Source organism: Burkholderia pyrrocinia, from assembly GCF_022809715.1.
In the GTDB taxonomy this organism is placed as follows: domain Bacteria; phylum Pseudomonadota; class Gammaproteobacteria; order Burkholderiales; family Burkholderiaceae; genus Burkholderia; species Burkholderia pyrrocinia_C.
In genome coordinates, this window is sequence record NZ_CP094459.1 from 3,311,223 (window position 1) to 3,424,544 (window position 113,322).

The following is a 113,322-nucleotide window of genomic DNA, read 5'->3' on the forward strand; positions in this document are numbered from 1 at the left end:
CGACATGTAGTCGCCCGCGATCGCGAGGCCGTTCTGCAGCCCGGTGATGCCGCCGCCGGCCGTGTAGAAGTCGCGTGTCGATCGCGTGCGGCGCGCGGCCCAGCGCGTGAGCGCGAGCGTCGCGAACACGAACGCGAAGAACATCCCGATCGCGACCGGGTTCAGCTCGACCTTGTCGGGCATCGGGCCCGCGACCGATACCGCATGGGCGGCGGAGGAAACGAGAATGGCAAGCGCGCCGAGCGCGATCGATGTGCGTCGCATGTCGGCCTCCGTCAGGAACGCTGCAGGATCGCGTCGACCCGGCGGTCGAACGCACGATTCGCGCGCAGCACGTAGCACGCGGTCAGGCCGATCGCGACCAGGATGATCGCGACGCCCGCGGCGATCCCGACCGTCGTCGTCGCGCCGCGATACAGCGGCGCCGCGAGCACGTGCGGCGCGAGCGCGACGAGCAGGATGAAGCCGTAGTAGGTCGCGATCATCAGCGCCGTCAGCGTGAAGCTGAAGCGGCGCCGCGCACGCACGAGTTGCTGGTAGTCGCGGCGCGCCGTGACCGATTCGATGACGGAAAGCTCCATGGTGTCTCCTGTGTCGACCGGAGTTGGCGCTTTGGCGCTTGTTCCGGTCCCATGCTTCGCGGTCGACCGGAATCGGCGCTTCAGCGCCGACTCCAGTCCCCGCAGGGCACCTCGTCGTTTCGCGAGGCTTGTCTTGTAGATGGCCGGCGCGTCAACCGCTCCGCCCGCGCCGCGGCGGAAAAATCGCGTTACACGATGCGATCCGCGCGCAGCCGCGCGACCTCGTCGGTCGACATCCCTAGCCAGCCGCCGAGCACCGCGTCCGTATCCGCACCGAGCACCGGCGGCGCGCCGCGCACCGGCAGCCGCGCGCCGTCGAAGCGGTACGGCGGCGCGAGCACGTCGACACCGCCCGCGACCGGATGCGGCTGCCGCGTGACGAGCCCCGCGCTGGTCGCGCGCTCGGACCTCAGCGCTTCGTGCAACCCAAGCACTTCACCGCACGGAATGCCCGCGTCGGCGAGCGCCGCAAGCAGCGTCGCGCGCGACCGGCGCGCGAGTTCGCGGCGAAGCTCGGGCAGCAGGTCCGCGCGGTTTTCCGAGCGGCCGAGATTGGTCTTGTAGCGCGCGTCAGCCGCGAGGTCGGGCCGCTCGATCACCTCGCAAAAGCGCGCGAACTGCGTGTTGTTGCCGACGGTGATCACGAGCGGGCCGTCGGCCGCGTCGAACACGCCGTACGGCACGATCGACGGATGCGCGTTGCCGTAGCGCGGCGGGTCCTCGCCCATCAGCAGCGCGTCGAGCCCGTAGTACGCGGTGATCATCAGCCCGCAGTCGAACAGCGCCATCTCGATGCGCCGCCCGCGCCCGGTTGCATGACGCTCGTACAGCGCGGCGAGGATCGCCTGCGCCGAATACATGCCGGTGAACAGGTCGACCGCCGCGACGCCGAACTTCAGCGGCGGCTGGCCGGCCTCGCCGTTCAGCGCCATCAGCCCGGCCTCCCCCTGCACGACGAGGTCGTAACCGGGCCGCGCGGCCTCGGCGCCCGAACGGTCGTAGCCGGAAATCGCGCAGTGCACGAGGCGCGGGTTCAGTTCGGCCAGCGCGTCATAGCCGAGGCCGAGCTTTTCCGCGCCGCCGAACTTGAAGTTGTGGACCAGCACGTCGGCCTGCGCGGCCAGCTCGCGCGCGACGCGCTGCCCTTCTTCGGTCTGCAGGTCCACGCAGATCGAACGCTTGCTGCGATTCACGCTGTTGAAATACGTAGTCTCGGTATCGCCGATCCGCAGCCCCCAGTCGCGCGTGTCGTCGCCGCGCGCCGGATGCTCGACCTTGATCACTTCCGCGCCGAAATCGGCGAGCACCATCGCGCACCACGGGCCCGCGAGCACGCGCGAGAAATCGAGCACCTTCACGCCGGCCAGCGGCAATGCGCGCGGTTCGTTCGTCATCCTTGTCTCCTCCATTCGCGCTGCGCGCTTTTACTGTTTGGACAACGCGATGTAGCGCGCGAGATGGTGATCCTCGTCGCCGAGCTGGTGATCGATCATCACGAGGCGCTTCGCGTAATGCGACAGCGGCAGCTCCCACGTCATCCCGATCCCGCCGTGCAACTGGATGCTCTCCTCGGCGACGAGCGTGCCGATCCGGCCGATGCTGTATTTCGCTGCCGCAAGCGCGCGTTCGCGCACCGCGCGCGGCGCATCGAGCTGCGCGGCCGCGTTGATCACGGCCGAGCGCGCCTGCTCGACTTCGAGCAGCAGGTCGGCCATCCGGTGCTGCAGCGCCTGGAAGCTGCCGATCGGCAATCCGAACTGCTTGCGCGTGCGCAGGTAGTCGAGCGTGTGTTCCTTCGCGACGTCCATCGCGCCGAGCGCTTCCGCCGACAGCGCGAGCAGCCCGTAGCCGAGCACGCGTTCGAGCAGCGCCGCGCCCGCTTCGCCGTCGCGCTCGACGTCCGGATCGCCGAGCGCGGCATCGACCGGCAGTGCAACGCGATCGAAGCGCACCTCGGCCGCGCGGCCGCCGTCGATCTTCCGGTAATCGCGCAGCGATACGCCCGGCGCATCGGCCGGCACGACGAACAGGCCGATGCCGGCCGCATCGTCGTCGTGGCCGGACACGCGCGCGCTGACGACGAAGAACGCCGCCTGCGCGGCCTGGTCGACGACGCCCTTCGCGCCCGTCAGCACCCAGCCGTCGCCCGAGCGTTCGGCGCGCGTGCGCACGGTCGTCAGTTCGTAGTGCGAGCCCGGCTCGTCGTGCGCGAACGCGGCGCTCGCGCTGCCGTCGATCAGCGCCGCGAGCTTGTCGCGATGCGCATCGCCGCCGGCGAGCGACAGCGCGCGGCCAGCCAGCAGCGCACCGAGGAACGGCTCGACGACGAGCCCGCGCCCGAGGCATTCGAACACCACCGCGATATCGAAGCCCGCGCCGCCGAAGCCGCCGTCGGCTTCGGGAAACAGCGCGCCGATCGTGCCAAGCTCGGCAAAGCGCTGCCACATCGCGCGATCGAAGCCTTCGGCCGACTGCGCGATGCGATCGCGCACCGGGAACGCGTACTGTTCGGCGATGAAGCGGTTCAACGTGTCCGCCAGCATCCGGCGGTCTTCTGTGTGCTGGAAATCCATCGTCGCGCTCCTCGTTACAGCCCGAGCATCATCTTCGCGATGATGTTCTTCTGGATCTCGTTCGAGCCGCCGAAGATCGACAGCTTCCGGTTGTTGAAGTACTGCTGCGCGGCGCTCGCGGCTTCGTCCGGGCCGACCGGTTCGCCGTCGTAGTCCGCATCGAGCGCTTCGTCGACGAACGGCTGCGCGTACGGCCCCATCGCGCGTCGCATCAGCGACGCGATCTCCTGGCGGATCTGCGTGCCGCGGATCTTCAGCATCGAGCTTTCCGCGCCCGGCGCGCCGCCGCCCGCGACCGCGGCCAGCACGCGCAGGTTGGTCGTGCGCATGTTCTCGAGCTCGATCTCGACGCGCGCGACACGCGCCGCGAAGAACGGATCGTCCGCGAGCGGCTTGCCGTTCTTCGTCACCTTCGCGGCGACCGCGCGCAACCGGTCGAGCGCGGCCGTCGAGAAGCCGATCCCGGCGATGTTGGTGCGCTCGTACGTGAGCAGGAATTTCGCGTAGGTCCAGCCGCGGTTCTCTTCGCCGACGAGGTTTTCCGCCGGCACGCGCACGTCGGTGAAGAACACCTCGTTCACCTCGTGCTCGCCGTCGAGCGTGATGATCGGACGCACGTCGACGCCCGGCGTGTTCATGTCGATCAGCAGGAAGCTGATGCCCTCCTGCTTGCGCACGTCGGTCGCGGTGCGCACGAGGCAGAAGATCATGTTCGCGTAGTGGCCGAGCGTGGTCCACGTCTTCTGCCCGTTCACGATGTAGTGCTCGCCCTGCGCGTCGATTCCGCGCACCGCGCTCGTCTTCACCGCCGCGAGATCGGAACCGGCGCCCGGCTCCGAGTAACCCTGGCACCACCAGTCGGTGCCGTCGAGGATGCGCGGCAGCCAGTGGCGCTTTTGCGCCTCGCTGCCGTACTTGATCAACACCGGGCCGAGCATGTTCACGCCGAACGGCACGATGCGCGGCGCACCGGCGAGCGCGCATTCGTTGTCGAACAGGAACTTCTGCGCGACGCTCCAGCCGGGGCCGCCGTATTCGCGCGGCCAGTGGCTCGCGAGCCAGCCGCGCGCGTTGAGTGTCGCGTGCCATTCGCGCATGTCGTCGCGCGTGAGGTGCAGGCCGCCCTTCACCTTGCGCGCGATGCGCTCGGGCAGTTCCGCTTGCAGGAAGCGCTGCACTTCCGTGCGGAAGGCTTCCTCTTCGGGAGTGAAATTGAGGTCCATCTTCGGTCCGTTGCGAATGCGGTTGGCGTTCAGTCGATGCGGTTCAGGCTCGCGAAATCCGCGCCACGCGCGACGAGTTCGACGATCAGCGGCGACGGCTTCCAGAACAGCGGATCCTCCTTCGCGAACGCGCGGATATCGGCGAGCACGTTCGCGAGGCCGAGCGTGTCCGCGTAGTGCATCGGTCCGCCGCGATAACGCGGGAAGCCGTAGCCGTACAGGAACACCGCGTCGACATCGAGCGGGCGCAGCGCGATCTTTTCGTGCACGACGTTCGCGCCTTCGTTGATCATCGCGGCGAGGTAGCGGCGCAGGATTTCGTCGTCGGTGAACGTGCGCGGCGTGACGCCCTTCTTCGCGCGTTCTGCCGCGACGATCGCTTCGACTTCCGGGTCCGGCGTGCCGACGCGCGCGCCGTCCGGATACAGGTAGTAGCCGCGCGACGTCTTCTGCCCGAACCAGCCGCGCTCGCACAGCCGGTCGGAAATCTCCACGTAGCGCGCGCGCGGATCGCGCGTCGCCGCGCGGCGCTTGCGGGTCGCCCAGCCGATGTCGCCGCCCGCGAGATCGACCACCTGGAACGGCCCCATCGGGAAGCCGAATTCGCGCACCGCGCGATCGATCTGGTACGGCGACGCGCCGTCCTCCATCAGATAGTCGGCCGCCGTGCGATAGACGGCGAGGATCCGGTTGCCGATGAAGCCGTCGCATACGCCCGCGCGCACCGGCGTCTTCTTCAACTGCTTGGCGAGCGCGAACGCGGTCGCGACGACGTCCGCGCTGACGCGCGCCGGCACGACGATCTCGAGCAGCTTCATCACGTTGGCCGGCGAGAAGAAATGCAGGCCGATCACGTCGGCCGGGCGGTCGATGCTCGCGGCCAGTTCGTCGATGTCGAGATACGACGTGTTGGTCGCGAGCACCGCACCCGGCTTGCAGACGCGCGCGAGTTCGGCGAACACGGCCTTCTTCACTGCCATGTCCTCGAACACGGCCTCGATCACGACATCGGCCTGCGCGAGCGCGTCGTACGACGTGCTGCCCTTGAAGCGCGCGAGCCGTGCCGCGTGCGCGGCCGGCGTCATCCGCCCTTTCGCGACGAGGCCGTCGTACACCTTCTCGACGTGCGCGCGGCCGCGCGCGAGCGACGCTTCGTCGCGTTCGATCATCGTCACCGGCAGCCCGGCGTCGAGCGCCGCGACCGCGATGCCCGCGCCCATCGTGCCGCCGCCGACCACGCCGATCCGCTCGACCGGCCGCGCGCTCGCACGCCGCGCCTCGGGCGCCTTCGCGGCTTCGCGCTCCGCGAAGAACGCATGCACGAGGCCCGCGCGCTGCGGGCTGTCGATGCACTGCAGGAACAGGCTGCGTTCGAACTTCATCCCCGCGTCGAACGACTGCGTGAGCGCGGCCTCGACCGCTTCGACGATCTTCGCCGGCGAGAACAGACCGCGCGACTTCTTCGGCAGTTCCGCGCGCGCTGCGTCGATCGCGGCCTGCGCGGCCGCGCGATCGGCGAGCCCCTGCGCATCGCGCGTGCGGCGCACCGGCGCGCCGAGCGACACGAGTTCCTGCGCATAGGCAAGGCCTTCGGCGAGCGTGTCGTCGCTGTGCGCGACGCGATCGACGAGGCCGAGCGCGAGCGCTTCGTCCGCGCTCGCGTGGCGGCCCGTCAGCATCAGGTCGAGCGCGGCCTTTGCGCCGATCAGGCGCGGCGTACGCTGCGTGCCGCCCGCGCCGGGCAGCAGGCCGAGCGTGACTTCGGGCAGCCCGAGCTTCGCGCCGGGCACCGCGAGCCGGTAATGCGCGGCCAGCGCGACTTCGAGGCCGCCGCCGAGCGTCGCGCCGTGCAGCGCGACCACGACCGGCTTCGCGCTGGACTCGATCCGCTCGCACACATCCGGCAGCGACGGCGGCACCGGCGGCTTGCCGAATTCGCGAATGTCGGCGCCCGCGATGAAGTTGCGGCCGGCGCCGACGATCAGCACCGCGCGGATCGCGTCGTCGGCCTGCGCGGCGTCGAGCGCGTCGGCGAGGCCGCGCCGCACGTCGGCCGACAGCGCGTTGACGGGCGGGTGGTCGATCGTGACGACGAGCACCTTGTCGCGCCGCTCGCGCGTGACCGTGCCGGCTTGGGGTGTTGCAGATGAATTCATGGTGTCTCCTGTCCTGTCATATGCACCAGACATGCACCGATTCTCGATTGATCGAGATTCATTGACAATTCCCTCTCGCCTTTACAAGCTGTCAAGTCTGACTTGACACTGAATGCTTTCCGACCGTTAAACGGGACGGATCAGGAGCGAACGCATGGACCTGAACGCGCTGACGCTGCTCGTCGAGATCCTCGACGCCGGCAATCTCAGCAAGGCCGCGCAGCGGCTCAAGATGAGCCGCGCGAACGTCAGCTACCGGCTGAACCAGCTCGAGCGCTCGATCGGCCAGCAGCTCGTGCGGCGCACGACGCGGCGCATCGAGCCGACCGAGATCGGGCTGAAGCTGTACGAGCACGGCCGGCGCATCCGCAACGAGCTGCTCGCCGCGGAGGAATCGGTGACGACGCTCGGCCAGGACCTGCAGGGGCGCGTGCGGCTGTCGGTGCCGAGCGGCTACGGGCAGATGGTGATGTCCGAATGGCTGCTCGCGTTCAAGCGGCTGCATCCGGGCATCGTGCTCGACGTCGTATTCGAGAACCGCGTGGAAGACCTGATGCGCGACGAGATCGACATCGCGGTGCGCGTGATGCCCGAGCCGCCGCAGAACCTCGTCGCGCGCGACATGGGCGCGGTGCGCTACGTCGCGTGCGCGTCGGCTGCGTTCGCGGCCGCGCACGGGATGCCAGCGAGCCTCGGCGCGCTGGCCGCCGCGCCGGTCGTCACCGCGACGGTGATGGGCCGCCAGCTCAGGATCGCCGCGTATCTCGGCGACGAGCGGCACGAGGTGCTGCTCGAGCCCACGCTGATTTCGGAGAACTTCCTGTTCCTGCGCCAGGCGATCCTCGCGGGGATCGGCGTCGGCATCGTGCCCGACTACGTGATGCAGGACGACATGCGGCGCGGCGCCGTCGTCACGTCGCTCGACGCATACCGGCTCAGCATCTTCGGCACGCACATGTACATGCTCTACATGCCGAACCGGCACCACACGCGCGCGACGTCGACGTTCATAGAGTTCATCCTCGAACAGGCCGGAAAGGCCGGCCGGGGCGGGCCCGGCGCGATGCGTCAGGGTTTCCTGTCGGATGACAATCCGCCGGCCTCGCGGCGACAATAGCGCGCCGGGGTGCGCAGCCCCGTTGCGCCCGCACCATCGCTTCATTCGAATTCACTGCTGCCGAGGGTTCAATGTTCGACCGGATTCGTCCGCATTCGCGTCCCTGGACGCTGCTCGCCGCCGTCGCGCTCGTCGCTCTCAACGCCGGCTGCACGTCCCCGTCAACGCCGTCGGGCGCCGTCGTCCCGGTGGCCGCCGCGTCGGGCGCAGCCGTGCCGCTGCCCGGCTTCCATGCGCCCGAGCGGTCGTCCGGCTGGGTCGACAAGCCGGGCTGGACTTCGCAGCACAGCATGATCGCGGCCGCGAACCCGCTCGCGACGCAGGCCGGCTACGAGATGCTGAAGGCCGGCGGCACCGCGATCGACGCCGCGATCGCGACGCAGATGGTGCTCGCGCTCGTCGAGCCGCAATCGTCGGGGATCGGCGGCGGCGCGTTCATGCTGTACTTCGACGGCAAGGCGACGCAGGCGTACGACGGCCGCGAAACCGCGCCGGCCGCCGCGACCGACCGCCTGTTCTACGGGCCGACCGGCCAGCCGATGGGCTTCTACGAAGGCGTCGTCGGCGGGCGCTCGGTCGGCACGCCGGGCGTGCTGCGCATGCTCGACGCCGCGCACCGCGCGCACGGCAAGCTGCCGTGGCGCCGGCTGTTCCAGCCCGCGATCCGGCTCGCCGAGCACGGCTTCACGATCAGCCCGCGGCTCGCGACACTGATCGCGAACGACAAGTACCTGAAGAACGACCCGGCCGCGCGTGCGTACTTCTACAACCCGGACGGCACGCCGAAGGCGGCCGGCACGGTGCTGAAGAACCCCGCGCTCGCGACCGTGCTGCGCCAGGTCGCCGACCGCGGCGCGAACGCGTTCTACACCGGCGCGATCGCGCGCGACATCGTCACCAAGGTCCGCAAGCACCCGACCAATCCGGGCCTGCTGTCGCTCCAGGATCTCGCACGCTACAAGGCGAAGGTGCGCACGCCGCTGTGCGCCGACTACCGGCGCTCGGTCGTCTGCGGGATGCCGCCGCCGTCGTCGGGCGGCCTCGCGATCGCGCAGATGCTCGGCATCCTCGAAGCGATGCCCGACTGGCAGCAGATCGGCGCGCAGAAGCCGGTGCGCAACGACGTCGGCTACGAGCCGACGCCGTTCGCCGCGCACCTGTTCAGCGAAGCCGGGCGCCTCGCGTATGCGGACCGTGCGCGCTATGTCGCCGATCCCGATTTCGTGCCGCTGCCGGGCGGCAACTGGACAAGCCTCACCGACAGGACCTACCTCGCACAGCGCGCGCGGCTGATCAGCGACAGCAGCATGGGCGTCGTGCAGGCCGGCGCGCCGCAGGGCGCGACGCTCGCGATGGCCGACGATCGCAGCCCCGAATTGCCGTCGACGTCCGACATCGCGATCGTCGACCGCTACGGGCAGGCGCTGTCGATGACGACGAGCATCGAGGATGCGTTCGGTTCGCGGCTGATGGTGCGCGGCTTCATGCTGAACAACCAGCTCACCGATTTCTCGTTCGTGTCGAACGACAACGGCCGGCCGGTCGCGAACCGCGTGCAGCCCGGCAAGCGGCCGCGTTCGGCGATGTCGCCGGAGCTCGTGTTCGACAAGAAGACGAAGCAGGTGACGATGGTCGTCGGCTCGGCCGGCGGCCCCGCGATCATCAATCACGTCGCGAAGACGCTGGTCGGCGTGCTCGACTGGGGCATGACGATGCAGCAGGCGATCGCGCTGCCGAACTTCGGGTCGATGAACGGGCCGACCCAGCTCGAGCGCGGCCGCGTGTCGGACGCGCTCGCCGACGGGCTGAAGGGCCGCGGGCACGACGTGCAGGTCGTCGAGATGAACTCGGGGCTGCAGGGAATCCAGCGGCTGAACGTGCAGGGGCAGACGGTGTGGTTCGGCGGTGCGGATCCGCGGCGTGAAGGGGTTGCGATGGGGGATTGACGGACGCCCCCCGTCCGCGGCAGCGCGCGTGAGCCGTCACGCGCCGCTCCTTGCATCACACATACCGACGACCGATTATCCGTGGCCGCCCATCGAATCGCGGCCACGGCCCCGCCAGCCCCATACGATTTGTCCCATTAGCAACGTCATCATTTTCGTAACTGTCTGATCGACGGCGCATTCGACGAACCGTATATTGCCCCGGTTCAAGGCCATCCGATACGGACATGCCTTCACCGACGGCGGTACATCGTACCTGCTCCGTTCGGTGAGTCGCACGTGCATCGTCCGGCCGTCTGACATACGACATCAATCAATCAGGACTACGATTCATATGACAAGCGTCATCGCCATTCGCTCCGGTATTCCGTGCGCACGCTCGCGCGCTTCGATCAAGCCGAAGCGCACACCTGCCGCCAGACTCACGGCATTCGCTCTCGCGCTCGCCGCGCTCGCACCGTGCTACGGCCATGCCGGCGACGACTTGATCCAGACCAACCTGGTCATTCTCGGCGGTAACGGCGGCGATCCGATCGCGTCCGGCGCCAGCGCGATCGCGATAGGACCGGGCGCGCAAGCGCTTGGCGAAACCGGCAGCGACTACTCGGCGATCGCGATCGGCGCGAAAGCCGTTGCCGACGGGCAAGCTACCGTCGCCGTCGGCGAAAACGCGAACGTCCACGGCGACCGCTCGAACGCGTTCGGCGTATCGTCGAACGTCAATGCGAACCGCAGCCTCGCGCTCGGCGCCGACACGAAGGTCAGCGCGCACGGCGCGGTCGCACTCGGCCAGGGCAGCGTCGCCGACCGCACGAACACCGTGTCGATCGGCAACACCGGCAACGAGCGCCAGCTCGTCAACCTGCGGGCCGGCACGCGCGACACCGACGCAACCAACCTGTCGCAGCTCAAGCCCGTCGTCGACGCGCTCGGCGGCGATGCCGCCGTCAACGCGGACGGCACCGTGCGCGGCCCGAGCTACGAGATCGACGGCAAATCCTTCAGCAATGTCGGCGGCGCACTGACGAATCTCGACGGGCGCGTCAACTCGCTCCGCGTCGACGTCGACGATCTCGGCACGCGGCTCGACAACGGCACGACCGGCCTGGTCCGGCAGGACCCGGCGAGCCTCGCGATCTCGATCGGCGCCGACAAGGGCGGCACGTCGGTCAGCGTCGCCGGCGCGAACGGCACGCGCGCACTGACCGGGCTGTCGAACGGCACCGGCGATACCGACGCCGTGACGGTCGCGCAGCTCAAGGCCACCGGCCTGATCGACCCGAATGGCAAGCCGCTCGGCGCGATCGTGTACGACGACCTGACGCTCGGCAGCGCGACGCTCGGCGGCGTCGGCGGCACCTTGCTCGACAACGTCAAGGGCGGCGCAATTGCAGTGGGCAGCATGCAGGCCGTCAACGGCGGGCAACTCTTTGCGATGGAGCAGAAATTCCAGAGCAGCGTCGATTCACTGAATTCTCGCGTGACGAATGTCGAGCAGAACGGCACCGGCGCCAAACCGTGGACGGGCGAGCATGGCAACCAGCTGGCCCAGCTCGGCGACGGCTCCGGAGCGACCGGATCGGATTCGATGGCGCTCGGCCAGAACTCGAACGCATCCGGCAATGGCGGCGTCGCGCTCGGGAACAATGCGACGGCATCGGGCAATAATTCGGTCGCGCTCGGCGCGAACTCCGTCGCCGATCGCGACGACTCGGTCTCCGTCGGCTCGCCCGGCCACGAACGGCAGATCACCAACGTCAAGGCCGGCACCGCGCCGACCGATGCCGTGAACGTGCAGCAGTTGAACGACCAGATCGGCAGCGTTCGATCCGACATCGATCACTACCGGCGCGACGCAAGCGGCGGCATCGCGTCCGCCGTCGCGATCGCGAACCTGCCGCAGGCATCGCTGGCGGGCGAAAGCATGGTATCGATTGCCGGCGGCACGTACAGCGGTCAGTCGGCCGTCGCGTTCGGCCTGTCGACCGCGACCCGCAACGGTCGCTGGGTCGTCAAGGCGTCCGGGTCGACCAATACACGAGGCACCGTGGCAGTCGGCGCCGGCGCAGGCTATCGCTGGTAAGCCGTCGCGGCATTGCCGACAGCATCATCCGGAACGGGCCGGGTTTCGATCGACACGAAACCCGGCCCGTTCCATTCGCGACCCTGTACGCTCATCACCGTCACGCGCCGCGCCATACACCACCCGCGAGCCGTACCGCCCCCTTACCCTCTCCCGTTCCACGGCACGATCCGCCGCTCGACCCACCGCATCGACCCTCAGCCGCGACGAACGTCGTCCAGCCGAAACCGATCGCGATCCGCAGCCTGGTGAGGATCTCCGGCGGCACGGCCGGCAGCCCGCCGTGGCGCACGGCTCAGCATCCTCGAGGCGATGCCCGACTGGCAGCAGATCGGCGCGCAGAAACCGAACGCCTCACTTCAGTGCAACGGACCGCGTCGCGGATCGATCGGCGTCGTCACACCGCAACGCGCCTCGATCACCTCGCCCGCCGCAAGGCAACGGCCTTCCTGAAAGCGCCCGGCCACAAGTTGCACGCCGACCGGCAGCCCATCCACCGCGCCGACCGGCACGGACAGGCCCGGAAGGCCGAGAATCGCGGTGGCGAGCATCGGGCTTTGCGCATCCAGAATGCGCCGCATCGCGTCGTCTCCGCGGCGGTCCGCATCGATCGGGAACGGGCGTTGCCAGGACACCGGCATCAGCAGCAATGGATGACGGGCGAAAAAAACCTGCCAATGGCGCAGCACCGACGACCGCCGCGACAGCGCGTTCATGTAGCCGACCGTGTCGAGCGGCTTCGCGAGATGCATCATGCTCGCGTAAGCGGCCCGGACCGCGTCGTCGCCGTAGGCGTCGATCGCACCGCCCATGCCGGCCTCCATTTCGGCCGTCGTCAACGCGAGCCACAGATCGGCCGCTTCCCGCAGCGCCGGCGGCGTCGCGTGCACGACCGAATAGCCTGCCGCATCGAGGCAGCCGGCGGCGAAATCGAGCGCATCGAGCACCGCAGGATCGGCCTCGATGCCGTCCATCTGCCGGCACAACGCAACGCGCGTCGGCCCCGCGTCGGCACTCAACGGTACCGGCACCCACCACGGATCGTTGAGATCCGGCGCAGCAAGCGCCCGCAGCGCGAGACGCAGATCGGCCACCGTGCGTGCAAGCGGCCCCTGCACCGACGCAAGCTGAACGGCCGGAGTCCGCTCGTGCGCCTGACTCGGATTGAACGCGGGCACGCGCCCCTGGCTCGGGCGCAATCCCGCAACGCCGCACGCATACGCCGGATATCGAATCGAGCCGCCCAGATCATTGCCGTGCGCGATCGCGCCCACGCCGGTCGCCACCGCGACAGCCGCGCCGCCGCTCGATCCGCCGGATGTCAGGCCGGGCACCCACGGATTCAGCGTCCGGCCGTACAGCTCGTTGTCGGTAAACCAGCGCAGCGAAAACGCGGGCGTATTGGTACGGCCGATGATGATCGCGCCTGCCTTGCGCAGATTCGCGACGACCGGGCTGTCGGCAACCGCCACGACGTCGCGATAGGCGGCGACGCCATTGCTCGTCGCACGCCCGGTCATGTCGACATTGACCTTCACCGTCACCGGCACGCCGTGCAGCGGGCCGACCCGCGCCCCTCGGGCGATCCGCGCGTCCGCGTCGGCCGCGGCGCGCATCGCGTCGTCGGCAAGCACGTCGACGACCGCGTTGGTCTGCGGATTGACGGCATCGAGCCGCGCGAGACAGCTCGCGACGACCTCCTGGGCCAGGCATTCGCATTGCGTCAGGTTTGCCACGACCTCCGTTGCGCTCAGGCGCCACAGTTCCTTGTTCATCCGTATCGTCTCCTCGATGCGCTGCACTGCGCCTTCTTTGCTTAAGATAGAAATATCTTATGAAGAATTGGCGCGCACCGACAGACAATTTGTTTTTGGGCGTGACAGCCAGCAGTTGCCGCCCACGAGTTCGTTTTATACGGAGGAGTGGCGGACCAGCCACCGAAGGCACGGCTGCGGCTGGTCGGGGCGGGCAGCATTCGGGCTGGCCGCCGCGCGCAACCTGCGCCGAGCCAGGCTGCAGTCGGCAACGCGATCGGATCGACGAACGCGAGGACGATCTCGGCGCCCGCTCAGCCTCTGCCCTTCCACGGCACGATCCGCCGCTCGACCCACCGCATCGCGAGATCGAACAGCCACGCGATCGCACCGATGATCAGGATGCCCATCACGACGATGTCGGTGCGCAGGAAGCTCGATGCGTTGAGCACCATCTGCCCGAGCCCGGCCGTCGCGGCGACCATCTCGGCCGCGACGAGCGTCGTCCAGCCGAAACCGATCGCGATCCGCAGCCCGGTGAGAATTTCCGGCAGCGCGGCCGGCAGCACCACGTGGCGCACGATCTGCGCGAAGCTGCCGCCGAGCGAATACGCGGCGTTGATCTGCTCGACCGTCGCCGCGCGCACGCCGGCGCGCGCGGCCATCGCGACCGGTGCGAAGCATGCGAGGAAGATCACGACGAGCTTCGCCGTCTCGTCGATGCCGAACCAGATCACGACGAGCGGCAGGTACGCGAGCGGCGGCAGCGGCCGGTAGAACTCCAGCAGCGGATCGAGCACGCCGCGCGCGACGCGGCTCACGCCCATCAGGATGCCGGCCGGCACGCCGATCGCGGTCGCGAGCAGGAATGCGCCGAACACGCGCGCGGCACTCCACAGCAGATGCTCGGACAGCGGCAGGCCGCCCTGGATGCGGCCGTGCCACGCATCGACGAAGGCCGTCCACACGGCTTCCGGCGCGGGCAGGAACAACGGCGGCAGCCACTGCCGATGCGTCGCGACCCACCACAGCACGGCGAGCGCCGCGACCGTCGCCACGCTCAGCCCTGCGGTCTTTCCCTGCCCCGGCAAGCGGTAACGGTGCGACGCGCGCGCCGGGCGCGCCGCCGCGGGACGCCGCGTCGTGTGTTCGTCCTGCTCGAAACCCGCGGCCGTGCGATCGGCCGCCCACGAATCCTGCGTGCTCATGCTGTCCTGCCTGTGCAAAATACTGTTCCGGCCGCGCCCGACGGCCACGCCCTGCCGCGTGAGCTCGCGCGTCACGCGGCTTCCCCGACGGCTTCGTCGCGATGCAGATACGCGATCAGCCGCTCGCGCCATCCGATGAAATCGGGCGACGACTTCACCTCGCGCGCATCGCGCGATTCGACGTAGCGTCGCGCAAACGGCAACTCGAAGGTTTCGGCGATCCGGCCGGGGCCCGGCGTCATCACGACAAGACGCGTCGCGAGGAACAGCGCCTCCTCGACGTCGTGCGTGATGAAGAACACCGTCTTGCCGGTGCGTGCCCACACGTCGAGCACGAGCGCCTGCATCGTACCGCGCGTCATCGCGTCGAGCGCGCCCATCGGCTCGTCCATCAGCAGCACGCGTGGGTCACTCGCGAGCGCACGCGCAATGCCGACACGCTGCTGCATGCCGCCCGACAGTTCGTACACGCGCGCATGCGCATGCTTGTCGAGCCCGACCAGCGCGAGCATCTCCCGCGCGCGCGCTTCGCGTTCGGCCTTCGACACACGCGCGAAGCGCAGCCCGAGCGCGACGTTGTCGAGCACGTCGAGCCACGGCAACAGCGCGTACTTCTGGAACACGACGCCGCGATCGGCGCCGGGGCCCGTGACCGGCACGCCGTCGACGCGCACGTCGCCGGTGGTCGGCGCGACGAAACCGGCCATGCAGTTCAGCAGCGTCGTCTTTCCGCACCCGGACGCACCGAGCGCGACGACGAACTCACCGGCATCGATGCGCAGGTCGACGCGCGCGAGCGCCTGCGTGGTCGGCCGTCCGCGCTCGCCCGGATAGGCAACCGATACCTGACGAACTTCCAGCGTGCTCATGAGCGATGCTCCGCGATGCGTTGCGTGGGCGCGCTCAGCGCGCGGCCTTCTGCACGAACTGCGGATCGACGCCGGCCGAATAGTCGGACAGCACCGTCTGGATCGTGCCCTGCGATTTGAGGAACGTGGCGGTGGCCGCGAGCGACTTCGCGGCGCCCGATTGCGCACCGCCGCCGAGCCACGTCGGCGACGCCTGCTCGGCCGCCGTCGGGAATGCGTAGAGCGCGAGGCTGGCCGGCACGTCCTGCACGTTCGCGCCCGATACCTTCGCGACCGCCGCGACCTGCGGCGAGCCGGCCTTCCACGCGGCCGCATGCGCACGGTAATCGGCATCGGCGGCGGCGAGCACCTTCACGAAGCGCGTGACGAACTCGGGGTTCTCGCGCGCGAACTTGCGGCTCACGACGAAGCCGTCGAAGGTGGCCTTGCCGCTTTCTTTCGCAACCCGGCCCGACGTCGTCAGCACGGTGCCCGACTGCTTGACCTTCGCCAGCACGGGATCCCAGATATAGGTCGCGTCGATGTCGCCGCGCGCCCACGCGGCCGCGACTTCGGGCGGACGCAGGTTGACGATCTTCACGTCGTTCGGGTTGACGCCCGCGGCCTGCAGCGCGACGAGCGTATGGAAATGCGACGTCGACACGAACGGCACGCCGATCTTCCTGCCCTTCAGCGCCGCGACGCTCGTGACGCCCGAGCCGTTGCGCGCGACGAGCGCCTCGGCGTCGTTGATGTTGTCGAGTACCCAGAACAGCGAGATGTCGAGCCCCTGCGACAGCCCGGCCGCGATCGGGCTCGACCCGGCTTCGCCGAGCTGCACGGAGCCCGACGCGAGCGCGCGGATCACGTCGGCGCCGCTGTCGAGCTTGCGGAACCTGACCTTGTAGCCGGTCGCCTTTTCGACTTCACCGCTCGCCTGCGCGTAGCGCCACGGCACGACCATGTCCTGGTACGCGATCACGACTTCGCGCGATTCGGCGTGCGCCGCGCCGAGCGCGGCAAAGGCGGTCAGCGCGACGACGGCGCGGCGGACGAAGCTGAAACGGGACATGCGGCTCTCCTTCGGAATGCGGGCATTGCTGCGGGAGAGCCGACTATAGGAGCTTTGCACGCGGCGGGAGCGAACTTATCCTGCGAAGCTATCGATGCCGTTTCAGCTTTGCTTTCCACGCTCGACCGGATCGTACGTCCGGTCGGGTGGCGATTGTCGTGCGAATGCGGGGATCGCAGCCGCACCAGCAAAAAAGCCCGCATCGCTGCGGGCTTTTTCGACTGCGTGAAGGCTGCGGTAACGCCAACGCGGCGCTCAGACCACCCCGGCGCCATGCGCCTGCAGATCGGCGTGATAGCTCGAACGCACCATCGCGCCGACGGCCGCGTGCGTGAAGCCCATCTTGTACGCCTCTTCCTCGTACATCTTGAACGTATCCGGATGCACGTACGCCCGCACCGGCAGGTGGTGCTCGGACGGCTGCAGGTACTGGCCGATCGTCAGCATGTCGACGTCGTGCGCGCGCAGGTCTCGCATCACCTGCAGGATTTCCTCTTCGGTCTCACCGAGGCCGACCATCAGGCCCGACTTCGTCGCGACGTCCGGATGCAGCGCCTTGAAGTCCTTCAAGAGCTTCAGCGAGTGCGCGTAGTCCGAACCCGGGCGCGCTTCCTTGTACAGGCGCGGCACCGTTTCGAGGTTGTGGTTCATCACGTCGGGCGGCGCGGCGTTCAGGATCGAGATCGCGCGGTCGAGACGGCCGCGAAAATCCGGCGTCAGGATCTCGATGCGCGTGTCCGGCGACTGCGCGCGCGTTTCGCGGATGCATTCGACGAAGTGGGCGGCGCCGCCGTCGCGCAGGTCGTCGCGATCGACGCTCGTGATCACCACGTACTTGAGCTTCAGTGCGGCGATCGTGCGCGCGAGGTTCTTCGGCTCATCGGTGTCGAGCGGATCGGGACGGCCGTGGCCGACATCGCAGAACGGGCAGCGGCGCGTGCACTTGTCGCCCATGATCATGAACGTCGCGGTGCCCTTGCCGAAGCATTCGCCGATGTTCGGGCAGCTCGCTTCCTCGCACACGGTGTGCAGGTTGTGCTCGCGCAGGATCGTCTTGATCTCGTTGAAGCGCGAACTGCCGGTGGCCGCCTTCACGCGGATCCACTCGGGCTTCTTCAGCTTCTCGATCGGAATGACCTTGATCGGGATGCGCGCCGTCTTCGCCTGCGCCTTCTGCTTGGCGGTCGGATCGTAGGCAGCGGTCGCGGCCGAATCGGCCGGTGCGGGAGAAGCGGTAACGTCAGTCATTCGATTGTTCCAGTGCCTGCGGCTTGTCGGCGGCCGCGGATGCGCCGTCGAGGTTGGCGATCAGACGGCGCACCAGCGTGTGGGCGACGTCGTTCCAGTCGGCGGCAACCTCGAGGCTCGCCATGTCGACGGTTTCCAGTCCGGCATAGCCGCACGGGTTGATCGCAAGAAACGGGCGCAGATCCATCTTCACGTTCAGGCTCAGCCCGTGATAGCTGCAGCCGTTGCGGATCTTCAGGCCGAGGGCCGCGATTTTCGCGCCTTCGTGCACGCCGGATGCCACGTAGATCCCCGGCGCGCCCGCCTTGCGGACCGAAGCGAGATTATACGCCGCGAGGGTTTCGATCACGGCCTCCTCGATCTTCGTCACGAGCGTGCGCACCATCAGCTTGCGCCGGCGCAAGTCCAGCAGCAGGTAGACGACGATCTGGCCGGGGCCGTGATAAGTGATTTGCCCGCCGCGGTCGACCTTCACGAGCGGCACACCGCTGTCGGCCACCAGCAGGTGAGCCGGGTCGCCCGCCTGGCCGAGCGTGTAGACGGGCGGATGCTCGACCACCCAGATCTCGTCGCCGGTGTCGGCCGTGCGCGTATCGGTGAACGCGCGCATCGCGTCGAAGCTCGTCTCGTAGGCCTCGACGCCCCGCCAGCGCACGGTGACCGGGTGATCCGGCGATTCGGCGGGCGATACGGAAACGGCGACAGGCGTGGACACGATGGAAACCGGCGAAACGGACATGGGCGGTAGTTTACCGAAAACCCATGGGTCTCGCCGGCCCGGGAAAGGGACGGATGGTCAGTATCCGTCGGAGGAAATGGCGGTCAAACCGTGCGCCATCCGTCGTGGAACAGCGCGGCGACGCGTTCGCGCAGCCGTGCCAGCCCGCCGAGCGCGACTTCCCTGGTCGGCCGCGACACCGAGAACGCGACGCACGCGCCCTCCCGGCCTTCCGCGCTGAGCCACAGCCGCTCGCCGCGGCGCAGCTTCAGCGTCTCGCCATCGACCAGGAAATAGTCGTCGACGTCGTTGCTGCGCGTGGCCCAGATCGGCCCGCACTGGACAATCAGCCGCGTGCTGCGTTGCACCTTCATCGGCACGGTTTCGCCCGCGGGGATTTCGAACGTGATGCTTGAGGAAATTTCTTGCATGATCGACTCCGCCAATAAGTGCTTCGATGGCTACAATCGTAGTCACTTCAAGGCGTCCGACAAAACGACCAATTTTCACGTCGATGTGAGGAAAATTAGCAAATGGACCTCCGCCAGCTGCCTGCATTGAACGCGATTCGCGCGTTCGAAGCCGCCGCCCGTCACGAGAATTTCTCGCGCGCCGCCGACGAGCTGTACGTCACGCACGGCGCGGTCAGCCACCAGGTGCGCGCGCTCGAGGAGGAGCTCGGCGTGCAGCTTTTCACGCGCAACGGCAAGCGGCTGTGCCTGACCGACGCCGGCATGCGCTACGCGCAGCAGATCCGCACCGCGCTGATGGTGATCGCCGACGCGACGCGCGACGTGCGCGCGAGCGACCGCGACCGGCGGCTCGTGGTGTCGATGCTGTCGTCGTTCGCCGCGCGCTTCATCACGCCGCGCATCGGCACGTTCATCGAGCGGCATCCGGAAATCGACGTCGAGCTGCAGTCGACCAACTCGCTCACCGATTTCGCGCGCGACGACGTCGATCTCGCGATCCGCTTCGGCTTCGGCAGCTATCCGGGGCTGCATGTCGAGCCGCTGTTCGAGGAGGTGTTCTTTCCGGCGTGCTCGCCGACGCTGAATGGCGGCAAGCTGCCGCAGACGCCCGCCGATCTCGCGCACTACAACCTGCTGCGCTCGGACGACGAGCTGTGGCGGCCATGGTTCGACGCGGCCGGGCTCGATACGCTGACCGAGCCGAAGCGGGGGATTCTGTACCAGGATTCGTCGAACCTGCTGCTGGCCGCGATCGACGGCCAGGGCATCGCGCTGGTGCGCCGCTCGCTCGCGGTGCACGACCTGCTGGACGGGCGCATCGTGCGCCTGTTCGACATCGACGGGCCGAGCCCGTGGCACTATTTTTTCGTGTGTCCGCCGCCGCTGCTGAACACGCCGCGCGTGCAGGCGTTCAGGACCTGGCTGCTCGACGAAGTTGCCGAATACAAGCGGCTGTGCGACGAACTGGACGCGCGGCGCGCGGCGGGGAAGACCCCCGCCGAGTGCGCGCAGGAAGGAGGCGCTTAGAGTACGACCTTCACCATCGGATGGCCGGTCAGTGCGCGGTAGATGTTGTCGAGCTGTTCCTGGCTCGTCGCGCGCACGGTGATCGTGAGGCCCGTGTAATTGCCGCCGCTCGACGCGCGCTCCTCGATCTTCTCGACATCGATCTCGTTGTCGTGAACGGCGACGACCTTGAAGATCGTGTCCTTGAACTCGGGGTGCGCCTTGCCCATGATCTTGATCGGGAAATCGCACGGGAACTCCAGCAGCGACTCCTTCCGGGTCTCGATCGCGCCGGTGACCTCGACGGTTTTGGTCGGTTCGCTCATCATTTTCTCCGGGTTAGGTCAAACTGTTCAAACTCGCGTGCCTTCGCACGCTGGTACGCGTCGTACAGCGCCGCGAACACGGGGCCCGGCTTGCCGCCCTGCACGGGCAGATCGTCGAGCGACGTGACGGGCAGTACTTCCTTCGTGGCCGACGTGATCATGATCTCGTCGGCCGCGCGCAACTCCGCTTCGCTAATCTCCCGCGCGGTGAACGGGATCTTGCATTCGTCGGCCAACTGCTCGACCAGCGCGTAGCGGATCCCCTCGAGGATCTTGTTGCTGCGCGGCGGCGCGATCAGCTCGCCGTTCTTCACGATCCACACATTCGACGACGAGCCTTCGGTCAGGTAGCCGTCACGCAACTGCAGCGTCTCGAACGCGTCACGTTCGGCCGCATGCTGCGCCATCAGCACGTTGCCGAGCAGCGAGATCGACTTGATGTCGCAATGCAGCCAGCGGCGATCCTCGGCCGTCACGCAGCGCACGCCCTTCGCGCGCTCCTCTTCCGACGGCAGACGCAGCGGGCTCGTCATCGCGAACACCGTCGGCACCGCGTTCGCCGGGAACGCATGGCCGCGCTTCGCGACGCCGCGCGTCACCTGCAGGTAGACGAGCGCGTTGCCGTCGCCGAGGCCTTCGGCATTCGCCGCGACGACGCGCTCGATCAGCGCGCGCCAGCCGGCGGCGTCGTGCGGATTGTCGATGCCGATCTTCTTCAGGCTGCGCGCGAGCCGCTCCAGATGCTGCTCGATCCGGAACGGCACGTGCGCGCCGTCGTGCGCATAAACGGGGACGACTTCATACACGCCGTCGCCGAAGATGAACCCGCGGTCGAGCACCGGGACACGGGCTTCGGACAGCGGCACCAGTTCCTCCTGCGACGAGACGCTGAGGTAGACGATCGGTTCGAATTCGGCTTGGCTCATGGCTATGACAGATGGGGATGAAGTCGTAAAAACAAAGGCCCGTCGTGCTTACTTCTTCTTGCTGAACATCAGCAGGATCGAGTCCCAGATACGCCCGAAGATACCGGCTTCCGGCACGGCCTGCAGCGCGACGACCGGGAATTCGGACAGCGTCTTGCCGTCGGCGACGATCTTCACGGTGCCGACCTGCTGGCCTTCCGCGAGCGGCGCGATCAGCGGCGCGTTGACGTCGACTTCCGTCTTGACCTTGTCGCCGAGGCCGCGCGGCACGGTCGCCCACTGGTCGCCCTTCACGCCGACCTGCACGGTGTTTGCCTTGCCCTTGTAGATGCGCGGCGTCGAGATCGCCTGGCCGCCCTTGAACAGGCGCACCGAATCGAACGCGCTGTAGCCGTAGTTCAGCATCTTCATGCTGTCCTGCGTGCGTTCGCCTTCCTTCTGCTCGCCCATCATCACCGACACCAGGCGGCGCTGGCCGTCGACGCCCGGGATCGCGCGCTTGGCCGACGCGATCAGGCAGTAGCCGGCCGCCTGCGTATGGCCCGTCTTCAGGCCATCGACCGTCGGGTCGAGCCACAGCAGACGGTTGCGGTTGCCCTGGCGGATGTTGTTGTACTTGAATTCCTTCTCCGAGAAGATGCCGTAGTACTGCGGAAAATCGCGGATCAGGTGCGCGGACAGCTTCGCGAGGTCGCCGGCCGTCGTGTAGTGGTTCGGGTCGGGCATGCCGTTCACGTCGGCGAAGTGCGTGCCCTTCATGCCGAGGCGCTGTGCCTCGTCGTTCATCAGCGTGACGAACTGCCCTTCGCTGCCGCCGACGAGTTCGGCCAGCGCGATCGCGGCGTCGTTGCCCGACTGGATGATCATCCCGTACACGAGGTCGTGCACGGACACCGGCTTGTTCGCCTCGATGAACATGCGCGACTCGTCGGTGCCGACACGGCGCACCGCTACGCTCGGCGTGACGATCTGCTCCATCGAGATCTTCTTCTTGTCGAGCGCCTCGAACACCAGGTAGGCCGTCATCAGCTTCGTCAGCGACGCGGGCTCGACGCGCTCGTCCGCATTGCCCGATGCGAGCACCGTGTTGCTCGTCGCGTCGACGAGCACCCACGAACGCGCATTCACGCCCGGCGGCGGCACCGCGCCCGGCATGTAGACCGCGGGCGCGCCGGTGAACTGCTCGGCAGCGGCGGCCGGCGCCGCGTGCGCGGCCTTGGCCTTGGCGGCCGGCTTCGCCTCGGCGACGACGATCGTCGACGCGAGCGCGACGGGCAGCATCACGCCGAGCGCGACGTTGCGCGCGGCGGTGCCGAAGGCGATGGAGGAAGCGAGGGACTTGAGGCCTTGGGGAGACAGACGCATGATCGATTCAGGCTGATGGCAGAAAGTGCGGTGCGAAACGCGCAGGGTTGAACGGCAAGGCGGCGGGCGTTTCGGGCACTCGCCCGACATCGTCGGGCGACGCGAAACGCGCCGGTTGGACTCGTGCGGACGCGTTCGGTTCGCGGCCGTCGCGAGCGGGCGGACAGGCGGCGAAACGAGCGCCGCATGCGCCCAGCCGGGCCGCGGGCGACGCGAAATGCGGCCATTATACGTGGCCGCGAACGGCGTTTTCGCGAACCGGGTGTAGCGTCCGGTGCCAGGCTGTGCCGATGTGTCGGCAGATTCGTGCTCATTGCGACGCGCAAACCGCGGCGATGTGTAGCGGCATCGCGAGGATTTGCCACGCCGCCATGGATGCGAAGGCGCAGCACGTCGGCGCCGGTTGGCGCCGAACACTGCACGATCGCTGGCCGGCCGCACACCGGCTTCAGGAGGATAGCGCGGGCACGCTGCGGGAAATCGCCCGAAGGCGCGCGAAAGGCGCGCGCAGGCGGTGCGGCGCGCTGTCGTGTGGTCGATCGCGTATTCGGCGGATGCCGGTGCGCAACGCGAGCCGCCGGCCGTTACGCCGGCGCCCGCGTGCCGGCTAGCGCCACGCGTCGACGATGATGCGCTTCAGCACATGCAGCTTGCGATGGAGGAAATGCTCGGCGCCGGGGATCACGACGACCGGCAGCTCCTGCGGCCGCGCCCAGTCGTACACCGACGCGATCGGCACCGTGTCGTCGGTTTCGCCGTGGATCACGAGCGTGTTCTCGGGCACGTCGGCTACCTGCCAGCGGCTCGCTGCCGTGCCGACGAACACCATCCGCTCGATCGACTCGCCCGCGTCGCGCAGCCGCTTCGCGACATGCGACAGCACGAAGGTGCCGAACGAGAAGCCCGCGAGCACGAGCGGCAGGTCCGCATACGCGGGCTGCGCGCGCATGTGCGCGAGCACCGCGAGCAGGTCGTCGGCCTCGCCGATGCCGTTGTCGTGCACGCCTTCGGTCGCGCCGACGCCGCGGAAGTTCGACCGGTAGACGACGTAGTCGAGCTGCACGAGCGTGCGCGCCAGGGTCTGCGCGACCTTGTTGTCCATCGTGCCGCCGAACAGCGGATGCGGATGCGCGACGAGCGCGATGCCGCGCGGCGCGGCGCCGCCTTCGCGCACGGCGTCGGGCAGGTCGACCGCGATTTCGATCTGCCCGACCGGGCCCGCGATCAGCGATTTCTGCGTATGAACGTTCATTCGGCCGGCCCGCCTCAGATCTTCAGGCGATCGACGACCTTGCCGTCGCGCAGGTGCGATTCGACGATCTCGTCGATGTCGGCCTGGTCGACATACGTGTACCACGTGCCTTCCGGATACACGACCATCACGGGCCCTTCCTCGCAGCGGTCGAGGCAGCCGGCCTTGTTGATGCGAACCTTGCCGGGCCCCGCGAGGCCGAGTTCCTTCACGCGCTTTTTCGCGTATTCCTGCATGGTCTGCGCGTCGCATTGCGCGCAGCTCGGACGCTCGGCGCCCGGTTCGCGCTGGTTCAGGCAGAAGAAGACGTGGTGCTGGTAGTAGGAATCCATGATGGTGGCGAGCGGCCCGGCGCGATGCCGGGCGGAAAGAGGGGCGATAGCCGTTGCGCGGTGCAACGGATGATGGTCCGGACGATTATAGCGACCGGCGCGCGCCGCTGCCCGCGATGCGGCCGGGGCTGCGCTGCCCGGCCTGCACCGTCAGCGGCGCACCGCGGCCGGCAGCCACGCGCGCTCGACGCGCTGGCCGAGCCAGATCAGCGCCGCGTACGGCCAGATCCAGGCGAGCCAGCGCGCGATGCTGTTGAAGTGCACGTAGCGGCCCTGCCGCCAGCCCGACAGCGTGAAGTCGAAGAACGGATTGACCGGCAGCAGGTTGACGAGCGCCACGCCGGCCAGCAGCGCAAGTGCCGCCAGCGTCGCGCGCCAGGTCGCCGGCACGTGCAGCGCGACGAGCGCGGCCGCGAAGCCGAGCTCGATGCCGAGCCGCGCGCCGGGCGTCGCCCACACGACGACGAGGCCAGTGGCCGACTGCATGAACGTCGCGGCCGCCTTCAGCACGAGCGTCGCGGCGACGAACGCGATCAGCAGCCGGATGCGCGGCGCACGCGGCCGCATCGCGAGCGACGCGATCGCCAGCACGGCGAACAGCATCAGGCCGCCGAGCGCGGCCTCCCACGCGGAATCGGACAGCCAGCCGTCGACGCGCTCGGGCCATTCGCTCACGTGCCACGCGGCCGGCAGCCATGCGAGCAGCGTGTCCTGCATCGACGCGTCGGCGCGCTCCCACAGCGCGGCCGGCCAGTCGCCGATGCCGAACAGGAACGGCGACGGAAACAGGATCGCGAACGGCCACAGCACGGCCAGCAGCAGCGGCGTCGCGCCATCGGCCTCGAACCACGCGAAGCGCAGCCGGCGCAGCGCGCCGCGGTCGAGCAGCGCACCGGTGGCAGGCGCCACGAGCGCCGCGCCCAGCAGCGCGCCGAGCGCGTTGGCCGCGAGATCGAGATTCGACGCGATGCGCGTCGGCAGGTAGGTCTGCAGCGCCTCCATCGAGCCCGACAGCAGCACGCCGAGCGCGCCCGCGATCAGTGTCGCGGCAACCCCGCGCCAGCGCGGGTGCAGCGCAAGCACGCCGAGCGCGCCGAACGGCAAATAGCCGAGCACGTTCGTGACCACGTCGAACGCGGTCACGTAGCGCTGCATCGGCGCGAACAGGTAGTCGAACGGCCCGATGCCGAGCGACACCCAGCCTTCGAACGGATACAGCGACGCGTAGACGATGAGCGCCGCGTAGGCGGCAAAGGCCTGCCGCGCGAGCGGCGATGCGCGATGCGCGCCGATCGCGTTCATCGCGGCTGCGCGGCGTGCGTCACGGCGTGCCCGCGTACGCCTGCATGCCGACCCACGCGGCGATCTGCGACACGAGCTCGTCGCTCGCCGTCGCAAGCGCACGCGCGCCGCCGGCCGCGTCGGGCGTGCTCGACGGCGCGCGCGCGACGAACGTGCGCTGGCCGAGCACCTTGCCGTCGAGCATCAGCGTCGCGCGCGCGGTGACGGCGCCGTGGCTTTGCGACTGCCCGTCGAACACCTGCTCGAATTCGTTCAGGTCGACCTTGAGGGTGGGCGCGCGCACGCCGTCGGACCCTTCGAGCACCGCGCCGCGCGACGACAGCGCGCCGCGCAGCCGCTGCGTGAGCAGTTGCGCGGGCGGTGCGGTCCAGCGGCTGTCGCGATAGACGGCCACGTGCTGCGCATCCGCGTACGCGAGGCGGTACGCGAACTTGTCCGAATCGAGCGCATCGGGCGCGGCGACGTCGAGCACCTTCAGCGCGGGGCCCGCACCGGCCGTCACGACCGGCGCGGCCGGCCCGAGGTCGTAGCGGACATTCGACAGCACCGCGCTGTTGCCGGCACAGCCGGCCGCAAGCGCAAGCGTCAGCACGGCGAGCGCGGTCGCAGCCGGACGCAGCGCGCGGTCAAGGATTCGTGGCATGGCGTGTTCCTGCATGATGTTTCCGGTTTCGATGGACGTCACTGCCCGGCCGTTTCCGGCCGGGCGATCGACGGGTTTCCGGCCCGCTTCACTTCCCGGCCGTCGCACCCGGCCAGACGAAGCCCGCTTCGCCGGGCCCCGGCGCCGCGCCGGGCGAACCGAACAACAGACTGCGCGGGTTGCGGCCGAGTTCACCGGCGACGTCCTTCAATTGCTGCGACGCGTCGCCGACGCTGCCGGCCAGCGCATTGAAGCGCGGCAGCGTGTCGTACTGCACGCGCGCGTTGAGATCGTTCAGCGCGACGCCGACCTGCTCGGCGGCCGTGCCGGCCTTGTTCAGGTTCGACACGAGCGGCCCGTTCGGCTGCAGCAGCGTGTTCGCCGACGCCATCGTGCGGTTCACCTGGTGCATCGTTTCCGGCAGCGCGGCGACGGCCGGGGCGAGTTGCTTCGACAGCGTCGTCGCGCCATCGGCCGCGTGCTGCAGGCTTTCGGCCGTCGCGCGCAACTGCTCGCGCATCTCGGGCGACATCAGCGCGTTCGCGCTTTTCGCGGCCAGTTCGAGCTGCCGCAGCAGCACGTCGCCGCGCTCCTGGATCTGGTCGAACAGGCTCGGCCGCATCGGGATCTGCGCAATCGCCTTCGGCGACGACGGCAGCGGCGCCAGGTCGCGGCCCGTATCCTCGAGCTGCACGAACGCGATGCCCGTCACGCCCTGGAAGCCGAGGCTGCCGTAGGTCGACTGCGTGATCGGCGCGTCGTGGTCGACGAGAATCCGGATCCGGATCTGGCCCGGGTGCGTGCGATCGAAGCCGATCGACTGCACCTTGCCGACGTCGAGGCCGCGAAAGCGCACGGCCGCGTCCGGGAACAGCCCCGTCACGTTGGTGCGCGCGAGCAGGTCGTACGGCACGCGCACGGTGCGGTCGACGTTGAACCAGAACACGGTGCCCGCGATCGCGAGCGTCAGCGCGATCGTGAACAGGCCGGCCCAGAACGCATGTGATTTGTTTTCCATTCGCGGGTTCCTTGCTCCTTGCCTTGCCTACAGCTCGACGCTCGACAGCGCCGGTTCGAGGGCCGCCTTCGGCAGCTTCGCGCGCCGCTCGGGCGGCAGCGCCTGCAATGCGCGGCGCCCGCGCAGCCCCAGGAAATATTCGTGGATGAACGGATGGTCGACGTTCGCGACCTCCTCGACCGGCGCGGCGACCAGCACCTTGCGGTCGGCCAGCACCGCGACGCGCGTCGACAGCGCGACCATCGTGTCGAGATCGTGCGTGATCATCACGACGGTCAGCCCGAGCGTGCGGTGCAGCGTCGCGATCAGCTCGACGAATTCGTCGGACGCCTGCGGATCGAGGCCGGCCGTCGGCTCGTCGAGGAACAGCAGCTCGGGCTCGAGCGCGATCGCGCGCGCGATGCCGACCCGCTTCACCATCCCGCCCGACAGCGCGGCCGGCATCTTCGACGCGTGCTTGCACGGCAGCCCGACCATCTCGAGCTTCAGCATCACGATGTCGTGCAGCAGGTCCGGCGGCACGCGGCCGAGCTCGCGCAGCGGCTGCGCGACGTTGTCGAACACCGTCATCGACGAGAACAGCGCGCCCTGCTGGAACAGCATCCCGGAGCGCGTGCGCATCATCCGCGCGGTCGCATCGTCGATCGTCGCGGTATCTTCGCCGAACACCTTGATCGTGCCCGACGTCGGCCGCTCGAGGCCGAGGATCTGGCGCACGAGCGTCGTCTTGCCGGAGCCCGAGCCGCCGACGACCGACACGATCTCGCCGCGCCGCACGTCGAAGTCGAGCTTCTGGTGAACGATGTTGCGCCCGTAGCGCTTGGTCAGGTTGCGCACCTCGATCACGAGGTCGCCGGCATCGGCCGCTGCGGCCGGCTGCGCGCCGACCGGGGCGGCGCCGGCTGCCGCGGCATGGGCCGGCGCGGCACCGGCCGACGATTCGTTCGATGCGTTCATCCGAGCCCCACGTTCTGGAACAGGATCGCGAACACCGCGTCGGCGAGGATCACGACCGTGATCGACGACACGACCGACGTGGTCGTCCCTTCGCCGAGGCTCTGCGAGTTCGCCTTGATCCGGAAGCCGAAATGACAGGCGACCAGCGCGATCAGCATGCCGAACACGACGCCCTTGCCGATGCCGATGTACAGGTTCGCAATCGGCACGACGCCCGGCAGCGAGCGCACGAAATAATTGACGTCGATCCCGAGCACGAGCTTCGCGGCGAGCGCGCCGCCCGTCAGCGCGATGATGTTGGTCCACATCACGAGCAGCGGCATCGCGACACCGAGTGCAAGCACGCGCGGCAGGACCAGCCGCAGCCCGTGCGGGATGCCCATCACGCGCATCGCGTCGAGCTCCTCGGTCACGCGCATCACGCCGATCTGCGCGGTGATCGCCGAGCCCGAGCGGCCCGCGACGAGGATCGCCGACAGCACGGGGCCGAGCTCGCGGATCACCGACAGCCCGAGGATGTTCACGATGTAGCGGTTCGCGCCGAACATCTGCAGCTGCTGCGCGGACAGGTAGCTGAGCACGATGCCGATCAGGAACGCGACCAGCGCGGTGATCGGCAGCGCCTGCGCGCCGGCGCTGTAGATGTTCGCCGAGGTTTCCTTCCACGGCATGGTCTGCGGACGGCGCAGCACCGACAGCGCGTCGAGGATCACGAGGCCGAACATCGCGATGCCGCCCTGCAGGTGTTCGCCGAACGTGAAGATCGCCTGGCCGAGCCGCGTGACGGGATCGACGCGCACGACGCGCTCGGGCGCCTCGCGCCCGCTGTCGAGCCGCTCGATGCGCTCGAAGATCGTGCGCTGCGTGTCGCTCAGCGTGACGCCGGCCGGTAGCTTGCGGCCCCACACGCGCCACAGCGCCTGGCCGCCGACGTGGTCGAGCCGCTCGATGCCGGACAGATCCCATTCGCTCACGCGCCCGGACCCGATGCTCGCGACGCGGCGCGCGACCGCGCCGCGATTGCGCGCAAGCGCGATGGCGGTCCACTGGCCGGTCAGGCGCACCGTCTGGCCCTGGCCGCCGGCGTCGACCGACAGGCCGGGAGGAGTCTCGAAGTCCAAGGGCAGGTTGTTTGCAAAAGGATGACAGCGGCCATTGTAGCGAACCGCCCGGCGCAGCGACGTGAGGATTCAGCGGCGGCGCCCGGCCCGGGCCTGCCGGAGGCCGCCGCACATCGCGGCCCGCTGCCGGCGTCATCGCCTTTCATTCTTCCGTCACGATTCCTTTCGATACTCTCACGCGCCGCACCTCAGGCCGTCGGCGCCCCGCGCCGCCATTTTGTTGCGCACTTCGCATTTCACAAAACAGAACTCCGAGAACAGGACAACCGATGCGTTTCCCCCCGCTTTCCCGTCGCCGCGTACCGGCCGCCGCCGCGCTCGCCAGCCTGGCCTTTGCCCTCGCCGGCTGCGGCGGCGACGACGTCACCGCCCCGCCGCAGACGCAGGCCCAGGCGCCCGTCGGCACGACGGCCACGCTCGCGCTGCTCGAGACGACCGACCTGCACACCAACGTGCTGTCGTATGACTATTTCAAGCTCGCCGCCGACAATTCGCTCGGCTTCGAGCGGGTGTCGACGCTGATCGCGCAGGCGCGCGCGCAGTACCCGAACACGCTGCTGCTCGACAACGGCGACACGATCCAGGGCACCGCGCTGTCGGACTACCAGGCGCTCGTGAAGCCGATCGGCTGCGACCAGACGCTGGCGATCTACAAGGTGATGAACGCCGCGAAATTCGACGGCGGCGGGATCGGCAACCACGAGTTCAACTACGGGCTGCCGTACCTGTCGCAGGTGACCGGCAACACGTTCGAGGTCGACGGCCTGCCGGCTCCGGCCCAGCAGAAGAAGTGCGCGGGCCCGAACTTCCCGCAGGTGCTCGCGAACGTGATCAGCGCGAAAACCAACGCGCCGCTGTTCACGCCGTACACGATCCTGACCCGCACGGTGACGGCGACGACGCCGGACGGCAAGACGGTCAGTGCGCCCGTGAAGATCGGCATCATCGGCTTCACGCCGCCTGCGATCATGAGCTGGGACAAACGCTGGCTCGACGGCAAGGTCTACACGACCGGCCTGAAGGAAGCCGCCGAGAAGTACATTCCCGAGATGCGCGCGAAGGGCGCCGATCTCGTCGTCGCGATCTCGCACGGCGGCCTCGACAATTCCGCGTATTCGCCGACGATGGAGAACGGCAGCTGGTGGCTGTCGACGGTAGCCGGCATCGACGCGATGCTGATCGGCCACTCGCACCAGGTGTTCCCGGACGCGAACAGCACCGTGTCGCAGTTCAACCTGCCGGGCGTCGACAAGGTCAAGGGCACCGTCAACGGCGTGCCGACCGTGATGGCCAACTACTGGGGCAAGCACCTCGGCGTGATCAAGCTCGGCCTGAAGTTCGACGGCAAGACGTGGAGCGTCGACAAGTCGCAGACGACCGTCGAGGCGCGGCCGATCCAGAACGCCGACAAGACCTACGTCGCGGCCGACCCGTCGGTATCCGCGGCGATCGCGGCCGAGCACCAGGCGACGATCGACTACGTGAAGACGCCGATCGGCTCGACCGACTACCGGATGAACTCGTATTTCGCGGATGTCGGCGATCCGGGCGCGATCCAGATCGTCAACGAGGCGCAGGCCGACTACGTGAAGACCTACGTGCAGGCGAACCTGCCGCAGTACGCGTCGCTGCCGGTGCTGTCGGTCAGCGCGCCGTTCAAGAGCGGCTTCGGCGGCGGCAGCGACTACACCGACGTCGCGCCGGGCGCGCTCGCGATCAACAACGCGGCCGACCTGTACCTGTATCCGAACACCGTGTACGCGGTGAAGGTGAGCGGCGCCGACGTGAAGAACTGGCTCGAGACCGCCGCGAAGCGCTTCAACCGGATCGATCCGACGCAAGCGACCGTGCAGAAGCTCGTCAGCAGCTTCCCCGGCTACAACTTCGACATGTTCACGTCCGCCGATCTGTCGTACGAGATCGACGTCACGCAGCCGCTCGGCAGCCGGATCAGGAACCTGACGTACAAGGGCACGCCGATCGACCCGAACGCGCAGTTCATCGTCGCGACCAACAACTACCGCGCGAGCGGCGGCGGCAACTTCCCGGGCCTCGACGGCAGCAAGACGATCTTCGCGTCGCCGGACGCGAACCGCGACGTGCTGATCTCGTTCATCAAGAAGCGCGGCGCGATCACGCGCACGGCGGACGGCGCGCAGCGCAGCTGGCGCTTCACGAAGCTCGCGAGCTCGGTCGCGCACGTGCAGTTCGCGTCCGCGCCGAACCGGCTCGGCGATGCTGCCGCCGCGGGCCTGGCCGGCATCACGCAGGTCGCGGCCGACGACGGTTCGGGCAAGAACCTCGCCACCTACGAGATCGACCTCACGCAATGAGACACGCGATGCAACCGATCCGGACGATGCGGCCGGCCGAAACCGGCTTCGCCGCCGCCGCGCGGCGCCTGCTGCGCGCGAAACTCCCGCCGGCCGCGCTGCTCGCGGCGGCGGCCGTGACCGTCGCGGCCGTGGTCGCTGCGACCGGCTTGCGCGGCGCCGGCCCCGCACCGAGCGCCGCGCAGCTCGACGAGTGGCAGGCGATGGTCACGCAGGCCACCGAGCCGCACGCGCTCGCGCAGTTGCGCACGCTCGCCCGCCGCGGGTCGGGCGCCGCGCAGGCGGCGCTCGGCATCGCGCTCGTCGACGCGCGCGAACCGGGGCTGCGCGACGAGGGGCGCGGCTGGCTGGAAACCGCCGCGCAGGCGGACGGCAAGGCTGACGCACCGGCCGCGCGCCGCGCGCAGCTCGCGCTCGGCAAGGTGTTGCTGCTCGGCAGCGGCGACATCCCGAAGGACTACGCACGCGCACGCGCGCTGCTCGGCGAAGCGGCCGAACAGGGCGACCCGGCCGCCGCGTATTACCTCGGGCTGATCTATCGCAGCGGCTACGGCATCGCCGCCGATCCGGTGCAGGCCGCGCACTGGTTCGATGTCGCGTCGCGCGCGGACATCCCGGCCGCCGACTTCATGCTCGCGAACGCGTACCGCGACGGCAGCGGCGTGCCGCGCGACGACGCGCGCGCACTCGCGCTGTATCGCCGGGCCGCCGAACACGAGCTGCCGGAAGCCGTGCAGACGCTCGCGATGGCCTATCGCAACGGCGAGCTGGGGCTCCGGCCCGACGCGGACGAATTCCACGCGCAGTGGATCGAGACCGCGCATGCGCTGAAGCATCCGGTCGTTGCTCCGTGACGCGACCCTGCCGCCTGGCCGGGCGCCGTCGCGGCATCCCGTCAGGCGGCACCGCTCTGCGCGGGTCGCTCCAGACGCATGTACGCGTCGGACACGATCAGTCCGAAGAGGATGTGATCGAGCGCGCTCACCCAGCCTCGCGCGTCGGCGAACCACGGGAACAACTGAGTCATGCCGTAGTAGTTGACGACGTACAGCAGCACGCCGAATACGGCCCCCGCCACGCTGGCCATCCCGACGCTCGAATCCAGGCTGAAACACGCGATGATCACGGCCAGAATCAGCGCAAATACGATCGACAACGCGAAGTGCACGCCCAGCGCCGCCAGCAGCGTCCCCACTTCGACCGTGATCGACGGCGCGAGCGCGTCGTCGCCGAAGTAGATCGCCGCGATCATGCGCAGCGGCGCCCACGCGTCGTGTCCGATGATTGCCGCCGCGACGACCTGGATGACGAGGAAAACCGCACCGGCCACGCACCCGCCGATCACGGCGGCGCGCCACACCGGAACGCGGCGCGCGTAATGGTGCGAATGCATGTGGAGTTGCATGGCCACCTCCTTGAAAACGGTCCGCCGCGTCAGTGCCGGTGCGTATGCGACATACCCGAGCGCACCGCCGACCATGCCGACGCGAGCGAGTCCATCAGCCGGCGACAGGCGCGCGTCATCGGGGGACCGACGGTGTCGGAGATCCGGCGCGTCTTGCGGTGAAAGCGCTCGAACAGGCTGGACAGGCTCGAACACGAATGAAGCTTGTTCATTGCCATTTCCCTCGATGCGGCAACGACGAGGACGCGCCGCGCGGGCCGCCGGAGCGGATATATCGAACGTAGTCGCGCCGGTCGGGAATATCAAGATGCAGGCTGGCGCCGGTGCGCAACGGTGCCGGGTTCTGCAGACGAAAGCGGCAACAGGCCCGTGGTCAAGCAGGACACCGACTGCAAGCGCTTGCGTGTCCGTGAAGCCGAGCCGGCAAACAAACGGCCGCGCCGGATGCGCGGCCGTCGCCGTCGATATTTCTGCCGGTGCATGGTTGCGCCGCAAGTGTTCTCACAGCCGCCACGCGAACCGGCGGGAATGAACTCGATCTCGATCCGGTTACGCTGGCTCGGGAGAATGAGCGAATCGTTGTGCCAGATCTTTGTATCGATGTTGATTCGGTCTCGCGAAATCCCAAGACTCTGAACTTGCGCGGCGCGACCATATCGGTACTTACCTGTTCCCCGCTTCCCGACTCGCCTCCCGCCCCCTGTCGCTACAATAGCCACCATGAACGCCCCCACCTCCTCCGACACGCCCGATTCCGGCGACGCGCACATCGCGCGCAACCGGCTCGAGGCGCACCTGGACGCCGCGCCGCGTGCGTGGCCGCTCGACATCGTCGCCGCCACCGGCTCGACCAACGCCGACGTCGCGACGCGGCTCAAGGCGCTGCCGCGCAGCGCGAACGCGCTGCCCGCGCCGCTCGTGCGCGTCGCGTTCGAGCAGACGGCCGGCCGCGGCCGGCAGGGCCGCCCGTGGTTCGCGCAGCCCGGCAATGCGCTGCTCTGCTCGGTCGGCTGCATCGTGCCGCGCGCCGTCGACGCGCTCGGCGGCCTGAGCATCGCGATCGGCGTCGCGCTCGCCGAAGGGCTGGCCACGCTGCCGCTTGATGCCCGCATGCGCGTCGCGCTCAAATGGCCGAACGACCTGCTGCTGGCGGCCACCGACGACGGCACGCCGCGCATCGTCGGCAAGCTCGCCGGGATCCTGATCGAAACCGTCTGGACCACCGCCGATGCGACCGCCGTCGTGATCGGCTTCGGTATCAACGTGCGCGGCGCGGAAGCCGTCGCCGCGCAGGTCGACGCGCTGCGCGCGCGCGAAGCGACGCTCGCGAGCGGGCTGCCTCCCGCCGCGCTGTCGATTGCATGCGCATCGGCCAACCTCACCGATACGCTCGCCGCGTCGCTGAACGCGCTCACGCCCGCGCTCGCGCAGTTCGGCGCCGACGGGCTCGCGCCGTTCCTGCCGCGCTGGCACGCGCTGCACGCCTATGCGGGACGTGAAGTCGTGCTGCTCGAACAGGGCGTCGAACGCGCGCGCGGCATCGCGACCGGTATCGATGCGACCGGCCAGTTGCTGCTCGACACGCCGAACGGCGTGCAGGCGATCGCGGCCGGCGACGTGTCGCTGCGCGAAGCGCAATGAACGAGCCGTCCCTGCTGATCGACGCCGGCAACAGCCGGATCAAGTGGGCGCTCGCCGATGCGCAGCGCACGCTTGTCCAGACCGGCGCGTTCGGCCATGCACGCGACGGCGGCGGCGATCCCGACTGGTCGAACCTGCCGCGTCCGCGCGGCGCATGGATCTCGAACGTCGCGGGCGCCGACGTGGCCGCACGGATCGACGCGCTGCTCGACGCGCGCTGGCCCGGCCTGCCGCGCACGACGATACGCTCGCGAGCCGCGCAATGCGGCGTGACGAACGGCTATACGACGCCCGAACAGCTCGGCAGCGACCGCTGGGCCGGCCTGATAGGCGCACGCGCGGCCTTTCCGGGCGAGCATCTGCTGATCGCGACGTTCGGCACCGCGACGACGCTCGAGGCGCTGCGCGCGGACGGCCGCTTCACGGGCGGCCTGATCGCGCCGGGCTGGGCGCTGATGATGCGCGCGCTCGGCACGCACACCGCGCAGTTGCCGACGCTGACCACCGACATCGCGAGCGGGCTGCTCGCCGGTGCGCAGGCCGAGCCGTTTCAGGTCGACACACCGCGTTCGCTGTCGGCAGGCTGCCTGTACGCGCAGGCGGGGCTGATCGAACGCGCGTGGCGCGATCTCGCCGATGCATGGCAGGCACCCGTGCGGCTCGTGCTGGCAGGCGGCGCGGCGGACGAGGTCGCGCGCGCGCTGACGCTGCCGCATACGCGGCACGACGCGTTGATCCTGTCCGGGCTCGCGCTGATCGCCGCGGAAGCTGTCGCGCAGGATTGACGGAAATTCGCCGGCTTAGCACCGCACCGGCGGTATCGACGAATGCCCATGCAGGGCTTCATCGCGGTGACGGTGAGGAAGCACGCCGCCGCGGCGATACAGGCAGCAGGCCACCGCGCGGCAAAGGTCGCACATGCATTGCCTGACTGTTGCGAACAGTCATGAAAACAACGAACAGGCCGGCCATGCGGCGGGTCCGACTGAACGACTGAACGAAAAGGGGTATCGACGATGCTGCGCTGGCTGATCGCTGTTCTCTTTCTCGCCAACATGCTCGCGTTCGTGGTGGCGCGCGGCGTGTTCGGGCCGCTGCCGGCAGCCGGCCCGCGCGAACCGGGCGTGCTGTCGCGGCAGGTGCAGCCCGACGCGCTGCGCGTGACGCCGCTGGCGCAGGCTGCCGACCAACCCGTCGTCGGCGGCCCGATCGCGCCGCCGGCCGTCACGGCCGCGCCGCTCGCGGCATCAGCGCCCTGACGGCGCCGGGCCGCGCTCAGGACTGCTGCGCGCGGACCTTCTTCAGCAACGCGGTGGTCGAGCGGTCGTGCGCGAACGGAATCGCCAGCGCGCGGCCGCCCCAGCTGCGCACGAGCGCCGATTCCGGCAGCGCATCCATGTCGTAGTCGCCGCCCTTCACGAGGATGTCCGGGCGGATCGCCTCGATCAGCGACACCGGCGTCTTTTCCTCGAACTTCACGACCCAGTCGACGCTTTCCAGCGCCGCGAGCAGCGCCGCGCGATCGTCCTCGCGGTTGATCGGCCGATCGTCGCCCTTGCCGAGCATGCGCACCGACGCATCGCAGTTCACGCCGACGATCAGGCATGCGCCGAGCGCTTTCGCGTCGGCGAGATACGTGACGTGGCCGCGATGCAGGATGTCGAATACGCCGTTGGTGAACACGACGGGCGACGGCAGCGACGCGCGCAGGGCGACGAGGGCGTCGCGGGTGATCAGCTTGCGTTCGAAGGTGGCGGACATGTGGAGATCGGACGAAATGAACGATGGCGCGCGCGGCGGCCCGGACGGCAGGACGCGATGGCGGCGCCAGATAAAAAGCCCGCCGGACCGGCCGGGCGGGCTTCATGCAACGGACACGAAACGACGCGGTGCGGCCGGCGCGACTCACGCCGGCTGCAGTGCGTTGCGGCCTCAGGCCGGCTGCGCGGCCGACGACGGGCCGCTTTCGGCCTGCAGGCGCCCGGTGACTTCCTTGCGGTAGCGGTTCAGTTCCTGCGCGGTCGCGAACGTGCGCTCGAACAGGATCGACAGGTTGTGCAGGATGCGCTCGACGACCTTCTTTTCCCACTCGCCGTCGAAACGGATCTGCTCGTCGAGCCAGCGCTCGAGCCATTCCGGATCCGGCAGGCGCGACTGCACGGTATCGCGCGGGAACAGCGCCTGGTTCACGTGCAGGTTGGTCGGGTGCAGCGGCTTCTCGGTGCGGCGCGCCGACGCCATCAGCACGCCGATCTTCGCGAACGCGGCACGTGCGACGTCGCCGCAGTTGTTCAGCGCCTTCTTCATGTAGCGCAGGTACGCGCCGCCATGGCGCGCTTCGTCGCGCGAGATCGTTTCGTAGATCTGCTTGATGACGGGCTCGGTGTGCCAGTCGGCCGCGCAGCGGTACCAGTGGTTCAGGCGGATTTCGCCGCAGAAGTGCAGCATCAGCGTTTCGAGCGGCGGCGCCGGATCGAACTGGAAGCGCACCGCATGCAGCTCCTCTTCGGTCGGCACCATTTCCGGCTTGAAGCGGCGCAGGTATTCCATCAGCACGAGCGAATGCTTCTGCTCCTCGAAGAACCATACGCTCATGAACGCGGAAAAGTCGCTGTCGTGCTGGTTGTCGCGCAGGAACATTTCCGTCGCGGGCAGCGCCGACCATTCGGTGATCGCGTTCATCTTGATCGTCTTCGCCTGCTCGTCGGTGAGCAGCGAAGCGTCGAACTTGTCCCACGGAATGTCCTTCTCCATGTCCCAGCGGACGGCTTCGAGCGACCTGTAAAGTTCCGGATAAAGCATCGTGTTCATGATGGTCCCACCCCTGTTCTGCGCAATGCGACTTCTCTAAACGTGACTGTTGCCACAAAGGCGCGCCAAGCGCGCTTTTTGCAGCCAAGACTGTAATTTTACGCGTGAAACCGACCGACCGGACGCTGATTCCGCGTCCGGCAGCCGGGCGGCCGCGCCGCCGCCGTTGGGCACGCCGCAGCCACGCTCCGTTCGAACGGAACCGACCGCGCTTGCCTGAGTTGGGGGCCGGCGCTGGCCGGCTCGTTGGCGAGCCCGTCCCCTGCCCCCAGGCGGGTTCCCCGTAGGGTCCCGTGCGGATGCCGGATCGGCGGGCTGCTCGATGTGGTGTATACGGCGGCGGCCATGATATCACGCGTGTATGACGCTTCCGAGACGCCTGCCCGGTCGCGCGCCGCCAATCCCGGTGCGGCGATCGGTCGCGCCCGACCGTCGCGAAAACGCAACCGCGCGCAACCATCCGCCATCCGCGCGCATCAGACCCGTATTTCGCCCGTCGCGAGCCCGTCTTCCGGCGGCGTGCCGGCTGCCGGCGCGCTGCCGCCGTCCGCCTGCGCGATCCAGCCGGCGAGCGTGTCGCGCTGCGCGCGCCCGTCGCCGTAGCCGAGCTCGATCAGTTCGCGCGTGAACGCCTCCTCGAACAGCAGGTAGCTCGCGAACGACGCGCCGGCCGGCTGGCTGCCGCCGACCGCGCCGAGCAGCCCGCGCATCGCGGCCGGCATCTGCTTCAGGTGCTTCGCGGCGATCAGCTCGATCCGCTCGGACGGTGCGATCGCGAGCACGTCGACGTGCCGCCAGCCGCTGTCGATCTCGACCTGGTGCGGCAGGTGCTCGATCATCCGGTTGATGTGCTCGATCCGCTCGATGTCCGAGCCGATCGAGTCGAGGAACACGCTCGCAAGCACCTGCTGACCGATCTGCGCGAGCGTCGGGTAGCCGCGCACGCGGCCGGCGCCGTTCGCGGCCGGAATCTCGGGCCGCGGATCGGCCGCGCCGACGACGACGATCCGGTGCGCGCCGAAGTGGATCGCCGGCGACAGCGGCGCGATCTGCCGGATCGAACCGTCGCCGAAATATTCGATCTGCCCGTCGAGCACGAGCGGCACGGCCGGGAACACGAACGGAATCGCCGACGACGCGAGCAGGTGCGACGCCGACAGATCGACGAGCCGCGCGGTGCGCTGCGCGCGCCGCCACGCCTGGATCGGTTCGGCCGCCTGGTAGAACGTGAGGTGCCGGCCGCTCGAATAACTGAGCGCCGTCACCGCAAGCGCATGCAGCAGCCGCGCCTCGAGCATCTGCTCGATCCGGTGGAAGCTCAGTTCGCGCTGCAACAGGTGCGCGAGCGGCGTGTTGTCGAGCAGCCCGCGCGGCGAACGGCGGGCCGCCCAGCCGAACGTCATCGTCGCGAGCCAGCGCGCGCCGGCGGCCGCGATGCCGAGCCAGTCGGTGCGGTACACGTAGTCGGGGCGCAGGTGCTCCCAGAATTCGAGCAGGCGGCGCACGCCGTGGGAAAAGTCGTCCGCGTGGCTCGCGATCGACGTCGCGTTGATCGCGCCGGCCGACGAGCCGCACACGACAGCGAACGGCAGCGTGTGCCGGTCCGGATCGGCCTCGAGCGCGATCTCGGCCAGCGCCTTCAGCACGCCGACCTGGTAGGCGGCACGCGCGCCGCCTCCCATCAGAACGAGCGCGAGCCGCATGATCGACCTGCTACCGGCGCCGCGTCACGTCGAGCGCTTCGGCGGACGGGTTTCGGGCGACGAAGCGGCCGCCGCGCTCGCCGCGGCCGAACCGGTCGGCTTCGCGCGCTTCGCGGCGGGCTTGCGCGGCGCGGCGGCGGCCCGTGCCGGCTTCGCGGCCTGCTCCGGCGGGGCGGCCGCGTCCGGCGGCGCGTCGCCCGGCGCCGCGGGCTGCATGCCCGGCTGCGCCATCGCGAGGCTCGCGAGCTGGTTGAACTGCGACTGCAGCAGGTTCCACCAGCCGGCCGGATCGAACGCCTGCTGCGCGGCATCGCCTTCCGGCGGCGCATCCGCACCGTCCGCCGCCGGCGCTGCGTCGCCCGGCGGCGCCGACGCGGCTTTCGCCGCCTGCGCCGCCGCGACGGCCGCTTCCTCGGCCGCCGACATCGAGCTTTGCGCGAACGCGCCGAACGCCCGCAGCGTCGCGAGCGTCGCGCGCTGCACCTCGAGCGCCTGGATCGCGGACTGCAGCATCCCGAGATTGAGCTTCAGCCACTGCTCGACCGCGCGCAGATCGGTGATCCGCTTGTCGAGTTCCTCGACGCTCGTGAGCGGCGCCATCATGTCGGACATGCTCGACAGCGACGGCGGCAGCCCCTGCGTGGCGCCCGGAAACGACGTCATCCCGCCGAACGGCGACATCCGCATCATGTCCCACATCCGGTCCATCATGTCGGCGGGCTTGAAGCCGGCAAAGCCGGCGAAAGGGTTGGAGCCGGAGGCATCGGTCGTCATACGGGCATCCTGGTTGACTGGGGGAGCGAGGCGGCCGCCATGCGTCGTGCAGCCGCGCGTGATTCGATCATAGCGCGCGTCGTCAGAACGGCGCGTCGCCGGGGAAGTCGGGCGGGCGCCGCTCGCGCAGCGAACGAATGCCTTCCTGCACGTCGGGCCCCGAGAAGCCCATGAATTCGAGCGCGAGCGACGTGTCGAAGGTCGGCCCGGCCGTGCGCAGCCAGTTGTTCAGCGCGTACTTGGTCCAGCGGATCGCCGACTGCGAACCGTGCGCGAGCCGCTCGGCCACTTCGTACGCCTTCGGCAGCAGGTCGGCCGGCTCGACCGCGAGCGACACCAGCCCGATCCGCTCGGCTTCCGCGCCGCTCACGGGCTCGCACAGCAGCAGGTAGTACTTCGCCTTCGCCATCCCGCACAGCAGCGGCCACACGATCGCCGCGTGGTCGCCGGCCGCGACGCCGAGCCGCGTATGGCCGTCGATGATGCGTGCATCCTTCGCGGCGATCGAGATGTCGGCGAGCAGCCCGGCGACGAGCCCCGCGCCGACGGCCGGCCCGTGCATCGCCGACACGATCGGCTTGCTGCAGTTGATCACGTTGTAGACGAGGTCGCGCGCTTCGCGCCACACGCGGGCGCGCACGTCGAAGTCGTTCGCCATGTCCTCGACGAGCGCGAGATCGCCGCCCGCCGAAAAGCCCTTGCCTTCGCCGCGGATCACCGCGACGCGCGTGTCGGGATCGCGGTCGACGTCGCGCCAGATGTCGGCGAGCTCGCGATGCATGCGCGCGTTCGCGGTCGCGAGACCGCTGCGGTTCGCGCCCTCGCCGCTCATCACGATGTCGAGCACGCCATGGTCGCGGCGCGTCACCTTCAGTGCTTCGTAACCGCCGTACGCGGCGAGATCGGCCATGCGCCTGCTCCTTGCTCGAGGCTCTTGAATCGAGTGTAGCCAAGCCCGCGCGGGCAAACATCAGGCGAAACCCGGCGCGCGGGCCGGGGCCGGGTTTCGCGCGGGCGCTGCGTGCGTCGCGCGCCTCGCCTTACGCCGCGCCGTCGGGCGGTGCGACCGATTGCTCGATCGCGCCGAAGATCGACTTGCCGGCCGCATCGAACATCTCGATGCGCACGGTGTCGCCGTAGCGCATGAATTCGGTCTGCGGCGCGCCGTGCTCGATCGTCTCGAGGCAGCGCTTCTCGGCGATGCAGCAATAGCCGCGCTTCGCATCCTTGTTCGATACCGTGCCCGAACCGACGATCGAACCGGCACGCAGGTTGCGCGTCTTCGCCGCGTGCGCGACCAGCTGACCGAAGTGGAACACCATGTCGGTGCCCGCATCGGGCTGGCCGACCTTCTTGCCGTTCCAGTGGACGATCATCGGCCGGTGCACGCGGCCTTCGCGCCATTCGTCGAGCTCGTCCGGCGTCACGGCGACCGGCGCGAACGCGGTGGCCGGCTTGCTCTGGAAGAAACCGAAGCCCTTCGCGAGCTCGGCCGGAATCAGGTTGCGCAGCGACACGTCGTTCACGAGCGTGACGAGCCGCACGGCCTTCAGCGCGTCGTCGGGCGAGGCGCTCATCGGCACGTCGCCGGTGATCACCGCGACTTCCGCCTCGAAATCGATGCCCCATTCCTCGGACGGACACACGACGTCGTCGCGGGGCCCCAGGAAATCGTCGCTGCCGCCCTGGTACATCAGCGGATCGGTCCAGAACTCGGGCGGCATCTCCGCGCCGCGCGCGCGGCGCACGAGCTCGACGTGGTTCACGTACGCGGAGCCGTCGGCCCACTGGAACGCGCGCGGCAGCGGCGCCATGCAGTTGGCCGGATCGAACGGGAACGCGTTGCGCGCGCGGCCGTGGTTCAGCGCGTCGGACAGGTCGCGCAGCTGCGGCGCGTAGAACGCCCAGTCGTCGAGGACGCGCTGCAGCGTCGGCGCGATCGCGTCGGCGATCGCCGCGGTGTGCAGGTCGCGCGACACGACGATCAGCTGGCCGTCGCGCGTGCCGTCCTTCAGCGAAGCAAGTTTCATAGCGGGAATCTGCCGTTGTAGTGACGATGGAAGGAATCTATTTTACGATGGTGAATCCATGCGGCGCGCGACGATCGCGCACGCCGTGTTCGCCCCGATCCTTGCCGCATTTTCGCGCACCCGCTGCCCATGCCCGCCAGCCCGCTTCCCGACGACGATCTCGCCGACTCCGACACCGACGACGCCGCTTCCGGCGAGCACGGCGAGAAGGTCCGTTCCGGCATCCAGTCGATCGAGGTCGGCTTCCGCCTGCTCGACGTGCTGACGAGCGAGCCGCGCGCGATGATGCTGCGCGACCTCGCGCAGCGCGCGGGCATGAGTCCTGCGAAGGCGCACCGCTACCTGGTCAGCTTTTCGCGGCTCGGTGTCGTATCTCAGGATCCCGTGTCGGGCCGCTACGAACTCGGCGGCTTCGCGCTGCAGATGGGGCTCGCGCGGCTCGCGCGCGTCGACGGCGTGAAGCTCGCGCGGATCGCGCTGACCGAGTTCCGCGACCGCCTCGACCAGACGGTCGGCATCGCGGTGTGGGGCAACCAGGGGCCGACGATCGTGCACTGGATGGAATCGAGCCATCCGGCGAAGGCGTCGCTGAAGCTCGGCGACGTGATGCCGCTGCTCGGCTCAGCGACCGGGCTGCTGTTCGCCGCGTACCTGCCGCGCAGCAAGACCGCCGCGATGCTCGAGCGCGAACTCGCCGATACGCGCCGCTCGCCGCATCACGGCGGCCCGCGCACGCTCGACGAGGTCGACGCGGTGCTGGCCGACGTGCGCGAGCACGAGGCCGCGCGCGTCGAAGGGATGCTGCTGCCGACGATCCACGCGTTCTGCATGCCCGTGTTCGACGCGGTCGGCGAGCTCGCGCTCGCGATCGTCGCGCTCGGCCAGGAAGGCTCGTTCGATATCGCGTGGGGCGGCGAGATCGACACCGCGCTGCGCGCGTGCGCGCGGAAACTGTCTTACGAACTCGGCTATAGTCCCGACGCACGCGACGCCTGACGCACGCGAGACACCCCCGGTACGCGCCGCGAACGCGCGGCGCCTCCGACGGTCCGATTCCTGTGGCGCGCTGCGCGCCCAACTTCACGCGACCGCCCCGCCCCCGTTCCGATGCCCATGCAGCCTGCCGACATCCGCCCGCGTCACGCCCTGCCCCGCCGCTGGCTGCGCGTGGGCGTCGCGCTCGTCGTCGTGCTGGTGCTGCACGCGCTCGCCGCGATCTGGCTGATGCGCAATCGCGAATCGTTCACGCCGCCGGCACCCGCCGAGGTCCCCGTGCAGATCGAGCTGCTGAAGCCGCAACCGATCGAGCGCCAGCCCGCGCCGCCTGCGCCGAAGCCGGTCGAGCATCCGGCCGCCCCCGCACCGGCCGCGCCGAAGGCCGCCGCACCGAAGCCCGCACCGTCGCCCGAGCCGGTCCTCACGTCGACGCAGACGGCCGAGCACGGCGAGCCGCCACCGGCTGCCGCCTCCGCGGCGAGCGGCGTGCCGGATGCATCGGACGCGCACGCCGCATCGGCCGCCGGCGCCGGCAGCGCCGCGACGCCGGGCCCCGCGGCCAGCGGCGTGAAGTTCGCCGCGCCGCCGTCCGGCGACCTGCAGTACGACACGTTCTACAACGGGATGCAGAACATGATCGGTACGATCCACTGGCGCACCGACGGGCACACCTACGACCTGTCGGTATCGATGCCGGTGCCGTTCGTCGGCCCGTTCGCCTATCGCAGCGAAGGCCGCATCGACGCATTCGGCGTTGCGCCCGACCGTTACGTCGAGAAGCGCGGCAAGCGGCCGGAAGACATCGCGATCTTCAACCGCGAGATCCGGCAGGTCGTGTTCACGCGCACGCCGAACAACGCGCCGCTACCCGACGGCGTGCAGGACCGCTTCAGCATGCTGATGCAGTTGTCGGGGCTCTTGCGCGGCAACCCGTCCGCCTACAAGCCGGGCGTCACGCAGCAGTTCTTCGTGATCGACAACAACAGCGGCGAGACCTGGCCGATCACGGTGATCGGCGACGAGCAGGTGCAGACGCAGGCCGGCATCATCGACGCGCGGCACTTCATGCGCCTGCCGCGCCGCGACGGCGACACGCGCCGCATCGACATGTGGCTCGCGCCGTCGCTCGGCTGGCTGCCCGCGCGGCTCGTGCAGAGCGAACCGAACGGCGCGCAGATCGAGCTGCTGTGGCACGGCCGGCTCGCGGCGCCTGCCACGCCGTCCGATGCCGCACCGGCAGGCGGCGCAACGAGCGCACCCGCCGACGCAGCGACGCCCGAAGCATCGGCCGCATCATCCGCACCGCCCACGGAACCGGCACAACCCGCGCCGCCTGCCACCGTGCAACCGCCCGCGCAACCGGCTGCACCGCCGGCGTCGTCGCCTGTCACACAGTGAACGCGCGTGGATCGGCAATTTCGACCGATTACAGATTTCCGTGAAATGGCCGATGACACTCTTTAACAACTATTTCAGTCCACCGGCAGACAATGGGAAACGTTTCATAGACATCGGCTTCTAACCGATACACCCCACGCAACGGGAACGGGGTGTGCTGCGCAAGCCCCTTGAAACCGGCAAGGCTCGCCCCACCTAGGGGACAACAAGGCCAGATGCCACTGCGAAGAGGAGTGCCGCCATGCAAATGATCTACAACAGCCCCAACTACTGCGTCGTCGAATTTGCGCCGCAGGCCGGCCATCATCTGATGAATGCCGGCGGATACGAAATCGTCGACAAGAACGCGCAGCGCGAGATCTTCATCGACGGCGAACTTGCCGAACGCTTTCGAGCGCACGTGAAGCAACTGATCGAGGATGAACCGTCGCTCGACGAAGTCGACGAATTCCTCGGGCAATTCGACAGCCTGATGATGATGCCCGTCGTGCTGCACTGACGACCCGCGGCCCGGCGCCTCGCGCGGCCGGGCCATTCGCCGCGCACCGACGCGGCGCCCGCGAGCACTCCGATCATGCCCCCGTCCGGTTCGCCTGGCGGGGGCTTTCATTTGGCGGACGCCCCGGCCGGCGCGAGGCCGGGCGGCGGCCAGGCGCACCGGCTACAATGACGGTTTTCCCGTCTTCGCCGGTCCTCCTCCCATGTCTGCGACTCCTCTCGCCGCTTCCGTCCCGCTCGACGCGCCCTACACGCGCGGCGCCGCACTGCCCGCGCTGCTGAAATCGCGCATCCTGATCCTCGACGGCGCGATGGGCACGATGATCCAGCGCTACAAGCTCGACGAAGCCGCATATCGCGGCGAGCGCTTCAAGGATTTCCCGCGCGACATCAAGGGCAACAACGAGCTGCTGTCGCTCACGCAGCCGCAGATCATCCGCGAGATCCACGACCAGTACTTCGCGGCCGGTGCCGACATCGTCGAAACCAACACGTTCGGCGCGACGACGGTCGCGCAGGCCGACTACGGGATGGAAGATCTCGTCGTCGAGATGAACGTCGAATCGGCGAAGCTCGCGCGCGAATCGGCCGCGAAATACGCGACGCCCGACAAACCGCGCTTCGTCGCGGGCGCGATCGGGCCGACGCCGAAGACGGCAAGCATCTCGCCGGACGTCAACGATCCGGGCGCCCGCAACGTCACGTTCGACGAGCTGCGCGACGCGTACTACCAGCAGGCGAAGGCGCTGCTCGACGGCGGCGTCGACCTGTTCCTCGTCGAGACGATCTTCGACACGCTGAATGCAAAAGCCGCGCTGTTCGCGCTCGACGAGCTGTTCGAGGACACCGGCGAGCGCCTGCCGATCATGATCTCGGGCACCGTCACCGACGCGTCGGGCCGGATCCTGTCGGGCCAGACGGTCGAGGCGTTCTGGAATTCGCTGCGCCACGCGAAGCCGCTCACGTTCGGCCTGAACTGCGCGCTCGGCGCGGCGCTGATGCGCCCGTACATCGCCGAGCTCGCGAAGCTGTGCGACACCTACGTGTCGTGCTACCCGAACGCGGGCCTGCCGAACCCGATGAGCGACACCGGCTTCGACGAAACGCCGGACGTCACGTCGGGCCTGCTGAAGGAATTCGCGCAGGCCGGGCTCGTGAACCTCGCGGGCGGCTGCTGCGGCACGACGCCCGAGCACATCGCCGAGATCGCGAAGGCGCTCGCCGACGTGAAGCCGCGCCGCTGGCCGAACCAGTACAGCGACAACGCCTGACCCGACCGCCCCACGCCCTTCATTACACGAATTCGCACCGCCATGACCGATCACATGATGCGCCTTGCCGGCCTCGAGCCGTTCAACGTCACGTCCGGAACGCTCTTCATCAACGTCGGTGAACGCACCAACGTCACCGGCTCGAAGGCGTTCGCGCGAATGATCCTCAACGGCCAGTTCGACGAGGCGCTCGCCGTCGCGCGCCAGCAGGTCGAGAACGGCGCGCAGGTGATCGACATCAACATGGACGAGGCGATGCTCGATTCGAAGGCGGCGATGGTGCGCTTCCTGAACCTGATCGCGTCGGAGCCGGACATCGCGCGCGTGCCGATCATGATCGACTCGTCGAAGTGGGACGTGATCGAAGCCGGCCTCAAGTGCGTGCAGGGCAAGGCGATCGTGAACTCGATCTCGCTGAAGGAAGGCGAGGAAGCGTTCCGCCGCCACGCGAACCTGATCCGCCGCTACGGCGCGGCAGCCGTCGTGATGGCGTTCGACGAGAAGGGCCAGGCCGATACGTACGAGCGCAAGACCGAGATCTGCAAGCGCTCGTACGACTTCCTCGTGAACGAAGTCGGCTTCCCGCCGGAAGACATCATCTTCGACCCGAACATCTTCGCGGTCGCGACCGGCATCGAGGAGCACAACAACTACGCGGTCGACTTCATCGAGGCGACCCGCTGGATCAAGCAGAACCTGCCGTACGCGAAGGTGAGCGGCGGCGTGTCGAACGTGTCGTTCTCGTTCCGCGGCAACGACCCGGTGCGCGAGGCGATCCACACCGTGTTCCTGTATCACGCGATCCAGGCCGGCATGGACATGGGCATCGTCAACGCCGGCCAGCTCGGCGTGTATGCCGAGCTCGACGCCGAGCTGCGCGAGCGCGTCGAGGACGTGATCCTGAACCGCCGCGCCGATTCCACCGACCGCCTGCTCGAGATCGCCGACAAGTTCAAGGCGGGCGGCGCGAAGAAGGAAGAGAACCTCGAGTGGCGCAACCAGCCGGTCGAGAAACGGCTCTCGCATGCGCTCGTGCACGGCATCACGACCTTCATCGTCGAGGACACCGAAGAAGTGCGCGCGAAGATCGACGCGGCCGGCGGTCGCCCGATCAACGTGATCGAAGGCCCGCTGATGGACGGGATGAACATCGTCGGCGACCTGTTCGGCCAGGGCAAGATGTTCCTGCCGCAGGTCGTGAAATCGGCGCGCGTGATGAAGCAGGCGGTCGCGCACCTGATCCCGTTCATCGAGGAAGAAAAGCGCCTGCTCGCGGAAGCGGGCGGCGACGTGCGCGCGAAGGGCAAGATCGTCATCGCGACCGTGAAGGGCGACGTGCACGACATCGGCAAGAACATCGTGTCGGTCGTGCTCCAGTGCAACAACTTCGAAGTGGTCAACATGGGCGTGATGGTCCCGTGCAACGAGATCCTCGCGAAAGCGAAGGTCGAGGGCGCGGACATCATCGGGCTGTCGGGCCTCATCACGCCGAGCCTCGAGGAAATGGCGTACGTCGCGTCCGAAATGCAGCGCGACGACTACTTCCGCGTGAAGAAGATCCCGCTGCTGATCGGCGGCGCGACCACGTCGCGCGTGCACACGGCCGTGAAGATCGCGCCGCACTACGAGGGCCCGGTCGTCTACGTGCCCGATGCGTCGCGTTCGGTGTCGGTCGCGTCGAGCCTGCTGTCCGACGAAGGCGCGGCGAAGTATCTCGACGAGCTGAAGTCCGACTACGAGCGCATCCGCGACCAGCACGCGAACCGCAAGGCGCAGCCGATGGTCACGCTCGCCGAGGCGCGCGCGAACAAGACGAAGGTCGACTGGGCCGGTTACACGCCCGTGAAGCCGAAGTTCATCGGCCGCCGCGTGTTCAAGAACTACGACCTGAACGAACTCGCGAACTACATCGACTGGGGCCCGTTCTTCCAGACGTGGGACCTGGCAGGCCCGTACCCGGCGATCCTGAACGACGAGATCGTCGGCGAATCGGCGCGGCGCGTGTTCTCCGACGCGAAATCGATGCTCGCGCGCCTGATCCAGGGCCGCTGGCTGAGCGCGAACGGCGTGATCGCGCTGCTGCCGGCGAACACCGTCAACGACGACGACATCGAGATCTACAGCGACGAGTCGCGCTCGGAAGTGCTGCTCACGTGGCGCAACCTGCGCCAGCAGAGCGTGCGCCCGGTGGTGGACGGCGTGATGCGGCCGAACCGCTCGCTCGCCGACTTCATCGCGCCGAAGGAATCGGGCGTCGCCGACTACATCGGCATGTTCGCGGTGACGGCCGGCCTCGGCGTCGACGTGAAGGAAAAGCAGTTCGAAGCCGACCACGACGACTACAGCGCGATCATGCTGAAGGCGCTCGCCGACCGTTTCGCGGAAGCGTTCGCCGAGGCGATGCATGCGCGCGTGCGACGCGAGCTGTGGGGTTACGCGAGCGGCGAGACGCTCGACAACGACGCGCTGATCGCGGAAAAGTATGCGGGCATCCGCCCGGCGCCCGGCTACCCGGCCTGCCCCGACCACCTCGTGAAGCGCGACATGTTCGACGTGCTGCACGCGGACGAGATCGGCATGAGCGTGACCGACTCGCTGGCGATGCTGCCGGCCGCGAGCGTATCGGGCTTCTACCTCGCGCATCCGGACAGCCGCTATTTCTCGGTCGGCAAAATCGGGCAGGATCAGCTCGAGGACTACGCGCGGCGCATGGCGCTGTCGCTCGACGATGCGCGCCGCGCGCTCGCGCCGCAGCTCTGATCGATGCGCACGGGCGGCCGACCGCCCGTTTGGTCAGACGAAAAGAAAAAGCCCGCTCGGAAGCGGGCTTTTTCCTGCCTTACTAAACTTTCGTACTGCCGGGCAACGAAGCTCAGAAGCCCCAGTGCACGTCGGCTTCGCCGGCTTTCGCCTCGCGCAGCATCGTGAGGAACGGCGCGACGCGCTGGGCCAGGCTCGGCGGCACTTCATGGTGCGCGTGATCGGCTTCGTCCTCGTGGAAATGGCCGGCGTGCTCGGCGCGCGCCTGCTTCGCCTGCGCGACTGCGCCTTCCAGCTTCGCGATCGCGTGGTCCAGCTCGTCGTGCGTAATCACACCGCGCTCGCCCAGCTGCTTGCCGACGAGGCCCAGCACATACACCGCGAAATCCTTCAGCACGTCGAGATCCTGTGCCGCCTTGCTCTTGAACGTAATCATGACAATTCCCTTTTCATCTTGTTGTGCCTGCGCGGCGAGGTTGGGGGAACGCCGGCAGACCGGCGTCCGGCCTCGCGGACGCGGGGCGCCTGAGCGGCATATTAGCACCTGTTAAAATTCTGCGATCCCTGAAACGCGCGCTTAAAAAGCGCGCCGGCGGCCCGGCGTTTCCGGCCGCCACCAACGAAGCCTTCTACCAGCATGCTGCCAGCACACAAACAGACCCTCGAAGCCCTGCTCGCGGATAGCGTCAAGCAGGTCGCACACGCGCTGAAAGGCGCCGACGCAGCGTTCGTCGCCCCGGCCATCACGCTGGAGCGCCCGAAGGTCGCCGCGCACGGCGACGTCGCGTGCAACGTCGCGATGCAGCTCGCCAAGCCGCTCGGCGCGAACCCGCGCCAGCTCGCCGAGCAGATCGTCGCCGCGCTCACCGCGCAGCCGGCCGCGCAAGGGCTCGTCGAAGCCGCCGAAATCGCCGGCCCCGGCTTCATCAACCTGCGCCTGTCGGCCGCCGCGAAGCAGGCGGTGATCGCCGCCGTGTTCGACCAGGGCCGCGCGTTCGGCACGTCGGATCGCGAGAAAGGCAAGCAGGTGCTGCTCGAATTCGTGTCGGCGAACCCGACCGGCCCGCTGCACGTCGGCCACGGCCGCCAGGCCGCGCTCGGCGACGTGCTCGCGAACGTGATCGCGAGCCAGGGCTACGCGGTGCACCGCGAGTTCTACTACAACGACGCGGGCGTGCAGATCGGCAACCTCGCGATCTCGACGCAGGCGCGCGCGCGCGGCCTGAAGCCGGGCGACGCGGGCTGGCCGGAAGCCGCGTACAACGGCGAATACATCGCCGACATCGCACGCGACTACCTGAACGGCGAAACGGTCGCCGCGTCGGACGGCGAGCCCGTCAAGGGCGCGGGCGACGTCGAGGATCTCGACGCGATCCGCAAGTTCGCGGTCACGTACCTGCGTCGCGAGCAGGACATGGACCTGCAGGCGTTCGGCGTGAAGTTCGACCAGTACTACCTCGAATCGTCGCTGTACAGCGAAGGCCGCGTCGAGAAGACGGTCGACGCGCTGATCAAGGCCGGCATGACCTACGAGCAGGACGGTGCGCTGTGGCTGCGCACGACCGACGAAGGCGACGACAAGGATCGCGTGATGCGCAAGTCGGACGGCACGTACACGTACTTCGTGCCGGACGTCGCGTACCACGTGACGAAGTGGGAGCGCGGCTTCACGAAGGTGATCAACATCCAGGGCTCGGACCACCACGGCACGATCGCGCGCGTGCGCGCGGGCCTGCAGGGGCTGCACATCGGGATCCCGAAGGGCTATCCCGACTACGTGCTGCACAAGATGGTCACCGTGATGCGCGACGGCCAGGAAGTGAAGATCTCGAAGCGCGCGGGCAGCTACGTGACGGTGCGCGACCTGATCGAATGGTCGGGCGGCGCGGCGGCGGGCCAGGAAGCGGCGCCCGACCTGATCGACGAGGCGACCATCACGCGCGGCCGCGACGCGGTGCGCTTCTTCCTGATCTCGCGCAAGGCCGATACCGAGTTCGTGTTCGACATCGACCTCGCGCTGAAACAGAACGACGAGAACCCGGTCTATTACGTCCAGTACGCACATGCGCGGATCTGCTCGGTGCTCAACGAATTGAAGTCGCGCTACAACGTCGACGCCGCGCAACTGCCGGGCGCCGACCTGTCGCAACTGACGAGCGCGCAGGCCGCATCGCTGATGCAGAAGCTCGCCGAGTATCCGGACATGCTCACGCACGCGGCGAACGAGCTGGCGCCGCACGCGGTCGCGTTCTACCTGCGCGATCTCGCTGGCGAATTCCACTCGTTCTACAATGCGGAGCGCGTGCTGGTCGACGATGAAGCGCCGCGCAACGCGCGCGCCGCGCTCCTCGCCGCGACCCGGCAGGTGCTCGAGAACGGTCTGGCGGTGCTCGGCGTGTCCGCGCCCGCCAAGATGTAAGGACGCAAGCGGCCCGAACCGGGCAGCGAATGGCCGCGGCAGCGCCCGCCGCAGGAGCGCCTGCCGCAGCCTTTTCACGATTCTTTTTGCAGGTGACTCAAGCAATGGCACAACCACGCCGCACTTCGAAACAATCGAAACAAGCCGGAGGGACATTTCTTGGAATCGTGCTGGGCCTGATCGTCGGCCTGGCGATCGCCGTGGTGGTGGCGCTCTACATCACGCGTTCGCCGTCGCCGTTCGTGTCGAAGGTCGCGCCGCCGCCGGCCGACAACGGCGCGAGCCAGCCGCAGCAGTTCGACCCGAACCGCGCGCTGCAGGGCAAGACGCCCGGCCAGCCGGTGCCGCAGGCCGCGCAGCCCGCGCCGCCCAACACCGCGCCCGGCCAGGCCGCGAACCAGACCCAGGGCGGCCTGTTGCCCGAGCCGCAGATCGTCGAAGTGCCGCCGTCGGCCAACGGGTCGAGCGGCTCGAACAACACCGGCAGCTCGAGCAACACGACCGCGTCGAACAATACGTCGTCGGGTAACGGCGTCGCCGTCGCGCCGAAGCCGGCCGACACCACGCCGCCGAAGAAGACGCCGCCGCCGCAACAGCAACAGCAGGCCGGCGAGGACGACCTCGCGCGCTTCGCCGCGCAGAAGCAGGCGCAGCAGGCCGCCGCGCAAAAGCAGCAGCAACAGCAGCAGGCCGCGAACACGCCGAAGCCGACGTCGTCGGCCACCGCCGCCGCGGCAGCGAAGCCGCCGACCGCGAACGACGCGAATACCGGCTACTTCCTGCAGGTCGGCGCGTACAAGACGGAAGGCGACGCCGAGCAGCAGCGCGCGCGCCTCGGCTTCCAGGGCTTCGAGTCGAAGGTGTCGAAGCGCGATGTCAGCGGCGTGACCTATTTCCGCGTGCGCGTCGGCCCGTTCTCGAAGTTCGAGGATATGAACTCGGCCCGTCAGCGCTTGTCCGATGCAGGTGTCGACACGGCGGTGATCCGCTTCACGAAGCAGTAGGCAGCCGGTCGAGCCCACGCAGAACCCGTTACGTTTCGTAACCCGAGCAACTGATTCGACGTTCACAACATGAAAAAACTGCTTAGCACGCTCCTTCTGTCCCTGGGCCTCGCGGCCGGCTTCGCCCAGGCAACGCCTGCCGCGCCCGCCTCCGGCAAGGACTTCGAGGTGATGAAGTCGCCGCAGCCGGTGTCCGCGCCGGCCGGCAAGGTCGAGGTGATCGAGTTCTTCTGGTACGGCTGCCCGCACTGCTACGAATTCGAGCCGACGATCGAGGCCTGGGTGAAGAAGCAGGGCAACAACATCGACTTCAAGCGCGTGCCGGTCGCATTCCGCGACGATTTCATCCCGCACTCGAAGCTGTTCTATGCGGTGTCCGCGCTCGGCATCTCCGAGAAGGTCACGCCGGCGATCTTCAACGCGATCCACAAGCAGAAGAACTACCTGCTGACGCCGCAGGCGCAGGCCGACTTCCTGACCACGCAGGGCGTCGACAAGAAGCAGTTCATGGACGCGTACAACTCGTTCAGCGTGCAGGGCCAGGTGAAGCAATCGGCCGAACTGCTGAAGAACTATGCGATCGACGGCGTGCCGACGGTCGTCGTCCAGGGCAAGTACAAGACGGGCCCCGCTTACACGAACAGCATCCCGGGTACCGCCCAGGTGCTCGACTTCCTCGTGAAGCAGGTTCAGGACAAGAAGCTCTGATCCCCACCCGCGCGCCGGCATGACTACTCCGCTGAAGGTCTTCATCACCGGCGCGTCGAGCGGCCTCGGCCTCGCGATGGCCGAGGAATACGCCCGCCAGGGCGCCACGCTCGCGCTGGTCGCGCGACGCACCGACGCGCTCGATGCGTTCGCGCGGCGCTTCCCCAAGCTGTCCATCTCCGTCTACTCCGCCGACGTGCGCGATGCCGACGCGCTCGCGACGGCCGCCGCGTCGTTCATCGCGACGCACGGCTGCCCGGACGTCGTGATCGCGAACGCGGGCATCAGCCAGGGCGCCGTCACGGGCCAGGGCGATCTCGCGACGTTCCGCAACGTGATGGACATCAACTACTACGGGATGGTCGCGACGTTCGAGCCATTCGTCGGCCCGATGACGGCTGCGCGCCACGGCACGCTGGTCGGCGTCGCGAGCGTCGCCGGCGTGCGCGGCCTGCCCGGCTCCGGCGCGTACAGCGCGTCGAAATCGGCCGCGATCAAGTATCTCGAATCGCTGCGCGTCGAGTTGCGCCCGGCCGGCGTCGGCGTCGTGACGATCGCGCCCGGCTACATCCGCACGCCGATGACCGCGCACAACCCGTACCGGATGCCGTTCCTGATGGACGCCGACCGCTTCGCCGCGCGCGCGGCGAAAGCGATTGCGCGGCAGCACGCGTTCCGCGTGATTCCGTGGCAGATGGGCGTCGTCGCGAAGGTGCTGCACGTGCTGCCGCGCTGGCTGTACGACCGCCTGTTCGAGAAGGCGCCGCGCAAGCCGAAGGCCGGCGCGCACTGACGAATCGGCGGCCGGCCCGCGCGACACGCGCCGGGCCGCATCGCCGCATCGCCGCGCTGAAGCTTCGATTTCGCGGCACTTCCCGCGGCGTCCGCGCAGATCCCGCCGCGCGCCCCGACGCGCCGCGACCTCCCCTCCCCACCCGCCGCCTCCGCAGCACCTTCCGCCGCATCAACACCCGTTCCGTCGTGAACGCAGCCGTTTTTCGGTCAATTCGCTGCGTTCCGGCGCCTTTTTTCACGCGCCGCACGCTTTGACGTTATGCTGTTCGCCAGCCGCGCCGGCCCGCCCGCTTCCGGGCCGCGCCTGCATCCCGTCACCAAGCAAAAGCACAAGCCACGTGGGAGATCCTATGCACGTCAAGCTGTTCGCCGCGGCCGCGGTCGCCGCCGCACTCGCCGCCCCCGGCCTCGCCGCCGCCAAGCCGCTCACCGTCTGCACCGAATCGAGCCCGGACGGCTTCGACGTCGTGCAGTACAACTCGCTCGTCACGACCAACGCATCGGCCGACGTGATCTTCAACACGCTCGTGTCGTACGACGAAGCCGCAAAAAAGGTCGTGCCCGCGCTCGCCGACAAATGGGACGCGAGCGCCGACGGCCTCACCTACACGTTCCACCTGCGCCCGAACGTCGCGTTCCAGACCACCGACTATTTCAAGCCGGGCCGCGCGCTCGACGCGGACGACGTCGTGTTCACGTTCACGCGGATGCTCGACGATGCGAACCCGTGGCACAAGGTGGCCGGCGCGAGCGGCTTCCCGCACGCGCAGTCGATGGGCCTAGTGAAGCTCGTGAAGTCGGTCACGAAGGTCGACGACAGCACCGTGAAGTTCGTGCTGAACGAGCCGAACGCGACGTTCGTGCCGATCCTGACGATGGGCTTCGCGTCGATCTACTCGGCCGAATACGCGGACCAGTTGCTGAAGGCCGGCAAGCAGTCCGACCTGAACGCGAAGCCGGTCGGCACGGGCCCGTTCGTGCTGAAGAGCTATACGAAGGACGCGCTGATCCGCTACGACGTGAACCCGACGTACTGGGGCGCGAAGCCGAAGGTCGACCGGCTGATCTACGCGATCACGCCCGACCCGTCGGTGCGCCTGCAGAAGGTGAAGGCCGGCGAATGCCAGATCGCGCTGTCGCCGAAGCCGCAGGACGTGCTCGCCGCGAAGGGCGAAAGCACGCTGAAGGTCGTGCAGACGCCCGCGTTCATGACCGCGTTCGTCGCGCTGAACACGCAGAAGAAGCCGCTCGACAACGACAAGGTGCGCGAGGCGCTGAACCTCGCGTTCGATCGTGCGACCTACCTGAAGGTCGTGTTCGACAACACCGCGACGGCCGCGAACAACCCGTATCCGCCGAACACGTGGAGCTACGCGAAGGACGTCGCGCCGTATGCGTACGATCCCGCGAAGGCGAAGCAGTTGCTCGCGCAGGCCGGCTTCCCGAACGGCTTCTCGACGACGATCTGGACGCGCCCGACCGGCAGCGTGCTGAACCCGAACCCGAAGGTCGGCGCGGAACTGCTGCAGGCCGACCTCGCGAAGATCGGCGTGAAGGCCGACGTGAAGGTGATCGAATGGGGCGAGCTGATCAAGCAGGCGAAGCTCGGCCAGCATGACATGCTGTTCATGGGCTGGGCCGGCGACAACGGCGATCCGGACAACTACCTGTCGCCGCAGTTCAGCTGCAATGCGGTGAAGTCGGGCATCAACTTCGCGCGCTTCTGCGACGCGCAGCTCGACAAGCTGATCGTCGACGGCAAGTCGACCGCCGACCAGGCCAAGCGCACGAAGCTGTATGAAGCCGCGCAGAAGATCATCCACGACCAGGCGCTGTGGATCCCGCTCGGCTACCCGACCGCCGCGGCGCTCACGCGCGCGAACGTGAGCGGCTATCGCGTGAGCCCGTTCGGACGGCAGAACTTCACGGCAGTCGCCGTGCAGTAACCGCGCGTGGCGCGCAAGCGACGGCGTTCGCGCCGCTCGCTTGCGGCCCGCGCACCCCGCTTGCTACACTCCGCCCCTATTCCTCATACCGGACGCCAGCCAAAGTGAACAACTAAGCCTTCCCAAAATGTTTTCGCCGCCGTGCCACGCACGCCGCGCGAAGGTCTTCACGCATTTTCGGAGGTGCTTATGGCTGCAGCCACGCCCACCGGCGCGCTCGTCGCGCTTCATCACGTTTCCTTCCGCTTCGACGACGGCTTCACGCTGTTCGATTCGCTCGACCTTTCCATCGATCGCACGCCGACGGGCATCGTCGGACGCAACGGCATCGGCAAGAGCCAGCTCGCGCAACTGATCGCGGGCCGCTGCGCGCCGAGTTCGGGGACGATCGACCGGCATGTGCCGGTCGCCTACGTCGCGCAGCAGCACAACGACGACGTTGTGGCCTGCCCGCTGACCGTCGCGCGGATCGCCGCGCTCGATGCGCCGCTCGGCGCGCTTGCGCGTCTCGCGAACGGCCGCGCGGAGCCGCGCGACTTCGACCTGATCGGCGATCGCTGGGATCTCGCCGAGCGGCTGCGCGCGGCACTCGACACGGCCGGCCTGCACGATGTGCGACCCGACACGCCTGCGCACGCGCTGAGCGGCGGCCAGCTCGCGCGCGTCGCGCTGATCGGCGCGCTGCTGTCCGGTGCCGGCCTGCTCGTGCTCGACGAACCGACCAACCATCTCGACGCGCCGGGCCGCGCATGGCTGCGCGCGGCGCTCGACGGCTGGCGCGGCGGGCTCGTGATCGTGAGCCACGACCGTGCGCTGCTCGCCGGCGTGCAGCGCATCGTCGAGCTGACGCCGCAAGGCGCTCGCTCGTACGGCGGCAACTACGCGCTCTATCGCGCGCAGCGCGACGCGGAACGGGACGCCGCGCAGGCGGCACTCGATCATGCACGCACCGAGCGCGGGCGCGTGAAGCGCAGGCTCGAACAGGAACACGACACGATTCAGCGTCACGCAGCCGGCTCGCTGCGCGATGCGAAGACGGCCAACCTGTCGTCGGGGGCAAAACAGAGCCGCAAGGGTGCGGCGCGCAACATCATGGGACAGGTCCGGCGCCAACAGTACGATTTCAAGGCAACGCTCGACGAACGCGTGCAGCAGGCGGCCGCGCGCGTCGAAGCCGATGCGCCCGTGCTCGTGTCGCTGCCGGGCACCGAGGTCAGCGCGCGCCGCCAGCTGTTCACGCTCGAACGCGCGCAACTGCCGTGGCGCGCGGCCGGCGATGCGGATTCGGATTCGATCACGTGGTCGGCAAGCGGCGCCGTGCGCATCGCGCTGACGGGCCCGAACGGCTGCGGCAAATCGACGTTGCTGCGGATGCTCGCGGGAGAGCTCGCGCCGCGTTCAGGCGCATGCACGACGCACGTGAGCGCCGCGTATCTCGACCAGCGGCTCGCGCTGCTCGACCCCGAGCGCTCGATCGTCGAGCAGCTGGGGCTGCTGGATACGCCGCTCGCCGAAGGCGACCTGCGCAGCCGTCTCGCGCTGTTGCAGCTCGACGCGACACGCGCGACGCAGCCGGTACGCCAGCTGAGCGGCGGCGAACGGCTGAAGGCCGCGCTCGCGTGCGCGTTGTGGCGCGGCACGCCCGCGCAACTGCTGCTGCTCGACGAGCCGACCAATCACCTCGATCTCGAATCGGTGCGCGCGATCGAAGCCGCGCTGGCCGGCTTCCCCGGCGCGATCGTGGTCGCGTCGCACGACGCCGCGTTTCTCGCGGCGCTCGAACCGACGCACACGATGCAATGGCATCGCGACGGGTGGCGCTACGAACCCGTCGTGTAAGGAGAACGAAGCGCTATCGCTTGGCGGTGCGGAACCGCAGCACGCCGTCGTCGCCCTGCTCGCGCACGAGTTCCCCCGCGAGCCACAGCAGGTTCAAATGCGCGAGCGCCTCGCCGAGCGCGAACGTCATCTGGTGGATGTCGAGCTCGCGGCGCCGGAACATGATGGGCACGATGTCGGCCGCGCTCATCGGCTGCTCCGCGCATGCGACGCGCACTTCGTCGAGCCGCGCGTCGTGGTGCTCGCGCAGTTGCGCGATGCGCGTGCGCACACCGCGGAACGGCTTGCCGTGCGACGGCAGCACGAGCGTGTCGGGCGCCATCGTCTCGTAGCGGCCGAGCGACTGCAGGTACAGCGCGAGCGGGTTCGCCTCCGGCTCGAGGTCGAACACGGACACGTTCGTCGAGATGCGCGGCAGCACCATGTCGCCGGAGATCAGCACGCCGTCCACTTCGCTGTGCAGCGCGCAATGTTCAGGCGAATGGCCGTAGCCGGTGACGACGCGCCACGTGCGCGCGGCGATCGTCACCGCGTCGCCTTCGCGCAGGCGCCGGTAGCGCGGCGGCACGGCCGGCACGAGATCGGAGTAGTAGCTGCGGCGGTTGCGCAGCTTGTCGAGCGCGGCCGGATCGGTCAGCCCGTGGCGCGCGAAATGATCGGCGGCGGCCGCGCCGCCCGCGTTCGAGCCGTTGCCGGCCGCCATCAGGCAGCCGAACATGTATTCGCCGAGCGTCATCCACAGCCGCACGTTCCAGCGGCCCTTGTCGCCGCCTTCGCACAGCCAGTTCGCGAGCCCGAAGTGATCGGGGTGACAGTGCGTGACGAGCACGCGCAGCACGGGCAGGCCGTCGAGATGCGTATCGAAGATCTGCTCCCAGTGCGTGCGGATCGCATCCGACGAGATCCCGCAATCGACGATCGTCCAGCCGGCCTGCCCGTCGATCTCGTCGCGCAGCAGCCACAGGTTGATGTGATCGAGCGAGAACGGCAGCGGCATGCGCAGCCAGCGCACGCCGGGCGCGACCTCGAACGTGTCGCCCGCGGCGGGCAGCGTGTCGGCGAAGGGATAGTCGAGTTGGTGTTCCAGTGCGTTCATCGGTGGGGCATCTCGTCGTTATCGGTGCGAATGCGCGCCGGCGGCAGGCCGCGGCGGGCGGTGCGTCGATTCTATCGCCGTCGCGCGAAACGCGTGCCCGGCGGCCGCCGGCCCGTCAAAAAAGTTCGTGTCAGAATCGGTTCCGTACCCGTATCTTTACGCGAAGATGCACCGAACGGCGCCCAACGACGGATAACCCGCCGCTTGCCGGCCGGCCACGCGTCGCCGCAAAGTCTTTGATCCGCCCGCTTGGGCGCTAAAATGGCGAGTGCTTACAGCCCCTCCTGAACGAGCCTGCACGCAATGAATCACTTCCCCAAACTGCTGTCGTCGCAGATCGGTTTCGACGTCGCGCAGACGATGCTCGAAAACTTCGACCGCCACTACCGGATCTTCCGCGAAGCGGCCGTCGAGGCGAAGACGCTGTACGAGCGCGCCGACTGGCACGGGCTGCAGCGGCTCGCGCGCGAACGGATCACGTCGTACGACGATCGCGTGCAGGAGTGCGTCGAGGTGCTGGAAGACGAATACGACGCGGAGAACATCGACGACGAGGTCTGGCAGCAGATCAAGCTGCACTATATCGGCCTGCTCACGTCGCACCGCCAGCCCGAGTGCGCGGAGACGTTCTTCAATTCGGTGTGCTGCAAGATCCTGCACCGCTCGTATTTCAACAACGATTTCATCTTCGTGCGCCCGGCGATCTCGACCGAATATCTCGAGAACGACGAGCCGGCCGCGAAACCGACCTACCGCGCGTACTACCCGGGCACCGACGGGCTCGCGGTCACGCTCGAGCGCGTCGTCACGAACTTCCAGCTCGACCCGCCGTTCGAGGATCTCTCGCGCGACACCGCGTGCGTGATGCAGGCGATCCACGACGAATTCGGCCACTTCGACGCAGCGCCGAATTTCCAGATCCACGTGCTGTCGTCGCTGTTCTTCCGCAACAAGAGTGCGTACATCGTCGGCCGCATCATCAATGCCGACCGCGTGCTGCCGTTCGCGGTGCCGATCCGCCACGTGCGCCCGGGCCTGCTCGCGCTCGACACCGTGCTGCTGCGCCGCGACCTGCTGCAGATCATCTTCAGCTTCTCGCACTCGTATTTCCTGGTCGACATGGGCGTGCCGTCCGCGTATGTCGACTTCCTGTGCACGATCATGCCCGGCAAGCCGAAGGCGGAGATCTACACGTCGGTCGGCCTGCAGAAGCAGGGCAAGAACCTGTTCTACCGCGACCTGCTGCACCACCTGTCGCACTCGAGCGACCGCTTCATCGTCGCGCCCGGGATCAAGGGCCTCGTGATGCTCGTGTTCACGCTGCCGTCGTTCCCGTACGTGTTCAAGATCATCAAGGATCACTTCCCGCCGCCGAAGGAAACGACGCGCGCGCAGATCATGGAGAAGTACCAGCTCGTGAAGCGCCACGACCGCCTCGGACGGATGGCCGACACGCTCGAGTATTCGAGCGTCGCGCTGCCGCTCGCGCGGCTCGACCATGCGCTCGTGCGCGAGCTCGAGAAGGAAGTGCCGTCGCTGCTCGAATATGAGGACGACAATCTCGTGATCAAGCACCTGTACATCGAGCGCCGGATGACGCCGCTGAACCTGTACCTGCAGAACGGCACCGACGCGGACATCGAGCACGGCGTGAAGGAGTACGGCAACGCGGTGAAGGAGCTGATGAAGGCGAACATCTTCCCCGGCGACATGCTGTACAAGAACTTCGGCGTCACGCGCCACGGCCGCGTCGTGTTCTACGACTACGACGAGATCGAGTACCTGACCGACTGCAACGTGCGCCGCGTGCCGGCGCCGCGCAACGAGGAAGACGAGCTGTCCGGCGAACCGTGGTATACCGTCGGCCCGCACGACATCTTTCCGGAGACCTACGGGCCGTTCCTGCTCGGCGACCCGCGCGTGCGGGACGTATTCATGAAGCATCACGCGGACTTTTTCGATCCCGTGCTGTGGCAGACGAGCAAGGACAAGCTGCTGCAGGGCGAATTGCCCGATTTTCATCCGTACGACGTCGCGCTGCGCTTTTGCGTGCGCTACCCGGAGCGCTTCGGCGCGACGGACCAGAACGACGGTGAAGGCGACGCGCAGCGCGCCGCCTGACGCCGGTTATACCGAACCCGATATCGACCCGAGTTCCGAACACGGAATCCACACCGATGAACACTCCAGTCAACCCGCTCTCGCACCTGTTCGACAACAACGACGCCTGGGTCAGGCGCAAGCTCGCCGACGATCCCGAGTTCTTCACGCGCCTCGCCGACCAGCAGGCGCCGGAATATCTGTGGATCGGCTGCTCGGATTCGCGCGTGCCCGCGAACCAGATCATCGGCCTGCCGCCGGGCGAAGTGTTCGTCCACCGCAACATCGCGAACGTCGTCGTGCACAGCGACCTGAACTGCCTGTCGGTGATCCAGTTCGCGGTCGACATCCTGCGCGTGAAGCACATCATGGTCGTCGGCCACTACGGCTGCTCGGGCGTGAACGCGGCGCTGCACAACCGCCGCGTCGGCCTCGCGGACAACTGGCTGCATCACGTGCAGGACGTGCGCGAGCGCCACGCGGCGCTGCTCGACGAATGGCCGGTGGGCGAGGCGCGCTATCGCCGCCTGATCGAGCTGAACGCGATCGAACAGGTCGTCAACGTGTGTCGCACGACGATCGTCAACGACGCATGGGCACGCGGCCAGTCGCTCACCGTGCACGGGCTCGTGTACGGCGTGCACGACGGCCGGATGCGCAACCTCGGGATGGCCGTGTCGAACTTCGAAGCGCTCGACGAAACCTACAAGCGCTGCGTCGCCGCGCTGACCGCGGGCGGCCAGCATGCGCCCGACAACGACATGGTCGCCGCCGATGCCGCGCAAATGAACGAAGTCGCGCAGGCGGTGGTCGATACGCTGAAGCCTTGCACGGACGCGGAGTAAGCACGCGCTCCGCGGCGGCGGCGACGCAACGGCAGCCTGCATCGAACTGAACTGACGCCGTCACCACGGCACTGCAAAGGAGCGGCGAACATGAAAACCGTACTGATCGTCGGCGCATCGCGCGGCCTCGGCCGCGAATTCGTCCGGCAATACCGGCGCGACGGCTGGAACGTGATCGCCACCGCGCGCGACGAAGCGTCGCTCGCCGCGCTGCGCGCGCTCGGCGCGCAGGCGCATGCGCTCGACATCGCGCAGCCCGAGCAGATCGCGGCGCTCGGCTGGAAGCTCGACGGCGAACGGCTCGATGCGGCCGTGCTCGTGTCGGGCGTCTACGGGCCGCGCACCGAAGGCGTCGAGACGATCACCGCCGAGGATTTCGACGCGGTGATGCATACGAACGTGCGCGGGCCGATGCAGTTGCTGCCGATCCTGCTGCCGCTCGTCGAGGATGCGCGCGGCGTGCTGGCCGTCGTGTCGAGCCGGATGGGCAGCATCGCCGAGGCGACCGGCACGACCGGCTGGCTGTACCGCGCGAGCAAGGCGGCGTTGAACGACGTGCTGCGCATCGCGTCGCTGCAGACGCGCCACGCCGCGTGCATCTCGCTCCACCCCGGCTGGGTGCGCACCGACATGGGCGGCGCGCAGGCCGCGATCTATCCGGAAACCAGCGTGACCGGCATGCGCCGCGTGATCGCCGAAGCCGGCGCCGACGTGTCGCAGGCAAACGGCCGTTTCTTCCAGTACGACGGCATCGAGCTGAGCTGGTGAGCCGCGATCACAACCGAGCGTCGTTAATTCCCGTTTCGCATGATTTTGAACCGACCTGACGCGTGCCCGTGCGGCGGCGCGTCCCCTGCTCCCGCCGGCAAAGCGCCGGCCCCGCGCTATGCGGCCTGCTGCGGCCGCTTCATCGACGGCGGCGAAGCCGCGCCGACGGCGCTTGAGTTGATGCGTTCGCGGTACAGCGCGTACGTGCTCGGCGCGACCGGCTACCTGCGCGCGACGTGGGCCGCGCGCACCTGCCCGCCCGATCTCGACACCGATCCCGAAGCGCCCGACGCGCCGCGCTGGCTCGGCCTCGCGGTAAAACGCCATGTGCCGCTCGACGAACAGCACGCGGAGGTCGAATTCGTGGCCCGCTACAAGGTTGGCGGACGCGCTTACCGGCTCCACGAGACGAGCCGTTTCGAGCGCGACGAGCACGGTTTCTGGCGCTATGTCGACGGCGAAGTAAGCGACCGCTGACAAATAGTTGCCATGTCAGACGCCGGGTAATTCCCGCATTGCACAACCCGATTTTGTCAGGCTAGGATGGCTGTCAGATTGGTCATGTTGCATGGCAGGGCTTACGAATGGCGTTCAGCAAGATATTGGTGGGATGGATGGCGGCCGGTGCGCTGTCGGCCGCTCAGGCCGGTACGCTGCCGAACGCAAATACGGGTGCCGGCACCGCCAGCGGCTCGCTCGCCCACGCCGAACGCTTCGATTACGGCGGCTCGAACCTGCCGCAGGTCGCGGCCGGCCTCAACGAACAGATCCTCCGCATTCCGGCCGATGCTTCGGGCTCCGTCACGCTCGAGGCGACGCTCTTCAAGCCGGACGGCCCCGGCCCGTTCCCGCTCGTCGTCTTCAACCACGGCAAGAATACCGGCGATCTCCATCTGCAGCCGCGCAGCCGGCCGCTCGCGTTCGCACGCGAATTCGTGCGCCGCGGCTATGCGGTGATCGCGCCGAACCGCCAGGGCTTCGCCGGCTCGGGCGGCACCTATCAGCAGGAAGGCTGCAACGTCGGCAAGAATGGCCTCGCGCAGGCCGCCGACGTCGACGCGACGGTGCGCTACATGTCGCGCCAGACGTATGTCGATGCGTCGCGCATCGTCGTCGCCGGCACGTCGCACGGCGGCCTCGCGTCGGTCGCGTACGGCACCGAAGCCGCACCGGGCGTGCGCGGCATCATCAACTTCTCCGGCGGGCTGCGCCAGGACCTGTGCGACGGCTGGCAGCGCAACCTCGTCGATGCATTCGACCAATACGGCGCGCACACGGCCGTGCGGTCGCTGTGGCTGTACGGCGACAACGATTCGGTGTGGACGCCCGCGCTCGTCGCGCAAATGCACGACGCGTACGTGTCGCACGGCACCCAGGTCCAGTTCATCGATTTCGGCCGCTACAAGGACGACGCGCACCGGCTGATCGTCGATCGCGACGGCGTGCCGGTCTGGTGGCCGGCCGTCAACGCGTTCCTCGAGAAACTGAACCTGCCGACCTCGGTACGCTACGCGGTCGCGAACCCGCACGAACCGAAGGCCACCGGCTATGCGGCCATCGACGCGGTCAACGCGGTGCCGTATGTCGACGAAGCCGGCCGCGAAGGCTATCGCCGCTTCCTGAACCAGCATCCGAGCCGCGCGTTCGCGGTGTCGTCGGAAGGCGCGTGGTCGTGGGCCGAAGGCGGCGACGACCCGATGGCGCTCGCGCTCGACAACTGCGCGAAACAGGGCGCAGGCGCGTGCCGGCTGTATGCGGTCAACGACCGCGTCGTGTGGAACGCGAACACGACGCAAACGGCCGACAACGGCGACGGCAGCACGCACGACACCGATACGCACGCGCTGGCTTCGCGCTGACGCGCGGCGGGCCGCCCGCCGCGCCTTATTCGCTTCCCTTCCGCTTCCCGCCCCGTTCTTCCGTGCGCGATCGCATCGCGCGTCGCCGTATTCGCGCAATCGCGCCATCACGCCATCGCCTGCCGTTCCGGCAGCCTGATCCCCCCGAATTCAGCAGACCATTCCGCTGCCGCGGTTCGCGCGTGGCAACGCCCCGTTTTGCCGGCCCCCTTCGATCCCCGATTTTTCGCGATCGCATCGCGCCCCGTCCCGCGATTTTTTTCTGTCGGGGGGTGTCACTCGAACGTCGTCATCTGCGCTCATTTCTGGGCATCTGGATCGTACCGTCCCGAGCAGCACCGATCTGCGCCGAACTCCCGCCCGGCAAGGCTTTGCGGCGTTTGTAACCGCTAGTGCAACGTGTCGCGGAACACGCTAATCTCAGCGCGTTTTGGAATCTGCCGCGCGGCATCCCGTCGATGCCGCGCGGCCGTTTTACCCTTCGGAGTTGCCTTGAGTACGCCAGCCACCGACGACTGGGTCGCGCGCAGCCTGCGCGCGGTCTGGCATCCCTGCACCCAGATGAAGCACCACGAGCGCCTGCCGCTGATTCCGGTCGCGCGCGGCGCGGGCGTGTGGCTGTACGACCGCGACGGCCGTCGTTACTTCGACGCAATCAGCTCGTGGTGGGTCAACCTGTTCGGCCATGCGAACCCGGACATCAACGCGGCGCTGAAGGACCAGCTCGACACGCTCGAGCACGCGATGCTCGCCGGCTGCACGCACGAGCCCGCGATCGAGCTCGCCGAGCGGCTGCATGCGCTCACCGCGCGCACGCTCGGCCATGCGTTCTTCGCGTCGGACGGCGCGTCGGCCGTCGAGATCGCGCTGAAGATGAGCTTCCACGCGTGGCGCAACCGCGGCCGCGCGAACAAGCAGGAATTCGTCTGCGTCGCGAACAGCTATCACGGCGAGACGATCGGCGCGCTCGGCGTGACCGACGTCGCGCTGTTCAAGGATGCGTACGACCCGCTGATCCGCCATGCACACGTCGTCGCGTCGCCCGATGCGCGCGGCGCGCTGCCGGGCGAGACGGCCGCCGATGTCGCGGGACGCGCGCTCGCGGACGTGCGGCGCCTGTTCGTCGAACGCGGCGACCGGATCGCCGCGCTGATCGTCGAGCCGCTCGTGCAGTGCGCGGCCGGCATGGCGATGCACGATCCGTCGTACGTACGCGGGCTGCGTGCGCTGTGCGACGAATTCGGCGTGCACCTGATCGCCGACGAGATCGCGGTCGGCTGCGGCCGCACCGGCACCTTCTTCGCGTGCGAGCAGGCCGGCGTGTGGCCCGATTTCATGTGCCTGTCGAAAGGCATCAGCGGCGGCTACCTGCCGCTGTCGCTCGTGCTCACGCGCGACGACGTGTTCGCGGCGTTCTACGACGACGACACGACGCGCGGCTTCCTGCACTCGCATTCGTACACCGGCAACCCGCTCGCGTGCCGCGCGGCGGTCGCGACGCTCGACCTGTTCGCGCGCGACGACGTGCTCGCGCAAAACGCGCGCAAGTCGGCCGCGATGCACGCCGCGCTCGCGCCGCTCGACGCGCACCCGCAGGTGCGCCACCTGCGCGAACGCGGCACGCTGTTCGCATTCGACGTCGCGCTCGACGGCGACGCGGCGCGCGGCTTCTCGCGGCGCTTCTTCGAACGCGCGCTCGAACGCGAGCTGCTGCTGCGCCCGATCGGCACGACCGTGTACCTGATGCCGCCGTACGTGATGAGCGACGACGACATCGCGTGGCTCGCGCAGCATACGCGCGACACGCTCGACGCAACGCTCGCGGAGATCATGCAATGACGACGCCCCTGCTCGACACGCTGCAGCGCGGCCTCGCCGATCTCGACGCACAAGGGCTGCGCCGCGTGCGCCGCATCGCCGACACCGCGTGCGACGCGCGCATGACCGTCGACGGCCGCGAGATCGTCGGTTTCGCGAGCAACGACTACCTCGGCCTCGCCGCGCACCCGGCGCTCGTCGCCGCGTTCGCCGAAGGCGCGCGGCGCTACGGCTCCGGCAGCGGCGGCTCGCACCTGCTCGGCGGCCATTCGCGCGCGCACGCAAAGCTCGAGGACGAACTCGCAGGCTTCGCGGGCGGCTTCTGCGACGCGCCGCGCGCGCTGTACTTCAGCACCGGCTACATGGCGAACCTCGCCGCGATGACGGCGCTCACCGGCAAAGGCGCGACGATCTTCTCCGACGCGCTGAACCATGCATCGCTGATCGACGGCATGCGGCTGTCGCGCGCGAACGTGCTGGTCTACCCGCACGCGGACACGGCCGCGCTCGCCGCGCTGCTCGAAGCATCGGATGCCGAAACGAAACTGATCGTCAGCGACACCGTGTTCAGCATGGACGGCGACGTCGCGCCGCTCGCCGAACTCGTCGCGCTGGCCGAACGCCACCGCGCATGGCTTGTCGTCGACGACGCACACGGCTTCGGCGTGCTCGGCCCGCAGGGCCGCGGCGCACTCGCGGCCGCCGCGCTGCGTTCGCCGAATCTCGTCTACGTCGGCACGCTCGGCAAGGCGGCCGGCGTCGCGGGCGCGTTCGTCATCGCGCACGAGACCGTGATCGAATGGTTGATCCAGCGCGCGCGCAGCTACATCTTCACGACGGCCGCGCCGCCGGCCGTCGCGCATGCGGTATCGGCCAGCCTGAAGGTGATCGCGGGCGACGAAGGCGATGCGCGCCGCGCGCATCTCGCCGCACTGATCGAGCGCACGCGCGCGCTGCTGCGCAACACGCGCTGGCAGCCGGTCGATTCGCACACGGCCGTGCAGCCGCTCGTGATCGGCAGCAACGACGCGACGCTCGCGGCGATGCGCGCGCTCGACGCGCACGGCCTGTGGGTGCCCGCGATCCGGCCGCCGACGGTGCCCGCCGGCACGTCGCGGCTGCGCGTGTCGCTGTCGGCCGCGCATTCGTTCGACGATCTCGCGCGGCTCGAAACCGCATTGATCGAAGCCAGCGAGGCAGTTGCATGACTCTCCCGCTCTCGCTCTTCGTCACCGGCACCGACACCGAAATCGGCAAGACCTTCGTGTCGGCCGCGATGCTGCACGGCTTCGCGCGGCACGGCCTGCGCGCAGCCGCGCTGAAGCCGGTCGCGGCCGGCGCGTACGAGCGCGACGGCATCTGGCGCAACGAGGATGCGGACCAGCTCGACGCGGCCGCAAACGTCGTGCTGCCGCCCGAGCTGCGCACGCCGTTCCTGCTGAAAGCACCGGCCGCGCCGCATATCGTCGCCGCGCAGGAAGGCGTGACGCTCGACCTCGACACCATCGTCGCGTGCCACCGCGAAGCGCTGACGCGCGCGGACATCGTCGTCGTCGAAGGCGTCGGCGGCTTTCGCGTGCCGCTGAACGACACGCAGGACACGGCCGATCTCGCGGTCGCGCTCGGCGTGCCCGTCGTGATGGTGGTCGGCGTGCGGCTCGGCTGCATCAGCCACGCGCTGCTGACGGCCGACGCGATTCGCCAACGCGGCCTCACGCTCGCGGGCTGGGTCGCGAACCATGTCGACCCGGCGATGTCGTTCGCCGACGAGAACGTCGCGACGATCCGCGACTGGCTCGCGCGCGAGCATCGCGCGCCGCTGCTCGGCCGCATCGCGCACCTGAGCCCGGCCGCTCCCGAATCCGCCGCGGCGATGCTCGACATCGCCGCGCTCGTCGAGTCGCTGCGCGCCGCGCAGCATTGACCCAACCGATCCCCCAATCCCGCCCAGGACAGGAAAACGAAATGACCCAAGCCCAGACCGCCGCCGTGCAACCCGACGCGATTCCCGTGGCCGCACCGGCCCCGCAGCGCTGGCGCGTCGCCGACGTCGTCGCGCTGTTCGCTCTGCCGTTCAACGACCTGATCTTCCGCGCGCAGCAGGTGCATCGCGAGCACTTCGATGCCAACGCGGTGCAGCTGTCGACGCTGCTGTCGATCAAGACGGGCGGCTGCGAGGAAGATTGCGGCTACTGCTCGCAGTCGTCGCATCACGACACGGGCCTGAAGGCCGAGAAGCTGATGGACGTCGACACGGTGCTCGACGCCGCGCGCGCGGCGAAGGCGAACGGCGCGAGCCGCTTCTGCATGGGCGCCGCGTGGCGCAACCCGAAGGAGCGCCACATGCCGGCGCTGACCGAGATGGTGCGCGGCGTGAAGGAGCTCGGCCTCGAAACCTGCATGACGCTCGGCATGCTCGAGGACGAACAGGCGCAGCAGCTCGCCGACGCGGGCCTCGACTACTACAACCACAACCTCGACACGTCGCCGGAGTTCTACGGCCAGGTGATCTCGACGCGCACGTACCAGGACCGCCTCGACACGCTCGACCGCGTGCGCGACGCGGGCATCAACGTGTGCTGCGGCGGCATCATCGGGATGGGCGAATCGCGCCGCGAGCGCGCGGGCCTGATCTCGCAGCTCGCGAACCTGAACCCGTATCCGGAATCGGTGCCGATCAACAACCTCGTCGCGATCGAAGGCACGCCGCTCGAAGGCACCGCGCCGCTCGACCCGTTCGAGTTCGTGCGCACGATCGCGGTCGCGCGCATCACGATGCCGAAGGCCGTCGTGCGCCTGTCGGCCGGCCGCGAGCAGCTCGACGACGCGATGCAGGCGATGTGCTTCCTCGCCGGCGCGAACTCGATGTTCTACGGCGACCAGCTGCTGACGACGAGCAACCCGCAGACGCAGCGCGACCGCGCGCTGTTCGAGCGCCTCGGCATCCGCGCGAGCCAGGCCGACGCGCTGTCGGACAACGCGTAAGCGAAACGGCGGCCGGCGGGCCGGGCCTGCGAACGAAAAAGCCGGGACATTTCCCGGCTTTTTTTGCATCCGCACCGGCCACTCAGACTGCACCACCCAGCGCCCGCGGCTCCATGAATGTGTGGCGGAAATAGTCGCGCACCGCGTGCATCGCGGGACTCAGCTCGATGTTCTTGCGCCATGCGAGGCCCACGCTCATCGGCGGCACCGGATCGCGCAGCACGATCGTCTCGATGCGCCGCCCCTCGAGCGACCACGGGCGATACACCATGTCGGACAGGATCGCGACGCCGCTGCCGTTCGCGACCATGCTGCGCACGGCCTCGACCGACGACGTGCGCAGGATCACGTTCGGCCGGTACGGCGTCTCGTTCCAGTAGCGCAGCGCCGTCTGTCCGGCCTCGTCCACGGTCAGCATCACGAACGGCTCGCGCGCGACCTCGGCGAACGTGACGCTCTCGCGCCTGAGCAGCGGATGATGCGCGCCGACCCACAGCCTGCGCACCGAATGGATCACGGGCTCCAGCACGAGCTCGGGGTTCGACACGTTCGACGTGAGCAGCACGGCCATGTCGTAGCGGCCCGCGATCAACCCCTCCTCGATCGACTCGCGGTTCAGTTCGTGCAGGTGGATCGTCAGCCGCGGATAAAGCGTGTTCAGCCGCAGCACGTGATGCGGCAGGAAGTAGCCCAGCACCGTATAGCTCGCGGCAATCGCGAGCGTGCCCGTCAGCGTGCTTTCGAGGTTCGGGATCCGCATCGCCTCGTCGACCGACGACAGGATCGTGTACGCGTGATTCAGAAAGCGCCGCCCGGTGTCGGTCAGCGTCACGCCCGCCGACGTGCGCAGGAACAGCTGCGTGCCGAGACTGTCCTCCAGCTCCCTGATCGCGCTCGTCACGGCCGACTGCGAGATGGTGAGCTGGATCGCCGCCTGCGAAATCTGTCCTAGTTCGGCGGTCGCGACGAAGTACTTGAGCTGTCTGAGGGTCAGGGCCATGTGTGGTCGAAAACCGATGAGGGCGCGACAAACATCATATCAACCGTTCCGCCGACGCCAATCCCGCGCCGGCGAAACATGCTGCGCCCAGTTCCGGCGGCGCTGTGCGGCCGATTCGGCGGATATCTGAAAAATCGATACCTCCACATATAAAAATAGAACTATTTTGACGCACCCCACGCGGCTAACCTCCGTTCAACACGGTTTCGCGCTGCGCCGCCGCGCACGCGAACCGGAGAACCTGGAGGAACGAACCGTATGAGGAAGCACAGCGTCGACCTGAATTCCGACATGGGCGAAGGCTTCGGCCCGTGGACGATCGGCGACGGCGTCGACGAGCAGATCATGCCGCTCATCAGCTCGGCGAACATCGCCACCGGCTTTCATGCCGGCGATCCGAACATCATGGCGCGCACGGTGCAACTCGCGCGCGACGCCGGCGTCGGCATCGGCGCGCATCCCGGCTTTCGCGACCTCGTCGGCTTCGGCCGCCGCACGATCGCCGAAACACCGCAAGCGCTCGTCAACGACATCCTGTACCAGCTCGGCGCGCTGCGCGAGTTCGCGCGCCTGAACGGCGTGAGCCTGCAGCACGTGAAGCCGCACGGCGCGCTCTACATGCACGCGGCGGCCAGCGAGGCGTTCTCGCGGCTGCTGATCGAGACGCTGCAGCGCGTCGATCCCGGCCTGTGGCTGTACTGCATGGAAGCGTCGGTCACCTACCGCGTCGCCGCCGAATACGGTCAGCCGGTGATCCGCGAGTTCTACGCGGATCGCGACTACGACCGCAGCGGCTCGATCGTGTTCACGCGCCGCGTCGGGCGCCTCGACCCGCGCCAGGTCGCCGACAAGGTGCTGCGCGCCTGCATCGACGGAAAGGTGCGCACGATCGACGGCGACCACATCGACATCGATTTCGATTCGGTCTGCATCCACAGCGACACGCCGGGCGCGCTCGACCTCGTGCGCGAAACGCGCGACGCGCTGGTCCGCGAAGGCATCCGGACCGCCGGCCCGCAGCCGCTCGCCGCTCATCACTGATACCGATTCAAGGAGACACACGATGGCATTGCACGATATCGTCAGCCCGCTGCCGGGCACCTTCTACCGGCGCCCCGCGCCCGACGCGGACTACTACGTCGCGGTCGATGCGGCGGTCGCCGCCGGCGCCGTCGTCGGCCTCGTCGAAGTGATGAAGCAGTTCACGGAGATCGAAGCCGACGTGGCCGGCCGCGTCGCCGAACTGCTCGTCGAGGACGGCGAGCCGGTCGATGCGGGCCAGGTGCTGATGCGGATCGAGGGGTGACGCGATGAATCCGGCAACCTCCTCCGGCGCGTTCTATCGCCCGTCGCGAATTCGTACCGTACTGGTCGCGAACCGCGGCGAAATCGCGGTGCGCGTGATACGCGCGGCGCGCGAGCTCGGCATGCGCGCGGTGGCCGTGGTCAGCGACGCGGATCGCGACAGCCTCGCCGCGCGCATGGCCGACGAAGCGATCCACATCGGCTCGTCGCATGCGGTGAAGAGCTACCTGAATCCCGCCGCGATCCTCGACGCCGCGCGGCAATGCGGCGCGGACGCGATCCATCCGGGCTACGGCTTCCTGTCCGAGAACGCCGCATTCGCGGCGCAGGTCGAGGCGGCCGGCCTGATCTTCGTCGGCCCGGCCTCGCAGGTGATCGCGACGATGGGCGACAAGGCGCGCGCCCGCGACACCGCGCGGCGCGCAAACGTGCCGACGGTGCCCGGCAGCGACGGCGTCGTGCAGTCGCTCGACGACGCGCGGGAAGTCGCCGCGCGCATCGGCTACCCGATCATGATCAAGGCGGCCGCGGGCGGCGGCGGGCGCGGCATCCGCGTCGCGCACGACGCCGCGCAGCTCGACGCCGAACTGCCGCTCGCGCAGCGCGAGGCGCAGGCCGCGTTCGGCGACGGCGGCGTCTATCTCGAACGCTTCATCGCGCGCGCCCGGCATATCGAGGTGCAGGTGCTCGGCGACGGGCGCGACGTCGTCCATCTGTTCGAGCGCGAATGCTCGCTGCAGCGCCGCCGCCAGAAGATCCTCGAGGAAGCGCCGTCGCCGTCGCTCGCACCGGCGCAGCGCGACGCGCTGTGCGCATCGGCGACGCGCCTCGCACGCGAGGTCGGCTATCGCAGCGCGGGCACGCTCGAATACCTGTTCGACGAAACGCGCGGCGAGTTCTACTTCATCGAGATGAACACGCGCATTCAGGTCGAGCATCCGGTGACCGAGGCGATCACCGGCATCGATCTCGTGCGCGAGACGCTGCGCATCGCCGACGGCGAACCGCTGCGCTTCGCGCAGCAGGACATCGCGATGCGCGGCGCGGCGCTCGAATGCCGGATCAACGCGGAAGATCCGCTGCAGGATTTCCGCCCGAATCCCGGCCGGATCGATGCACTCGTGTGGCCGACCGGCCCCGGCGTGCGCATCGATTCGCTGCTCTATCCGGGCTACGTCGTGCCGCCGTTCTACGATTCGCTGCTCGCGAAGCTGATCGTGCACGACGAGAGCCGCGCGGCCGCGCTGCAACGGCTCGCGCGCGCGCTCGGCGAACTGCACGTCGGCGGCGTGAAGACCACCGCACCGCTGCACGTCGCGCTGCTCGCGGACGACGACGTGCGCGCCGGGCGCTACCACACGAATTTTCTCGAAGCGTGGATGCCGCAGTGGCGCGAAGCCGCGACAGCCGCTGCGCGCGAGCAAGCAACCGAGGACGCCGCGCGCGTCGGGGAGGCCCTGTGACGACTCGTTATACGTTCGGCGGCGACGAGTTCGTGTTCGTCGAAATCGGCGAAGCCATGTCGCTCGACGCGTTCTTCAAGGGCACGGCGATCACGCGCGAGTTGCAGCGGCGCGCGGTGCCGGGCATCACCGAAATCTGTCCGGCGAACGCGTCGTACCAGGTGCGCTACGACCCGGACGTGATCGATCCCGACGCGCTCGTCGCGCTGCTGAAGACGGTCGAGGCCGACGTCGGCGAAGCGTCGCTCGAACTCGACACGCGCATCGTCGAGATACCCGTGCTCTACAACGACCCGTGGACGCATGAAACGCTGATGCGGTTTCGCGAGCGCCACCAGGATCCGTCGTCGACCGATCTCGAATACGCGGCACGCATCAACGGCAAGCGAAGCGTCGACGAATTCATCGCCGCGCACTCGGGCTCGCCGTGGTTCGTGTCGATGGTCGGCTTCGTCGCGGGCCTGCCGTTCATGTACCAGATGGTCGAGCGCGCGCGCCAGCTCGAAGTGCCGAAATACCTGCGCCCGCGCACCGACACGCCGAAGCTCACCGTCGGCCACGGCGGCTGTTTCGGCTGCATCTATTCGGTGCGCGGCGCGGGCGGCTACCAGATGTTCGGCGTGACGCCGGCGCCGATCTTCGATCCCGCGCAGCGGCTCGACTACCTGCGCGACTTCATGGTGTTCTTCCGGCCCGGCGACATCGTGAAGTTCACGCCGATCGACCGCGCTGCGTACGACGCCGCCGTCGCGGCCGTCGAAGCCGGCACCTTCTCCCTGCGCGTGCGTCCCGTGAAATTCTCGCTCGACGCATTCCTGCGCGATCCCGACGCGTATAACCGCTCTCTCGTCGAGGTGCTGCATGCAAGCTGACGCGCACAACGTGATCGAGGTCGTGAAACCCGGCCTCGCGACATCGGTCCAGGACACGGGCCGGCAAGGCTACTACCACGTCGGCATTCCGCCGTCGGGTTCGCTCGACCAGTACGCATCGCGCGCGGCGAACCTGCTGGTCGGCAACCCCGAACAGGCGGCCGTGCTCGAATGCACGCTGCTCGGCCCAGAGCTGATGTTCCACGTCGACGCGCTGATCGCCGTCACGGGTGCCGAGATGACGCCGAAGATCGATGGCGTCGGGCAGCGCTGCAACGTCGCGCTGCGAATCCGCGCCGGCAGCGTGCTGTCGTTCCACTACGTGAAGGGCGGCGCGCGGGCGTACCTGGCCGTCGCGGGCGGCATCGACGTGCCGGTCGTGCTCGGCAGCCGCTCGACGTACGCGCTCGGCGCGATCGGCGGCCATGCGGGCCGGCGTCTGCAGAAAGGCGACCGGCTGCCGATCGGCGCCGCGTGCGGCACGCACCGCGAAGGGCTCGAACTGCCGGCTTCCGTGAGCCGGCCGCTCGACAGCCAGGTCGAGCTGCGCGTGCTGCCGGGCCTGTACCACTACCGGCTCACCGACGCATCGGCGCAGACGTTCTTCGATGACGAATGGACCGTCGCGCCCGAAGCGGATCGCATCGGCTACCGCTACAAGAACGGCCGTCCGCTGCAGTTCCGGCCGCGCGAGCAGCCGTTCGGCGCGGGCGCCGATCCGTCGAACATCGTCGACGCGTGCTACCCGATCGGCTCGATCCAGGTGCCGGCCGGGCTCGAGCCGATCATCCTGCATCGCGATGCGGTGTCGGGCGGCGGCTACGCGACGATCGGCACGGTCATCAGCGCCGACATGGACCTGATCGGCCAGATGCAGCCGAACCACCGTGCGCGCTTCGTGCGCGTGACGATGGCCGAAGCGCTCGCGGCGCGCCGCGAGTACCAGCGGCGCCTCGCGCTGCTGCGCGCCGTGCTGCGGGACTGAGCGCCGCACGCCCGGCCGCCGCGCCGGGCGCCGTGTGCGGCCGCCCGCCGCCTCCGCTTCGCGCTTTCCGCTCTTCGCTGTCCGTTTCCCGCCCGCGCGGCCACGCGCCGCGCGGCGGGGACGCCTGCGCGTTTTTTCTGCCGGACCGGTTGCCCGCCCGACGTCGGGGCAACCCTGCGGATCGCATGTGCCGCGGCCGAGACGTCGTTCGCAGTTTTGCTCATCGAGGAGCACGATCATGGCCAACCTGGCTCAGGCACGCACCGACGAGGATCTCGACCTGTCGACGCTCGCCATTCCCGATCACGCGCGCATGCCGCCCTTTTCGCTGACGATGGCGTGGTGGGCCGTGTGCAGCGCCGTGTTCTACATCGTCGTCGGCGCAACGCTCGCGCTCACCTACGGCGCGCGCAACGCGCTGATCGGGATGGCGCTGTCGGTGGTGTCGTACGGCATCGTCAATTCGATCATCAGCCGCTATGCGATCCGCACCGGCCTGTCGGTCGCGCTGTTCTCGCGCGTGCTGTTCGGCAGCGCGGGCGCGGCGCTCGCGACGCTGATCTTCTTCGCGACGGCGATCTACTACGCGGTGTTCGAAGGCTCGGTGATCGCGGTCGCCGCGCATCATCAGTTTCCGGCGCTCGACTACAAGTGGGCGGCGCTGATCGTCGTCTGCTACAGCGTGCCGCTCGTGTTCGGCAGCGTGCAGCACTGGCTCGACAAGTTCAACGGCGTGCTGCTGCCGTTCTACCTGTTCGGGCTGCTCGCGGCAGTCGGGCTCGCGACGGCCGAGTACGGCTACAACGCCGCGTGGCTCGACTTCGGCCCGACGGGCGCGACGCCGGCCGGCGGCTGGTGGCACTGCTTCGTCTACTACATGGGCGTGTGGGTGCTGATGATGTTCACGTTCGACTATGCGCGTTTCGGGCGCAAGGAAGACGCGGGCTATCACGGTCGCTTCAACTTCGGGATGCCGTTCTATCTCGTCACGTTCCTCGTCAACGGCGCGGCCGGCATCTATCTCGTCAGCACGATTCCGGGGCTCGGCACGCTGTCCGAAGTGTCGGTCGTGCTCGCGCTGCTGAAGCTGATGGGGCTGTGGGGGCTGCTGTTCGTGTGGGTCACGCAATCGCGCATCAACACCGCGAACTACTATCTCGCGACGGTCAACATGCAGGCGTTCTTCCTGAAAGCGGCCGGCCTGCGCGCGCCGAAATTCGTGTGGGCGCTCGTGGTCGGCGCGGTCGTCTATGCGCTGATGATGGCCGACATCTTCTCGCGGATCCTGCAGGCGCTCGCGTACCAGGGCATCTTCGTCGTCGCGTGGGTCGGTGTCGCGCTCGCGCATATCCTGTCGGCGCGTTACGGGCAGCTCGTCGGTGCCGACGTCGAATGCCGCGACGCGCATGTGCCGACGTTCAACCCGGGCGGGCTGGCCGCATGGTTCGCCGGCGCGTTCGCGGGACTCGCGCTGAACCAGGCAACCGGGTTTGCCGCGTCGCTGTCGGCACCCGCGACTTTCGTCGTGTCGTGGGCGGTCTATCGCGCGTTGCTGGGCACCGCGAAACGAACCTGGTTCGTGCGCAATACGTGACGGCGCACGCGCGCCGCGGCGTATTACCCGATATGCGACGCCGCGCCGTCGAGCGCCGCGCGCACCCGCTCGACGAGCTGTGCGTCGACGGGTGCCAGCACCTCGCCGCGCGGCCGCACGCCCGAGCCGAAATGCACCGCGCGCACGCCGGTGGCCCGGACGAAATCGCCGACCGCATCGACGGTGAGCCCCGAGCCGGCGAGCACCGTGCACGTCGATCCTTCGGCCTGCCGCACCATCCGCGAAATCGTCGCGGCCGCGTCGAGCACCGACGGATGGCCGCCCGACGTCAGCACCGACGTGACGGCCGGCACGCGCAGCAGCGCATCGAACGCGGCGTTGAGGTCGCGCGACACGTCGAACGCGCGGTGGAACGTCAGCGCGCGGCCATCCGCGGCGGCGGCGATGCGCGCCAGGGCGCCGAGATCGACGTCGCCGCGCGCGTCGAGCGCGCCGAACACGACGCCGTTCGCGCCGGCCGCAACGGCCGCGCGCACGTCGCGTTCGATCACGCGCAGATCGTCGGCGTCGTAGACGAACGACCGGCTGTGCGGACGCACGATCACATTGACGGGAATCGGCACGGCGGCCACGACGGCCTCGATCAGGCCGACGCTCGGCGTCAGCCCGCCTTCGGTGATCGCGGTCACGAGTTCGAGGCGGTCGGCGCCCGCGCGGGCCGCGGCCTTCGCATCGCCGACGGTCGTGGCGATCACTTCGAGGAGGACGGAGGAAGCAGCGTTTCGGTTCATCGGCGGCTCGCGATTCGTCAGGACAATTCGCGCATCCTAGCCGAGCGGCGCGACGGGCGCCAGCGGGCCGGCCGCCGCGCGTATCAGCCGCGCCGCACGAGCCAGACGCCGGCCAGCGCGGACAACGCCGTCACCACGGCACCGGGCGCGAACCGGAACATCCGCGCGTTCACGTCCACGCCCTGCTGCATCACGTCTACGATCCCCGGCGCCAGCAACAGCGACGCCCAGCCCATCATCCCGAGCGCGGTGGCCGCGGTCGCGACGAGCAGCGCGATGCCTGCGCCCCGCGCACGCGGCCGGCCCGCGCCGGCGCATCGGGTCAATGCAACCGCCACATGCAGTAAGTGCACGCTGCGCTAGCCGGCGTCCGCCTCGTCGTCGACCCAGTCGATATCGCCGCACAGCACGCGCTGCGCATCGCCGACGCGTACGGCCACCGACAGCGTCACGCACGGCTGCGCCTCGTTGATCGACAGGTACGGCCGCGTGACCTGCACGCGCCCCGGCTCGGCAATCGCCGAGCGGAAATACGGCCGGCGCAGCCAGTTCGCGCCCTGCGCGTCCGCCAGCGGCGAGAAGCGCGCCTCGCTCAGCGCGCGATCGGCGCGCAGCACGACGTTGCGGCCCGACTGCCGGCCCTGCGCGTCGAGCAGGAAGCAGCGCGCGGCGGCATCGAGCGCGAGGAAGTTCCAGCACACCTCGTCGAGCGTCTCGCCGGCCGCGAGACGCTCGGCCGCGCGCTCGAACGCGCGCAGGTACGGCGCGATTCGCTGCGCGTCGCGCCGCTCGCGCGCTTCGGTCTGCTGACGAAAGCGCTCGGTCAACTCGCCGATGCAGGCCGTCGCGGCCGCGCTGTCGGGCAGCCCCGGCGCCGGGCGGCCGAAGTAGTAGCCCTGCACGAAATCGGCCTCGCACGACAGTGCGATCTGCGCCTCGTGCTCGGTCTCGATCCCTTCGACGAGCACGAGCTTGCCGGCCTCGTGCAGCAGCGTCACCAGCCCGTGCAGGATCGCGGTGAGCCCCGTGCGGTGCGCCGCGTGAGACAGCATGATGCGGTCGAGCTTCACGATGTCCGGGTTCAGTTGCCAGATCCGCTCGAGGTTCGAGTGGCCGGCGCCGAAATCGTCGAGCGCGATCAGGAAGCCGTGCGTGCGGAATTCGCGCACGGCCTCGGCGAGCCGCTCGACGTCATCCGCGCGCTGTTCGAGCACTTCGAGCACGACGCGGCGCGGCGGCATGCCGAGCCGCTTCAGGTTCGCGAGCAGCGCGGCCGCCTGGAACGGGTCGGTGAGCACGCCCGGATGGACGTTGAGAAACAGCCACTCGCGCTCGGCGCCGAACAGCGCGAAGTTCTCGAGATGCAGCGCCTGCGCGAGCCGGTCGAGCTGCAGCAATTCGCCCTGGCGCGCGGCTTCGCCGAACACGTCGAGCGGCGACACGGGGCGGTCGAGCGCATCGTGCGCGCGCAACAGCGCCTCGTAGCCGACCGCACGCTGGTGCGACAGGCTGAATATCGGCTGGAACACGGTCGTGAGCGTCAGGTCGCGATGCTGCGTCGCCAGACGCTCGAGGCCGGAGCTCATCTCCCGCTCGAAACGGTACGGCGACGCGGCGGCCGGACGCTCCTGTTGCACGATCGTCATGCCTTCCTCCTGGTGAAGCACTCGAACGCGCCGACCGACGAAACGGACGGCGCGTGCAATGTCTTGGTTGGACCCTCGGTTGTCCGGTCGGTGCCGGACGGCTGCCCAGCATCAAGCAAGCTCCGTGCAAGGGGCGAACAACCCATACGCCGCGCGGGTGCGCGGGGCTGCCGCACCAGCGTGGCGCGCGTCCGACGCACCATTTCCGTGCGCACGCACCGGCCGCTCGAGCGCAGCCGTCATTGCGGCACGCTACACTCCGTACGATCGTTTCATTCCCCGCATTCGCCGTATCGATGGAAATCGTCTTCACCGTCCTGATCCTGCTGCTGACCGTCGCACTGTCCGGCGCCGTCACGCGCAACCTGCCATTGCAACTGCCGCTGCCGCTGATGCAGATCGCATTCGGCGCGATCCTCGCGTGGCCGAAGTTCAACCTGCACGTCACGTTCGATCCCGAAATCTTCATGCTGCTGTTCATTCCGCCGCTGCTGTTCGCGGACGGCTGGCGAATTCCGAAACGCGAGCTGTACCTGCAGCGCCGCGCGATCCTGATGCTCGCATTCGGGCTCGTGTTCATGACGGTACTCGCAGTGGGCTACTTCGCGCATTGGCTGATTCCCGAGTTGCCGCTGCCGATCGCGTTCGCGCTCGCGGCCGTGCTGTCGCCGACCGACGCGGTCGCGCTGTCGGGCATCGCCGGCCGCGGCAGAATCCCGCCGCAACTGATGCACATCCTCGAAGGCGAGGCGCTGATGAACGACGCGTCGGGCCTCGTCGCGCTGAAGTTCGCGATCGCGGCCGCGCTGACCGGCGTGTTCTCGCTGCGCGCCGCGTCGGTCACGTTCGTGATCGTCGCCGCCGGCGGGCTCGCGACGGGCGCGATCGTGTCGTGGGTGTTCAGCGCGCTGTCGACGCGCTTCCTGAACGCCGAGCAGGAAGGCGACCCGGCCCCCGGCATCGTGATGACGCTGCTCGTGCCGTTCGCGGCCTACCTGTTCGCCGAGCATCTCGACCTGTCGGGCGTGCTCGCGGCCGTGTCGGCCGGGATGATGATGAATTACACGAGCTTCTCGCGCAAAAGCACCGTCGCGTCGCGCGTGCGCGCCGAAAGCACGTGGGCGATGATCGAGTTCGTGTTCAACGGCATGGTGTTCATCATGCTCGGGCTGCAGTTGCCGCACATCATCGGCCGCGCGCTCGTCGACGCGCACCATACGAGCGACGCGCTGGTCGGCCGGATGATCTTCAACGTGTGCGCGATGATGCTCGCGCTGTATGCGATCCGCTTCCTGTGGGTCTGGCTGCTGCGCTGGATCGCGAGCCGCCGCGCGGCGCGCCAGGGCCTCGCCGGCACGATGGCCGGCGTGCGCACGATCGCGGTGATGACGGTCGGCGGCGTGCGCGGCGCGGTCACGCTCGCCGGCGTGCTGTCGATCCCGGTCGCACTCGCCGACGGCGCGCCGCTGCCGGGGCGCGACACCGCGATCTTCGTCGCGTCGGCCGTGATCCTCGGCTCGCTCGTCGTCGCGGTGATCGGCCTGCCGCTGCTGCTGCGCGGCGTGCGCTCGTCGCGCAACCCGCTCGCCGACGAGGAGCGCGCCGCGCGCGCAGCCGCCGCGCAGGCCGCGATCCGCGCGATCGACTCGTCGCACGACGCGATCTCGGCCGATCTCGACGAATCGGGCGCCGCGCGCTGCGCGGACATCTCGGCGCGTGTGATGGACCAGTATCGCCGCCGGCTCACCGCGCTTGCCGAGGACGGCCCCACGCCGCGCGCGGAAGCGAAGCAGTCCGAGACGATGGAGCTGCAGATGCGGATCGCGGCCGTGCGCGCGGAACGCTCGGTGCTGTACCGGCTTCGCAGCGAGAGCAAGATTTCCGACGAGACGCTGACGAAGCTGATCCGCGAGATCGACCTGTCGGAAACCGCGCTGTCGACGCGCAAGAAAGGCATTCTCTGACGGGCCGTTCGATGCCCGGAAGCAACCGCCCATAAAAAACGGCGACGCCGATGCGTCGCCGTTTTCACATCCGTCCGCGTTCGCGTTACTTCGCGACGACGACCGGAATCCCCTTCAGCATGCCCGCGCCCTTCATCTCGTCGAGCGCGTGCTGCACGGCCGCGCTCGTCGCCGCGTCGATGCCGAGCTGCAGCGCGAGCTCGCGCTCCGCGCGCTTCACGCCGGCCAGGTTGCGCACCTTCACGTGACCGAAGCCACGCACGCGGGCGTGCAGGTCGGCCAGCTGCGCGACCTGCGCCGCATTGCCGGCCGTCGTCGCGGCGAGCGCTCGGGCGAGCGTCGTCTCGTAGTCGTCGGCGAGCGCGCGTTCCATCCTGCGCTCGACGGTGCGGCCGAACGGATCGAGCCACGTGCCGCGCAGACTGCGCACGCGCGCCAGCATGCCGAACACCGGCCACATCCACTGGCCGAACACGCGCTTCTTCGGCACGCTGCCGTCGCTGCCGGCCTTTGCGACCGTCGGCGGCGCAAGGTTGAACTTCACGCGATAGGCCTGCCCCGGCACGCCTTCGAACTGCGCTTCGAGCGCCGTGCGGAATGCATCGTCCGCGTAGAGCCGCGCGACCTCGTATTCGTCCTTTACCGCGAGCAACCGGTAGAACGTCGTCGCGACCGCGCGCGTCAACGCGTCGTCGCCCTTCGCGGCCGCCGCGTTCACGAGCGCCCGGTAGCGCTCGACGTAGCGCGCGCCGCCGTACGCGTCGAGACGCGCTTCGCGATCGGCGATCAGTTCGGCGAGCGTTTCCGGCGCGGCGTGCGCAGCCACCGCATGACGCGCGTTCCACAGCGCATCGAGGCCCTCCGCATCGCCGGCCGCCATCCGGCCGATCGAGAACGCGAGCTTGTTCATCGGCACCGCGACGTTGTTCAGCTCGATCGCGCGCATCATCGCGGCGAGCGACACCGGCACGAGGCCGAGCTGCCACGCGTAGCCGAGCATCAGGATGTTCGCGCCGATCGAGTCGCCGAGGAATTTCGCGGCGAGCGCCTGCGCATCGCAGCTCGACAGGTAGCCGTCGCCGGCCGCGTGACGCATCTTCTCGAGCAGCGCGTCAGCGTGCAGGTTCGCGTCGGGGTTCTGCACGAACGACGCGTTCGGAATCCGGTGCGTGTTGACGACGATCCGCGAACGCTCGTGACGCACCGTCTGCAGCGCTTCGGCACTCGCGCCGACGACCATGTCGCACGCGAGCAGCACGTCGGCCTGCTGCGTGTCGATGCGCACCTGGTTCAGCCATCGGTCGCTCGCGGCGATCCGCACGAACGACAGCACCGAGCCGCCCTTCTGCGCGAAGCCCATGAAGTCGAGCACCGATGCGCTCTTGCCTTCGAGGTGAGCGGCCATGCTGATCAGCGCGCCGACCGTCACGACGCCCGTGCCGCCGACGCCCGTCACGAGCATGTCGAACGGCGCCGCATCGAGATGCGTCGCCGGCACCGGCAGCGCGTCGACACGCACGGCGAGCGCCGCTTCGTCGAACGCGGCACCCGCGGCCTTCTTCAGCGCCGCGCCTTCGACCGTCACGAAGCTCGGGCAGAAGCCGTTCACGCACGAATAGTCCTTGTTGCACGACGACTGGTCGATGCGGCGCTTGCGACCGAGCGGCGTCTCGAGCGGCTCGACCGACAGGCAGTTCGACTGCACGCCGCAGTCGCCGCAGCCTTCGCACACTGCTTCGTTGATGAACAGGTGCTTGTCCGGGTCGGGGAATTCGCCCTTCTTGCGGCGGCGGCGCTTCTCGGCCGCGCAGGTCTGGTCGTAGATCAGCACGGTGACGCCCGGCGTCTCGCGCAACTCGCGCTGCACCGTGTCGAGCTCGCTGCGGTGATGGAACGTCGTGCCCTTCGGGAACAGCCCGTGATGGCCGTCGTACTTCTCCGGTTCGTCGGACACGACGACGAAGCGCGACACGCCTTCCGCCTCGACCTGCCGCGCGATCTGCGGCACCGAGATGCTGCCGTCGACCGGCTGGCCGCCCGTCATCGCGACCGCGTCGTTGTAGAGGATCTTGTACGTGATGTTCGCTTTCGCGGCGACCGCCTGGCGGATCGCGAGGATGCCCGAGTGGAAGTAGGTGCCGTCGCCGAGGTTCTGGAACACGTGCTTCGTGTTGGTGAACATCGCGTGCGCGGCCCAGTCGACGCCCTCGCCGCCCATCTGGATCAGCCCCGTCGTGTCGCGCTCCATCCACGACGCCATGAAGTGACAGCCGATGCCGGCCTGCGCGATCGAGCCTTCCGGCACCTTCGTCGACGTGTTGTGTGGGCAGCCCGAGCAGAAGTACGGCGTGCGCTTCACCGCGTCGGCCTCGTTCGACAGGATCTGCGGCGCGACGAGATCGACGACGCGTTCGCGGCGGTCGAGCGCCGGCTTGTGCCGCGCGAGCCATTCGGCGAACACCGGCAGGATGCGCGACGGGCGCAGCTCGCCGAGCTCGGACAGCAGGCAGGCGCCGGCAGCGTCGTGCTTGCCGAGCACGCGCGGACGCGCGCCTTCCGTGCGGTTGTACAGGTAATCCTTGATCTGCTGCTCGATGACCGGGCCTTTCTCCTCGATCACGAGCACTTCGGCGAGCCCGTCGACGAAGGTCTCGATGCGCGTCATCTCGAGCGGATACGACAGGCCGACCTTGTAGATCCGCACGCCGGCCGCGTCGAGGTCGGCCACCGTCAGGTCGAGACGGCGCAGCGCTTCCATCAGGTCGAGATGCGCCTTGCCGCAGGTGACGATGCCGACGTTCGCCTGCGCGCTCGGCGCGATCCACTTGTCGATGCTGTTGGTGCGCGCGAAATGGCGCACCGCGTCGAGCTTCGCGGCGAGACGTGCCTCGATCGTGAGGCTCGGCAGGTCGGGCCAGCGGTTGTGCAGGCCGCCCGCCGGCGGCGTGAAGCCGGTCGGCGCCGGCCACTGCGTCTGCAGCCCGTCGAGGTCGACGGTCGAGCCCGACTCGACCGTTTCCGAGATCGCCTTGAAGCCGACCCAGGCGCCCGAGTAGCGCGACAGCGCCCAGCCGTACAGGCCGAATTCGAGCATGTCGGCGATGTTCGCCGGGTTCACGACCGGCATGTGCCACGCGATCATCGCGAAGTCGCTCTGGTGCGGCATCGACGACGATACGCAGCCGTGGTCGTCGCCCGCGACGACGAGCACGCCGCCGTGCGGAGACGAACCGTACGCATTGCCGTGCTTCAGCGCGTCGCCGGCGCGATCGACGCCCGGGCCCTTGCCGTACCACATCGCATACACGCCCTCGACCGTGCGCTCGGGATCGGCCTCGACGCGCTGCGTGCCGAGCACGGCCGTGCCGCCGAGTTCCTCGTTGATCGCGGGCAGGAAGCGCACGCCGCTGCCGTCGAGTAGTTTCTGCGCTTTCCACAACTGCTGATCGACCATGCCGAGCGGCGAGCCGCGGTAGCCGCTGACGAAGCCGGCCGTGTTGAGCCCCTGTTCGGTGTCGACCGTGCGCTGCATCAGCAGCAGGCGGACCAGCGCCTGCGTGCCGGTCAGGAAGATCCGGCCGCGCGTCGCGGTCAGGTTGTCGGTCAGGCGGTAGTCGGACAGGGCGGGCGGGCCGTCGACGGGCAAGCGGGCGGTCATGGGGGAAGTCTCCTGATTGTGCTGTGCTGTTCTGGGCTGCGCGGCGGGGCGTCGGACGACGCGTGATCGGCGCCAGCGAATGGCTCTATTTTTTCGCGCGCAGACGAGAATGTTTTTTCTCTTCTTGCTCGGGCGGGCCCGCAGCGAGAAAAACTGCGCAGCTTTTTATCGGGATTTGAGAGAGTTTTCGCGCGCGATGGTGGAGCGGGATGGGTGGGGGGTCGGGACGGTCGGGTGGTTTGGTGGAACAACCGGTGCGGCCCGAAGGCAATCGGCCGGCGCGGCGGCGGGCGCTCACGCCTCGTGTGATAAGGGTTTCAGCTGTCGGAGGCGGTCACCCTCACCATTGAAATGCACAGCATTCCGATTGGTCGGGGCGCGGGATGTCCACAATGCTGCGCCCTTCGGCCGATCGGGTTCGCGCGCTCACCGTTCGATTGCACAGCGTTTCGAGTGGCGTTGGGGACGGGATGTCCGCATCCGTGATCGGTATCCGTTTCGCTCGGGCGCCGATGCTCACCGTAAAAATTCACAGCGCGGCGAGTGAGTTTCGGCGGTGGATATCCACATCGGGAAAGGCTCGTTTCGTCGATCCGCGGTTCGCCCTCACCGATCGAATACACAGGAGCGCGAGTGGGTTCGTTCGCCCGATATCGACGCCGGAACAGACATGCTGCGCAGTCGTGGGGTCGCGCTCACCGTTGAAAACCACAGCGCTTCGAGTGGCTGTGGCGGTGGTTGTCCACCGCCCGAACTGCCTCTGTCGTCCGGTCTCGCACGCACCCTCACCGCTGAGAATCACAGCGCTTCGAGTGGCTGCGGTGGTGGTTGTCCACCGCCCGGACCTGCACTGCCGTCCGATCTCGCACACACCCTCACCGTCGAAAATCACAGCGCTTCGAGTGGCCCGGAGAGGCGGATATCCACATGGACGCGAATCCTTTGATCAGCCATGAAAGTGCGTTTCCAAGGACCACGACGACCGGAAGTCCACGCCGGCATCGGCACGCTGTCCGATCGGGCGTCGACGCTCACCTTCGAAATACACAGTGCCGCGAGTCGTTTGGTTGGCCGGATATCCACACGAGAATCCGCGTTGCCCTCGATAGCGTGCTCGCTCTCGAGCCTGAAATGCGCGGCGATTCAGACGGCGCTGTCGGCCGAACGGCCGCGTCTTGACCGGCTGTCCGCCGATAGCGCACTCACGCTCACCATTGAATTACACAGCGCTTCGAGTCGCTCGAGAAGGTTGAGACGCGCAATGAAATCTGCTCGTTGCCGGACCACACACCCACTCTCACCGTTAGAATGCACGGCCCGTCGAGTAACTTCCGGAACCGGATATCCAGCCCGGGACACATTCGCGGTTCGGTCACGCATTCGCGCGTTCGGCTAGAATGCGCGGCGCTCCGAATCACACCAAGGTTCGGGAAGCCGCGCCGGAACAGGCGCGTCGCGCGATCAGGCGCCGACACTCACCGCTGAATTTCACAGCATTTCGCGTCGTACCGCGGGTCGGTTATCCACACCCCTCTTCCTGCATTACGCGGTATCCGGTCATCCTCACCGGTGAAATGCACAGGGCTGCGAGTCGTTTCGGTGCGCGGATATCCACAACGGATCGCGCGAAGGAACGGGCATCGGCACATCGGCGGAAGCGGTCTGCGCATCGACGCGCAGCATTCGGGAAATAGCCGGAAAGCCTTGTCCAGACAGCCTCGGCGGCACCCTCACCATTCAAATGCACAGCGTTTCGAGTCGCCTTGGGCGTGAGTTGTCCACATCCGGCCCATTGCGCTGACTCAAGCCGACACGCACTCCGGACAACCTCACTCGGCAATCGAACGGATGACCGTTGCCGGATTGCCGCCAACCAGCGTATTCGGCGGAACGTCCCTGGTCACGACGGCCCCGGCCGCGACGACCGAATGCTCGCCCACCGTCACGCCGCCGATGATCGTCGCACCCGCGCCGATCCACACGTTCCGTTCGATCGCGATCGGCTTCGCGACGACGAAGTCGCGCCGCCGGGAAGGTTCGACCGGATGGCCGGACGTGATGAGGCTGACGTTCGGCCCGATCATCACGTCGTCGCCGATCTCGAGCCCGCCCAGATCGTAGAACGTGCAGTTCTGGTTGACGAACACGTTGCGCCCGATCTTCATGCCAGTGCCGCCCGTCGCATGGAACGGCGGGATCAGCACGAAGCCGTCGTCCACCTGCGCGCCGATCAGTTCGCTGAACAACGTTCGAACGTCTGCCGCATCGTCGAACGTCAGACGGTTGAGCCGCGCGGTGATCGCCATCGCTCGCTTGACCTCGGCCACCATGGCCGCCGATTCCGGCGTTCTTCGCGGAATGATCGTGGTGCGATCGTCGTTTGCCATTCGTTGCTTGTCTCCATGCGCGGTCGAACCGGCGGTGGGCGCGCGGCAGCGGCGCCGGGTTGAAGATTCCCGCGTTGCGCGAAGCGTCGCGATCACGGATGAATGCCTGCACTGCCATGTGCACGAGTGCAGCGGGAGAGGCGGTGCATTGTAGTGACGCAGGCTTACACCGGGATTTTTCGACGTTATTCATAACTAGTTTCAATATAACTAGTTATTCGAAGAATCCTTGTAGCACCGGCCTTCCACCCGATTCATATCCGACACAACACACCGGATGAGACACGCTCAGCGGGCCGCCCCTGGTCGGGCGCCCCCAGCCGGCCACCCTTAGCCGGGCGCCCCTAGCCGGGCGCCCCTGTCCGAACCTCCTGCGCTCGGGTACGCTTGAGCATCCACCGGACCCTGCCTGCACCCAAACGCGGAGGCGCGATGAAGCTCTACTACTGGCCGAAGACCCGGGCATTCCGGGCGTTGTGGATGCTGGAGGAAATCGGCGTGGTATACGAACTCGTGCCGATCGACCTGCGCTCGCACGAACAGGGCAGCGACGCGTTCGTGCAGGTCAACCCGATGGCCAAGCTGCCCGCGCTCGACGACGGTAGCGCGCCGTTCGCCGAATCAGGCGCCGTGCTGCTCTATCTCGCCGACCGTTGCCCGGGCGCCGGGCTCGGCATCGCACCCGACGATCCGCTGCGCGGCCGTTTCCTGCAATGGATGTTCTTCACGCCGACCTGCCTCGAACCGGCGATGGCCGAGAAGTTCACGGGCGCATCGGGTAATCCGGTCGCGTTCGGCTGGGGCAACATCACGCGCGTGCAGCGCGCACTCGCGCAGACGCTCGCCCATAGCCCCTGGCTCGTCGGCGACCGCTTCACCGCGGCCGACCTGCTGCTCGCCAGCACGCTGAAGATCGCGTTCGACGCGCATCTGCTGCCGCACGAAGGCGTGCTCGGCGACTACGTCGCGCGAGCCGAGGACCGCGACGCGTTCCGCCGCGCGGTCGCGATCGAACAACGCGAAGCGGCGCGTCTGCTGCACGCGTGACGCATGCGGGGCGGCGCCCGCCGCCCCGCGAGCACACCTACGCAGCCGGCCCCTGCGCCGCCGCGCCCGCTTCGACCACCACGCCCGGCGAACCGCGCTCGTCGGTGTCGGCGTCGACCGGCACTATGTCGTGAAAATGCGTGTAGTCGATATGCGTGATGCCGTCTTCGTCGTGCATCAGGTCGACATAACGATGACGCCAGCGGATCTCCCCATGCGCCCACGAGTGACGCGCCTGCATGACCTGCGCGGTCGTCTCGTCCGAGCCCTCGATCGTGATCAGCAGCGACGCGTCGCGCGCGGCGAGCGATTCGGGCGTCTCGCCGAACAGCGCGCTCGATTCGTCGATCACGTGCATCAGGTTCCAGCCGAGCAGGAAGATCGGATGCTCGCTGCGCACGAGCGGCAGGTCGTGGATCTTGCGCAGCGAGTAGCCCTCGTGCGTGCCTTCGACGCGCATCAGCCGCAATTTCGCCTGCGCCTCGGCAATCACGTTCTGGCGCGCGTTCGCGGCGCGCACCATCAGCGTCATTCGGCCGTTCAGCGGCCGCACGATCGCATAGCGCGCGAACAGGATCTTCGCCTGCGGCCGGGAAAACCGCGCGAACACGAGCCCCGTCGCCAGCGCGATGCTCGACATCCCGACGAAGATTTCGAACGTCGCGACCAGGTGCGCATAAGTGGTCTGCGGATGCATGTCGCCGTAGCCGACGGTCGCGAGCGTCTCGACGCTGAAGAAGAACGCGCCGCCGAACCCGGACGGCGACTGGTTCGCGATCGGCGCGTGGCCGAGCATGTAGAGCATCGCGAAACCGCCGTTGAGCAGCAGGAACAGCACCGCGAGCGACAGGAAAAACACGGGCCAGCTCACCGTCAGCGCGCGGTGATAGAAGTCGCGCCAACCGAGCGGCGGCATCCCGTACGCGATCACCGGGCGGGTGCCCGACCAGATCTTGCGGCCACGGCCGCGGGAGGCGGGGGAGGACGAATCGACGTTCATCGCGCGGTGCCGGTTGCAGGAAGGCGATGAGCGTAGCACGCGCGGCGGCGGCCGGGAATGCGTGCCGATTCGGAATGGAAATTTGCCGCGCGGCCGGACGCGTGCGGCCGCGCAGCGTCAAAAAAAACCGGCCGCATGAAAGCGGCCGGCTGCATCGTCATCGTGCGGACAAGCGCGCGGTGCGCGCCGCTGTCACTTCCGGTCGACGATCACCTGGTCGAACGTGCCGCCGTCGGCGAAATGGGTCTTCTGCGCGTTCGCCCAGCTACCGAAGACCTGCTCGACGCTGAACGTCTTCAGCGACTTGAACTCGGCCGCATGCTTCTTCAGCACGTTCGCGTCGCGCGGGCGCAGATGGTGCCGCGCGATGATCTCCTGCGCTTCCGGCGTGTACAGGTAGTCGAGATACGCCTGCGCGACCTTGCGCGTGCCCTTCTTGTCGACGACCTTGTCGACGACGGCGACGGGCGGCTCCGCGAGGATGCTCGCCGACGGGTACACGGCGTCGAACTGCGCGCCCGACGCGCCGGTGTCCATCAGCGCGACTTCGTTCTCGAACGTGACCAGCACGTCGCCGATGCCGCGCTGCGTGAACGTCGTCGTGGCGCCTCGGCCGCCCGAGTCGAGCACCGGCACGTTGCGGAAGATCGCCTTCTCGAAGTCGAGCGCCTGCTGGTCGGTCGCGCCCTTCTGCTTCTGGAAGCCCCACGCGGCCAGGTACGCGTAGCGGCCGTTGCCCGACGTCTTCGGGTTCGCGATGATCACCTGGACGCCCGGCTTCGCGAGATCGCTCCAGTCCTTGATCGCCTTCGGGTTGCCCTTGCGCACGAGGAACACCATCGTCGTCGAATACGGCGAGCTGTTGTCCGGGAAGCGCGCGCGCCAGTCCTTCGGCAGCAGCTGGCCGCGCTCGGCGAGCAGGTCGATGTCGTTCGGCTGGTTCATCGTCACGACGTCGGCCTGCAGCCCCTGCAGCACCGACAGCGCCTGCGCGCTCGACGCGCCGTGCGACTGCTTGAGCGCGACCGTCTCGCCGGTCTTCTGCTTGTACGCGGCGACAAAGCTCGCATTGATGTCCTTGTACAGCTCGCGCGTCACGTCGTACGACACGTTCAGGATCGACGTGTCCGCGTGCGCAGCCGTCGCCGCCACGACCAGCGCCGCCGCCGCGCCCGTGTGCAGCCAGCGACCGATCCCCTTGATGCTTGCCATCGTGATATGCCCCGTTTCCAGTGGTGGTGAATGTGCGTGACGGCACGCGTACGCGCTGTCATCGAAACGTAAGCGGGCATTCTAGCGGCCGGCCGCGGCGCGCTTTCCAATCAGTCGTGGAAAGCAAATCTCGAATCCTGCTAAACGGCGGCGGACGCTCGCGTGCGCGCCAGATCCGGTGTTAAGATCGCCGTTCAGCCCACTTCACGGTTCATCCATGTCCGCTGCCCTGCGTTCGCTCTCAATCCTCGCCGCCGTCGCGGCAGGTACGCGCGCGGCCGGGCTGAAACTGAAAAAACGACTCCTCGACTGACGGGGACGTCGCGTCCCGTCAGGCGAATGCCGGACGGGATGCCCGCAGGTCGTTTCTTTCTCCTTGCCCGCATGCCTCGTTCCGGCACTCCGCCGGCGGAACGGTTCCTTCCCACTCCGTTTCCACCATGAGGCTTTGCATGCACACACGTTTCGAAGGTATCTGGCTGCCGATCATCACGCCGTTTCACCATGGCGAAGTCGACCATGCGGCGCTCGCGCGACTCGCGCGCCACTATGCGGCCGCGGGCATCGCGGGTTTCGTCGCGGGCGCGACGACCGGTGAAGGCGTGCTGCTCGACGCACGTGAACAGGATGCCGTGTTCGCGACGCTGCGCGACGCGGCGCCTGGCCTGCCGATCGTCGTCGGGCTGACCGCGAGCGCGACGCATGTCGCGGCGGCCCGCGCGCGCGAACTCGCCGCGCTGCGGCCCGACGGGCTGCTCGTCACGCCGCCCGTCTACGTGCGGCCGACGCAGGACGGCATCCGCCGCCATGTCGAGGCGATCGTCGACGCGGCCGACCTGCCGGTGCTCGTCTACAACATCCCGTACCGCACCGGTGTGAACGTCGAACTGGAAACGCTGCAGGCGCTCGCGCGCGACCCGCGCGTCGCGGGCATCAAGGAATGCGGCGGCACGCTCGACCGGATGAGCCGGCTCGTGCACGACACGCCGCTCGCGATCCTGTCCGGCGACGACAACCAGAACTTCGCAGCACTATGCGCCGGTGCGCACGGCGCGATTGCCAGCAGCGCGCACGTGCTGCCCGAATGGCATGTGCGCATCCATGCGCTGCTGCGCGACGGGCGGCTCACCGATGCTCGGCGCCTGTCTGTCGCGCTGCAACCGCTCGTCGCGGCGCTGTTCGCAGAGCCGAACCCGGCGCCGGTGAAGGCCGTGCTGGCTGCGCAAGGGTGGTGCGAGGACGGATTGCGGCTGCCGTTCGTGCCGGCGAGCGACGGGTTGCGGGAGCGGCTGGCAGCCATCTGCGCGGCACTCGACGAAATCGAGCCGGACGTCGCGGCGGCATAAGCGTCAACGCCGCGTGGAGCGCTGGCGACAGAAGCGTTTCGGCCCGACGGATTATTTCAAACTGTCGGAACCAGAGACAGGCCGTACCGTGCAAGAAGGGCGTCGGCGGTCACGAGCTGAAGCGGTTCGAGCCGGGCCTGCACGACCAGCAAGCGATCGAACGGATCGCGATGGTGGTGAGGCAAATCACGGACTGCGGCCCCATGCACGGCCCGAACCGGTAGCTCGCGAATCCCGCTTGCGCCGATCGAGCGAATCAGCTTGCCCACGTCAATGTCGAGCTTCCTCAAGCCGGCCTTGATGGCGGCCTCCCAGATACTCGCGCTGCTGACGAAACGTTCGTCGGCGGCCGAGATCAGTCCGCGCGCCCGCGTGCTGAGCTTGGGGTCATTGGTCACGATCCACAAAAAGATGTGCGTATCGAGCAACAGCCGCATCAGCGCCCTTCGAAAGCATCCAGCAGGTAATCGGGCAGCGGAGCGTCGAAGTCGTCCGCGATCCAGGCCTGCCCTTGCAGGACGCCGAACCGAATGGGCGGCCTGGCAGGCGCGAGTCGATCGGCTGACGCCCCGTCATCGCGGATCGTGGAATCAGCCCGTTGCGATGGATCGATCGCACTGGCGTCGGGAATGTTCGCGTTTCGCATGATGACCTCCGTTTCGGGTGACCATCACTGTAGTCAGGTTCGCCCGGTCGATCCATTCGTCCGATCGGCCGAGGGGCTGCCGAGTCGCGAACCGCCGCGGCAATCGTACGCTTCGTCAGGCCGCCAGTGCCGCCCCCGCCCCCTCCGTCGCATCCCGCACCGCCTGCGTCACGATCCGCGCGAGCCGGTCGACGGTCGGCGTCGCCGACGACGTGCGCCGCAGCAGGATCAGCGGCAGGCGCGGCAGTTCCGGCAGCCCGGACGACGCCGCGTCGAGCACGCGCACCGACGCGGGCAGCCCGTAGTGCGAGCGCACCGTCAGCCCGAGGCCGGCCGCCGCCGCCGCCCATAGCCCGGCGAGGCTCGGCGTCGTGAATGCGACGCGCCACGGCACGCCCGCGCGGTCGAGCGCATCGGTCGCCGCGCCGAAGAACCGGCACGGCCGGTCGAACACGACGAGCGGCAGCGGCTCGCCGGGCGCGCGCACGGCACGGCCGCCCGCTTCGCAACCCGCTTCGCCGCCCGTTTCGCCGCGCGTAACCGCTGCCGCACCGTCTTCCGCGCCGTCCCCGCCGCCGTCCGGCATCCCGAAACCGCCCGCGCCCGCCGCGCCGATCCATTGCATCGGCACCTGCGCGATCGCTTCGCTGTCGATCCCTGCCCGAGACACGAGCGCCGCCGACGCCGGGTCGCCCCACACGAGCGCGAGATCGAGCTGGTTCGCATCGAGCCGGTCGAGCAGTTCGGCATTGCGCGCCACGCGCGCCTCGATCCTCACCTTCGGATGCGCGCGCGCAAACCGCCCGAGCACGTCGGGCAGGATCGCCTCGCCGAAATCCTCCTGCAGCCCGACGCGCACCCAGCCGTCGAGATTCACGCCGCGCACGGCCGCGGCCGCCTCGTCGTTCAGCTCGATCATCCGCCGCGCATAACGCAGCATCGCGTCGCCGGCATCGGTCAGCGCAAGCCCGCGACCGGCTTTCACGAACAGCGGCGTGCCGGCCTGCTCCTCGAGCTTGCGGATCTGCGCGCTCACCGCCGACGACGAGCGCGCGACGCGGTCGGCCGCCTTCGCGAAACTGCCGAGATCCACGCCCGCGACGAGGCTACGCAGCGCCGCCACGTCGAAATTGGGCCTTGCCTGCGCGGCATCGGCCATCGCGAGCGGCTCGCCGCCACCACGGGGAATGTCTTGTCCGGGCACGTCAATCATCCTGTTTTATCGAACGATTCATCAAAAACTTTCCGATTTTCAGGATGAATGTAGGCCGCCAGACTGTCGATGTCAATTTCCAACCGGGCCTGTCGCCATGGATACCACCTGCTTCGCTTCCCCCTCCTCGCCCGCGCGCGGGCCGGCCCACCGCTGGCGCGTGCTGGCGGCCGGCGTCGCCGCGAACATGAGCTTTTCGGCCGCCGCGGCCGGCATTCCGACCACCGCCGTGTGGATGCGCACGGCCTATCACCTCGACAACGGCGCGCTCGGCCTCGTGCTCGGCGCGCTCGGCTTCGGCGTCGCGCTATCCGAGCTGCCTTGGGGGATCGCCGCCGACCGCTTCGGCGATCGCCGCGTGCTGCTGAGCGGGCTCGTCGCGACGGCCGCGATGCTCGCGCTGATGGTGTGCACGATCGTCCCGACCGCGCACGCGGTGCCGCCGCTGATGCGCGTCGTCGCGATGATGAGCTGCGTCGGCCTGCTTGGCGGCAGCGTGAACGGGTCGAGCGGGCGCGCGGTGATGCGCTGGTTCGGCGAGCGCGAACGCGGCCTCGCGATGAGCATCCGCCAGACAGCCGTGCCGCTCGGCGGCGGCATCGGCGCGGCACTGCTGCCGTCGCTCGCGTCGCATCTCGGCTTCGCCGCGGTATTCGGTGCGCTGATGCTGCTGTGCGCGGGATCGGCCGCGCTGACCTGGCGCTGGCTGCACGAACCGCCCGCCGCGCCGGCCGCCGTGCACGGCACCGTGCATCGTCCCGTCGAACAGCAGCAGCCCGCCCGGCAAACGCGCAGCCCGCTCGCGAGCGGCCGCGTGTGGCGCATCGTGCTCGGCATGGGCCTGCTGTGCACGCCGCAGTTCGCGGTGCTCACGTTCGCGACGGTGTTCCTGCACGACTTCGGCCGGCTCGGCCTCGCCGGCATCAGCGCGGCGATGGTCGCGCTGCAGCTCGGCGCGATGGTGATGCGCGTCTGGAGCGGCCGTCATACCGACCGGCACGGCAACCGCCGCGCGTACCTGCGCGGTTCGGTGCTCGTCGCCGCCGGGTCGTTCGCGCTGCTTGCTGCCGCGACGGCCGGCAGCCCACACGTGCCGCTCGCGGCGATCGTCGCAATTCTCGTGTTCGCGGGCGTCTGCGTATCGGCATGGCACGGCGTCGCGTACACGGAACTCGCGACGCTCGCCGGCGCGAACCACGCGGGCACTGCGCTCGGGATGGCGAACACGATCGTCTACCTCGGGCTGTTCGCGACGCCGCTCGCGATTCCGCCGCTGCTCGCCGTCAGTTCGTGGAGCGTGGTCTGGCTCGCGGCCGCGCTGGTCGCCGGCGCGACCTATCCGCTGTTCGCCGTGCGATAGCGCGCCGCATGTTGCACGCCGGGCGTCGCCGCGCACGCACCGACGCTCGCGCATCCGTCAGCCCGCCTCGCGCGCCAGCGCGCGCCGCACGGCCGGCCGTTCGGCCTCGCGCTGCGCATGAGCGGTCCACGCGGGATGCCGCGTCATGTCGAGCCCGATCGCAACGCCCCAGCGATACAGCACGAGCAGGAACGGATCGACGATCGAATGGCCGCCCGGTTCGGCCCACGTGCGACCGTCGGCGAGCGCGGCTTCGATCTTCTCGTTCGCGGCATCGATCGTGCCGCGCCCGTGCGTGCTGACCGCACCGTGCAGGGCCGGGTCGCCGATGAAGCGGCCCGGCCGCCACAGCGCGCCGTAGCCGACGCCATGCACCCAGCCGACCAGCCAGGCGAGCCATTCGTGGCAGCGCGCCTCGCGCAGCGGATCGTCGAGCGGCAGCAATCGCGCATCCGGATAACGGCGCGCGAGATACGTGAGGATCGCGGGCGTTTCGGTCAGCACGCGCGGCTCACCCGGAATCGCGAGCACGGGCACGCGTGCCTTCGCGTTGATCGCGAGATAGCGCGCTTCGAGGTTCTGCTGCTTCTGCACCGAGACGATCTCGACGTCGAACGGCGCGCCGGTTTCCTCCAGCGCGATGTGAGCGGCAAGCGAGCACGCGCCCGGCGAAAGATAGAGACGATATGCGTTCATGATGGTATGGCCCGACCGGGCTGTGGAAGACTGAACCGAGTGTAGGAATGCGTGGCCGGGTGCCGCAAACGATGAATTGTCGTGCTCGGACATTAGTGTTACTAATACCCGCATGCGACGTATCCACCTCCCTCCGCTGCAGACGCTGCGTGCGTTCGAGGCCGCCGTGCGGCTGCAGAGCTTCACGCACGCGGCCGATGCACTCGCACTCACGCAAGGCGCGGTCAGCCAGCACATCCGCACGCTCGAGGCGCAGCTCGGCTATCCGCTCTTCACGCGCGAGCGCAACGGCGCGACACCGACGCACGCCGCGCACGCGCTCGCGCTGCAGGTGCGCCAGGGCCTGAGCGTGCTCGAACGCGCATTCGAGCCGACGCTCGCTGTGCGCAGCCGCCCGCGCACCTGCGACGTCACGCTGAACGTCAGCGTGCTGCCGAGCGTCGCCGAGCGCTGGCTCGCACCGCGCCTGCCGCGCTTCTCGGCCGCGCATCCGCACATTGCGATCGCGCTGCACCCGGACGCGACGCTCGCGCCGCTGCGCAAGCGCGACCGCATCGACGTCGCGCTGCGCTACGGGCCCGGCACGTGGCCGGGCGTCGTCGCCGAGAAGCTGATGAACGAGACGATCTTTCCGGTGGCGAGCCCCACGTACCGCAATCGCGACGGCGTCGTGCCGCGCGCGCCGGCCGATCTCGTGCGCGCGACGCTGCTGCGCCATCCCGCGCAACCGTGGGAACCGTGGTTCCAGGCCGCGCGGCTCGACCTCACCGAATCCGCGCGCGCGCCGCGCTTCACCGATGCGAACGCGCTGATCGACGCGGCGCTGAAAGGGCGCGGCGTCGCACTCGCACGCCGCTCGCTGATCGAGCCCGAACTCGCGGCCGGCACGCTCGTGCGCGTGTCGACGGTGCGCGTGACCGACGTGTATGCGCACTACGTCGTGTGGCGCCCCGGCCATCCGCACGAAGCGGCGATCCGCACCTGGCTCGACTGGCTGCGCAGCGAAGTGCGGCGCAGGACGCCGCGGCGCTGACAGACGGCGGCCGGCGATGGCCGCATGCCGGCTGCATGCGCGCACGAAAGTAATTCGTTAGTTTGACGAAAGCATTTCGCGATCACGTGCCGGTCGCAAACGATTCACCGAAACGTCGCATCGCACCGGCATACTCGAAAACGTTTCCCGATCAGCCTGCCAGGAGAGAAGTCATGCGTCGCGTTTCCGTCTTCGTCGTTCTTTGTGCCGCCGCTTTGGTCGCCGCCTGCAGCGACGACGCGCCGCACGACGCGCACGCGGCCGACGCCTCGCAGCAGGCCGGCGCATCGAGCGGCTCCGCCAGCGCGTTCAACAGCGATGCCAGCGCGAATGCCGCCGCGTCCGGTGCCGCCCCGCTCGCGCCGCCCGTCGTGCATTACCCGCCCGATGACGACGACGATGCGAAGCCCGCGTCGAACGCGGCCGCGTCGGCCACCGCTGCATCTTCGCCGAGCTGATCGCGCCGTTTCCGCCCCCCTGACCGCAGAACCGAGGTGAACAACATGCCGTCATCGAGCCGCCGCCGTTTCCTGCATACCGTCGCACAATCCGCGGGCGCCGCCGTCGCGCTCAACGCCTTTCCCGAATCGATCCGCCGCGCACTCGCGATTCCCGCCGCGCGCGGCACCGGCACGATCCGCGATGTCGAGCACATCGTCGTGTTCATGCAGGAAAACCGTTCGTTCGATCATTATTTCGGACACCTGCGCAGTGTGCGCGGCTACAACGACCGCTTCCCGATCCCGCTGCCGAACGGCAAGCCGGTGTGGTACCAGCCGTCGAAGGCCGACCATACCAAGCCCGTGCTGCCGTTCCGGCTGAACACGCTGACGACGAGCGCGCAGTGCGTGGGCGACCTCGACCACTCGTGGTACAAGACGCACGCGGCGATCGACGGCGGCCGCTACGACCAGTGGCCCGCGAACAAGACCGACATGACGATGGGCTATCACGTGCGCGAGGACATCCCGTTCCACTACGCGCTCGCCGACGCGTTCACCGTATGCGACAACTACTTCTGCTCGCTGCCGGGGCCGACGCACCCGAACCGTTCGTACCTGATGACGGGCACGATCGACCCGACCGGCAAGTTCGGCGGCCCGCTGCTCGACAACAGCGACTACGTCGACGGCGACGGGCCGCCCGCCTACCAGTTGCTGTCGTGGCCAACCTTTCCCGAGCGCCTCGAGGCACACGGCGTGTCGTGGCAGATCTACCAGCAGGGCACGACCGGCAGCGATCCGTACAACGGCAACTACGGCACGAACGTCCTGCAGAACTTCGCGAACTTCATCAACGCGAAGCCGGGTTCGTCGCTGTACCGGCGCGCGCAGACGGTGCGCACGCTCGACAACCTGAAGGACGACGTGATCAACGACCGGCTGCCGCAGGTGTCGTGGCTGTGCCCGCCCGCCGCGTTCTCCGAGCATCCGAAATTCACGCCCGCGTACGGCGCGAACTACACGTCGCAGATCCTCGACGCGCTCACGTCGAATCCGGACGTGTGGCGCAAGACCGTGCTGTTCATCATGTACGACGAGAACGACGGCTTCTTCGACCACATCGTGCCGCCGCAGCCGCCGACGTCGGCCGCGCAGGGCGCGTCGACCGTGACGACCGACGGCGAGCTGCACACGGTCGTGAACCCCGGCCGCGGAGGCAGCTACACGGCCGACGGCCTGCCGTACGGCCTCGGGCCGCGCGTACCGATGACGGTCGTGTCGCCGTGGACCAAGGGCGGCTTCGTCTGCTCGCAGGTGTTCGATCACACGTCGGTGATCCGCTTCATCGGCGAGCGTTTCGGCGTCGACGAACCGAACATCACGCCGTGGCGCCGCACGGTGTGCGGCGATCTCACCGCCGCATTCGACTTCCGCTCGTCCGATGCGTCGTTCCCGCCGCTGCCCGATACGAGCCAGTACCGCTCGATCGCGGACCGGCAGTGCACGTCGCAGCCCGCGCCGACCGTGCCCGCGACGCCGTCGCCGGTCGCCCCGCAGGAGCCCGGCGTGCGGCCGGCGCGCGCGCTGCCATATGAGCTTCACGTGAACACGAACCTCTACGGCGGGAACACGCTGCGCATCGAGTTCGCGAACCGCGGCAACCAGGGCGCGCACTTCCACGTGTATTCGACGAACCGCACCGACGGCCCGTGGCGCTATACGGTCGGCGCGCGCCGCCTGCTGCATGCGGATTTCGACCTGACGGTGACGAACGGCGCGTATGCGTTCTCGGTGTACGGGCCGAACGGCTTTGTGCGCGTGTTCTCGGGCAACGTGTCGGCCGGAACCGCGCCCCACCGCAAGCCGGCGCAGCCGGAGGTGAAGGCCGGCTACGACGTCGCGAACGGGAATCTGTACCTGAAGCTGCACAACCACGGCGGGGCGCACATCACGCTGACGCTGACCGACAACGCGTACGGCGCGCTGGCGCGGCAGGTCACACTGCACGGCGGCGACGAGCGCGTCGAGCAGTGGGCGCTCGCGTCGAGCCACCAATGGTATGACGTGACGGTGAGCGACGGCGCGAACGGCACGTTCTCGCGCCGTTTCGCGGGCCACGTCGAGAATGGCCGGCCGAGCTATTCGGACCCGGCCGCGGTGCAGCCCGTCACGGCATAGCGCATATGCGCAAGCCGGCGATTCTCGTCCCGCCAAAGAAAGCCCGCGGTACATGAGAAAATGCGACGCCCCGGCCAGCAATGTGACCGGGGCGCCGTTCGGCAGACGCGCCACTCGCCCGCCTGCTGTTCGGTCAGCGAGGGCCGCCAGTAAAGCCAGCGAAGGCTCCGCCGAGCCCGCCGCTGACCATGCCGGCAATACCGGCAGACGGCCAATGACCGAACATCGTCGGTGCGCCCGCGATGAAAACCTCTGCTTTGTTAAAATGGATTTCATGCGTCATTATATTTTCCCCGTACATTCGAAAAACTTCGATAAAAGAATTCACCGAGCAACGCCGCAACCACTGCGGAAATCGCATCGATGTAGTGCAGCACAACATCAACGGTAAAGCGTTCCAACAGCCGATGAACGCCGAGGAACAACAAGAAAGTCAGAAGTAGTCGCAACAGAATAATCCAGCCCTCACGCTTCATGCTTATGCTCCACCGGTGTGCAAACACAACCCATCGGATTTCGTTCGGTATGCATTCAAGTTTCAGAAATCCCGGGGTTGCTCGATTTCATTGCAATCGTTAATACGAAATAGATTCTTCGCGATCTATAGCAAATCGTCCAATTCGACGCAAATCATCCATAACAGTACTATCCAACGGCAAATGAGCCCGCAAGCGCTCAATTGCATCGGGCGTCGAGACTGAATGGGGAAGCGAGCCAGGAGTTGACTGCAGATGGGCCGCAGGCTATCGGAGATGGTTGGTCATCTGTCAGGTGATCAACGATTTGGACAAGACAAGAATCTGCACCGTTGAGCAAATGAGTGCCGTGCTCGACGCTACCCGGACACTGGAACTCACGCCGCCCGCGAACGCGCAGGCGCGATGCACGTGGATCGCGTCGGTTCTGGCGCCCTTGAGTTACCGCCCCCGTCAAGCGCAGCCGATCGCGGGCTGGTGCTACTGTATTTGCGTCGCTTTCGCGGCGTCAGCCGCGCCCATGTCACGCGGCTGGTGAAGCACTCGATCAATTTCAAGACACTGATGCGCGTCAGACGGGCTTCGTCGAATGCCTTTTGTGCGACGCTACACGGCTGCCAATCGGGACGTGCTGACCAAAGTCGAGCGCGAGTATGGTCAGTCGTCGGAGCCGGTTATGTTCGTCGTGCTGCGACGCATGTACCCGGTCCACAACGACGTCTGGAGCCTCGCAAAATCGCATACTGCCTGAATCACTGCCCTTAGAATGGTCCAGTACTCAACGATCAACCCAACAGAACCACAGAGCGCTCTAGGCTCAATTCGGTTTCGGAAAGTACAATTGACGTTTCGCCTGCCTCGTCCGTCGTCTCGCGAAAGCGCAGCGGCGCCGCGCAGTGCACCAGCGTGTCGACGAAATACTTCGCGCGCGGCCACGGCCCGAAGCCGGCCGCCGTATTGATGTGCCCGGCATCGCCAAGGTTCACGAACGCGCTGCCCAGGCGCTGCGCGAGCGTGCGCGCATCGGCGAGCGGCATCCACGGATCGGTCTCGCTGCCGATCACGATCGACGGCACCGCGAGCCGGCGCGCGTCGAACGGCCCGGCAAACGTGAATTTCTTCGGGCTGGCGGGCGCGACGAACAGCACGCCCGCGACATCGCCCGCATGCGGCCACTGCGCGAGCGCATGCGCGGCCGCGAGGCAGCCGAAGCTGTGCGCGGCGAGCACGAACGGGCCGCGCTCGCGGTCGAGCAGCGCGCGCACGGATTGCGCCCAGCGCGCGAGATCCGGCGCGTCCCAGTCGTCCTGCTCGACGCGCAGCGAGCGCGGGAACTGCCGCTCGAGCCAGGTCTGCCAGTGAGCGCCTTCGCTGCCGTGCAGGCCCGGTACGGTGACGAGCCGCGGCGGCCACGCCGATTTGCTGCATGCGCGCATGATTGCCCTCGCTTGCTTGAAGACGAGTTTCGATTGTGGCGCGCGGCGCCCGGCGGCCGAACCAATATTTTGTGCTTTGCTTTTGCGCGCGCCGGCCCGCGCGACGGCGCAATTCGCGTCGAAACCGTAGAATGTGGGCTTCCCGTCAGCTTCACACGAAAGCGGGCCGGGCGCCGACGCGCCGGGCCCGGTCGTCAGGAGACGCCCGATGTCCGCTACGCCCGCCGGCGCGCTGCGCCCGGCCCCTCTCGCCGTTCCCGTGACGAGCCTCGCCGGCACGCACGAAAGCATGCAATGAAGATCCTGTTCTACTCCCCGCACCAGGAAGCCGCCGCATGGCGCGACGAGATCGCGCACGCGCTGCCGGAAGCCGAGCTGCGCGCATGGCAGCCGGGCGACACGGCCGCCGCCGACTACGCACTCGTATGGCGCCCGCCGCGCGAGTTGTTCGCGCCGCGCGACGGCCTGCGCGCGATCTTCAACCTCGGCGCGGGCGTCGACGCGCTGCTCGCGCTCGACCGCGCGCATCCGGGCACGCTGCCCGCGCACGTGCCGCTCGTGCGGCTTGAGGATTCGGGCATGGCGCAGCAGATGGTCGAATACGTGACGCACGCGGTGCTGCGCTACCTGCGCCGCTTCGACGAATACGACGCGCAGCAGCGCGAGCGCCGCTGGCACCCGCTCGAACCGCATCCGCGCGCAACGTTCACCGTCGCCGTGCTCGGCCTCGGCGTGCTCGGCGCGCAGGTTGCGCTCGCGCTCGCCGCGCTCGGCCTGCCGGTGCGCGGCTACAGCCGCAGCGCGAAGCAGCTCGACGGCATCGCGACCTTCGCCGGCGACGGCGCGTTCGACGCGTGCATCGACGGCGCGAAGGTGCTCGTCAACCTGCTGCCGAGCACGCCCGACACCGACGGCATCCTGTCGTCGCGCACGTTCGCGCGGCTCGCGCCCGGCGCGTACGTCGTCAACGTCGCGCGCGGCGCGCATCTCGTCGAGGCCGACCTGCTCGACGCGCTCGCGAGCGGCCGGATCGCCGCGGCCACGCTCGACGTGTTCCAGCACGAACCGCTGCCGGACGACCATCCGTTCTGGCGCGCGCCGCGCATCACGATCACGCCGCACAGCTCGGCCGAAACGCTGCGCGCGGAGGCCGTCGAGCAGATCGCCGGCAAGATCCGCGCATTCGAGCGCGGCGAGCGCGTCGGCGGCATCGTCGACTACGCGCGCAGCTACTGAATACAGACAAAACCGGAGACAACCATGAGCTTCCCCACCGCCGTCAAGATCGTCGAAGTCGGCCCGCGCGACGGGCTGCAGAACGAGAAGACCTTCGTGCCGACCGACGTGAAGATCGCGCTCGTCGACCGCCTGTCGCGCGCCGGCTTCCGCAACATCGAGGCCGCGTCGTTCGTGTCGCCGAAATGGGTGCCGCAGATGGCCGACGGCGCCGACGTGATGGCCGGCATCGAGCGCCGCGCGGGCACCGTGTACTCGGTGCTCACGCCGAACCTGAAGGGCTTCGAGAACGCGCTCGCCGCACGCGCCGACGAAGTCGTGATCTTCGGCGCGGCGAGCGAGGCGTTCTCGCAGCGGAACATCAACTGCAGCATCGCCGAGAGCATCGCGCGCTTCGAGCCCGTCGCGAAGGCCGCGAAGGACGCAGGCCTGCGGCTGCGCGGCAGCGTGTCGTGCACGCTCGGCTGCCCGTACCAGGGCGAGGTGCCGGTCGCGTCGGTCGTCGACGTCGTCGAACGCTTCGCGGCGCTCGGCTGCGACGAGATCGACATCGCCGATACGATCGGCGTCGGCACGCCCAAGCGCACGCGCGAAGTGCTCTCGGCCGTCACGCGCGTGTTCCCGCGCGAACGCCTGTCGGGCCATTTCCACGACACCTACGGCCAGGCGCTCGCGAACATCTACGCGGCGTTGTTCGAAGGGATCGAGATCTTTCACGCGTCGGTCGCCGGCCTCGGCGGCTGCCCGTACGCGAAGGGCGCGACCGGCAACGTCGCGACCGAGGACGTGCTGTACCTGATGCAGGGCCTCGGCATCGACACCGGCGTCGATCTCGCGCAAGTCGTCGCCGCCGGCGACTTCATCTCGAACGCGATCGGCCGCACGAACGTGTCGCGCGCCGGTCGCGCGCTGCTCGCCAAGGCGCAGAGCGCGGCCGACGCCGCGAACTGCGTCTGACCCCGGCATTCCATGGATTCCTCAACATGACGACACCTGCTTCATTCGATTCCCTCCCCGATTCCGCGCGCAGAGTCGCGCTGCTGCTGCGCGAGCGCGGCCACGCGAAAGGCATCGTGATGCTCGCCGAAACCGGCAAGACGTCGGCCGAAGCCGCGGCCGGGCTCGGCTGCGAGGTCGCGCAGATCGCGAAGTCGATCCTGTTTCGCCGGCAGTCGGACGGCGCGCCCGTGCTCGTGGTCGCGAGCGGCGTCAACCGCGTCGACGAGAAAAAGGTTGCCGCGCAGGTCGGCGAGGTGGGCCGCGCGGACGCGAAGTTCGTGCGCGACAACACCGGCTATGCGATCGGCGGCGTCTGCCCGATCGGCCATCTCGTCGAACCCGTCACGCTGATCGATGCCGACCTGCTCGAGCTCGACAGCCTGTGGGCGGCCGCCGGCCATCCGCACGCGGTGTTCAACCTGTCGCCGCACGAACTCGTGTCGCTGACGGGCGCGCCGGTCGCGGACGTCGCCTTGCGGGACAACGCATGAGCGACGTGCAGGTGCCGGTCGGCACGGTCGCCTCGCCGTGCACGGACGTCTGCAGGATCGATCCGCGCACCGACTGGTGCGCGGGCTGCCTGCGCACGCGCGACGAGATCAAGGGATGGCGTGCGTCGGACGACGACGCGCGGCGCGCGCTGCTCGCACGGCTCGATGCGCGGCGGCGCATGCTCGCCGGGAGCGGCACATAAAAAAAAGCCGTTCAGCCTCACGGGCGAACGGCATCGAGATCGGAATCCTGTGAACGTGATCAACGTCACAGCCCGCATGATACGAGCGACGCGGCCGCATCGCATCGGGTGTTTCCCTACAACTTCTTACAGCGTCTTTCGCGCGTGCGTGCGGGCTCATTTCGAGCACAATCCGCGCGCAATCCTCGTCCCCGAAATCCGCCGCCGGCGAGCCGCGGCGGTACCCCGTCGCGGCGCCGAATCGTACGACCGTTTCAGTTGCCGACCGCCGTGCGACGCGCGGGCACGATGCGCCAGCCGAGATTCACGCCGGCCGCCGCGAGCAGGATCAGCAGCGCGCCGAACACCTGCGTCCACGCGAGCGTCTGCCCGAACGCAACACGATCGACGACGATCGCGACGACCGGATACACGAACGACAGTGCGCCTGTCATCGCGGTCGGCAGCTTCTGGATCGCGCCGTACAGCAGCACATACATCAGGCCCGTGTTCACGACGCCGAGCACGACGAGGTCGAGCCATTGCCCGGCAGTCGCGGGCAGCGTATCGAAGTGCGCGAACGGCGCGAGCAGCACGATGCCGAGGCCGGCCTGCAGCAGCGCGAGCAGATGCGGCGGCGTGCCCTTCAGGTGCTTCGTGACGATCGACGAGATCGCGTACAGGAATGCCGCGCCGAGCGACAGCGCGACGCCTTCCAGATATTCGCCCGGCACCGCGAGCACGGCCGGCTCGACGCGCACCACGAAGACGAGCCCGGCGAACGCGAGCGCGAGCCACGCGACCGTCGATGCGGTGATCCGTTCGCGGAACACGATCGCGCCGAGCGCGACGAGCATGAACGGCTGCGTGTTGTAGACGGCGGTCGCCATCGAGATCGACGCGCGCGAATAGGCGGCGAACAGCAGCAGCCAGTTCGCGACGATCGCGACGCTGCCGAGCGCCGCGAGTGCGAGCATCCGCGGCGAGAACAGCGCGCGGCGCAGGAAGCCGAACGCCGCGCAGACGATCGCGAGCGTCGCGGCGCCGAACAGGCAGCGGAAGAACACGACGTTCGTCAGCGGTTGCCGCGACGACATCACGAGCCAGCCGATCGTGCCGGACATCATCATCGCGACGACCATTTCGGCGGCGCCGCGGCGAATTTCATTCGAGGCCATCTTGAACTCCGTCGATGAGAGTGGATGACTTCGATTCTAGAAACTTGCTTTCGCCGCAACCATGGCTAAACTGAAGTGAATCAGCCGATTTACCTTCGAAAGCAAAGCGATCATGCCGAAACGCCTTTCCCCACCCGCCGTCGCGTCGCTCGACGCGACCGACCGCGCGATCCTCGCGGCGCTGGCCGACGACGCGCGCATCGCGACCAGCGAGCTCGCGCGGCAGATCGGGCTGTCGGCGCCCGCGACCGCCGACCGCGTGCGGCGGCTCGAGGCGCAAGGCGTGATCGCCGCGTTCACCGTCGAGCTCGACCCGCGCGCGCTCGGCTACACGCTGCAGGCAATCGTCCGCGTGAAGCCGCTGCCCGGCCAGTTGCATCTGGTCGAGGAGTTGCTGCGGCGGATTCCCGAATTCGTCGAATGCGACAAGGTGACCGGCGAAGACTGCTTCATCTGCCGGCTCTACCTGCGCACGATCGCGCACCTGGACGACATCCTGTCGAAGGTGACGGAGCGCGCGGAGACGAGCACCGCGATCGTGAAATCGACGCCCGTGCCGCGCCGCCTGCCGCCGCTCGTCGAGGACGACAGCGCACACCGCTGAGCGGACGGCCCGCGCCGCCCGCCCGCGCCCTCATGCGGCCGGGTCGCGCGCCTCGAAGAACGCGAGCAGTTCGTCGATCAGCGCGACGGGCGCCTCTTCCGGAATGTAGTGCCCGCATTCGAGCGCGCGGCCGCTGACGTCGCGTGCGACGCGACGCCATTCGTCGAGCGGATCGAAGCAGCGGCCGACGATCCCTTTCTCGCCCCACAGCACGCGCAGCGGACACGCGACCTTGTTGCCGCGCTCGAGATCGGCACGATCGTGCTCGAGGTCGATCGTCGCCGATGCGCGGTAGTCCTCGCACATCGCGTGCACCGCGCCCGGCTGCGCGAGCGCGGCGCGGTACGCATCGAGCGCCTCGGGCGCGAACGGCGCGAGCCCGGCGGACCGGTTGCCCATCACGCGCTCGATATACGCATCGGTATGCCCGCCGATCAGCGTCTCGGGCAGCGGCTCCGGCTGGATCAGGAAGAACCAGTGGAAATACGCGGTCGCGAACGCGCGATCGGTTTTCTCGTACATCGCGAGCGTCGGCGCGATGTCGAGCAGCATCATCCGCTCGACGGCATCCGCGTGATCGAGCGCGAGCCGGTGCGCGACACGCGCGCCGCGATCGTGCGCGCACACATGGAAGTGCTCGAAGCCGAAATGCCGCATCACGGCGGCCTGGTCGGCCGCCATCGCACGTTTCGAATACGGCGCGTGCCGCGCGTCGCTCGGCGGCCGGCCCGACGCGCCGTATCCGCGCAGGTCGGTGGCGATCACCGTGAAGTGATTCGCGAGCGTCGCGGCAACGCGATGCCAGATCATGTGGGTTTGCGGATGCCCGTGCAGCAACAGGAGCGGCGGGCCCGCGCCTCCTTTGACACCGAAGATGTCGGTGTCCTGCACCGTCACGCGAAACGGTGCAAACGCCTCAAACGACATGGTTTATTTCTCGTTGGTTTGTTATGGCGGCTATTTTAGGAGCGCTCGCGCATCTTCACAGCGGGGCAGCAGCCAGAATCCGTAGAAAGAGAACACTCACTCGATTGCGGCCACACCGCGCATTTTGTTAAGCTCGCGTAGAATCGCACGACCGTTCGTATTAATATGAACGATCTCGTTCCGCAGCTACACTCGAATCATCGTTCGACCGCAAAGCATGGTGTCGGCGTCAACGCGACCGCGCGGGCGCCGGCCCTCCCTGGAGACTGGAGACATCACATGGCATTGCCCACCGTCCTGCAGAACCTGACGCTGCCCGTCATCGCGTCGCCGATGTTCATCGTCAGCTACCCCGAACTCGTGCTCGCGCAATGCAAGGCGGGCATCGTCGGTTCGTTCCCCGCGCTCAACGCCCGTCCGGCCGAACTGCTCGACGAGTGGCTCACGCAGATCCAGTCGGAACTCGCCGACCACAAGGCGAAACACCCGGACGCGGTGATCGGCCCGATCGCGGTCAACCAGATCGTCCACCAGTCGAACGCGCGGCTCGAACACGACGTGCGCGTATGCGTCGAGCACAAGGTGCCGATCTTCATCACGAGCCTGCGCGCGCCGGCGCGCGAGATCGTCGACGCGGTGCACAGCTACGGCGGCATCGTGCTGCACGACGTGATCAACCTGCGCCACGCTCAGAAGGCGCTCGAAGCCGGCGTCGACGGGCTGATCCTCGTCGCGGCCGGCGCGGGCGGCCACGCGGGCACGACGTCGCCGTTCGCGCTCGTCGGCGAGGTCCGCAAGATCTTCGATGGTCCGATCGTGCTGTCCGGCTCGATCGCGAACGGCGGCTCGATCCTCGCCGCGCAGGCGATGGGCGCCGATTTCGCGTACATGGGCACGCGCTTCATCGCAACGCAGGAAGCGCACGCGATCGACGACTACAAGCACGCGATCCTGAACGCGAAATCGTCCGACATCATCTACACGAACCTCTTCACCGGCGTGCACGGCAACTACATCCGCGAGAGCATCGAGAAAGCCGGCCTCGATCCGGAAGCGCTGCCGGAATCCGACAAGACGAAGATGAATTTCGGCGGCGACAAGACGAAGGCGTGGAAGGACATCTGGGGCGCCGGCCAGGGCGTCGGGCTGATGGACGACCTGCCGACCGTGGGTGCGCTCGTCGAGCGCCTGAAGCGCGAGTACGACGACGCGAAGGCGCGGCTCGGCATCGCACGCTGACGGATGCGGCGGCCACAGCCGCCGCATCCGCCACCTCAAATTCCGTCGGACCAAACAAAAAGCGCGAACCGCAGCGGTTCGCGCTTTTTGTTTTCATCGCCCCGCCGCCGCGGGACACGCGGCTCAGCCCGCGCGCTTGATCCGCGTGATCGGCAGCACGCGCAGGCGCGACTCGATCGATGGGCACAGCGACTGGCCTTCGAAACGCGCCGCGAGGAAATCGACGAACGAACGCACCTTCGCGGATACGTGACGGCGGCTCGCGTACACCGCATAGATCGGCGCTTCGTGCGGCGGCACCGAATCGAGCAGCACCGGCACGAGCCGGCCGGATTCGATGTCGTCGCCGACCACCTCGGTGCCGAGCAGCGCGATGCCCGCGCCCGCGAGCACGGCCGCACGCAGCCCTTCGAGATGGTTCACGATCAGGTTGCCGTTGAGGGTCACGCGCGACGCGGCCGCCGCGTCGATCACGAGCGAGTCGAGCATCGTCGAATTCGAGTCGCGCCGCAGGTAGTTGTGGTGCGCGAGATCGGCGATCGTCGCGGGCGTGCCGTGCTTGTCGAGATACTCGGGCGACGCGACGAGCAGGATGTGCGCGGTCGCGATCTGCCGTGCGACCAGCGACGACGATTTCAATCCGTTCGGCGCCGCGCGCACCGCGACGTCGTAGCCTTCCTCGATCAGGTCGACCACGCGATCGGACAGCGTCATGTCGACGGTCACGTCCGGGAACCGGCCCGCGTAATCGGTGACGGCCTGCATCACGTGCCGCAGCCCGAACGCGGACAGCGACGTCACGCGCAGGCGGCCCTGCGGCACCACGCTCGCGGCGCCGACGGCCTGCCCGGCTTCGTCGAGTTCAGACAGCGCCTGCACGAGGCGCTCGTAGTATTCGCGTCCCGCCTCGGTAGGCGCGACGCGTCGTGTCGTGCGATGCAGCAGCCGCGCGCCGAGCTGCTGCTCGAGATGCATCACGTGCTTGCTCGCCATCGCAGCCGACATCTGCATGCGCTCGGCCGCGCCGACGAAGCTGCCCACTTCGACGACGTAGCGAAACACATTCATGCTGACGAGGGTATCCATCGAACTAGCTCGTAATGACGGGGGAATGGTCCAATTACGAGATAGGGTAACAAAGGCGAGGAAACAGAAAGGTCAACAAAGGCAAAACGGCGCCGCGGGGAGGCGGCGCCGTTTCGGGCGGGAAAACATGCAGCCGGAACGCGCGATTTCCGCGCGCGTCCGGCGCGCCGATCGCGCGTGCGCGTCAGAACTTCGCGCGGATGCCTGCGCCGAACGTGTTGCCGGTCGACAGACCGCTGATGTGGTCGTTCATGTACGCGGCGTAGATATCCGTGCGCTTGGACAGCGGGTAGTCGTAGCCGACTGCCCAAGTCTGGCGCGTCTGGTCGAGGCCGCCTGCATCGCGCGAATATGCGTACGACGCCATCGCGTTGCCCACGCCGAGCGGCACCGACACGCCGCCCTGCGCGGTGTTCACGTGCCAGCTGCCCGCGACCTGGTCATTCTTCGTATACATGTACTGGCCGAACAGCTTCACGAGCTTCAGGTCGTAGGTCGCGCCGACCAGCGCGATGCCCTGGCTCTTCATCCCGGCGACGAGCGCGCTCAGGTCGCGCGGGCCGTTGTTGAAGTTCACGTACTGATACATGGCAGTCGCCGCGAACGGGCCGTTCGCGTAGTTGAACTGCGCGCTCCACTTCTTCGAGCCGTTGTCGCCGGCCTGGTTGCCGAACGCGTACATCGCGCTGCCATTCAGTCCGCCGAACGAAGGCGACGTGTACGACACCGCGTTGTTCCAGCCCGAATCGCCGACCGCGCCCTGGTCGCTCGGATAGGTCGGGAACGTGCCGAGGCCGAGGAACACGTGGTACACCATCGGCGAGAAGGTGTACGAATCGTAGAACGGGTTGAACAGGATCGTCGACAGGAACAGGTGCGTCGTCAGGCGGCCTGCCGTCACCGTGCCGTACGGCGAGCTGATGCCGACGTACGCGTTGCGGGCGAAGAACGTGTCGCCCTGGAAGCGGCCGAACTGGCCGTTCTGCGCGCGGAAGAAGCTTTCCAGCGTGAAGATCGCCTTGTAGCCGTTGCCCAGATCCTCTGCGCCGTGCAGGCCCCAGTACGACGTCGACATTCCGCCGCCCGACACGTTCCATGCGCGATCGCCGCCCGGGAACTTGGTTGCGCCGACCCATTCGTCTACCTGCCCGTAGAGCGACACGCTCGATTGCGCATAAACGGGTGCGGCAGCCGCCGCACAGGCGGCTGCGGCGATCAGCTTGACGGACGTGCGCGACGCACGGCGAGCGAATGCTTTCATGGGATCTCCAGGTTTTGTCGGATAGTCGATAAGTGGCGCGAGCGTTGTTTTTTGGAGCCGAGTGCTTGCGTCGTATGGGGCGCAGCCATCTTTACGGATCATTTGTCCGGTCAAAATTGCGCACACTTATTGCTGGTATAGCGCCAGCATTAACTTCGCGGAATCGATACGTGGCCGGATGCACCGCGGCGGCCCCGCGCGAAAGCGGTTGCGCGACGGGACGGCGGTGTGGCGCACGCGAGCCGGGCGCGAAAGATAGCGCAATGCGACGGGAAAATCAGCGGAAATCTGCGCGCGACTGTGGCGAATTCGCATCAGCCGGCATAGGACGAGCGCGCGGGCGCTCAGTTTCGGTAGAACGGGGAGAAATACGGCGAGTGCGAGGGCTCTTCCTGCGAACGGGGCGGCGGCATCGGACGGCCGCCGCGCTCCTCGTTGTAGCGCGCGACGTCGGCGCGGATCGAACCGGCGCGCAGCGGCACGTTGCCGCCGCCCGGCGGGCGCGGCATCTGGCGCGCGTCGGCGCTGATCGGGCGATACGGGCTTTGCGCGGCGTAATGACCGTACGACGGTGTCGGCCGCAGCCCCCAGCGGGAGCCGTAGCTGCTCACGCCGCCGGCGCGTGCACCGGCGGGGGGCGGAACGCGGCGCCAGACGGGCCCGCCACCGAACCCGCCGCCAGCCTGCTGACCATACGCGCGCATGTCGCCGCCACCGAACCCGTGGCCGCCGAACCCATGACCGCCGTGTGGCGGCTGCGCGAGCGCAAGCGGCATCAACAGCGCGCCGAGCACGCCTGCCACCCATCGTCCGATCTTCCGTTTCACACGTTCCGTCATCGTTCAGTGCCTGTCCACGCCTGCCGCCGGCTCCTTTCGGCCGACGCAAGGCTTTCAGCAGTAATTTATGAGCGGCCCGAAACGGTGTCGAGCCAAAAAGTGTTAGGTCGCCGGCATCGGTGTAACACCATGTTACTGCTAGGTTTTTTCACTTCAGGGCGCGAACGCGACAGAACATTCTTCTGCCGTTTTGCGCATGGCCGGGGCAGGTGCGACAGCCGTTGCTGCATGCAATCGATTCATCAATCGATTCTCACAATGAATTTGTGTAGTGAATGGCCAACCGGGACAATAGCGCCATCCGCGCGCGCGACGCGCGCCTCCGTCGTTTTCGAATCGAGTTCCCGATGGCCCGTCCCCGTTTTCTTCCCGACAACTTCACGCTCGCCCTGGTCGGCACCGTCGTGCTCGCGAGCCTCCTGCCGTGCCGCGGCCCGGCCGCCCACGCGTTCAACTGGGCGACCAACATCGCCGTCGGCCTGCTGTTCTTCCTGCACGGCGCGAAGCTGTCGCGGGAAGCCGTCGTTGCGGGCGCAACCCACTGGCGGCTGCACGCGGTCGTGCTGCTCAGCACGTTCGCGCTGTTCCCGCTGCTCGGCCTCGTGCTGAAACCCGTGCTGCAGCCGCTCGTCACGCCGGCGCTTTATGCGGGCGTGCTGTTTCTGTGCACGCTGCCGTCGACGGTCCAGTCGTCGATCGCGTTCACGTCGATCGCGAAGGGCAACGTGCCGGCCGCCGTGTGCGCGGCATCGGCGTCGAGCCTGCTCGGGATCTTCGTCACGCCGGCGCTCGTCGGGCTGATGATCACGTCGCAGTCGGCCGCCGCGGCGTCGGCGTGGAGCACCGTCGGCAGCATCGTGATGCAGCTGCTCGTGCCGTTCATCGCCGGCCAGTTGCTGCGGCCCGTGATCGGCGGCTGGATCGAACGCAACCGCGGCGTGCTGCGCTTCGTCGACCAGGGCTCGATCCTGCTCGTGGTCTACGTCGCGTTCAGCGAAGCCGTCAACGAGGGCCTGTGGCACCAGATTCCGGCGCGGGCGCTCGGCGGCCTGCTGGTCGTCAACCTCGTGCTGCTCGCGATCGCGCTGCTGCTGACCGCGTTCGTCAGCAAGCGGCTCGGCTTCAACCGGGCCGACCAGATCACGATCATCTTCTGCGGATCGAAGAAGAGCCTCGCGGCCGGCGTGCCGATGGCGAAGGTGATCTTCTCGGCGAACGCGGTCGGCGCGATCGTGCTGCCGCTGATGCTGTTCCACCAGATCCAGTTGATGGCGTGCGCGGCGCTCGCGCAGCGCTGGGGCGCGCGCGACACGAGCGGCGAGCGCGGCGGGCAGGACGGCGCGGCATCGAGACCCGGCGCGCTGAGCGCGGGCAAGCGGTGACGGGTTGGGAGGCGGGACGGTCGCTGGATGGTGACCGCGCCGGCCTTCCGCCTTTCCGCCTTCCGCCTTCCGCCTTCCGCCTTCCCGCCTTCCCGCCTTCCCGCCTTCCCGCCTTCCCGCCTTCCCGCCTTCCAAACGCGCACCGGTGCGCGCCCGACGCGATGCACCATCAGCGCCCCTCGCGTCATGAAATCTTCATTCAATTCCCCGCGAGCGCTGCCGTTAAGCCGGACGTCCCGTCGATTCGGCTGCCCTCGCCCATGCCCGCGCTCCACCCCGACTCCGCTGCCGCCAGCATCACGCGCCTCATCGCGGATCGCGCGCTCGCCGCCGTTTTCCAGCCGATCGTCGATCTCGGGTCGGGGACGGTCGTCGGCTACGAAGGCCTGATACGCGGCCCGCGCGGCACCGACCTCGAGCCGCCCGCCGCGCTGTTCGCGCAAGCCGCGCGCGAAGGCGCGACCATCGCGCTCGAACAGGCCGCCGCGCTCACCTGCCTCGACGCGTTCGCGGCGCTCGGCTGCGACGGCAAGCTGTTCCTCAATTTCAGCGCAGGCACGATCCTGCAACTCGCCAGCGAACGCGAGCGCGCGTGCCAGTTCCTCGGCCGCGCGCGGGTCCGCGCCGAGCGCATCGTGATCGAGCTGACCGAGCAGAACGCGATACCGGATGTCGCGCAGATCGGGCCGGCGGTCGCGTCGCTGCGCGATGCGGGCATCCAGTTCGCGCTCGACGACTACGGCACCGCGAACGCGAGCATGAACCTGTGGCTGCGCCTGCATCCGGACGTCGTGAAGATCGACCGCTTCTTCATCCACGACATCGCGCGCGACCCGCTCAAGTTCGAGGCCGTGAGGGCGATGCAGCACTTCGCGCAGGCGAGCGGCGCGCAACTGATCGCGGAAGGCATCGAGAACGAATGCGACCTGATCGTCGTGCGCGACATGGGGATCTGCTGCGTGCAGGGCTTCCTGCTCGGCCGGCCGGACGCGCAGCCGTCGCGGGTCGTCGCGCCGGCCGCGCGCGATGCGATCCGCGCGCCGCACATCGCGGTGTTTCCCGGCGCGACACGCACCGTGCGGCCGGCCGGCACGATCGCCGCGAAGATGCTGGTCCCCGCGCCGGCCCTGCCGCGCG

Annotated in this window: 103 protein-coding genes and 1 pseudogene (2 of these 104 running past the window's edge); 50 read left to right on the forward strand and 54 right to left on the reverse strand. The window is 68.4% G+C overall.

Going from position 1 to position 113,322, the window contains the following annotated elements:
- From MRS60_RS15320 to MRS60_RS15345, 6 genes are all read right to left on the reverse strand, one after another.
- Positions 1-264, reverse strand: partial view of a cation acetate symporter gene (locus tag MRS60_RS15320; RefSeq protein WP_175748958.1) — the start only. 1,422 nt of this gene lie to the left of the window's left edge; 264 of the gene's 1,686 nt are visible here — the first part of the coding sequence; the start codon lies at positions 262-264; its stop codon lies off the left edge, out of view.
- Between the two features lie 11 nt (positions 265-275).
- Positions 276-581, reverse strand: a complete 306-nt coding sequence (locus MRS60_RS15325) for a DUF485 domain-containing protein (RefSeq protein ID WP_014895931.1) — start codon at positions 579-581, stop codon at positions 276-278.
- A gap of 188 nt (positions 582-769) precedes the next feature.
- A complete protein-coding gene (locus MRS60_RS15330; RefSeq protein ID WP_034179133.1) occupies positions 770-1,975 on the reverse strand; it encodes a CaiB/BaiF CoA transferase family protein in 1,206 nt (401 codons plus the stop codon).
- Positions 1,976-2,005: 30 nt separating this feature from the next.
- Positions 2,006-3,154, reverse strand: a complete 1,149-nt coding sequence (locus MRS60_RS15335) for an acyl-CoA dehydrogenase family protein (protein ID WP_243564938.1) — start codon at positions 3,152-3,154, stop codon at positions 2,006-2,008.
- 14 nt (positions 3,155-3,168) lie between these two features.
- Positions 3,169-4,377: an acyl-CoA dehydrogenase family protein gene (locus tag MRS60_RS15340; RefSeq protein WP_243564939.1), complete on the reverse strand. Its 1,209-nt coding sequence runs from the start codon at positions 4,375-4,377 to the stop codon at positions 3,169-3,171.
- Positions 4,378-4,406: 29 nt separating this feature from the next.
- On the reverse strand, positions 4,407-6,533 hold the full coding sequence (locus MRS60_RS15345; RefSeq protein ID WP_243564940.1) for a 3-hydroxyacyl-CoA dehydrogenase NAD-binding domain-containing protein: 2,127 nt from the start codon (positions 6,531-6,533) through the stop codon (positions 4,407-4,409).
- A gap of 154 nt (positions 6,534-6,687) precedes the next feature.
- Between MRS60_RS15345 and MRS60_RS15350 the strand changes: the two genes are divergently transcribed.
- From MRS60_RS15350 to MRS60_RS15360, 3 genes are all read left to right on the forward strand, one after another.
- Positions 6,688-7,650, forward strand: a complete 963-nt coding sequence (locus MRS60_RS15350; protein WP_034179137.1) for a LysR family transcriptional regulator — start codon at positions 6,688-6,690, stop codon at positions 7,648-7,650.
- Between the two features lie 71 nt (positions 7,651-7,721).
- Positions 7,722-9,596 carry a gamma-glutamyltransferase gene (gene ggt / locus MRS60_RS15355; protein ID WP_243564941.1) on the forward strand — a complete coding sequence of 625 codons (1,875 nt, stop codon included), beginning with the start codon at positions 7,722-7,724 and terminating at the stop codon, positions 9,594-9,596.
- Between the two features lie 334 nt (positions 9,597-9,930).
- Positions 9,931-11,679, forward strand: coding sequence for a YadA family autotransporter adhesin (locus MRS60_RS15360; RefSeq protein WP_243564942.1), 1,749 nt, complete (start codon positions 9,931-9,933; stop codon positions 11,677-11,679).
- A 196-nt stretch (positions 11,680-11,875) separates the two neighbouring features.
- On the opposite strand, the pseudogene MRS60_RS35170 reads toward MRS60_RS15360, so the two are convergent.
- The 8 genes and pseudogenes from MRS60_RS35170 to MRS60_RS15400 all read right to left on the reverse strand — a co-directional run.
- Positions 11,876-11,971, reverse strand: a pseudogene (locus tag MRS60_RS35170) (taurine ABC transporter permease); the annotation flags it as partial.
- Positions 11,972-12,038: 67 nt separating this feature from the next.
- A complete protein-coding gene (locus MRS60_RS15370; protein WP_243564943.1) occupies positions 12,039-13,454 on the reverse strand; it encodes an amidase family protein in 1,416 nt (471 codons plus the stop codon).
- A 293-nt stretch (positions 13,455-13,747) separates the two neighbouring features.
- Positions 13,748-14,773: an ABC transporter permease subunit gene (locus tag MRS60_RS15375; RefSeq protein ID WP_432207824.1), complete on the reverse strand. Its 1,026-nt coding sequence runs from the start codon at positions 14,771-14,773 to the stop codon at positions 13,748-13,750.
- The gene (locus MRS60_RS15380) at positions 14,713-15,510 is read right to left on the reverse strand and encodes a taurine ABC transporter ATP-binding protein (RefSeq protein ID WP_243564945.1); all 798 of its coding nucleotides are present in this window, start codon (positions 15,508-15,510) and stop codon (positions 14,713-14,715) included. The genes MRS60_RS15375 and MRS60_RS15380 overlap by 61 nt, the downstream gene beginning before the upstream one ends.
- 34 nt (positions 15,511-15,544) lie before the next feature.
- Positions 15,545-16,561, reverse strand: a complete 1,017-nt coding sequence (gene tauA, locus MRS60_RS15385) for a taurine ABC transporter substrate-binding protein (RefSeq protein WP_034179143.1) — start codon at positions 16,559-16,561, stop codon at positions 15,545-15,547.
- 255 nt (positions 16,562-16,816) lie between these two features.
- Positions 16,817-17,809 carry a lipoyl synthase gene (gene lipA, locus MRS60_RS15390; protein ID WP_217590782.1) on the reverse strand — a complete coding sequence of 331 codons (993 nt, stop codon included), beginning with the start codon at positions 17,807-17,809 and terminating at the stop codon, positions 16,817-16,819.
- On the reverse strand, positions 17,802-18,548 hold the full coding sequence (gene lipB / locus MRS60_RS15395) for a lipoyl(octanoyl) transferase LipB (protein ID WP_131949234.1): 747 nt from the start codon (positions 18,546-18,548) through the stop codon (positions 17,802-17,804). Before lipB ends, lipA begins: the two co-directional genes overlap by 8 nt.
- An 83-nt stretch (positions 18,549-18,631) precedes the next feature.
- Complete coding sequence (locus MRS60_RS15400) at positions 18,632-18,958, reverse strand: DUF2917 domain-containing protein (RefSeq protein WP_034179443.1); 327 nt, start codon at positions 18,956-18,958, stop codon at positions 18,632-18,634.
- Between the two features lie 102 nt (positions 18,959-19,060).
- On the opposite strand from MRS60_RS15400, the gene MRS60_RS15405 reads away from it, so the two are divergent.
- Positions 19,061-20,026 (forward strand): transcriptional regulator GcvA, encoded by a 966-nt coding sequence (locus MRS60_RS15405; protein WP_175748968.1) that lies wholly within the window; start codon positions 19,061-19,063, stop codon positions 20,024-20,026.
- On the opposite strand, the gene MRS60_RS15410 is transcribed toward MRS60_RS15405, so the two are convergent.
- From MRS60_RS15410 to MRS60_RS15455, 10 genes are all read right to left on the reverse strand, one after another.
- Positions 20,023-20,331, reverse strand: coding sequence for an HP0495 family protein (locus tag MRS60_RS15410; protein ID WP_011546305.1), 309 nt, complete (start codon positions 20,329-20,331; stop codon positions 20,023-20,025). The genes MRS60_RS15405 and MRS60_RS15410 overlap by 4 nt on opposite strands.
- On the reverse strand, positions 20,331-21,257 hold the full coding sequence (locus MRS60_RS15415) for a D-amino acid aminotransferase (RefSeq protein ID WP_243564946.1): 927 nt from the start codon (positions 21,255-21,257) through the stop codon (positions 20,331-20,333). The genes MRS60_RS15410 and MRS60_RS15415 overlap by 1 nt, the downstream gene beginning before the upstream one ends.
- A gap of 48 nt (positions 21,258-21,305) precedes the next feature.
- Positions 21,306-22,622, reverse strand: coding sequence for a D-alanyl-D-alanine carboxypeptidase family protein (locus tag MRS60_RS15420; protein ID WP_034179148.1), 1,317 nt, complete (start codon positions 22,620-22,622; stop codon positions 21,306-21,308).
- A gap of 607 nt (positions 22,623-23,229) precedes the next feature.
- Positions 23,230-23,874, reverse strand: a complete 645-nt coding sequence (locus MRS60_RS15425; protein WP_034179149.1) for an alpha/beta hydrolase — start codon at positions 23,872-23,874, stop codon at positions 23,230-23,232.
- 14 nt (positions 23,875-23,888) lie between these two features.
- Positions 23,889-24,206, reverse strand: coding sequence for a (2Fe-2S) ferredoxin domain-containing protein (locus MRS60_RS15430; protein WP_011694422.1), 318 nt, complete (start codon positions 24,204-24,206; stop codon positions 23,889-23,891).
- Positions 24,207-24,356: 150 nt separating this feature from the next.
- Positions 24,357-25,508 carry a VanZ family protein gene (locus MRS60_RS15435; protein ID WP_243564947.1) on the reverse strand — a complete coding sequence of 384 codons (1,152 nt, stop codon included), beginning with the start codon at positions 25,506-25,508 and terminating at the stop codon, positions 24,357-24,359.
- A 19-nt stretch (positions 25,509-25,527) separates the two neighbouring features.
- Positions 25,528-26,151 carry an ABC-type transport auxiliary lipoprotein family protein gene (locus MRS60_RS15440; protein ID WP_034179444.1) on the reverse strand — a complete coding sequence of 208 codons (624 nt, stop codon included), beginning with the start codon at positions 26,149-26,151 and terminating at the stop codon, positions 25,528-25,530.
- Positions 26,152-26,239: 88 nt separating this feature from the next.
- On the reverse strand, positions 26,240-27,169 hold the full coding sequence (locus tag MRS60_RS15445; protein ID WP_105389601.1) for an MlaD family protein: 930 nt from the start codon (positions 27,167-27,169) through the stop codon (positions 26,240-26,242).
- Positions 27,170-27,196: 27 nt separating this feature from the next.
- Entirely contained in the window at positions 27,197-28,126 is a 930-nt protein-coding gene (locus MRS60_RS15450; protein WP_034179152.1) for an ABC transporter ATP-binding protein, read from the reverse strand.
- Positions 28,123-29,247, reverse strand: a complete 1,125-nt coding sequence (locus MRS60_RS15455; RefSeq protein ID WP_034179153.1) for an MlaE family ABC transporter permease — start codon at positions 29,245-29,247, stop codon at positions 28,123-28,125. Before MRS60_RS15455 ends, MRS60_RS15450 begins: the two co-directional genes overlap by 4 nt.
- 269 nt (positions 29,248-29,516) lie before the next feature.
- Here MRS60_RS15455 and MRS60_RS15460 point away from each other — a divergent pair, with 269 nt between their 5' ends.
- A complete protein-coding gene (locus MRS60_RS15460) occupies positions 29,517-31,580 on the forward strand; it encodes a bifunctional 2',3'-cyclic-nucleotide 2'-phosphodiesterase/3'-nucleotidase (RefSeq protein ID WP_243564948.1) in 2,064 nt (687 codons plus the stop codon).
- An 8-nt stretch (positions 31,581-31,588) separates the two neighbouring features.
- The gene (locus tag MRS60_RS15465) at positions 31,589-32,434 is read left to right on the forward strand and encodes a tetratricopeptide repeat protein (protein ID WP_243564949.1); all 846 of its coding nucleotides are present in this window, start codon (positions 31,589-31,591) and stop codon (positions 32,432-32,434) included.
- Positions 32,435-32,475: 41 nt separating this feature from the next.
- Here the strand turns inward: MRS60_RS15465 and MRS60_RS15470 are convergent, their stop codons facing one another.
- Both MRS60_RS15470 and MRS60_RS15475 read right to left on the reverse strand, forming a co-directional pair.
- Entirely contained in the window at positions 32,476-32,985 is a 510-nt protein-coding gene (locus tag MRS60_RS15470; RefSeq protein WP_034179445.1) for a hypothetical protein, read from the reverse strand.
- Between the two features lie 29 nt (positions 32,986-33,014).
- A complete protein-coding gene (locus MRS60_RS15475) occupies positions 33,015-33,197 on the reverse strand; it encodes a hypothetical protein (RefSeq protein WP_175748974.1) in 183 nt (60 codons plus the stop codon).
- A 508-nt stretch (positions 33,198-33,705) separates the two neighbouring features.
- Here MRS60_RS15475 and MRS60_RS15480 point away from each other — a divergent pair.
- From MRS60_RS15480 to MRS60_RS15490, 3 genes are all read left to right on the forward strand, one after another.
- Positions 33,706-34,626, forward strand: a complete 921-nt coding sequence (locus MRS60_RS15480; RefSeq protein ID WP_243564950.1) for a biotin--[acetyl-CoA-carboxylase] ligase — start codon at positions 33,706-33,708, stop codon at positions 34,624-34,626.
- Complete coding sequence (locus MRS60_RS15485) at positions 34,623-35,411, forward strand: type III pantothenate kinase (RefSeq protein WP_243564951.1); 789 nt, start codon at positions 34,623-34,625, stop codon at positions 35,409-35,411. The genes MRS60_RS15480 and MRS60_RS15485 overlap by 4 nt, the downstream gene beginning before the upstream one ends.
- 231 nt (positions 35,412-35,642) lie before the next feature.
- Complete coding sequence (locus MRS60_RS15490; RefSeq protein ID WP_217590774.1) at positions 35,643-35,885, forward strand: hypothetical protein; 243 nt, start codon at positions 35,643-35,645, stop codon at positions 35,883-35,885.
- Between the two features lie 16 nt (positions 35,886-35,901).
- Here the strand turns inward: MRS60_RS15490 and rfaE2 are convergent, their stop codons facing one another.
- From rfaE2 to MRS60_RS15520, 6 genes are all read right to left on the reverse strand, one after another.
- Positions 35,902-36,387: a D-glycero-beta-D-manno-heptose 1-phosphate adenylyltransferase gene (gene rfaE2, locus MRS60_RS15495; protein WP_034179159.1), complete on the reverse strand. Its 486-nt coding sequence runs from the start codon at positions 36,385-36,387 to the stop codon at positions 35,902-35,904.
- A gap of 171 nt (positions 36,388-36,558) precedes the next feature.
- Entirely contained in the window at positions 36,559-37,437 is an 879-nt protein-coding gene (locus MRS60_RS15500; RefSeq protein WP_011353352.1) for a diiron oxygenase, read from the reverse strand.
- A 476-nt stretch (positions 37,438-37,913) separates the two neighbouring features.
- The gene (locus MRS60_RS15505; RefSeq protein ID WP_034179160.1) at positions 37,914-39,140 is read right to left on the reverse strand and encodes a patatin-like phospholipase family protein; all 1,227 of its coding nucleotides are present in this window, start codon (positions 39,138-39,140) and stop codon (positions 37,914-37,916) included.
- Between the two features lie 24 nt (positions 39,141-39,164).
- Positions 39,165-39,914: a PhaM family polyhydroxyalkanoate granule multifunctional regulatory protein gene (locus MRS60_RS15510; RefSeq protein WP_034179161.1), complete on the reverse strand. Its 750-nt coding sequence runs from the start codon at positions 39,912-39,914 to the stop codon at positions 39,165-39,167.
- An 82-nt stretch (positions 39,915-39,996) separates the two neighbouring features.
- Entirely contained in the window at positions 39,997-40,824 is an 828-nt protein-coding gene (locus tag MRS60_RS15515; protein ID WP_047899145.1) for an enoyl-CoA hydratase/isomerase family protein, read from the reverse strand.
- 130 nt (positions 40,825-40,954) lie between these two features.
- A complete protein-coding gene (locus MRS60_RS15520) occupies positions 40,955-41,944 on the reverse strand; it encodes a fumarylacetoacetate hydrolase family protein (protein ID WP_243564952.1) in 990 nt (329 codons plus the stop codon).
- A 129-nt stretch (positions 41,945-42,073) separates the two neighbouring features.
- Between MRS60_RS15520 and MRS60_RS15525 the strand changes: the two genes are divergently transcribed.
- The 5 genes from MRS60_RS15525 to metH all read left to right on the forward strand — a co-directional run bounded on the left by MRS60_RS15525 (position 42,074) and on the right by metH (position 48,867).
- Positions 42,074-42,940 (forward strand): IclR family transcriptional regulator, encoded by an 867-nt coding sequence (locus MRS60_RS15525; protein ID WP_034179164.1) that lies wholly within the window; start codon positions 42,074-42,076, stop codon positions 42,938-42,940.
- Between the two features lie 111 nt (positions 42,941-43,051).
- A complete protein-coding gene (locus MRS60_RS15530) occupies positions 43,052-44,338 on the forward strand; it encodes a DUF3108 domain-containing protein (protein ID WP_175748978.1) in 1,287 nt (428 codons plus the stop codon).
- 241 nt (positions 44,339-44,579) lie between these two features.
- Positions 44,580-44,837 (forward strand): BTH_I0359 family protein, encoded by a 258-nt coding sequence (locus tag MRS60_RS15535; protein WP_006477667.1) that lies wholly within the window; start codon positions 44,580-44,582, stop codon positions 44,835-44,837.
- Positions 44,838-45,039: 202 nt separating this feature from the next.
- On the forward strand, positions 45,040-46,107 hold the full coding sequence (locus MRS60_RS15540; protein WP_034179166.1) for a homocysteine S-methyltransferase family protein: 1,068 nt from the start codon (positions 45,040-45,042) through the stop codon (positions 46,105-46,107).
- Between the two features lie 42 nt (positions 46,108-46,149).
- A complete protein-coding gene (metH, locus tag MRS60_RS15545; RefSeq protein ID WP_034179167.1) occupies positions 46,150-48,867 on the forward strand; it encodes a methionine synthase in 2,718 nt (905 codons plus the stop codon).
- Positions 48,868-48,979: 112 nt separating this feature from the next.
- Here metH and MRS60_RS15550 read toward each other — a convergent pair whose 3' ends face one another.
- Complete coding sequence (locus tag MRS60_RS15550; RefSeq protein WP_034179168.1) at positions 48,980-49,303, reverse strand: DUF1840 domain-containing protein; 324 nt, start codon at positions 49,301-49,303, stop codon at positions 48,980-48,982.
- Between the two features lie 201 nt (positions 49,304-49,504).
- Here MRS60_RS15550 and argS point away from each other — a divergent pair, with 201 nt between their 5' ends.
- The 6 genes from argS (at position 49,505) to MRS60_RS15580 (ending at position 57,578) form a co-directional block, all read left to right on the forward strand.
- Positions 49,505-51,286 carry an arginine--tRNA ligase gene (gene argS / locus MRS60_RS15555; protein ID WP_034179169.1) on the forward strand — a complete coding sequence of 594 codons (1,782 nt, stop codon included), beginning with the start codon at positions 49,505-49,507 and terminating at the stop codon, positions 51,284-51,286.
- 104 nt (positions 51,287-51,390) lie between these two features.
- A complete protein-coding gene (locus MRS60_RS15560; protein ID WP_217590768.1) occupies positions 51,391-52,290 on the forward strand; it encodes an SPOR domain-containing protein in 900 nt (299 codons plus the stop codon).
- Positions 52,291-52,359: 69 nt separating this feature from the next.
- Positions 52,360-52,998 (forward strand): thiol:disulfide interchange protein DsbA/DsbL, encoded by a 639-nt coding sequence (locus MRS60_RS15565; RefSeq protein WP_243564953.1) that lies wholly within the window; start codon positions 52,360-52,362, stop codon positions 52,996-52,998.
- A gap of 19 nt (positions 52,999-53,017) precedes the next feature.
- Positions 53,018-53,791 (forward strand): SDR family oxidoreductase, encoded by a 774-nt coding sequence (locus tag MRS60_RS15570; RefSeq protein WP_034179172.1) that lies wholly within the window; start codon positions 53,018-53,020, stop codon positions 53,789-53,791.
- A 352-nt stretch (positions 53,792-54,143) separates the two neighbouring features.
- A complete protein-coding gene (locus tag MRS60_RS15575; protein ID WP_243564954.1) occupies positions 54,144-55,739 on the forward strand; it encodes an ABC transporter substrate-binding protein in 1,596 nt (531 codons plus the stop codon).
- Between the two features lie 189 nt (positions 55,740-55,928).
- On the forward strand, positions 55,929-57,578 hold the full coding sequence (locus tag MRS60_RS15580; protein WP_243564955.1) for an ABC-F family ATP-binding cassette domain-containing protein: 1,650 nt from the start codon (positions 55,929-55,931) through the stop codon (positions 57,576-57,578).
- Between the two features lie 13 nt (positions 57,579-57,591).
- On the opposite strand, the gene MRS60_RS15585 is transcribed toward MRS60_RS15580, so the two are convergent.
- The gene (locus MRS60_RS15585) at positions 57,592-58,674 is read right to left on the reverse strand and encodes an MBL fold metallo-hydrolase (protein WP_243564956.1); all 1,083 of its coding nucleotides are present in this window, start codon (positions 58,672-58,674) and stop codon (positions 57,592-57,594) included.
- Positions 58,675-58,977: 303 nt separating this feature from the next.
- Between MRS60_RS15585 and aceK the strand changes: the two genes are divergently transcribed.
- The 9 genes from aceK to bioB all read left to right on the forward strand — a co-directional run bounded on the left by aceK (position 58,978) and on the right by bioB (position 69,049).
- Positions 58,978-60,795 carry a bifunctional isocitrate dehydrogenase kinase/phosphatase gene (aceK, locus tag MRS60_RS15590; RefSeq protein ID WP_243564957.1) on the forward strand — a complete coding sequence of 606 codons (1,818 nt, stop codon included), beginning with the start codon at positions 58,978-58,980 and terminating at the stop codon, positions 60,793-60,795.
- Between the two features lie 56 nt (positions 60,796-60,851).
- A complete protein-coding gene (can, locus tag MRS60_RS15595) occupies positions 60,852-61,619 on the forward strand; it encodes a carbonate dehydratase (protein ID WP_034179177.1) in 768 nt (255 codons plus the stop codon).
- Between the two features lie 90 nt (positions 61,620-61,709).
- Positions 61,710-62,387, forward strand: a complete 678-nt coding sequence (locus MRS60_RS15600) for an SDR family oxidoreductase (protein WP_243564958.1) — start codon at positions 61,710-61,712, stop codon at positions 62,385-62,387.
- A gap of 39 nt (positions 62,388-62,426) precedes the next feature.
- A complete protein-coding gene (locus MRS60_RS15605; RefSeq protein WP_243564959.1) occupies positions 62,427-62,864 on the forward strand; it encodes a YchJ family protein in 438 nt (145 codons plus the stop codon).
- Positions 62,865-62,971: 107 nt separating this feature from the next.
- Positions 62,972-64,246, forward strand: a complete 1,275-nt coding sequence (locus tag MRS60_RS15610; RefSeq protein ID WP_243564960.1) for a dienelactone hydrolase family protein — start codon at positions 62,972-62,974, stop codon at positions 64,244-64,246.
- A gap of 492 nt (positions 64,247-64,738) precedes the next feature.
- On the forward strand, positions 64,739-66,085 hold the full coding sequence (gene bioA, locus MRS60_RS15615; RefSeq protein WP_034179181.1) for an adenosylmethionine--8-amino-7-oxononanoate transaminase: 1,347 nt from the start codon (positions 64,739-64,741) through the stop codon (positions 66,083-66,085).
- On the forward strand, positions 66,082-67,272 hold the full coding sequence (gene bioF / locus MRS60_RS15620; RefSeq protein WP_243564961.1) for an 8-amino-7-oxononanoate synthase: 1,191 nt from the start codon (positions 66,082-66,084) through the stop codon (positions 67,270-67,272). Before bioA ends, bioF begins: the two co-directional genes overlap by 4 nt.
- On the forward strand, positions 67,269-67,988 hold the full coding sequence (gene bioD / locus MRS60_RS15625; protein ID WP_175748984.1) for a dethiobiotin synthase: 720 nt from the start codon (positions 67,269-67,271) through the stop codon (positions 67,986-67,988). Before bioF ends, bioD begins: the two co-directional genes overlap by 4 nt.
- 41 nt (positions 67,989-68,029) lie before the next feature.
- A complete protein-coding gene (gene bioB / locus MRS60_RS15630; RefSeq protein ID WP_034179184.1) occupies positions 68,030-69,049 on the forward strand; it encodes a biotin synthase BioB in 1,020 nt (339 codons plus the stop codon).
- A gap of 82 nt (positions 69,050-69,131) precedes the next feature.
- On the opposite strand, the gene MRS60_RS15635 is transcribed toward bioB, so the two are convergent.
- The gene (locus MRS60_RS15635; RefSeq protein WP_175919476.1) at positions 69,132-70,049 is read right to left on the reverse strand and encodes a LysR family transcriptional regulator; all 918 of its coding nucleotides are present in this window, start codon (positions 70,047-70,049) and stop codon (positions 69,132-69,134) included.
- Between the two features lie 258 nt (positions 70,050-70,307).
- On the opposite strand from MRS60_RS15635, the gene MRS60_RS15640 reads away from it, so the two are divergent.
- The 6 genes from MRS60_RS15640 to MRS60_RS15665 all read left to right on the forward strand — a co-directional run bounded on the left by MRS60_RS15640 (position 70,308) and on the right by MRS60_RS15665 (position 76,268).
- Positions 70,308-71,090 (forward strand): 5-oxoprolinase subunit PxpA, encoded by a 783-nt coding sequence (locus tag MRS60_RS15640; RefSeq protein ID WP_034179186.1) that lies wholly within the window; start codon positions 70,308-70,310, stop codon positions 71,088-71,090.
- A gap of 22 nt (positions 71,091-71,112) precedes the next feature.
- A complete protein-coding gene (locus MRS60_RS15645) occupies positions 71,113-71,355 on the forward strand; it encodes an acetyl-CoA carboxylase (protein ID WP_034179187.1) in 243 nt (80 codons plus the stop codon).
- 4 nt (positions 71,356-71,359) lie between these two features.
- Entirely contained in the window at positions 71,360-72,817 is a 1,458-nt protein-coding gene (locus MRS60_RS15650) for an acetyl-CoA carboxylase biotin carboxylase subunit (RefSeq protein ID WP_243564962.1), read from the forward strand.
- Positions 72,814-73,689 carry a 5-oxoprolinase subunit B family protein gene (locus MRS60_RS15655; protein ID WP_034179189.1) on the forward strand — a complete coding sequence of 292 codons (876 nt, stop codon included), beginning with the start codon at positions 72,814-72,816 and terminating at the stop codon, positions 73,687-73,689. The genes MRS60_RS15650 and MRS60_RS15655 overlap by 4 nt, the downstream gene beginning before the upstream one ends.
- Positions 73,679-74,674 carry a biotin-dependent carboxyltransferase family protein gene (locus tag MRS60_RS15660; protein WP_175748986.1) on the forward strand — a complete coding sequence of 332 codons (996 nt, stop codon included), beginning with the start codon at positions 73,679-73,681 and terminating at the stop codon, positions 74,672-74,674. Before MRS60_RS15655 ends, MRS60_RS15660 begins: the two co-directional genes overlap by 11 nt.
- A gap of 238 nt (positions 74,675-74,912) precedes the next feature.
- Positions 74,913-76,268 (forward strand): purine-cytosine permease family protein, encoded by a 1,356-nt coding sequence (locus tag MRS60_RS15665; RefSeq protein ID WP_034179191.1) that lies wholly within the window; start codon positions 74,913-74,915, stop codon positions 76,266-76,268.
- Between the two features lie 23 nt (positions 76,269-76,291).
- Here the strand turns inward: MRS60_RS15665 and MRS60_RS15670 are convergent, their stop codons facing one another.
- The 3 genes from MRS60_RS15670 to MRS60_RS15680 form a co-directional block, all read right to left on the reverse strand.
- Positions 76,292-77,020 (reverse strand): copper homeostasis protein CutC, encoded by a 729-nt coding sequence (locus MRS60_RS15670; RefSeq protein WP_034179192.1) that lies wholly within the window; start codon positions 77,018-77,020, stop codon positions 76,292-76,294.
- Between the two features lie 83 nt (positions 77,021-77,103).
- A complete protein-coding gene (locus MRS60_RS15675; RefSeq protein ID WP_243564963.1) occupies positions 77,104-77,346 on the reverse strand; it encodes a hypothetical protein in 243 nt (80 codons plus the stop codon).
- A gap of 33 nt (positions 77,347-77,379) precedes the next feature.
- Complete coding sequence (locus MRS60_RS15680; RefSeq protein WP_034179193.1) at positions 77,380-78,666, reverse strand: sensor domain-containing phosphodiesterase; 1,287 nt, start codon at positions 78,664-78,666, stop codon at positions 77,380-77,382.
- A 296-nt stretch (positions 78,667-78,962) separates the two neighbouring features.
- Between MRS60_RS15680 and MRS60_RS15685 the strand changes: the two genes are divergently transcribed.
- Positions 78,963-80,630, forward strand: coding sequence for a Na+/H+ antiporter (locus tag MRS60_RS15685; protein ID WP_034179194.1), 1,668 nt, complete (start codon positions 78,963-78,965; stop codon positions 80,628-80,630).
- A gap of 85 nt (positions 80,631-80,715) precedes the next feature.
- Here the strand turns inward: MRS60_RS15685 and MRS60_RS15690 are convergent, their stop codons facing one another.
- Together MRS60_RS15690 and MRS60_RS15695 are read right to left on the reverse strand one after the other, a co-directional pair.
- Positions 80,716-84,288, reverse strand: coding sequence for an indolepyruvate ferredoxin oxidoreductase family protein (locus MRS60_RS15690; RefSeq protein WP_243564964.1), 3,573 nt, complete (start codon positions 84,286-84,288; stop codon positions 80,716-80,718).
- Positions 84,289-86,117: 1,829 nt separating this feature from the next.
- A complete protein-coding gene (locus tag MRS60_RS15695) occupies positions 86,118-86,675 on the reverse strand; it encodes a sugar O-acetyltransferase (RefSeq protein WP_034179196.1) in 558 nt (185 codons plus the stop codon).
- A gap of 432 nt (positions 86,676-87,107) precedes the next feature.
- Between MRS60_RS15695 and MRS60_RS15700 the strand changes: the two genes are divergently transcribed.
- Complete coding sequence (locus MRS60_RS15700; protein ID WP_034179197.1) at positions 87,108-87,722, forward strand: glutathione S-transferase family protein; 615 nt, start codon at positions 87,108-87,110, stop codon at positions 87,720-87,722.
- Positions 87,723-87,759: 37 nt separating this feature from the next.
- Here MRS60_RS15700 and MRS60_RS15705 read toward each other — a convergent pair whose 3' ends face one another.
- Together MRS60_RS15705 and MRS60_RS15710 are read right to left on the reverse strand one after the other, a co-directional pair.
- Positions 87,760-88,722 (reverse strand): ion channel, encoded by a 963-nt coding sequence (locus tag MRS60_RS15705; protein ID WP_175748989.1) that lies wholly within the window; start codon positions 88,720-88,722, stop codon positions 87,760-87,762.
- A gap of 192 nt (positions 88,723-88,914) precedes the next feature.
- The gene (locus tag MRS60_RS15710) at positions 88,915-89,934 is read right to left on the reverse strand and encodes a sulfate ABC transporter substrate-binding protein (protein ID WP_105389574.1); all 1,020 of its coding nucleotides are present in this window, start codon (positions 89,932-89,934) and stop codon (positions 88,915-88,917) included.
- Positions 89,935-90,386: 452 nt separating this feature from the next.
- Between MRS60_RS15710 and dapA the strand changes: the two genes are divergently transcribed.
- Positions 90,387-91,280 (forward strand): 4-hydroxy-tetrahydrodipicolinate synthase, encoded by an 894-nt coding sequence (gene dapA, locus MRS60_RS15715; protein ID WP_243564965.1) that lies wholly within the window; start codon positions 90,387-90,389, stop codon positions 91,278-91,280.
- A 56-nt stretch (positions 91,281-91,336) separates the two neighbouring features.
- Here dapA and MRS60_RS15720 read toward each other — a convergent pair whose 3' ends face one another.
- The 3 genes from MRS60_RS15720 to MRS60_RS15730 form a co-directional block, all read right to left on the reverse strand.
- Positions 91,337-91,717 (reverse strand): type II toxin-antitoxin system VapC family toxin, encoded by a 381-nt coding sequence (locus tag MRS60_RS15720; protein ID WP_243564966.1) that lies wholly within the window; start codon positions 91,715-91,717, stop codon positions 91,337-91,339.
- Positions 91,717-91,926, reverse strand: coding sequence for a hypothetical protein (locus MRS60_RS15725; protein WP_243564967.1), 210 nt, complete (start codon positions 91,924-91,926; stop codon positions 91,717-91,719). Before MRS60_RS15725 ends, MRS60_RS15720 begins: the two co-directional genes overlap by 1 nt.
- Positions 91,927-92,041: 115 nt before the next feature.
- A complete protein-coding gene (locus MRS60_RS15730; protein WP_432207825.1) occupies positions 92,042-93,130 on the reverse strand; it encodes a LysR substrate-binding domain-containing protein in 1,089 nt (362 codons plus the stop codon).
- Positions 93,131-93,236: 106 nt separating this feature from the next.
- On the opposite strand from MRS60_RS15730, the gene MRS60_RS15735 reads away from it, so the two are divergent.
- Positions 93,237-94,499, forward strand: coding sequence for an MFS transporter (locus MRS60_RS15735; RefSeq protein ID WP_243564969.1), 1,263 nt, complete (start codon positions 93,237-93,239; stop codon positions 94,497-94,499).
- Between the two features lie 57 nt (positions 94,500-94,556).
- On the opposite strand, the gene MRS60_RS15740 is transcribed toward MRS60_RS15735, so the two are convergent.
- A complete protein-coding gene (locus MRS60_RS15740; RefSeq protein WP_105389570.1) occupies positions 94,557-95,195 on the reverse strand; it encodes a glutathione S-transferase family protein in 639 nt (212 codons plus the stop codon).
- Positions 95,196-95,307: 112 nt separating this feature from the next.
- Here MRS60_RS15740 and MRS60_RS15745 point away from each other — a divergent pair, with 112 nt between their 5' ends.
- From MRS60_RS15745 to MRS60_RS15755, 3 genes are all read left to right on the forward strand, one after another.
- The gene (locus tag MRS60_RS15745; RefSeq protein ID WP_131949268.1) at positions 95,308-96,228 is read left to right on the forward strand and encodes a LysR substrate-binding domain-containing protein; all 921 of its coding nucleotides are present in this window, start codon (positions 95,308-95,310) and stop codon (positions 96,226-96,228) included.
- A gap of 173 nt (positions 96,229-96,401) precedes the next feature.
- The gene (locus MRS60_RS15750; RefSeq protein WP_105389568.1) at positions 96,402-96,686 is read left to right on the forward strand and encodes a hypothetical protein; all 285 of its coding nucleotides are present in this window, start codon (positions 96,402-96,404) and stop codon (positions 96,684-96,686) included.
- 45 nt (positions 96,687-96,731) lie between these two features.
- Positions 96,732-98,849, forward strand: coding sequence for a phosphocholine-specific phospholipase C (locus MRS60_RS15755; protein WP_243564970.1), 2,118 nt, complete (start codon positions 96,732-96,734; stop codon positions 98,847-98,849).
- Positions 98,850-98,982: 133 nt separating this feature from the next.
- On the opposite strand, the gene MRS60_RS15760 is transcribed toward MRS60_RS15755, so the two are convergent.
- The 3 genes from MRS60_RS15760 to MRS60_RS15770 form a co-directional block, all read right to left on the reverse strand.
- Complete coding sequence (locus tag MRS60_RS15760) at positions 98,983-99,132, reverse strand: hypothetical protein (protein WP_243564971.1); 150 nt, start codon at positions 99,130-99,132, stop codon at positions 98,983-98,985.
- Positions 99,122-99,325 (reverse strand): hypothetical protein, encoded by a 204-nt coding sequence (locus tag MRS60_RS15765; protein ID WP_152603872.1) that lies wholly within the window; start codon positions 99,323-99,325, stop codon positions 99,122-99,124. The genes MRS60_RS15760 and MRS60_RS15765 overlap by 11 nt, the downstream gene beginning before the upstream one ends.
- A gap of 785 nt (positions 99,326-100,110) precedes the next feature.
- Positions 100,111-100,761, reverse strand: coding sequence for an RBBP9/YdeN family alpha/beta hydrolase (locus MRS60_RS15770; RefSeq protein ID WP_243564972.1), 651 nt, complete (start codon positions 100,759-100,761; stop codon positions 100,111-100,113).
- A gap of 294 nt (positions 100,762-101,055) precedes the next feature.
- On the opposite strand from MRS60_RS15770, the gene MRS60_RS15775 reads away from it, so the two are divergent.
- The 4 genes from MRS60_RS15775 to MRS60_RS15790 are packed head-to-tail and all read left to right on the forward strand — an operon-like array spanning position 101,056 to position 103,690.
- Positions 101,056-101,997 carry a 2-hydroxyacid dehydrogenase gene (locus tag MRS60_RS15775; protein ID WP_243564973.1) on the forward strand — a complete coding sequence of 314 codons (942 nt, stop codon included), beginning with the start codon at positions 101,056-101,058 and terminating at the stop codon, positions 101,995-101,997.
- 24 nt (positions 101,998-102,021) lie between these two features.
- Positions 102,022-102,954, forward strand: a complete 933-nt coding sequence (locus tag MRS60_RS15780) for a hydroxymethylglutaryl-CoA lyase (protein WP_034179209.1) — start codon at positions 102,022-102,024, stop codon at positions 102,952-102,954.
- Positions 102,955-102,980: 26 nt separating this feature from the next.
- The gene (locus tag MRS60_RS15785) at positions 102,981-103,487 is read left to right on the forward strand and encodes a YbaK/EbsC family protein (RefSeq protein WP_034179210.1); all 507 of its coding nucleotides are present in this window, start codon (positions 102,981-102,983) and stop codon (positions 103,485-103,487) included.
- Complete coding sequence (locus MRS60_RS15790) at positions 103,484-103,690, forward strand: DUF1289 domain-containing protein (RefSeq protein ID WP_034179211.1); 207 nt, start codon at positions 103,484-103,486, stop codon at positions 103,688-103,690. The genes MRS60_RS15785 and MRS60_RS15790 overlap by 4 nt, the downstream gene beginning before the upstream one ends.
- A 254-nt stretch (positions 103,691-103,944) precedes the next feature.
- Here the strand turns inward: MRS60_RS15790 and MRS60_RS15795 are convergent, their stop codons facing one another.
- Complete coding sequence (locus MRS60_RS15795; protein ID WP_243564974.1) at positions 103,945-104,847, reverse strand: DMT family transporter; 903 nt, start codon at positions 104,845-104,847, stop codon at positions 103,945-103,947.
- 112 nt (positions 104,848-104,959) lie between these two features.
- Here MRS60_RS15795 and MRS60_RS15800 point away from each other — a divergent pair, with 112 nt between their 5' ends.
- Complete coding sequence (locus MRS60_RS15800; protein WP_034179213.1) at positions 104,960-105,451, forward strand: Lrp/AsnC family transcriptional regulator; 492 nt, start codon at positions 104,960-104,962, stop codon at positions 105,449-105,451.
- A gap of 30 nt (positions 105,452-105,481) precedes the next feature.
- Here the strand turns inward: MRS60_RS15800 and MRS60_RS15805 are convergent, their stop codons facing one another.
- A complete protein-coding gene (locus MRS60_RS15805; RefSeq protein WP_243564975.1) occupies positions 105,482-106,378 on the reverse strand; it encodes an alpha/beta fold hydrolase in 897 nt (298 codons plus the stop codon).
- A 279-nt stretch (positions 106,379-106,657) separates the two neighbouring features.
- Here MRS60_RS15805 and MRS60_RS15810 point away from each other — a divergent pair, with 279 nt between their 5' ends.
- Entirely contained in the window at positions 106,658-107,617 is a 960-nt protein-coding gene (locus tag MRS60_RS15810; protein WP_034179215.1) for an NAD(P)H-dependent flavin oxidoreductase, read from the forward strand.
- Positions 107,618-107,740: 123 nt separating this feature from the next.
- On the opposite strand, the gene MRS60_RS15815 is transcribed toward MRS60_RS15810, so the two are convergent.
- The 3 genes from MRS60_RS15815 to MRS60_RS15825 all read right to left on the reverse strand — a co-directional run bounded on the left by MRS60_RS15815 (position 107,741) and on the right by MRS60_RS15825 (position 110,803).
- Positions 107,741-108,703 carry a LysR family transcriptional regulator gene (locus MRS60_RS15815; RefSeq protein ID WP_034179216.1) on the reverse strand — a complete coding sequence of 321 codons (963 nt, stop codon included), beginning with the start codon at positions 108,701-108,703 and terminating at the stop codon, positions 107,741-107,743.
- A gap of 184 nt (positions 108,704-108,887) precedes the next feature.
- Entirely contained in the window at positions 108,888-109,964 is a 1,077-nt protein-coding gene (locus tag MRS60_RS15820) for a porin (protein ID WP_034179217.1), read from the reverse strand.
- A 344-nt stretch (positions 109,965-110,308) separates the two neighbouring features.
- Entirely contained in the window at positions 110,309-110,803 is a 495-nt protein-coding gene (locus MRS60_RS15825) for a hypothetical protein (RefSeq protein WP_034179218.1), read from the reverse strand.
- A 347-nt stretch (positions 110,804-111,150) separates the two neighbouring features.
- Here MRS60_RS15825 and MRS60_RS15830 point away from each other — a divergent pair, with 347 nt between their 5' ends.
- Both MRS60_RS15830 and MRS60_RS15835 read left to right on the forward strand, forming a co-directional pair.
- A complete protein-coding gene (locus MRS60_RS15830; RefSeq protein WP_175748999.1) occupies positions 111,151-112,185 on the forward strand; it encodes a bile acid:sodium symporter family protein in 1,035 nt (344 codons plus the stop codon).
- 260 nt (positions 112,186-112,445) lie between these two features.
- Positions 112,446-113,322: the 5' portion of an EAL domain-containing protein gene (locus MRS60_RS15835; RefSeq protein WP_105389560.1), read on the forward strand. Its footprint extends 974 nt past the window's final position; 877 of the gene's 1,851 nt are visible here — the first part of the coding sequence; it begins with the start codon at positions 112,446-112,448; its stop codon lies off the right edge, out of view.

What these genes read in the sequence shown, in the direction of transcription:
- MRS60_RS15325 (WP_014895931.1), bottom strand. Translation starts at nt 581, where the DNA reads ATGGAGCTTTCCGTCATCGAATCGGTCACGGCGCGCCGCGACTACCAG.
- MRS60_RS15330 (WP_034179133.1), bottom strand. Translation starts at nt 1,975, where the DNA reads ATGACGAACGAACCGCGCGCATTGCCGCTGGCCGGCGTGAAGGTGCTC.
- MRS60_RS15335 (WP_243564938.1), bottom strand. Translation starts at nt 3,154, where the DNA reads ATGGATTTCCAGCACACAGAAGACCGCCGGATGCTGGCGGACACGTTG.
- MRS60_RS15340 (WP_243564939.1), bottom strand. Translation starts at nt 4,377, where the DNA reads ATGGACCTCAATTTCACTCCCGAAGAGGAAGCCTTCCGCACGGAAGTG.
- MRS60_RS15345 (WP_243564940.1), bottom strand. Translation starts at nt 6,533, where the DNA reads ATGAATTCATCTGCAACACCCCAAGCCGGCACGGTCACGCGCGAGCGG.
- MRS60_RS15350 (WP_034179137.1), top strand. Translation starts at nt 6,688, where the DNA reads ATGGACCTGAACGCGCTGACGCTGCTCGTCGAGATCCTCGACGCCGGC.
- ggt (WP_243564941.1), top strand. Translation starts at nt 7,722, where the DNA reads ATGTTCGACCGGATTCGTCCGCATTCGCGTCCCTGGACGCTGCTCGCC.
- MRS60_RS15360 (WP_243564942.1), top strand. Translation starts at nt 9,931, where the DNA reads ATGACAAGCGTCATCGCCATTCGCTCCGGTATTCCGTGCGCACGCTCG.
- MRS60_RS15370 (WP_243564943.1), bottom strand. Translation starts at nt 13,454, where the DNA reads ATGAACAAGGAACTGTGGCGCCTGAGCGCAACGGAGGTCGTGGCAAAC.
- MRS60_RS15375 (WP_432207824.1), bottom strand. Translation starts at nt 14,773, where the DNA reads ATGGCGCGAGCGGCTGATCGCGTATCTGCATCGCGACGAAGCCGTCGG.
- MRS60_RS15380 (WP_243564945.1), bottom strand. Translation starts at nt 15,510, where the DNA reads ATGAGCACGCTGGAAGTTCGTCAGGTATCGGTTGCCTATCCGGGCGAG.
- tauA (WP_034179143.1), bottom strand. Translation starts at nt 16,561, where the DNA reads ATGTCCCGTTTCAGCTTCGTCCGCCGCGCCGTCGTCGCGCTGACCGCC.
- lipA (WP_217590782.1), bottom strand. Translation starts at nt 17,809, where the DNA reads ATGACTGACGTTACCGCTTCTCCCGCACCGGCCGATTCGGCCGCGACC.
- lipB (WP_131949234.1), bottom strand. Translation starts at nt 18,548, where the DNA reads ATGTCCGTTTCGCCGGTTTCCATCGTGTCCACGCCTGTCGCCGTTTCC.
- MRS60_RS15400 (WP_034179443.1), bottom strand. Translation starts at nt 18,958, where the DNA reads ATGCAAGAAATTTCCTCAAGCATCACGTTCGAAATCCCCGCGGGCGAA.
- MRS60_RS15405 (WP_175748968.1), top strand. Translation starts at nt 19,061, where the DNA reads ATGGACCTCCGCCAGCTGCCTGCATTGAACGCGATTCGCGCGTTCGAA.
- MRS60_RS15410 (WP_011546305.1), bottom strand. Translation starts at nt 20,331, where the DNA reads ATGAGCGAACCGACCAAAACCGTCGAGGTCACCGGCGCGATCGAGACC.
- MRS60_RS15415 (WP_243564946.1), bottom strand. Translation starts at nt 21,257, where the DNA reads ATGAGCCAAGCCGAATTCGAACCGATCGTCTACCTCAGCGTCTCGTCG.
- MRS60_RS15420 (WP_034179148.1), bottom strand. Translation starts at nt 22,622, where the DNA reads ATGCGTCTGTCTCCCCAAGGCCTCAAGTCCCTCGCTTCCTCCATCGCC.
- MRS60_RS15425 (WP_034179149.1), bottom strand. Translation starts at nt 23,874, where the DNA reads ATGAACGTTCATACGCAGAAATCGCTGATCGCGGGCCCGGTCGGGCAG.
- MRS60_RS15430 (WP_011694422.1), bottom strand. Translation starts at nt 24,206, where the DNA reads ATGGATTCCTACTACCAGCACCACGTCTTCTTCTGCCTGAACCAGCGC.
- MRS60_RS15435 (WP_243564947.1), bottom strand. Translation starts at nt 25,508, where the DNA reads ATGAACGCGATCGGCGCGCATCGCGCATCGCCGCTCGCGCGGCAGGCC.
- MRS60_RS15440 (WP_034179444.1), bottom strand. Translation starts at nt 26,151, where the DNA reads ATGCCACGAATCCTTGACCGCGCGCTGCGTCCGGCTGCGACCGCGCTC.
- MRS60_RS15445 (WP_105389601.1), bottom strand. Translation starts at nt 27,169, where the DNA reads ATGGAAAACAAATCACATGCGTTCTGGGCCGGCCTGTTCACGATCGCG.
- MRS60_RS15450 (WP_034179152.1), bottom strand. Translation starts at nt 28,126, where the DNA reads ATGAACGCATCGAACGAATCGTCGGCCGGTGCCGCGCCGGCCCATGCC.
- MRS60_RS15460 (WP_243564948.1), top strand. Translation starts at nt 29,517, where the DNA reads ATGCGTTTCCCCCCGCTTTCCCGTCGCCGCGTACCGGCCGCCGCCGCG.
- MRS60_RS15465 (WP_243564949.1), top strand. Translation starts at nt 31,589, where the DNA reads ATGCAACCGATCCGGACGATGCGGCCGGCCGAAACCGGCTTCGCCGCC.
- MRS60_RS15470 (WP_034179445.1), bottom strand. Translation starts at nt 32,985, where the DNA reads ATGCAACTCCACATGCATTCGCACCATTACGCGCGCCGCGTTCCGGTG.
- MRS60_RS15475 (WP_175748974.1), bottom strand. Translation starts at nt 33,197, where the DNA reads ATGAACAAGCTTCATTCGTGTTCGAGCCTGTCCAGCCTGTTCGAGCGC.
- MRS60_RS15480 (WP_243564950.1), top strand. Translation starts at nt 33,706, where the DNA reads ATGAACGCCCCCACCTCCTCCGACACGCCCGATTCCGGCGACGCGCAC.
- MRS60_RS15485 (WP_243564951.1), top strand. Translation starts at nt 34,623, where the DNA reads ATGAACGAGCCGTCCCTGCTGATCGACGCCGGCAACAGCCGGATCAAG.
- MRS60_RS15490 (WP_217590774.1), top strand. Translation starts at nt 35,643, where the DNA reads ATGCTGCGCTGGCTGATCGCTGTTCTCTTTCTCGCCAACATGCTCGCG.
- rfaE2 (WP_034179159.1), bottom strand. Translation starts at nt 36,387, where the DNA reads ATGTCCGCCACCTTCGAACGCAAGCTGATCACCCGCGACGCCCTCGTC.
- MRS60_RS15500 (WP_011353352.1), bottom strand. Translation starts at nt 37,437, where the DNA reads ATGAACACGATGCTTTATCCGGAACTTTACAGGTCGCTCGAAGCCGTC.
- MRS60_RS15505 (WP_034179160.1), bottom strand. Translation starts at nt 39,140, where the DNA reads ATGCGGCTCGCGCTCGTTCTGATGGGAGGCGGCGCGCGTGCCGCCTAC.
- MRS60_RS15510 (WP_034179161.1), bottom strand. Translation starts at nt 39,914, where the DNA reads ATGACGACCGATGCCTCCGGCTCCAACCCTTTCGCCGGCTTTGCCGGC.
- MRS60_RS15515 (WP_047899145.1), bottom strand. Translation starts at nt 40,824, where the DNA reads ATGGCCGATCTCGCCGCGTACGGCGGTTACGAAGCACTGAAGGTGACG.
- MRS60_RS15520 (WP_243564952.1), bottom strand. Translation starts at nt 41,944, where the DNA reads ATGAAACTTGCTTCGCTGAAGGACGGCACGCGCGACGGCCAGCTGATC.
- MRS60_RS15525 (WP_034179164.1), top strand. Translation starts at nt 42,074, where the DNA reads ATGCCCGCCAGCCCGCTTCCCGACGACGATCTCGCCGACTCCGACACC.
- MRS60_RS15530 (WP_175748978.1), top strand. Translation starts at nt 43,052, where the DNA reads ATGCCCATGCAGCCTGCCGACATCCGCCCGCGTCACGCCCTGCCCCGC.
- MRS60_RS15535 (WP_006477667.1), top strand. Translation starts at nt 44,580, where the DNA reads ATGCAAATGATCTACAACAGCCCCAACTACTGCGTCGTCGAATTTGCG.
- MRS60_RS15540 (WP_034179166.1), top strand. Translation starts at nt 45,040, where the DNA reads ATGTCTGCGACTCCTCTCGCCGCTTCCGTCCCGCTCGACGCGCCCTAC.
- metH (WP_034179167.1), top strand. Translation starts at nt 46,150, where the DNA reads ATGACCGATCACATGATGCGCCTTGCCGGCCTCGAGCCGTTCAACGTC.
- MRS60_RS15550 (WP_034179168.1), bottom strand. Translation starts at nt 49,303, where the DNA reads ATGATTACGTTCAAGAGCAAGGCGGCACAGGATCTCGACGTGCTGAAG.
- argS (WP_034179169.1), top strand. Translation starts at nt 49,505, where the DNA reads ATGCTGCCAGCACACAAACAGACCCTCGAAGCCCTGCTCGCGGATAGC.
- MRS60_RS15560 (WP_217590768.1), top strand. Translation starts at nt 51,391, where the DNA reads ATGGCACAACCACGCCGCACTTCGAAACAATCGAAACAAGCCGGAGGG.
- MRS60_RS15565 (WP_243564953.1), top strand. Translation starts at nt 52,360, where the DNA reads ATGAAAAAACTGCTTAGCACGCTCCTTCTGTCCCTGGGCCTCGCGGCC.
- MRS60_RS15570 (WP_034179172.1), top strand. Translation starts at nt 53,018, where the DNA reads ATGACTACTCCGCTGAAGGTCTTCATCACCGGCGCGTCGAGCGGCCTC.
- MRS60_RS15575 (WP_243564954.1), top strand. Translation starts at nt 54,144, where the DNA reads ATGCACGTCAAGCTGTTCGCCGCGGCCGCGGTCGCCGCCGCACTCGCC.
- MRS60_RS15580 (WP_243564955.1), top strand. Translation starts at nt 55,929, where the DNA reads ATGGCTGCAGCCACGCCCACCGGCGCGCTCGTCGCGCTTCATCACGTT.
- MRS60_RS15585 (WP_243564956.1), bottom strand. Translation starts at nt 58,674, where the DNA reads ATGAACGCACTGGAACACCAACTCGACTATCCCTTCGCCGACACGCTG.
- aceK (WP_243564957.1), top strand. Translation starts at nt 58,978, where the DNA reads ATGAATCACTTCCCCAAACTGCTGTCGTCGCAGATCGGTTTCGACGTC.
- can (WP_034179177.1), top strand. Translation starts at nt 60,852, where the DNA reads ATGAACACTCCAGTCAACCCGCTCTCGCACCTGTTCGACAACAACGAC.
- MRS60_RS15600 (WP_243564958.1), top strand. Translation starts at nt 61,710, where the DNA reads ATGAAAACCGTACTGATCGTCGGCGCATCGCGCGGCCTCGGCCGCGAA.
- MRS60_RS15605 (WP_243564959.1), top strand. Translation starts at nt 62,427, where the DNA reads ATGATTTTGAACCGACCTGACGCGTGCCCGTGCGGCGGCGCGTCCCCT.
- MRS60_RS15610 (WP_243564960.1), top strand. Translation starts at nt 62,972, where the DNA reads ATGGCGTTCAGCAAGATATTGGTGGGATGGATGGCGGCCGGTGCGCTG.
- bioF (WP_243564961.1), top strand. Translation starts at nt 66,082, where the DNA reads ATGACGACGCCCCTGCTCGACACGCTGCAGCGCGGCCTCGCCGATCTC.
- bioD (WP_175748984.1), top strand. Translation starts at nt 67,269, where the DNA reads ATGACTCTCCCGCTCTCGCTCTTCGTCACCGGCACCGACACCGAAATC.
- bioB (WP_034179184.1), top strand. Translation starts at nt 68,030, where the DNA reads ATGACCCAAGCCCAGACCGCCGCCGTGCAACCCGACGCGATTCCCGTG.
- MRS60_RS15635 (WP_175919476.1), bottom strand. Translation starts at nt 70,049, where the DNA reads ATGGCCCTGACCCTCAGACAGCTCAAGTACTTCGTCGCGACCGCCGAA.
- MRS60_RS15640 (WP_034179186.1), top strand. Translation starts at nt 70,308, where the DNA reads ATGAGGAAGCACAGCGTCGACCTGAATTCCGACATGGGCGAAGGCTTC.
- MRS60_RS15645 (WP_034179187.1), top strand. Translation starts at nt 71,113, where the DNA reads ATGGCATTGCACGATATCGTCAGCCCGCTGCCGGGCACCTTCTACCGG.
- MRS60_RS15650 (WP_243564962.1), top strand. Translation starts at nt 71,360, where the DNA reads ATGAATCCGGCAACCTCCTCCGGCGCGTTCTATCGCCCGTCGCGAATT.
- MRS60_RS15660 (WP_175748986.1), top strand. Translation starts at nt 73,679, where the DNA reads ATGCAAGCTGACGCGCACAACGTGATCGAGGTCGTGAAACCCGGCCTC.
- MRS60_RS15665 (WP_034179191.1), top strand. Translation starts at nt 74,913, where the DNA reads ATGGCCAACCTGGCTCAGGCACGCACCGACGAGGATCTCGACCTGTCG.
- MRS60_RS15670 (WP_034179192.1), bottom strand. Translation starts at nt 77,020, where the DNA reads ATGAACCGAAACGCTGCTTCCTCCGTCCTCCTCGAAGTGATCGCCACG.
- MRS60_RS15680 (WP_034179193.1), bottom strand. Translation starts at nt 78,666, where the DNA reads ATGACGATCGTGCAACAGGAGCGTCCGGCCGCCGCGTCGCCGTACCGT.
- MRS60_RS15685 (WP_034179194.1), top strand. Translation starts at nt 78,963, where the DNA reads ATGGAAATCGTCTTCACCGTCCTGATCCTGCTGCTGACCGTCGCACTG.
- MRS60_RS15690 (WP_243564964.1), bottom strand. Translation starts at nt 84,288, where the DNA reads ATGACCGCCCGCTTGCCCGTCGACGGCCCGCCCGCCCTGTCCGACTAC.
- MRS60_RS15695 (WP_034179196.1), bottom strand. Translation starts at nt 86,675, where the DNA reads ATGGCAAACGACGATCGCACCACGATCATTCCGCGAAGAACGCCGGAA.
- MRS60_RS15700 (WP_034179197.1), top strand. Translation starts at nt 87,108, where the DNA reads ATGAAGCTCTACTACTGGCCGAAGACCCGGGCATTCCGGGCGTTGTGG.
- MRS60_RS15705 (WP_175748989.1), bottom strand. Translation starts at nt 88,722, where the DNA reads ATGAACGTCGATTCGTCCTCCCCCGCCTCCCGCGGCCGTGGCCGCAAG.
- MRS60_RS15710 (WP_105389574.1), bottom strand. Translation starts at nt 89,934, where the DNA reads ATGGCAAGCATCAAGGGGATCGGTCGCTGGCTGCACACGGGCGCGGCG.
- dapA (WP_243564965.1), top strand. Translation starts at nt 90,387, where the DNA reads ATGCACACACGTTTCGAAGGTATCTGGCTGCCGATCATCACGCCGTTT.
- MRS60_RS15720 (WP_243564966.1), bottom strand. Translation starts at nt 91,717, where the DNA reads ATGCGGCTGTTGCTCGATACGCACATCTTTTTGTGGATCGTGACCAAT.
- MRS60_RS15725 (WP_243564967.1), bottom strand. Translation starts at nt 91,926, where the DNA reads ATGCGAAACGCGAACATTCCCGACGCCAGTGCGATCGATCCATCGCAA.
- MRS60_RS15735 (WP_243564969.1), top strand. Translation starts at nt 93,237, where the DNA reads ATGGATACCACCTGCTTCGCTTCCCCCTCCTCGCCCGCGCGCGGGCCG.
- MRS60_RS15740 (WP_105389570.1), bottom strand. Translation starts at nt 95,195, where the DNA reads ATGAACGCATATCGTCTCTATCTTTCGCCGGGCGCGTGCTCGCTTGCC.
- MRS60_RS15745 (WP_131949268.1), top strand. Translation starts at nt 95,308, where the DNA reads ATGCGACGTATCCACCTCCCTCCGCTGCAGACGCTGCGTGCGTTCGAG.
- MRS60_RS15750 (WP_105389568.1), top strand. Translation starts at nt 96,402, where the DNA reads ATGCGTCGCGTTTCCGTCTTCGTCGTTCTTTGTGCCGCCGCTTTGGTC.
- MRS60_RS15755 (WP_243564970.1), top strand. Translation starts at nt 96,732, where the DNA reads ATGCCGTCATCGAGCCGCCGCCGTTTCCTGCATACCGTCGCACAATCC.
- MRS60_RS15760 (WP_243564971.1), bottom strand. Translation starts at nt 99,132, where the DNA reads ATGACGCATGAAATCCATTTTAACAAAGCAGAGGTTTTCATCGCGGGC.
- MRS60_RS15765 (WP_152603872.1), bottom strand. Translation starts at nt 99,325, where the DNA reads ATGAAGCGTGAGGGCTGGATTATTCTGTTGCGACTACTTCTGACTTTC.
- MRS60_RS15770 (WP_243564972.1), bottom strand. Translation starts at nt 100,761, where the DNA reads ATGCGCGCATGCAGCAAATCGGCGTGGCCGCCGCGGCTCGTCACCGTA.
- MRS60_RS15775 (WP_243564973.1), top strand. Translation starts at nt 101,056, where the DNA reads ATGAAGATCCTGTTCTACTCCCCGCACCAGGAAGCCGCCGCATGGCGC.
- MRS60_RS15780 (WP_034179209.1), top strand. Translation starts at nt 102,022, where the DNA reads ATGAGCTTCCCCACCGCCGTCAAGATCGTCGAAGTCGGCCCGCGCGAC.
- MRS60_RS15785 (WP_034179210.1), top strand. Translation starts at nt 102,981, where the DNA reads ATGACGACACCTGCTTCATTCGATTCCCTCCCCGATTCCGCGCGCAGA.
- MRS60_RS15790 (WP_034179211.1), top strand. Translation starts at nt 103,484, where the DNA reads ATGAGCGACGTGCAGGTGCCGGTCGGCACGGTCGCCTCGCCGTGCACG.
- MRS60_RS15795 (WP_243564974.1), bottom strand. Translation starts at nt 104,847, where the DNA reads ATGGCCTCGAATGAAATTCGCCGCGGCGCCGCCGAAATGGTCGTCGCG.
- MRS60_RS15800 (WP_034179213.1), top strand. Translation starts at nt 104,960, where the DNA reads ATGCCGAAACGCCTTTCCCCACCCGCCGTCGCGTCGCTCGACGCGACC.
- MRS60_RS15805 (WP_243564975.1), bottom strand. Translation starts at nt 106,378, where the DNA reads ATGTCGTTTGAGGCGTTTGCACCGTTTCGCGTGACGGTGCAGGACACC.
- MRS60_RS15810 (WP_034179215.1), top strand. Translation starts at nt 106,658, where the DNA reads ATGGCATTGCCCACCGTCCTGCAGAACCTGACGCTGCCCGTCATCGCG.
- MRS60_RS15815 (WP_034179216.1), bottom strand. Translation starts at nt 108,703, where the DNA reads ATGGATACCCTCGTCAGCATGAATGTGTTTCGCTACGTCGTCGAAGTG.
- MRS60_RS15820 (WP_034179217.1), bottom strand. Translation starts at nt 109,964, where the DNA reads ATGAAAGCATTCGCTCGCCGTGCGTCGCGCACGTCCGTCAAGCTGATC.
- MRS60_RS15825 (WP_034179218.1), bottom strand. Translation starts at nt 110,803, where the DNA reads ATGACGGAACGTGTGAAACGGAAGATCGGACGATGGGTGGCAGGCGTG.
- MRS60_RS15830 (WP_175748999.1), top strand. Translation starts at nt 111,151, where the DNA reads ATGGCCCGTCCCCGTTTTCTTCCCGACAACTTCACGCTCGCCCTGGTC.